The sequence below is a fragment of the Arthrobacter sp. 05L44 genome (genome assembly GCF_056397605.1).
The window spans coordinates 1-113,148 of record NZ_JBFTNS010000008.1; the positions used below are offsets into that span (position 1 = coordinate 1).

At 68.2% G+C, this 113,148-nt stretch carries 105 protein-coding genes, 3 tRNA genes and 2 riboswitches (1 of these 110 only partly in view); of the genes, 78 read left to right on the forward strand and 30 right to left on the reverse strand.

What is annotated here, in order from left to right:
* Positions 1-21 precede the first annotated feature (21 nt).
* The 5 genes from AC1DHY_RS13690 (at position 22) to AC1DHY_RS13710 (ending at position 4,725) form a co-directional block, all read left to right on the forward strand.
* Positions 22-288, forward strand: coding sequence for a hypothetical protein (locus AC1DHY_RS13690; protein WP_476880537.1), 267 nt, complete (start codon positions 22-24; stop codon positions 286-288).
* A 114-nt stretch (positions 289-402) separates the two neighbouring features.
* Positions 403-2,706 (forward strand): NAD-dependent DNA ligase LigA, encoded by a 2,304-nt coding sequence (gene ligA / locus AC1DHY_RS13695; RefSeq protein ID WP_476879415.1) that lies wholly within the window; start codon positions 403-405, stop codon positions 2,704-2,706.
* Complete coding sequence (locus tag AC1DHY_RS13700; RefSeq protein WP_476879416.1) at positions 2,703-3,533, forward strand: inositol monophosphatase family protein; 831 nt, start codon at positions 2,703-2,705, stop codon at positions 3,531-3,533. Before ligA ends, AC1DHY_RS13700 begins: the two co-directional genes overlap by 4 nt.
* A gap of 79 nt (positions 3,534-3,612) precedes the next feature.
* On the forward strand, positions 3,613-4,116 hold the full coding sequence (locus AC1DHY_RS13705) for a GNAT family N-acetyltransferase (RefSeq protein ID WP_476879417.1): 504 nt from the start codon (positions 3,613-3,615) through the stop codon (positions 4,114-4,116).
* 87 nt (positions 4,117-4,203) lie between these two features.
* Positions 4,204-4,725 (forward strand): hypothetical protein, encoded by a 522-nt coding sequence (locus tag AC1DHY_RS13710; protein ID WP_476879418.1) that lies wholly within the window; start codon positions 4,204-4,206, stop codon positions 4,723-4,725.
* 46 nt (positions 4,726-4,771) lie between these two features.
* Here AC1DHY_RS13710 and AC1DHY_RS13715 read toward each other — a convergent pair whose 3' ends face one another.
* Positions 4,772-5,443, reverse strand: a complete 672-nt coding sequence (locus AC1DHY_RS13715) for a response regulator (protein ID WP_476879419.1) — start codon at positions 5,441-5,443, stop codon at positions 4,772-4,774.
* Positions 5,436-7,187, reverse strand: coding sequence for a sensor histidine kinase (locus tag AC1DHY_RS13720; RefSeq protein WP_476879420.1), 1,752 nt, complete (start codon positions 7,185-7,187; stop codon positions 5,436-5,438). Before AC1DHY_RS13720 ends, AC1DHY_RS13715 begins: the two co-directional genes overlap by 8 nt.
* A gap of 132 nt (positions 7,188-7,319) precedes the next feature.
* Between AC1DHY_RS13720 and AC1DHY_RS13725 the strand changes: the two genes are divergently transcribed.
* From AC1DHY_RS13725 to gatB, 4 genes are all read left to right on the forward strand, one after another.
* Positions 7,320-8,843: a CitMHS family transporter gene (locus AC1DHY_RS13725; RefSeq protein ID WP_476879421.1), complete on the forward strand. Its 1,524-nt coding sequence runs from the start codon at positions 7,320-7,322 to the stop codon at positions 8,841-8,843.
* 282 nt (positions 8,844-9,125) lie between these two features.
* The gene (gene gatC / locus AC1DHY_RS13730; RefSeq protein WP_138769869.1) at positions 9,126-9,422 is read left to right on the forward strand and encodes an Asp-tRNA(Asn)/Glu-tRNA(Gln) amidotransferase subunit GatC; all 297 of its coding nucleotides are present in this window, start codon (positions 9,126-9,128) and stop codon (positions 9,420-9,422) included.
* 4 nt (positions 9,423-9,426) lie between these two features.
* Positions 9,427-11,007 (forward strand): Asp-tRNA(Asn)/Glu-tRNA(Gln) amidotransferase subunit GatA, encoded by a 1,581-nt coding sequence (gatA, locus tag AC1DHY_RS13735; protein ID WP_476879422.1) that lies wholly within the window; start codon positions 9,427-9,429, stop codon positions 11,005-11,007.
* Positions 11,007-12,512: an Asp-tRNA(Asn)/Glu-tRNA(Gln) amidotransferase subunit GatB gene (gatB, locus tag AC1DHY_RS13740; RefSeq protein WP_476903770.1), complete on the forward strand. Its 1,506-nt coding sequence runs from the start codon at positions 11,007-11,009 to the stop codon at positions 12,510-12,512. The genes gatA and gatB overlap by 1 nt, the downstream gene beginning before the upstream one ends.
* A gap of 26 nt (positions 12,513-12,538) precedes the next feature.
* On the opposite strand, the gene AC1DHY_RS13745 is transcribed toward gatB, so the two are convergent.
* A complete protein-coding gene (locus AC1DHY_RS13745) occupies positions 12,539-13,444 on the reverse strand; it encodes a LysR family transcriptional regulator (RefSeq protein ID WP_476878451.1) in 906 nt (301 codons plus the stop codon).
* A 142-nt stretch (positions 13,445-13,586) separates the two neighbouring features.
* Here AC1DHY_RS13745 and tdh point away from each other — a divergent pair, with 142 nt between their 5' ends.
* Genes tdh through AC1DHY_RS13770 form a run of 5 tightly spaced genes read left to right on the forward strand, consistent with a single transcriptional unit; the run spans position 13,587 to position 19,782 of the window.
* Positions 13,587-14,633 carry an L-threonine 3-dehydrogenase gene (gene tdh / locus AC1DHY_RS13750; protein WP_476878452.1) on the forward strand — a complete coding sequence of 349 codons (1,047 nt, stop codon included), beginning with the start codon at positions 13,587-13,589 and terminating at the stop codon, positions 14,631-14,633.
* Positions 14,634-14,690: 57 nt separating this feature from the next.
* Entirely contained in the window at positions 14,691-15,905 is a 1,215-nt protein-coding gene (locus tag AC1DHY_RS13755) for a glycine C-acetyltransferase (RefSeq protein ID WP_476878453.1), read from the forward strand.
* A 52-nt stretch (positions 15,906-15,957) separates the two neighbouring features.
* Positions 15,958-17,073: an NAD(P)/FAD-dependent oxidoreductase gene (locus tag AC1DHY_RS13760; RefSeq protein WP_476903771.1), complete on the forward strand. Its 1,116-nt coding sequence runs from the start codon at positions 15,958-15,960 to the stop codon at positions 17,071-17,073.
* An 11-nt stretch (positions 17,074-17,084) separates the two neighbouring features.
* Positions 17,085-18,296 carry an imidazolonepropionase gene (gene hutI / locus AC1DHY_RS13765; protein WP_476878455.1) on the forward strand — a complete coding sequence of 404 codons (1,212 nt, stop codon included), beginning with the start codon at positions 17,085-17,087 and terminating at the stop codon, positions 18,294-18,296.
* A gap of 25 nt (positions 18,297-18,321) precedes the next feature.
* Positions 18,322-19,782 carry a phenylacetate--CoA ligase family protein gene (locus tag AC1DHY_RS13770; protein ID WP_476878456.1) on the forward strand — a complete coding sequence of 487 codons (1,461 nt, stop codon included), beginning with the start codon at positions 18,322-18,324 and terminating at the stop codon, positions 19,780-19,782.
* On the opposite strand, the gene AC1DHY_RS13775 is transcribed toward AC1DHY_RS13770, so the two are convergent.
* Positions 19,718-20,374 (reverse strand): histidine phosphatase family protein, encoded by a 657-nt coding sequence (locus AC1DHY_RS13775; protein ID WP_476878471.1) that lies wholly within the window; start codon positions 20,372-20,374, stop codon positions 19,718-19,720. The genes AC1DHY_RS13770 and AC1DHY_RS13775 overlap by 65 nt on opposite strands.
* Positions 20,375-20,454: 80 nt before the next feature.
* Between AC1DHY_RS13775 and AC1DHY_RS13780 the strand changes: the two genes are divergently transcribed.
* Together AC1DHY_RS13780 and AC1DHY_RS13785 are read left to right on the forward strand one after the other, a co-directional pair.
* Positions 20,455-21,240 (forward strand): CPBP family intramembrane glutamic endopeptidase, encoded by a 786-nt coding sequence (locus AC1DHY_RS13780; protein WP_476878457.1) that lies wholly within the window; start codon positions 20,455-20,457, stop codon positions 21,238-21,240.
* Between the two features lie 150 nt (positions 21,241-21,390).
* Entirely contained in the window at positions 21,391-22,404 is a 1,014-nt protein-coding gene (locus tag AC1DHY_RS13785) for an isopenicillin N synthase family dioxygenase (RefSeq protein WP_476878458.1), read from the forward strand.
* 104 nt (positions 22,405-22,508) lie between these two features.
* On the opposite strand, the gene AC1DHY_RS13790 is transcribed toward AC1DHY_RS13785, so the two are convergent.
* The gene (locus tag AC1DHY_RS13790) at positions 22,509-23,147 is read right to left on the reverse strand and encodes a VOC family protein (RefSeq protein ID WP_476878459.1); all 639 of its coding nucleotides are present in this window, start codon (positions 23,145-23,147) and stop codon (positions 22,509-22,511) included.
* Positions 23,148-23,298: 151 nt separating this feature from the next.
* Positions 23,299-23,414: riboswitch (SAM riboswitch) on the forward strand.
* 60 nt (positions 23,415-23,474) lie between these two features.
* Between AC1DHY_RS13790 and AC1DHY_RS13795 the strand changes: the two genes are divergently transcribed.
* From AC1DHY_RS13795 to AC1DHY_RS13805, 3 genes are all read left to right on the forward strand, one after another.
* Positions 23,475-24,791: a bifunctional o-acetylhomoserine/o-acetylserine sulfhydrylase gene (locus AC1DHY_RS13795; protein WP_476878460.1), complete on the forward strand. Its 1,317-nt coding sequence runs from the start codon at positions 23,475-23,477 to the stop codon at positions 24,789-24,791.
* An 83-nt stretch (positions 24,792-24,874) separates the two neighbouring features.
* Positions 24,875-24,990, forward strand: a riboswitch (SAM riboswitch).
* A gap of 11 nt (positions 24,991-25,001) precedes the next feature.
* Positions 25,002-26,174, forward strand: a complete 1,173-nt coding sequence (metX, locus tag AC1DHY_RS13800; protein WP_476878461.1) for a homoserine O-acetyltransferase MetX — start codon at positions 25,002-25,004, stop codon at positions 26,172-26,174.
* Between the two features lie 171 nt (positions 26,175-26,345).
* On the forward strand, positions 26,346-27,728 hold the full coding sequence (locus tag AC1DHY_RS13805) for an MFS transporter (protein WP_476903772.1): 1,383 nt from the start codon (positions 26,346-26,348) through the stop codon (positions 27,726-27,728).
* A gap of 85 nt (positions 27,729-27,813) precedes the next feature.
* Here AC1DHY_RS13805 and AC1DHY_RS13810 read toward each other — a convergent pair whose 3' ends face one another.
* Entirely contained in the window at positions 27,814-29,073 is a 1,260-nt protein-coding gene (locus AC1DHY_RS13810; RefSeq protein ID WP_476878463.1) for a phophatidylserine decarboxylase associated domain-containing protein, read from the reverse strand.
* A gap of 10 nt (positions 29,074-29,083) precedes the next feature.
* A complete protein-coding gene (locus AC1DHY_RS13815; RefSeq protein ID WP_476878464.1) occupies positions 29,084-29,365 on the reverse strand; it encodes a hypothetical protein in 282 nt (93 codons plus the stop codon).
* A gap of 123 nt (positions 29,366-29,488) precedes the next feature.
* On the opposite strand from AC1DHY_RS13815, the gene AC1DHY_RS13820 reads away from it, so the two are divergent.
* Positions 29,489-29,878 carry a GntR family transcriptional regulator gene (locus tag AC1DHY_RS13820; RefSeq protein WP_476903773.1) on the forward strand — a complete coding sequence of 130 codons (390 nt, stop codon included), beginning with the start codon at positions 29,489-29,491 and terminating at the stop codon, positions 29,876-29,878.
* Positions 29,875-30,957 (forward strand): DUF1648 domain-containing protein, encoded by a 1,083-nt coding sequence (locus AC1DHY_RS13825; RefSeq protein ID WP_476878466.1) that lies wholly within the window; start codon positions 29,875-29,877, stop codon positions 30,955-30,957. Before AC1DHY_RS13820 ends, AC1DHY_RS13825 begins: the two co-directional genes overlap by 4 nt.
* Positions 30,958-30,984: 27 nt before the next feature.
* Here the strand turns inward: AC1DHY_RS13825 and AC1DHY_RS13830 are convergent, their stop codons facing one another.
* Positions 30,985-31,929, reverse strand: a complete 945-nt coding sequence (locus tag AC1DHY_RS13830; protein ID WP_476878467.1) for a LysR family transcriptional regulator — start codon at positions 31,927-31,929, stop codon at positions 30,985-30,987.
* Between the two features lie 147 nt (positions 31,930-32,076).
* Here AC1DHY_RS13830 and mmsB point away from each other — a divergent pair, with 147 nt between their 5' ends.
* On the forward strand, positions 32,077-32,979 hold the full coding sequence (gene mmsB / locus AC1DHY_RS13835) for a 3-hydroxyisobutyrate dehydrogenase (RefSeq protein WP_476878468.1): 903 nt from the start codon (positions 32,077-32,079) through the stop codon (positions 32,977-32,979).
* 28 nt (positions 32,980-33,007) lie between these two features.
* A complete protein-coding gene (locus tag AC1DHY_RS13840; protein ID WP_476878469.1) occupies positions 33,008-34,492 on the forward strand; it encodes a CoA-acylating methylmalonate-semialdehyde dehydrogenase in 1,485 nt (494 codons plus the stop codon).
* Between the two features lie 5 nt (positions 34,493-34,497).
* Here the strand turns inward: AC1DHY_RS13840 and AC1DHY_RS13845 are convergent, their stop codons facing one another.
* On the reverse strand, positions 34,498-35,034 hold the full coding sequence (locus AC1DHY_RS13845) for a hypothetical protein (protein ID WP_476903774.1): 537 nt from the start codon (positions 35,032-35,034) through the stop codon (positions 34,498-34,500).
* Positions 35,035-35,128: 94 nt separating this feature from the next.
* On the reverse strand, positions 35,129-36,004 hold the full coding sequence (locus tag AC1DHY_RS13850; RefSeq protein WP_476903775.1) for an SGNH/GDSL hydrolase family protein: 876 nt from the start codon (positions 36,002-36,004) through the stop codon (positions 35,129-35,131).
* Positions 36,005-36,073: 69 nt separating this feature from the next.
* On the opposite strand from AC1DHY_RS13850, the gene AC1DHY_RS13855 reads away from it, so the two are divergent.
* Complete coding sequence (locus AC1DHY_RS13855; RefSeq protein WP_476879736.1) at positions 36,074-36,736, forward strand: alpha/beta hydrolase; 663 nt, start codon at positions 36,074-36,076, stop codon at positions 36,734-36,736.
* Positions 36,737-36,809: 73 nt separating this feature from the next.
* On the opposite strand, the gene AC1DHY_RS13860 is transcribed toward AC1DHY_RS13855, so the two are convergent.
* Positions 36,810-37,046 (reverse strand): RNA-binding S4 domain-containing protein, encoded by a 237-nt coding sequence (locus AC1DHY_RS13860; RefSeq protein WP_476879737.1) that lies wholly within the window; start codon positions 37,044-37,046, stop codon positions 36,810-36,812.
* A 33-nt stretch (positions 37,047-37,079) separates the two neighbouring features.
* Between AC1DHY_RS13860 and AC1DHY_RS13865 the strand changes: the two genes are divergently transcribed.
* From AC1DHY_RS13865 to AC1DHY_RS13875, 3 genes are all read left to right on the forward strand, one after another.
* A complete protein-coding gene (locus tag AC1DHY_RS13865) occupies positions 37,080-38,066 on the forward strand; it encodes a DMT family transporter (protein ID WP_476879738.1) in 987 nt (328 codons plus the stop codon).
* Positions 38,067-38,184: 118 nt separating this feature from the next.
* On the forward strand, positions 38,185-39,570 hold the full coding sequence (locus AC1DHY_RS13870) for a glycine--tRNA ligase (RefSeq protein WP_476879739.1): 1,386 nt from the start codon (positions 38,185-38,187) through the stop codon (positions 39,568-39,570).
* 2 nt (positions 39,571-39,572) lie between these two features.
* The gene (locus tag AC1DHY_RS13875; RefSeq protein ID WP_476903776.1) at positions 39,573-40,586 is read left to right on the forward strand and encodes a GNAT family N-acetyltransferase; all 1,014 of its coding nucleotides are present in this window, start codon (positions 39,573-39,575) and stop codon (positions 40,584-40,586) included.
* Positions 40,587-40,617: 31 nt separating this feature from the next.
* Here the strand turns inward: AC1DHY_RS13875 and AC1DHY_RS13880 are convergent, their stop codons facing one another.
* Genes AC1DHY_RS13880 through AC1DHY_RS13890 form a run of 3 tightly spaced genes read right to left on the reverse strand, consistent with a single transcriptional unit; the run spans position 40,618 to position 43,044 of the window.
* Positions 40,618-41,472, reverse strand: a complete 855-nt coding sequence (locus tag AC1DHY_RS13880) for a lysophospholipid acyltransferase family protein (protein ID WP_476879741.1) — start codon at positions 41,470-41,472, stop codon at positions 40,618-40,620.
* A 1-nt stretch (position 41,473) separates the two neighbouring features.
* On the reverse strand, positions 41,474-42,292 hold the full coding sequence (locus AC1DHY_RS13885) for a DUF1295 domain-containing protein (RefSeq protein ID WP_476879742.1): 819 nt from the start codon (positions 42,290-42,292) through the stop codon (positions 41,474-41,476).
* Entirely contained in the window at positions 42,292-43,044 is a 753-nt protein-coding gene (locus tag AC1DHY_RS13890; RefSeq protein WP_476879743.1) for an alpha/beta hydrolase, read from the reverse strand. Before AC1DHY_RS13890 ends, AC1DHY_RS13885 begins: the two co-directional genes overlap by 1 nt.
* A 301-nt stretch (positions 43,045-43,345) precedes the next feature.
* Here AC1DHY_RS13890 and AC1DHY_RS13895 point away from each other — a divergent pair, with 301 nt between their 5' ends.
* From AC1DHY_RS13895 to AC1DHY_RS13925, 7 genes are all read left to right on the forward strand, one after another.
* Positions 43,346-44,719, forward strand: a complete 1,374-nt coding sequence (locus AC1DHY_RS13895) for an FAD-binding oxidoreductase (RefSeq protein WP_476879744.1) — start codon at positions 43,346-43,348, stop codon at positions 44,717-44,719.
* A gap of 49 nt (positions 44,720-44,768) precedes the next feature.
* Positions 44,769-46,205: a YibE/F family protein gene (locus AC1DHY_RS13900; protein ID WP_476903777.1), complete on the forward strand. Its 1,437-nt coding sequence runs from the start codon at positions 44,769-44,771 to the stop codon at positions 46,203-46,205.
* Between the two features lie 85 nt (positions 46,206-46,290).
* A complete protein-coding gene (gene dusB / locus AC1DHY_RS13905) occupies positions 46,291-47,469 on the forward strand; it encodes a tRNA dihydrouridine synthase DusB (protein WP_476879273.1) in 1,179 nt (392 codons plus the stop codon).
* A complete protein-coding gene (locus AC1DHY_RS13910; RefSeq protein ID WP_476879274.1) occupies positions 47,462-48,751 on the forward strand; it encodes a deoxyguanosinetriphosphate triphosphohydrolase in 1,290 nt (429 codons plus the stop codon). The genes dusB and AC1DHY_RS13910 overlap by 8 nt, the downstream gene beginning before the upstream one ends.
* A 65-nt stretch (positions 48,752-48,816) precedes the next feature.
* Positions 48,817-50,784, forward strand: coding sequence for a DNA primase (gene dnaG / locus AC1DHY_RS13915; protein WP_476879275.1), 1,968 nt, complete (start codon positions 48,817-48,819; stop codon positions 50,782-50,784).
* A 138-nt stretch (positions 50,785-50,922) separates the two neighbouring features.
* Positions 50,923-50,995 (forward strand) — tRNA-Asn (locus AC1DHY_RS13920).
* A gap of 148 nt (positions 50,996-51,143) precedes the next feature.
* Positions 51,144-51,216 (forward strand) — tRNA-Asn (locus tag AC1DHY_RS13925).
* A gap of 109 nt (positions 51,217-51,325) precedes the next feature.
* Here AC1DHY_RS13925 and AC1DHY_RS13930 read toward each other — a convergent pair.
* Both AC1DHY_RS13930 and AC1DHY_RS13935 read right to left on the reverse strand, forming a co-directional pair.
* Positions 51,326-51,733: a hypothetical protein gene (locus tag AC1DHY_RS13930; RefSeq protein ID WP_476879276.1), complete on the reverse strand. Its 408-nt coding sequence runs from the start codon at positions 51,731-51,733 to the stop codon at positions 51,326-51,328.
* A 399-nt stretch (positions 51,734-52,132) separates the two neighbouring features.
* Positions 52,133-53,356, reverse strand: a complete 1,224-nt coding sequence (locus tag AC1DHY_RS13935) for a multidrug effflux MFS transporter (protein WP_476903778.1) — start codon at positions 53,354-53,356, stop codon at positions 52,133-52,135.
* Positions 53,357-53,632: 276 nt separating this feature from the next.
* Here AC1DHY_RS13935 and AC1DHY_RS13940 point away from each other — a divergent pair, with 276 nt between their 5' ends.
* The 6 genes from AC1DHY_RS13940 to AC1DHY_RS13965 all read left to right on the forward strand — a co-directional run bounded on the left by AC1DHY_RS13940 (position 53,633) and on the right by AC1DHY_RS13965 (position 59,062).
* Positions 53,633-54,529: a phage holin family protein gene (locus tag AC1DHY_RS13940; protein ID WP_476879278.1), complete on the forward strand. Its 897-nt coding sequence runs from the start codon at positions 53,633-53,635 to the stop codon at positions 54,527-54,529.
* A 55-nt stretch (positions 54,530-54,584) separates the two neighbouring features.
* Positions 54,585-55,253: a CDP-alcohol phosphatidyltransferase family protein gene (locus AC1DHY_RS13945; RefSeq protein ID WP_476879279.1), complete on the forward strand. Its 669-nt coding sequence runs from the start codon at positions 54,585-54,587 to the stop codon at positions 55,251-55,253.
* Complete coding sequence (locus AC1DHY_RS13950; protein ID WP_476879280.1) at positions 55,253-56,158, forward strand: DMT family transporter; 906 nt, start codon at positions 55,253-55,255, stop codon at positions 56,156-56,158. The genes AC1DHY_RS13945 and AC1DHY_RS13950 overlap by 1 nt, the downstream gene beginning before the upstream one ends.
* Before the next feature lie 109 nt (positions 56,159-56,267).
* Positions 56,268-57,467, forward strand: coding sequence for a glycosyltransferase (locus AC1DHY_RS13955; protein ID WP_476903797.1), 1,200 nt, complete (start codon positions 56,268-56,270; stop codon positions 57,465-57,467).
* A 123-nt stretch (positions 57,468-57,590) separates the two neighbouring features.
* A tRNA-Ile gene (locus tag AC1DHY_RS13960) sits at positions 57,591-57,664 on the forward strand.
* 207 nt (positions 57,665-57,871) lie between these two features.
* A complete protein-coding gene (locus AC1DHY_RS13965) occupies positions 57,872-59,062 on the forward strand; it encodes an acyl-CoA dehydrogenase family protein (protein ID WP_476903779.1) in 1,191 nt (396 codons plus the stop codon).
* Between the two features lie 53 nt (positions 59,063-59,115).
* Here AC1DHY_RS13965 and AC1DHY_RS13970 read toward each other — a convergent pair whose 3' ends face one another.
* A complete protein-coding gene (locus AC1DHY_RS13970; RefSeq protein WP_476878716.1) occupies positions 59,116-59,667 on the reverse strand; it encodes a murein hydrolase activator EnvC family protein in 552 nt (183 codons plus the stop codon).
* Between the two features lie 459 nt (positions 59,668-60,126).
* On the opposite strand from AC1DHY_RS13970, the gene rpsB reads away from it, so the two are divergent.
* From rpsB to AC1DHY_RS14000, 6 genes are all read left to right on the forward strand, one after another.
* A complete protein-coding gene (gene rpsB, locus AC1DHY_RS13975; protein ID WP_476878717.1) occupies positions 60,127-60,999 on the forward strand; it encodes a 30S ribosomal protein S2 in 873 nt (290 codons plus the stop codon).
* A 143-nt stretch (positions 61,000-61,142) separates the two neighbouring features.
* Positions 61,143-61,979: a translation elongation factor Ts gene (gene tsf, locus AC1DHY_RS13980; protein WP_476903780.1), complete on the forward strand. Its 837-nt coding sequence runs from the start codon at positions 61,143-61,145 to the stop codon at positions 61,977-61,979.
* 136 nt (positions 61,980-62,115) lie between these two features.
* Positions 62,116-62,853 carry a UMP kinase gene (gene pyrH / locus AC1DHY_RS13985; RefSeq protein WP_476878719.1) on the forward strand — a complete coding sequence of 246 codons (738 nt, stop codon included), beginning with the start codon at positions 62,116-62,118 and terminating at the stop codon, positions 62,851-62,853.
* 75 nt (positions 62,854-62,928) lie between these two features.
* The gene (frr, locus tag AC1DHY_RS13990) at positions 62,929-63,486 is read left to right on the forward strand and encodes a ribosome recycling factor (protein WP_476878720.1); all 558 of its coding nucleotides are present in this window, start codon (positions 62,929-62,931) and stop codon (positions 63,484-63,486) included.
* On the forward strand, positions 63,486-64,406 hold the full coding sequence (locus tag AC1DHY_RS13995) for a phosphatidate cytidylyltransferase (RefSeq protein WP_476878721.1): 921 nt from the start codon (positions 63,486-63,488) through the stop codon (positions 64,404-64,406). Before frr ends, AC1DHY_RS13995 begins: the two co-directional genes overlap by 1 nt.
* A gap of 94 nt (positions 64,407-64,500) precedes the next feature.
* Positions 64,501-65,085, forward strand: coding sequence for a DivIVA domain-containing protein (locus tag AC1DHY_RS14000; protein ID WP_476878733.1), 585 nt, complete (start codon positions 64,501-64,503; stop codon positions 65,083-65,085).
* 90 nt (positions 65,086-65,175) lie between these two features.
* Here AC1DHY_RS14000 and AC1DHY_RS14005 read toward each other — a convergent pair whose 3' ends face one another.
* From AC1DHY_RS14005 to AC1DHY_RS14020, 4 genes are read right to left on the reverse strand one after another with little or no spacing between them, the layout of a single operon-like run.
* Positions 65,176-66,642, reverse strand: a complete 1,467-nt coding sequence (locus AC1DHY_RS14005) for a sodium/solute symporter (protein WP_476878722.1) — start codon at positions 66,640-66,642, stop codon at positions 65,176-65,178.
* 7 nt (positions 66,643-66,649) lie between these two features.
* On the reverse strand, positions 66,650-67,060 hold the full coding sequence (locus AC1DHY_RS14010) for a DUF485 domain-containing protein (RefSeq protein ID WP_476878723.1): 411 nt from the start codon (positions 67,058-67,060) through the stop codon (positions 66,650-66,652).
* Complete coding sequence (locus AC1DHY_RS14015; RefSeq protein WP_476878724.1) at positions 67,057-67,776, reverse strand: LytR/AlgR family response regulator transcription factor; 720 nt, start codon at positions 67,774-67,776, stop codon at positions 67,057-67,059. The genes AC1DHY_RS14010 and AC1DHY_RS14015 overlap by 4 nt, the downstream gene beginning before the upstream one ends.
* A gap of 21 nt (positions 67,777-67,797) precedes the next feature.
* A complete protein-coding gene (locus AC1DHY_RS14020) occupies positions 67,798-69,015 on the reverse strand; it encodes a sensor histidine kinase (protein WP_476878725.1) in 1,218 nt (405 codons plus the stop codon).
* A 227-nt stretch (positions 69,016-69,242) separates the two neighbouring features.
* Here AC1DHY_RS14020 and AC1DHY_RS14025 point away from each other — a divergent pair, with 227 nt between their 5' ends.
* Together AC1DHY_RS14025 and AC1DHY_RS14030 are read left to right on the forward strand one after the other, a co-directional pair.
* A complete protein-coding gene (locus tag AC1DHY_RS14025; RefSeq protein ID WP_476903781.1) occupies positions 69,243-69,623 on the forward strand; it encodes a DUF485 domain-containing protein in 381 nt (126 codons plus the stop codon).
* The gene (locus AC1DHY_RS14030) at positions 69,620-71,236 is read left to right on the forward strand and encodes a solute symporter family protein (protein ID WP_476878727.1); all 1,617 of its coding nucleotides are present in this window, start codon (positions 69,620-69,622) and stop codon (positions 71,234-71,236) included. The genes AC1DHY_RS14025 and AC1DHY_RS14030 overlap by 4 nt, the downstream gene beginning before the upstream one ends.
* A gap of 155 nt (positions 71,237-71,391) precedes the next feature.
* Here the strand turns inward: AC1DHY_RS14030 and AC1DHY_RS14035 are convergent, their stop codons facing one another.
* Positions 71,392-71,865, reverse strand: coding sequence for an Lrp/AsnC family transcriptional regulator (locus tag AC1DHY_RS14035; RefSeq protein WP_476878728.1), 474 nt, complete (start codon positions 71,863-71,865; stop codon positions 71,392-71,394).
* A gap of 196 nt (positions 71,866-72,061) precedes the next feature.
* Here AC1DHY_RS14035 and pdhA point away from each other — a divergent pair, with 196 nt between their 5' ends.
* Genes pdhA through AC1DHY_RS14050 form a run of 3 tightly spaced genes read left to right on the forward strand, consistent with a single transcriptional unit; the run spans position 72,062 to position 75,629 of the window.
* Complete coding sequence (gene pdhA / locus AC1DHY_RS14040) at positions 72,062-73,240, forward strand: pyruvate dehydrogenase (acetyl-transferring) E1 component subunit alpha (protein WP_476878729.1); 1,179 nt, start codon at positions 72,062-72,064, stop codon at positions 73,238-73,240.
* Entirely contained in the window at positions 73,240-74,250 is a 1,011-nt protein-coding gene (locus AC1DHY_RS14045; protein WP_476878730.1) for an alpha-ketoacid dehydrogenase subunit beta, read from the forward strand. Before pdhA ends, AC1DHY_RS14045 begins: the two co-directional genes overlap by 1 nt.
* Positions 74,247-75,629: a dihydrolipoamide acetyltransferase family protein gene (locus AC1DHY_RS14050; RefSeq protein WP_476903782.1), complete on the forward strand. Its 1,383-nt coding sequence runs from the start codon at positions 74,247-74,249 to the stop codon at positions 75,627-75,629. The genes AC1DHY_RS14045 and AC1DHY_RS14050 overlap by 4 nt, the downstream gene beginning before the upstream one ends.
* A gap of 43 nt (positions 75,630-75,672) precedes the next feature.
* Here AC1DHY_RS14050 and AC1DHY_RS14055 read toward each other — a convergent pair whose 3' ends face one another.
* Positions 75,673-76,296: an SACE_7040 family transcriptional regulator gene (locus AC1DHY_RS14055; RefSeq protein ID WP_476878732.1), complete on the reverse strand. Its 624-nt coding sequence runs from the start codon at positions 76,294-76,296 to the stop codon at positions 75,673-75,675.
* Positions 76,297-76,471: 175 nt separating this feature from the next.
* On the opposite strand from AC1DHY_RS14055, the gene AC1DHY_RS14060 reads away from it, so the two are divergent.
* The 7 genes from AC1DHY_RS14060 to AC1DHY_RS14090 are packed head-to-tail and all read left to right on the forward strand — an operon-like array spanning position 76,472 to position 84,487.
* Positions 76,472-78,079 carry a carboxyl transferase domain-containing protein gene (locus AC1DHY_RS14060; protein WP_476880144.1) on the forward strand — a complete coding sequence of 536 codons (1,608 nt, stop codon included), beginning with the start codon at positions 76,472-76,474 and terminating at the stop codon, positions 78,077-78,079.
* Positions 78,080-78,086: 7 nt separating this feature from the next.
* Positions 78,087-80,246, forward strand: coding sequence for an acetyl/propionyl/methylcrotonyl-CoA carboxylase subunit alpha (locus AC1DHY_RS14065; protein ID WP_476903783.1), 2,160 nt, complete (start codon positions 78,087-78,089; stop codon positions 80,244-80,246).
* Positions 80,247-80,297: 51 nt separating this feature from the next.
* Positions 80,298-81,461: an acyl-CoA dehydrogenase family protein gene (locus tag AC1DHY_RS14070; RefSeq protein WP_476880142.1), complete on the forward strand. Its 1,164-nt coding sequence runs from the start codon at positions 80,298-80,300 to the stop codon at positions 81,459-81,461.
* Positions 81,462-81,481: 20 nt separating this feature from the next.
* On the forward strand, positions 81,482-82,279 hold the full coding sequence (locus AC1DHY_RS14075) for a CoA transferase subunit A (RefSeq protein ID WP_476880141.1): 798 nt from the start codon (positions 81,482-81,484) through the stop codon (positions 82,277-82,279).
* A 2-nt stretch (positions 82,280-82,281) separates the two neighbouring features.
* The gene (locus AC1DHY_RS14080; RefSeq protein WP_476903784.1) at positions 82,282-83,043 is read left to right on the forward strand and encodes a CoA transferase subunit B; all 762 of its coding nucleotides are present in this window, start codon (positions 82,282-82,284) and stop codon (positions 83,041-83,043) included.
* Positions 83,040-83,657 (forward strand): MaoC family dehydratase, encoded by a 618-nt coding sequence (locus tag AC1DHY_RS14085; protein ID WP_476880683.1) that lies wholly within the window; start codon positions 83,040-83,042, stop codon positions 83,655-83,657. The genes AC1DHY_RS14080 and AC1DHY_RS14085 overlap by 4 nt, the downstream gene beginning before the upstream one ends.
* Positions 83,654-84,487, forward strand: coding sequence for an HpcH/HpaI aldolase/citrate lyase family protein (locus AC1DHY_RS14090; protein WP_476903785.1), 834 nt, complete (start codon positions 83,654-83,656; stop codon positions 84,485-84,487). The genes AC1DHY_RS14085 and AC1DHY_RS14090 overlap by 4 nt, the downstream gene beginning before the upstream one ends.
* A 430-nt stretch (positions 84,488-84,917) precedes the next feature.
* Here the strand turns inward: AC1DHY_RS14090 and AC1DHY_RS14095 are convergent, their stop codons facing one another.
* Together AC1DHY_RS14095 and AC1DHY_RS14100 are read right to left on the reverse strand one after the other, a co-directional pair.
* Entirely contained in the window at positions 84,918-85,760 is an 843-nt protein-coding gene (locus AC1DHY_RS14095; RefSeq protein ID WP_476903786.1) for a response regulator transcription factor, read from the reverse strand.
* A complete protein-coding gene (locus tag AC1DHY_RS14100; RefSeq protein ID WP_476880061.1) occupies positions 85,757-87,364 on the reverse strand; it encodes an ATP-binding protein in 1,608 nt (535 codons plus the stop codon). Before AC1DHY_RS14100 ends, AC1DHY_RS14095 begins: the two co-directional genes overlap by 4 nt.
* Before the next feature lie 173 nt (positions 87,365-87,537).
* On the opposite strand from AC1DHY_RS14100, the gene AC1DHY_RS14105 reads away from it, so the two are divergent.
* The 13 genes from AC1DHY_RS14105 to AC1DHY_RS14165 all read left to right on the forward strand — a co-directional run bounded on the left by AC1DHY_RS14105 (position 87,538) and on the right by AC1DHY_RS14165 (position 101,636).
* Positions 87,538-88,542 carry a Bug family tripartite tricarboxylate transporter substrate binding protein gene (locus AC1DHY_RS14105; RefSeq protein WP_476903787.1) on the forward strand — a complete coding sequence of 335 codons (1,005 nt, stop codon included), beginning with the start codon at positions 87,538-87,540 and terminating at the stop codon, positions 88,540-88,542.
* 2 nt (positions 88,543-88,544) lie between these two features.
* Entirely contained in the window at positions 88,545-89,066 is a 522-nt protein-coding gene (locus AC1DHY_RS14110) for a tripartite tricarboxylate transporter TctB family protein (RefSeq protein ID WP_476880063.1), read from the forward strand.
* Positions 89,059-90,591: a tripartite tricarboxylate transporter permease gene (locus AC1DHY_RS14115; RefSeq protein ID WP_476880064.1), complete on the forward strand. Its 1,533-nt coding sequence runs from the start codon at positions 89,059-89,061 to the stop codon at positions 90,589-90,591. The genes AC1DHY_RS14110 and AC1DHY_RS14115 overlap by 8 nt, the downstream gene beginning before the upstream one ends.
* 117 nt (positions 90,592-90,708) lie before the next feature.
* The gene (dxr, locus tag AC1DHY_RS14120) at positions 90,709-91,893 is read left to right on the forward strand and encodes a 1-deoxy-D-xylulose-5-phosphate reductoisomerase (protein ID WP_476903788.1); all 1,185 of its coding nucleotides are present in this window, start codon (positions 90,709-90,711) and stop codon (positions 91,891-91,893) included.
* Between the two features lie 39 nt (positions 91,894-91,932).
* Complete coding sequence (locus AC1DHY_RS14125; protein ID WP_476880400.1) at positions 91,933-93,264, forward strand: M50 family metallopeptidase; 1,332 nt, start codon at positions 91,933-91,935, stop codon at positions 93,262-93,264.
* A 131-nt stretch (positions 93,265-93,395) separates the two neighbouring features.
* Positions 93,396-94,142 (forward strand): MarR family transcriptional regulator, encoded by a 747-nt coding sequence (locus tag AC1DHY_RS14130; protein WP_476903789.1) that lies wholly within the window; start codon positions 93,396-93,398, stop codon positions 94,140-94,142.
* Positions 94,139-94,699 (forward strand): hypothetical protein, encoded by a 561-nt coding sequence (locus tag AC1DHY_RS14135; RefSeq protein ID WP_476880398.1) that lies wholly within the window; start codon positions 94,139-94,141, stop codon positions 94,697-94,699. Before AC1DHY_RS14130 ends, AC1DHY_RS14135 begins: the two co-directional genes overlap by 4 nt.
* 51 nt (positions 94,700-94,750) lie before the next feature.
* Positions 94,751-95,044: a YciI family protein gene (locus AC1DHY_RS14140; RefSeq protein ID WP_476880397.1), complete on the forward strand. Its 294-nt coding sequence runs from the start codon at positions 94,751-94,753 to the stop codon at positions 95,042-95,044.
* A 62-nt stretch (positions 95,045-95,106) separates the two neighbouring features.
* Positions 95,107-96,273 carry a flavodoxin-dependent (E)-4-hydroxy-3-methylbut-2-enyl-diphosphate synthase gene (gene ispG / locus AC1DHY_RS14145; RefSeq protein WP_476903790.1) on the forward strand — a complete coding sequence of 389 codons (1,167 nt, stop codon included), beginning with the start codon at positions 95,107-95,109 and terminating at the stop codon, positions 96,271-96,273.
* Positions 96,236-97,147: a GNAT family N-acetyltransferase gene (locus AC1DHY_RS14150; protein WP_476903798.1), complete on the forward strand. Its 912-nt coding sequence runs from the start codon at positions 96,236-96,238 to the stop codon at positions 97,145-97,147. The genes ispG and AC1DHY_RS14150 overlap by 38 nt, the downstream gene beginning before the upstream one ends.
* Positions 97,148-97,524: 377 nt before the next feature.
* Positions 97,525-99,330 carry a proline--tRNA ligase gene (locus AC1DHY_RS14155; RefSeq protein WP_476879513.1) on the forward strand — a complete coding sequence of 602 codons (1,806 nt, stop codon included), beginning with the start codon at positions 97,525-97,527 and terminating at the stop codon, positions 99,328-99,330.
* Positions 99,331-99,350: 20 nt separating this feature from the next.
* Positions 99,351-100,145: a sulfite exporter TauE/SafE family protein gene (locus AC1DHY_RS14160; RefSeq protein ID WP_476879514.1), complete on the forward strand. Its 795-nt coding sequence runs from the start codon at positions 99,351-99,353 to the stop codon at positions 100,143-100,145.
* 84 nt (positions 100,146-100,229) lie between these two features.
* Positions 100,230-101,636, forward strand: coding sequence for a pyridoxal phosphate-dependent decarboxylase family protein (locus AC1DHY_RS14165; protein WP_476879515.1), 1,407 nt, complete (start codon positions 100,230-100,232; stop codon positions 101,634-101,636).
* Here AC1DHY_RS14165 and AC1DHY_RS14170 read toward each other — a convergent pair.
* From AC1DHY_RS14170 to AC1DHY_RS14180, 3 genes are all read right to left on the reverse strand, one after another.
* Complete coding sequence (locus AC1DHY_RS14170) at positions 101,633-102,700, reverse strand: aminoglycoside phosphotransferase family protein (RefSeq protein WP_476903791.1); 1,068 nt, start codon at positions 102,698-102,700, stop codon at positions 101,633-101,635. The two genes, AC1DHY_RS14165 and AC1DHY_RS14170, sit on opposite strands and share 4 nt — an antisense overlap.
* 20 nt (positions 102,701-102,720) lie before the next feature.
* Positions 102,721-103,452 carry a VIT1/CCC1 transporter family protein gene (locus AC1DHY_RS14175; protein WP_476879517.1) on the reverse strand — a complete coding sequence of 244 codons (732 nt, stop codon included), beginning with the start codon at positions 103,450-103,452 and terminating at the stop codon, positions 102,721-102,723.
* Positions 103,453-103,594: 142 nt separating this feature from the next.
* A complete protein-coding gene (locus tag AC1DHY_RS14180) occupies positions 103,595-104,674 on the reverse strand; it encodes a DUF4439 domain-containing protein (RefSeq protein ID WP_476879518.1) in 1,080 nt (359 codons plus the stop codon).
* A gap of 145 nt (positions 104,675-104,819) precedes the next feature.
* Here AC1DHY_RS14180 and AC1DHY_RS14185 point away from each other — a divergent pair, with 145 nt between their 5' ends.
* From AC1DHY_RS14185 to trxA, 6 genes are all read left to right on the forward strand, one after another.
* Positions 104,820-105,434, forward strand: a complete 615-nt coding sequence (locus AC1DHY_RS14185) for a ribosome maturation factor RimP (RefSeq protein WP_476879519.1) — start codon at positions 104,820-104,822, stop codon at positions 105,432-105,434.
* Positions 105,434-106,414, forward strand: coding sequence for a transcription termination factor NusA (nusA, locus tag AC1DHY_RS14190; RefSeq protein WP_476903792.1), 981 nt, complete (start codon positions 105,434-105,436; stop codon positions 106,412-106,414). Before AC1DHY_RS14185 ends, nusA begins: the two co-directional genes overlap by 1 nt.
* A 205-nt stretch (positions 106,415-106,619) precedes the next feature.
* Positions 106,620-106,961, forward strand: a complete 342-nt coding sequence (locus AC1DHY_RS14195) for a YlxR family protein (protein ID WP_476880634.1) — start codon at positions 106,620-106,622, stop codon at positions 106,959-106,961.
* Between the two features lie 152 nt (positions 106,962-107,113).
* Positions 107,114-109,978: a translation initiation factor IF-2 gene (gene infB, locus AC1DHY_RS14200; RefSeq protein WP_476903793.1), complete on the forward strand. Its 2,865-nt coding sequence runs from the start codon at positions 107,114-107,116 to the stop codon at positions 109,976-109,978.
* Between the two features lie 239 nt (positions 109,979-110,217).
* Positions 110,218-110,727, forward strand: a complete 510-nt coding sequence (gene rbfA, locus AC1DHY_RS14205; protein WP_476880628.1) for a 30S ribosome-binding factor RbfA — start codon at positions 110,218-110,220, stop codon at positions 110,725-110,727.
* Between the two features lie 152 nt (positions 110,728-110,879).
* On the forward strand, positions 110,880-111,323 hold the full coding sequence (gene trxA, locus AC1DHY_RS14210) for a thioredoxin (RefSeq protein WP_476880629.1): 444 nt from the start codon (positions 110,880-110,882) through the stop codon (positions 111,321-111,323).
* Here trxA and AC1DHY_RS14215 read toward each other — a convergent pair.
* Positions 111,300-111,497, reverse strand: a complete 198-nt coding sequence (locus AC1DHY_RS14215) for a hypothetical protein (RefSeq protein ID WP_476880630.1) — start codon at positions 111,495-111,497, stop codon at positions 111,300-111,302. The two genes, trxA and AC1DHY_RS14215, sit on opposite strands and share 24 nt — an antisense overlap.
* Positions 111,498-111,590: 93 nt before the next feature.
* On the reverse strand, positions 111,591-112,754 hold the full coding sequence (locus AC1DHY_RS14220) for a pyridoxal phosphate-dependent aminotransferase (protein WP_476903794.1): 1,164 nt from the start codon (positions 112,752-112,754) through the stop codon (positions 111,591-111,593).
* 67 nt (positions 112,755-112,821) lie between these two features.
* On the opposite strand from AC1DHY_RS14220, the gene truB reads away from it, so the two are divergent.
* A protein-coding gene (truB, locus tag AC1DHY_RS14225) for a tRNA pseudouridine(55) synthase TruB (RefSeq protein ID WP_476880690.1) crosses the window boundary here: on the forward strand, positions 112,822-113,148 show its 5' portion. The gene runs 594 nt beyond the window's last position; only the first 327 of its 921 coding nucleotides appear in the window; its start codon is at positions 112,822-112,824; its stop codon lies off the right edge, out of view.

A 113,148-nucleotide genomic window follows, 5' to 3' on the forward strand; every position in this document is an offset into this window, starting at 1 on the left:
GTGAACTAAGGAGATTGTCACATGGCTATGTGGGGCGCAGATGTTACTCAGCTCAAGGCACTGGGAACCAAGTTGCAGGCCGGCGCGCAGGAGATCGATAACCAGCGGTCGCTGCTGACCAAGGCCCTGGCGGCCACCGACTGGAAGGGCCCGGACGCCGACAAGTTCCGTAACGACTGGTCCGGTGAGCACACGGCCAACCTGAACCGGGTGTCGCAGGCCCTGCAGCAGGCCAGCCAGATGGCTACCCGTAACGCCAGCGACCAGGAAAGCGCTTCCCTCCGCTAAGCACGCTTCGACGAAAGGCCCGGACGCACCGCGTCCGGGCCTTTTGCGTTCCCAGGTTCCGGCGGGTCCGGCCGGTGAACGGACAACGTCGGTGATGTAGGGCAGGATAGGTCTGTGAGCACAGGGAAGACAGCAGCAGAGACCGAAACCCGCAGCGCTGACGAGGAACTGGTCCCCTCCGAAGCCGTCCGGGCGGAGTACGAGGACCTGGTCGAGGCAGTCCGGAAGCACCGCTTCGCGTACTACCAGGAGGACGCCCCGACCATCTCCGACGCCGAGTTCGACGAGCTCTTCCGGCGGCTGGAGACCATCGAGGCCATGCACCCCGAACTCGTGGCCAACGATTCCCCCACCCAGGAGGTGGGCGGCGAGGTCTCCGCCGCGTTCGCCGCCGTCGAACACCTGACCCGGATGTACAGCCTCGAGGACGTGTTCTCGCTCGAGGAACTGGAGGCCTGGATCGCCAAGGCCGAGGCCGGGGTCGCCAAACTCGGCAACGGTGGCAACCCGCCGTCGTGGCTCACTGAACTCAAGATCGACGGCCTGGCCGTTAACCTGCTGTACCGCGACGGAGTACTGGTCCGGGCGGCCACCCGCGGCGACGGCTTCACCGGCGAGGACATCACCCACAACGTCCTGACCATCAAGGAAATCCCGCAGCAGCTCACGGGCGCGAACTTCCCGGCCGAGATGGAAATCCGCGGCGAGGTCTTCATCCCGTCCAAGGCATTCGCGGAATTCAACGAGGCCCTGATCGAGGCCGGCAAGGCGCCGCTGGCCAACCCGCGCAACGCCGCCGCCGGCTCACTGCGGCAGAAGGACCCGGCGGAGACCGCCAAGCGGCCGCTCAAGATGTACGTCCACGGAATCGGGGCCCGCGACGGCCTGGAGACGGTCAGCCAGTCGGACACCTACCGGCAGCTTGCCGACTGGGGCCTGCCCACCAGCCCCTACTTCGAGGTCCTGCCCGGCCTGAAGGAAGTGCTGGACTTCATCCGGCGCTACGGGGACAAACGGCACAGCCTCAGCCACGAGATCGACGGCATTGTGGTCAAGGTGGACGACCTCGCCACCCAGCGTGCTCTGGGCTACACCTCGCGGGTCCCGCGCTGGGCCGTGGCGTACAAGTACCCACCCGAAGAGGTCAACACCAAGCTGCTGGACATCGCCGTCAATGTCGGCCGGACCGGCCGGGTCACGCCCTTCGGCATCATGGAGCCGGTCAAGGTCGCCGGCTCCACCGTCAGCATGGCCACCCTCCACAACCAGGACGTGGTCAAGGCCAAGGGCGTCAAGATCGGAGACATTGTTGTGCTCCGAAAGGCAGGGGACGTCATCCCCGAGATTGTCGGGCCGGTGCTTGCGCTCCGGGACCAGCAGGACCCGCCGGTCCGGGACTTTGTTATGCCCACCGACTGCCCCTCCTGCGGTACACCGCTGGCACCCGGCAAGGAGGGCGACGTGGACATCCGCTGCCCCAACGCCCGTTCCTGCCCGTCGCAGCTGCGCGAGCGCGTGTTCCACGTGGCCAGCCGCGGAGCCTTCGACATAGAGGCGCTCGGCTGGGAGGCCGCGATCGCCCTGACCCAGCCCACCGAACCTGAGGTCCCGCCGCTGAGCACAGAGGCGAATCTGTTCCGGCTCAAACCCGAAGACCTCGCCGGGGTCCGGATCCGCCGCGAAAAGCGCTCCAAGGGCGTGCCCACCGGCGAATTCGAGCTGGTGCCGTACTTCTACACCAAGGGCACAGCCAAGGCGCCGTCCAAGCCGACGGCCACCACCGAAAAGCTGTTCAGTGAGCTCGAGAAGGCCAAAACCCAGCCGCTCTGGCGGGTCCTGGTGGCGCTGTCCATCCGGCACGTCGGACCCCGGGCGTCCCGGGCCCTGGCCACCGCGTTCGGCACCATGGACGCCATCCGGCAGGCGTCCGAGGAGCAACTGGCCAACGTCGACGGCGTGGGCCCGGTCATCGCCGTGGCGCTCAAGGAGTGGTTCGCCGAGGACTGGCACCGCGAAATCGTCGACACCTGGGCCGCCGACGGCGTCCGGATGGAAGACGACCGCGACGAGTCCACCCCGCGGACCCTCGAAGGCCTGACCGTGGTGGTCACCGGCAGCCTCGAAGGGTTCAGCCGGGATGAAGCCAAGGAAGCAATCCTCATCCGCGGCGGCAAGGCAGCCGGTTCCGTCTCCAAGAACACCAGCTACGTCGTGGCCGGGGAGAACGCCGGGACCAAGCTGGACAAGGCAGAGCAGTTGGGCCTTCCCGTCCTTGACGAGGACGGCTTCCGCGCCCTGCTCGCCGGCGGCCCGGCCGCCCTCGGCGGCGACGCAGACGCCGACGCCGACGCCGACGCCGACGCCGGGACAGCCGACGCGGCGGACGCGGACGGAGACGACGGGGAAGCCACCGAATGACCGCCGGCACGGAGCAATTCCCCACGCCTGCTGCGTTTCTGGCGCTGGCGCGGGAGGCTGCCGCCGCCGGTGCCGCGGTGCTGGCCGGCCGGAGCGCCGAGGCGCTGGGCGTGAGTAACAAGGGTGACTCGGGGGACTGGGTGACGTCCTTCGACCTCGCCGCCGAGGCCGCCGTCCGCGACGTCATCACTCGGGCCAGGCCGGGGGATGCGATCACCGGCGAGGAAGGCGGCACCGTCCGGCCGGCGGATCCGAGCGGGTTCCGCTGGTCCGTCGACCCCCTGGACGGCACCACCAACTTCATCCGCAACATCGTCTACTACGGAACCTCCGTGGCGGTGGCCGGCCCCGACGGCACTTGGCTGGCCGGCGTCGTCCACGCCCCCGCGCTGGGCCGGGTCTACTACGCCTCCCGCGGCCAGGGCGCCTGGCTGGAACAAGGAGGGCAGCGGACCGCCCTCAACGGACCCGTGCCGGGCCGCTCCGGCCAGATCCTGGCGACCGGGTTCAGTTACGATCCGGCGGTCCGGGCCGAACAGTCCGCCGCACTCGGCGGGCTTATGGATGGCTTCGCCGACGTCCGGCGGCTCGGGTCGGCGGCGCTGGATCTGTGCCTGGTGGCGGACGGCACCCACGATGCCTACGGTGAGCGCGGCCTCAACGAACACGACTTCGCCGCCGGTGCGCTCATCGCGGAGGAGGCCGGCTGCTGGGTGCGCCGCCCGCGGCTGACCAGCGTCCTCGACGGCGGCCCGTCCGACGACGAACGGCTCGCCGCCTGGACCTGCGCCGGACCCCTCGAACTGTCCGGCACGTTCCCGCTCTGACCGGTGTCCGCCTGATAGTTCGGTCACGGAAACCCCCGGTTGGCGGGCCGCGGGTCCCCGCCCCCCGTACCATGGACTGGTGCATTCGCAGATCCTCATTCGTCCCGCCGTCCCGGCCGACTACGACGCCGTTGCCCGCATCACCCGGGACGCCTACCTGGCGGCAGGCCACTTTGAAGACGGCGACCACCCGTACATGCAGGAAATCCAAAAGGTCGCCCAGCGGCACGAGAACGCGACCATTTGGGTGGCGGAACGCGCCGGCCGGATCGTCGGGTCGGTGACCCTCGCCGTCGCGGGGGAGCCCTACGCCGACATCGCCCGCCCGGACGAACTGGAATTCAGGATGCTCGTGGTGGACCCGGCAGTACAGCGCAGCGGCGCCGGCAAGGCCATGGTGCAGGCCATCATTGAACACGCCCGTTCGCTGCCCGGCGTCACCGGGGTGGCCCTGACCACCGGCCAGACCTGGGAAAGCGCCCACGGCCTCTACCGCTCATCGGGTTTCCGCCGCGTCCCGGAGCGCGACTGGTTCGTGCCGAACACGGACATCAAGCTCCTCGTCTACCGCCTGGACCTCTAACCACCCGCGCCCGACCCGGTAGGGTGTGCAGTCAGAGCATCATCCCCTGACGCACGCCCGCAAGCGCCGAGTACAGCTGGAGGATCCATGGCCCCGCACATCCCCGAAACCCTGGACAAGAAACTGCTTGGCCTGTATCTCTCCGACCACCTGACCGGCGCCACCGCCGGGCTGGGCCGGATCGAACGGATGGCCGGGGACTTCACGGACACCCCGTTCCGCGCCGAGCTCACGGCTCTTGCCGCCGAAATCCGGCGTGAACGCGACATGCTCCGTGGCGTGATCCATGACCTGGGCATCCGCCAGCGGCCGCACCGGCAGGCCGCGGCCTGGCTGGCCGAACGCGCCGGACGGCTGAAACTCAACGGACGCCTGCTGAGCCGGTCGCCCATGACGCTGGTCCTGGAGTCCGAACTGATGCGGGCCGCGGTGCTGGCCAAGATCGGCGGCTGGCAGACGCTGGAGGAGCTGGCCCCGGAACTCGGGCTTGAGGCCGCCACGTTCGCCAACCTCACCGCCGAAGGCCGGGCCCAGATCGCCACCCTGGACCGCGTCCACGACCACGCCCGTAGCCAGGCGTTCCGCAAGGGCCGCGACGTCACCGGCTGACGGCTGGAACCCGCACCGCCGCCGTCGGCAGGCTAGCCTGCGTCCGCTATCCGGCCGCCCCGGCCGGCACCCCGTAGCGGTGCTCGGGCCGCCCGGTGGTGCCGTAGCGCAACTGGATGTCGACGGCGCCGTCGTCCGCCAGCGCCGACAGGTACCGCTGGGCCGTCGCCCGGGAGACCCCTACGCGGGACGCCACCTCCGCCGCCGAATACTGTTCCCCGGGCTCCAGGGACTCCAGGACCGCCGCCTCCGTGGCGGAGCGCGGCCGGGCCGAAGGTGCGACGTCGCCCGGAATGAGGGCACGTTTGGCCCGCTCCACGGTCTCCTGTGACAGGTTGCCGGGCTGGGCCAGGATCCGGCGGTAGCGGGCGTAGGAGCGCAGCTGCTGGGACAAGGACTCGGACGTGAACGGCTTGAGCAGGTAGCCAAGGGCGCCACGCCGGAACGCGACCCGGATCGAGGCAGCGTCCGAGGCGGCACTGAGGATCATCGTGTCAACGTCCAGCTGGTGCAGCAGGTCCAGGCCCGAGGCGTCCGGCAGGTAAACGTCCAGTAGCACCAGGTCGGGCCGGAGGCTGTGGATGGACTGCAGGGCCTGCGACGCCGAGCCGGCCGGCGGCAACGCCAGGAACCCGGCCACCGAGTCCACGTAAGCCGCGTGCAGCTTGGCGACGTGGAAGTCATCGTCCACAATCAGGACCCGGAAATCTTCAGACAACGTTGTCTCCTTCTGTACTGTCGCCTACTTCTGTATCAACGGATGCGGCTCCGGCGACCGTCCCGGGGAGGACCGCCATAAACACCGCGCCGGGGCCGCCCCGCGAACCCCGTTCCAGCACCACCACATCCCCGCCGCGGCGCCGGGCCAGCTGCCGGGCCAGTGCAAGTCCCAGCCCTTGGCCGGCCCCGGCCCGGGCGGGTCGCTGCGCGGTGGTAAAACCCTCGGCGAAGACCCTGTCATCGGCATCGGCATCCGGCTGGCCCGCGGCTGCCGGGAGTCCGTCACCGGAATCGCCCACAATGATGTGCAGCGTGCCTGCCGCACCGCCGTCGGCGGGTTCGTCCAACACTTCCACTTCCACCCAGCGGTCGGCCGCGGCGCCGGCGACGGCGGCGTTCACTGCGTTGTCGATCAGGTTGCCCAGCACGGTGGTCACCTCCTGGGGCTCCACCACGTGGCCGCGGACCAGGGTCTCCGGGCCAAGCCGCAGGCTGACCCCACGCTCGTCGGCTTCCACGCCCTTCGCGCCGAGGAACGCCTGGAGGTAGGTGTCCTGCAGCAGCTCGGCCTGGTCCACCGGGAACTTCAACGGCCCGGTCGCCGCGAGCCGGGCAAGGTAGTCCTGGGCCTGCTGGTGCTGCCCGATGCTCATAAAGCCGGCGATGGTGTGCAGCTGGTTGGCGAACTCGTGGCGCTGGGCGCGCAGGGCGGTGGACATGGTGCCCACGGCGTCCAGCTGGCGGGTGAGCTGCTGCAGTTCAGTGCGGTCGCGCAGGGTGACCACCCAGCCCAGGTCCTCCCGGCCGTGCAGGGCCTTGCGGGCGCTGGCCACCAGCACGCGGTCCCCGGCCAGGAGTTCGACGGCGTCGCCCTCGCCGGCGTCCGGCCGGGTCAGGGCCTGCAGCGCGGCCGGCACCGGGGCTCCGGCCCACGGCGTCCCGGCAAGATCGGGCTGGTCCAGCATCCGCCGGGCCGCGGCGTTAAAGACGCTGATCCTGCCGTCGGCGGCGACGCCGATCACGCCGTCGTCCACGCCCTGCAGCACCGCGACCTGATCGTGGACCAGGGTGCTGATCTCCTCCGGTTCCAGTCCCAGCGTCAGCCGACGGAGCCGGTGCCGCAGCAGGAAGGAGACCACGCCGCCGGCCAGCAGGGCGCCCGCTGCGGTGAGGGCGATCGGCACAATGTCCCGGGTCAGGCTCTGGCCGATGGACTCGGTGGAGTAGCCCACGCTGACTTCGCCCACCACGGTGCCGGAGCCGGGCGCGTAGACGGGGACTTTGGCGCCGGCGGAGGGGCCCAAGGTTCCGGTGTTCCGGGTGGTCACTTCCTTGCCGGAGAGTGCCTCGGAGGGGTCAGTGCTGACGCGTTCGCCCAGCCGGTCGGCGTCGGGGTGGGCCAGCCGGAGGCCGGTTTCGTCGGTGATCACAACAAACAGGGCACCCGTGCGTGCCCGGGCGCCCTCGGCGGCGGCCATCAGCGGCCCCGCGAGCAGTTCAGCAGGCGGGGGAGTGCCGGTCCGGGCGCTGATCTGCCGGACTTCGGCCCGCACCGCCGGGTCCGAGGCCACGGTTCGGGCCAGGGTCAGCGCCTGGTTCTCCGCCTCGCGGCCCAGGCGCTCGTAGGTCAGCCATGCGTGCACGGCGCTGCTGAGCAGCACCACCAGGACCACAACGCCCAGCTGGAGCAGCAGGGTCTGCGTGGTGAACCGCAGGTGCCTGCGGCGTGTGAGGGCTCCCACGGCGGCCCTCCTTCAATGGTGTGGCGGCGTCAGCGGCCTGTGAGCAAAATGAGCAAAATGCGTCCAACAAGCAGTATGCCAATCAATTGAGCCAAAGGCACCTCCGTGACGCAGACCACCCTAACGTCTGTAGTGCGCATCACAGCGGAGTGGTGCGGAACACAGAAGAAGGAGCCGGCTGTGCTGGTATTACTCGGATTCGCCATGATTGCAGTCTTCATGGTGCTGATCATGACGAAGAAGCTGACGCCGGTGCTGGCGCTGATCATCGTCCCCACTATTTTCGGGCTGTTCGCCGGCGCAGGCCTCGGCATCGGGCCCATGGTCATGGATTCCATGAAGTCCATGACGTCAACGGCCGCGCTGTTGATGTTCGCCATCATCTACTTCGGCCTGATGATCGACGTAGGACTCTTCGACCCCCTGGTCCGGTTCATCCTGCGCAAGCTCGGTAACGACCCCGCCAAGGTGGTCCTGGGCACCGCGATCCTCGCCGCCGCCGTCTCGCTCGACGGTGACGGCTCCACCACCTTTATCCTCACCACCGCCGCCATGCTGCCGGTCTACCTGCGGCTGAAGATGAGCCCGGTGGTCCTGACCTGTGTGGCCGGCCTGGCCAACGGCACCATGAACATCCTGCCCTGGGGCGGCCCCACCGCCCGCGCCGCGTCCGCGCTGAAGATCAGCGTTTCCGACGTCTTTGTCCCGATGATCCCGTCGCTGATCGCCGGCCTCGTCGTGGTGTTCGTCTTCGCCTGGCTGCTGGGCCTGCAGGAACGCAACCGCCTCCGCGCCGTGGCCCCGGAAATCTGGGCCGAGGGCGCGAAGTTCGACGGCGGCACCCCTGCCGGCGGCACCGGCACCGGCGTTAGCGGCTCGGGACGTTTTGGTTTCGGACGCAAGTCCGCCACCCCCGCCGGCGGAGCCCCCGCCGCGGGCGGCACCGGCGTCGCGGTCCTGGAACGCACCGAGGACCTTGTGGACGAGCGCGATTCGGCCATGGCGGACACCGCCCTGGATCCCAACCGCAAGACCCTGCGCCCCAAGCTGTTCTGGTTCAACCTCGGCCTCACCGTCGCCGTGATGGTGACCCTGGTTGCCAACATCGTTCCGCTGCCGTTCGTCTTTATGGTCGGCGCCGCGATCGCCCTGCTGGTCAACTTCCCCAACGTCAAGGACCAGGGCGCCCAGCTGATCGCCCACGCCCCCTCGATCGTCGCCGTCGTCAGTATGGTCATGGCCGCCGCGGTCCTGACCGGTGTCCTCAACGGCACCGGCATGGTCAAGGCCATGTCCGAGTGGCTCGTCCAGATCATCCCGGCGGACATGGGGCCCCTGATGGCCGTCATCACCGGCGTGCTCAGCATCCCGATGACGTTCTTTATGAGCAACGACGCGTTCTACTTCGGCGTCCTGCCCGTCCTCAGCGAAACGGCGGCCCACTACGGCGTCGGTGCCGCGGACATGGCCCGGGCCTCCATCACCGGCCAGCCGTTCCACCTGCAGAGCCCCCTGGTCCCGGCCATCCTGCTGCTGGTCTCGCTGGCCAAGGTGGAGTTGGGCGACCACCACAAGAAGGTCCTGTGGCGCACCGCCGTGATCTCCCTGGTCATGCTCGGGGTAGGAGTAGCCACCGGAGCGATCGGCATCGGCTAACCAAACCAATAAAACAGAAGAAGGCAGGGTGCGGAAGATTTTCCCCACCCTGCCTCCTTCTGCATGTGGGGTGAGTCCGACATCGCTGAAGGTGAGAGCGGCACATCGGCGACGGGACGGACATCCGGAAGCGTGCGTCTAAGCGAGGTACGAGCGAGCACGCGGAGGATCGTCCGGCCCGCCGCCGAAAGGCGACCACGTCCGGCGATAAGCCGGACGGTAACCACACGCAGGGACACGTAGACTGGGACGGAAAATAATCCGAACTTGCAGGGGAGATCCATGGCTGCGATCAACCGCGACGACGTCGCGCATCTCGCGCGTCTCGCGCACATCGAGATGAGTGCTGAAGAGCTGGACAGGATGGCCGGCGAACTCGCCGTCATCGTGGAGTCGGTTAAGTCCGTCAGTGAAGCCGCCGGTGATGACGTCCCGGCCACGTCCCACCCGATCCCGCTGACCAACGTGTTCCGCGAGGACGTTGTGGGCCACACCTTCACGGCCGAGCAGGCGCTTTCCGGAGCCCCCGACGCGTATGAGGGCCGCTTCAAGGTCCCGGCAATCCTGGATGAGGACTAAGACCATGACTGAAACCACCCCCGAGCTGTTCCGCCTCTCCGCGGCAGCGCTCGCCGAGAAGCTCGCCGCCCGCGAGATCACCGCCGTCGAGGTCACCCAGGCGCACCTGGACCGCATCGCCGCCGTCGACGGCCAGGTCCACGCCTTCCTGCACGTCAACGCCGAGGAAGCCCTCGCCGTCGCCGCCGAGGTGGACGCGATCCGCGCCGCCGGCGGCCCCGCCGCCGAGGAACTGCACGTGCTCGCCGGCGTGCCGATCGCCGTCAAGGACCTGATCGTCACCGTCGGCCAGCCCACCACGGCCGGCTCCAAGATCCTCGAGGGCTGGCACAGCCCGTACGACGCCACCGTGGTGGAGCGCCTCCGCGCCGCCAAGATGCCGATCCTCGGCAAGACCAACCTGGACGAGTTCGCCATGGGCTCCTCCACCGAGCACTCCGCATACGGGCCCACCCGCAACCCCTGGGACCTGGACCGGATCCCCGGCGGTTCCGGCGGTGGCTCCGCGGCCGCCGTCGCCGCCTTCGAAGCACCGCTTGCCCTCGGCACCGACACCGGCGGGTCCATCCGCCAGCCCGGCGCCGTCACCGGCACCGTCGGCGTCAAGCCCACCTACGGCGGCGTGTCCCGCTACGGCGCCATCGCCATGGCCTCCTCCCTGGACCAGATCGGCCCGGTCTCCCGCACCGTGCTGGACTCGGCCCTGCTGCACCAGGTAATCGGCGGCCACGACCCGCGCGACTCCACCTCCCTGCCCGACCCGCTCGAGGACCTCGTGGCCGCGGCCCGGACCGGCAACGTCGAGGGCATGAAGATCGGCATCATCAAGGAACTCCACGGCGAGGGCTACCAGGCCGGCGTCGAGAACCGCTTCAACGAGGCGCTGGAGCTGCTCAAGGGCGCCGGCGCCGAGATCGTCGAGGTCTCCTGCCCCAACTTCAAGTACGCCCTGGGCGCCTACTACCTGATCATGCCCTCGGAGGCCTCCTCCAACCTGGCCAAGTTCGACGGCGTCCGGTTCGGCTTGCGCGCGCTGCCCGAAGAGGGCCCGATGACCATTGAACGCGTTATGGGGGCCACCCGCGCCGCCGGCTTCGGTGACGAGGTCAAGCGCCGCATCATCCTCGGCACCTACGCCCTGAGCGCCGGCTACTACGACGCCTACTACGGCTCGGCCCAGAAGGTCCGCACCCTGATCCAGCGCGACTTCGACGCCGCGTTCGCCCAGGCCGACGTGCTGATCTCCCCGACGGCGCCGACCACGGCGTTCAAGCTCGGCGAGAAGCTCAACGACCCGCTGGCCATGTACCTCAACGACGTCGCCACGATCCCCGCCAACATGGCCGGGGTTCCGGGGCTGTCCCTGCCCGGCGGCCTCGCCGACGAGGACGGGCTCCCCGTGGGTGTGCAGCTACTCGCCCCGGCACGGCAGGATGCCCGGTTGTACCGCGTCGGTGCCGTCCTCGAGTCGCTGCTCGAGGCGCAGTGGGGCGGACCGCTGCTGGAGAAGGCCCCCTCACTGACTGACGCCGACGCCGATTCTTCCACCGCTGCCACGGCCCTGAGCCACGGAGGTTCACACTAATGACTGATGCAACCCTCAGCTTCGAAGAGGCGATGGAGAAGTACGATCCCGTCCTGGGCTTCGAGGTCCACGTGGAGCTCAACACCAAGACCAAGATGTTCTCCTCCGCCCCGAACGTCTTCGGCGACGAGCCGAACACGAACGTCAACGAGGTGGACCTCGGGATGCCCGGCGTCCTGCCGGTGGTGAACAAGACCGCGATCGAGTCCTCGATCAAGATCGGCCTGGCGCTGAACTGCAAAATCGCCGAGACCTGCCGCTTCGCCCGGAAGAACTACTTCTACCCGGACACCCCGAAGAACTTCCAGACCTCGCAGTACGACGAGCCCATCGCCTACGACGGCTACCTCGACATCGAGCTCGCCGACGGCACCGTGTTCCGCGTCGAGATCGAACGCGCCCACATGGAGGAGGACGCCGGCAAGCTCACCCACATGGGTGGCGCCGCCGGCCGCATCCAGGGCGCGGACTACTCCCTCGTGGATTACAACCGTTCCGGTGTGCCGCTGGTCGAGATCGTCACCAAGCCGATCGAGGGCGCCGGCAGCCGTGCGCCCGAGCTCGCCAAGGCCTACGTCGCCGCGGTCCGCGAGATCGTCAAGAACCTGGGCGTCTCGGACGCGAAGATGGAACGCGGGAACGTCCGCTGCGACGCCAACGTCTCGCTGCGCCCGCACGGCCGCGAACGCTTCGGCATCCGCTCGGAGACCAAAAACGTCAACTCGCTGCGCGCCGTCGAACACGCCGTCCGCTACGAGATCCAGCGCCACGCGGCCGTCCTGGAATCCGGCGCGCCGGTGGTCCAGGAGACCCGGCACTGGCACGAGGACACCCGCTCCACCACCTCGGGCCGGCCGAAGTCCGACGCGGACGACTACCGCTACTTCCCGGAACCGGACCTGGTGCCGGTTGTCGCCTCGCGCGAATGGGTCGAGGAGCTCCGGGCCACCCTGCCCGAGCCGCCGGCCGCCCGCCGCAAGCGCCTGCAGGCCGACTGGGGCTACTCGGACCTTGAATTCCGCGACGTCGTCAACGCCGGTGTCCTCGACGAAATCGAGGAGACCATCGCCGCCGGTGCCACCGCCACCGTGGCGCGTAAGTGGTGGATGGGCGAGATCGTGGGCCGTGCCAAGAACGCCGACGTCGACCCCGGCCAGCTCGGCGTCGCCCCGGCCACCATCGTGGAACTGAACGCGATGGTCGAGGACGGCAAGATCAACAACAAAATGGCCTCCGAGGTGCTGGACGGCGTGCTCGCCGGCGAGGGAACCCCGGCGGAAATCGTCGAAAAGCGCGGCCTGGCCGTGGTCTCCGACGACGGGCCGCTGCTTGAGGCCATCGACCAGGTCCTGGCCGCCCAGCCCGGCGTCGCGGACAAGATCCGCGCCGGCAAGCTGCAGGCCATCGGCGCAATCGTTGGCGGCGTTATGAAGGCCACCCGCGGACAGGCTGACGCCGGCCGCGTGAAGGAACTGATCCTGGAGCGCCTGGGCGTCGAAGGCTAAGCACCCCGCCGCCCCGGAACGGGACGTCAGGCAACAAGCTCGGTCATGATGGTCTGCAGTGCATCGCAGACCATCATGACCGATGCGCGTTTAAGGTTCTCCGGCCGTGCCAGGATGTCGATCCGGCGCCTGGTGCTGATCCCCTCGAGCGGCTTGAGCACAATCTCCGGGTTCAGCACCGGCCGGGCGGTGTGCCGCGGCAGCAACCCGATCACGCTGCCGGCGGCCACCAGCGCCGCGACCGTGGAGTAGTCGTTGATCCGGTGCACGATGTTCAGCTCGCGGCTGGAAACCGCGGCCACCGCGGAGAGCACGTCCGCGGGGGAGTAGCCGGTGTGGCTGGTCACCCACGGTTCGCCGACGACGTCGTCCGCGGTCACCGCCCGCTGCCGGGCCAGCCGGTGCCCGGCGGGCAGGGCCACGTCCAGCGGTTCGTGAGCCAGCGGAATCACCGCGACCCGTTCCTCCGGCCAGCGCGGGCTGTGGTCCATCCGGTGCGCGAGGACCAGGTCATAACGTGCTGTCAGGGCCGGGAAGTCCTGCTGCGCGACGTCCTCGTCGGAGAGCAGGAGCCTGGGCTGGTCCGGACCGGCCAGGAGCCTGGCCAGCGGCGCGAACAGGGCCTGGCCGGCACTGTGGAACCCGCTGAGCGTGACCGGCCCCACCGGGGAGCCGTGGTAGGCGCCGATCGCCGTCCGCGCATCAGCCATCGCGCTCACCACGGCCGCACCGGCGTCCGCGAGCACCTGCCCGGCCTCGGTCAGGACGAGGTTCCGGCCCTCCTTCCGGGTCAGCGGGACCTCAACGGACCTTTGCAGCGCGGCCAGCTGCTGCGACACCGCCGACGGGGTGACCAGCAGGGTCTCGGCGACGGCTTTGACGCTGCCCAGGGCGCCGAGTTCGCGCAGCATTTCAAGCTGGTGGATTTCCATCCCACCATCCTATGCGCAAGGTAAAACTAAATCGTCGATTGAGAAAATTCTGGTTGTGCTAACGCTTTGGGGCGGGTCTAATGAGGTGAGTTGTCCCACACGCGCCGCCGCCCAGGCCGGCCATTCACAGTAAGGCAGGCCCATGAAGGCTCTCTACAAGTCCGGCGCCCACGCGGGATTCGAACTGGTTGACCGCCCGGAACCGGAAACCGGCGCCGGTGACGTCAAGATCCGGGTCATGACCACCGGCATCTGCGGCACGGACCTGCACATCCAGTCCTGGGACGCCTGGGCGCAGGGCATCATCAACGCGCCGCTGATCGCCGGCCACGAGTTCTACGGCGAGGTGGTTGAGGTCGGCGAGGACGTGATGGACGTCAAGGTCGGCGACCGGGTCTCCGGCGAGGGCCACATCGTCTGCGGCATCTGCCGTAACTGTCGCGCCGGCCGCAAGCAGATGTGCATCAACACCGTCAGCGTCGGCGTGCAGCGCGACGGCGCGTTTGCCGAGTACGTCGTCATCCCGGAGACCAACGTCTGGGTCCACCACGACCCCTCCGTGACCCCCGAGCTGGGCGCGATCTTCGACCCGTTCGGCAACGCCGTCCACACCGCCCTGAGCTTCCCGCTGGTGGGCGAGGACGTGCTCATCACCGGCGCCGGCCCCATCGGCCTGATGGCAATCGCCGTCGCCCGCCACGCCGGGGCCCGGAAGATCGCCATTACGGACGTCTCCGCCCCGCGCCTGGAGCTGGCCCGCCGGCTCGGCGTCGACCTCGCCATCGACGTCTCGAAGATGCGGGTCAAGGAGGCCCAGCGCGAACTGGGCATGCGCGAGGGCTTCGACATCGGCATGGAAATGTCCGGCCACCCCACGGCCCTGCCTGAGATGATCGACAACATGAACCACGGCGGCCGGATCGCGATGCTGGGGCTGCCCAGCCAGTCCATCGACATCGACTGGGGCAAGGTGGTCACCCACATGCTGACCATGAAGGGCATCTATGGCCGCGAGATGTTCGAGACCTGGTACGCCATGAGCGCCATGCTCTCCTCCAACCCGGTCCTGCACGCCAACATCTCCGCGGTGGTCACGGACACCCTGCCCGCCGCCGACTGGGAAAAGGGCTTCGAGATCGCCCGCGCCGGCGTCGGCGGAAAAGTCGTCCTCGACTGGACCGGCTTCTAGGTCCTGTCCGTTTCCGGTACCGTACAAAAACTTCACCCCTGCTGAGGAGCCCAACCAATGTATTCAGCCATCAAGGACCAGCTGCGGCACGAACTCGACGAGATCCGCGGCGCCGGCCTGTTCAAGACCGAACGGCACATCGACTCGCCGCAGGCCAGCCACATCAAAGCCGGCCAGCTCGGCCAGGGCAGCGCCGACGTGCTGAACTTCTGCGCCAACAACTACCTTGGCCTCGCGGACCACCCCGAGATCATCGCCGCCGCCAAGGACGCCATGGACGAGCGTGGCTTCGGCATGGCCAGCGTCCGCTTCATCTGCGGCACCCAGGACCTGCACCTGGCCCTCGAACAGCGGGTGTCGGCGTTCCTGGGTACCGAGGACACCATCCTCTTCTCCAGCTGCTTCGACGCCAACGGCGGCGTCTTCGAGTCGCTCTTCGGCCCGGAGGACGCCATCATCTCCGACGCGCTGAACCACGCCTCCATCATCGACGGCATCCGGCTGTGCAAGGCCCAGCGCTTCCGCTACGCCAACCAGGACATGGCGGACCTGGAAGCCCGGCTGATCGAAGCCACCACGCAGGAGAACCCCGCACGACGCAAGATCATCGTCACCGACGGGGTCTTCTCGATGGACGGCTTCCTGGCCCCGCTCGAAGCGATCTGCGACCTCGCCGAAAAGTACGACGCCCTGGTGATGGTGGATGATTCCCACGCTGTTGGCTTTATGGGCCCCACCGGTGCAGGCACCCCGGAACACGCCGGTGTGTCGGACCGCGTGGACATCTACACCGGCACGTTCGGCAAGGCCCTTGGCGGTGCCTCCGGCGGCTACGTCTCCGGCCGCGCCGAAGTCATCGCCATGCTCCGCCAGAAGGCCCGCCCCTACCTGTTCTCCAACTCCCTGGCCCCGGCGATTGTCGCCGCCACCCTGAAGGCACTGGACCTCGTGGAGAACTCCGGAGAACTGCGCGGCAAGCTGTTCGCCAACGCCGAACTCTTCCGCCGCCGCATGGCCGAGGAAGGCTTCGACCTGCTCGACGGCGAGCACGCGATCGTCCCCGTGATGTTCGGCGACGCCGTTATGGCAGCCAAGGTGGCCGACGCGATGCTCGCCAACGGCGTCTTCGTCACTGCCTTCAGCTACCCCGTGGTGCCCAAGGGAGCAGCCCGCATCCGCGTGCAGCTTTCCGCCGCGCACAGCACCGACGACGTCGAACGCTGCGTCCAGGCGTTCGTCCGCAGCCGCGAAACGGTGGCCGCGGCCTCCTAGGGCCGGTAAAAAAGTACTGACGTGACCTCCGGACGGGTGCAAGGATGGAGGCATGTCAGCTACATACGATGTTGTGATCGTGGGCGGCGGCATCGCCGGCCTGTCCCTGGCCTCCGCCCTCGCCGGCCAGTGCACCGTGGCCCTGGTCGAGGCCGAGCAGTCGCTGGGGTACCACACCTCGGCGCGCTCGGCCCGGCAGCTGATCCCCAGCTACGGCCCGCCCGTGGTGCAGGAACTCACCATGCGCACGCTGGAGCTCATGGGCACCAAGGAAGGCACCCGGCCCGAACCGGTGCTTTCCCCGCGCCGGTTTATGCTGATCGGTGACGAGGCGTCCGTGCAGCAGCAGGCCAGCGGGTTCATGCACCGGATCAGCCATGACGAGGCCCTCGAGATCTGCCCGGCCCTCAAGCCCGACACCTTCGAGGCGGCCGGACTGGATTCTGGATCCTTCGCCTGTAACGCGTCCCTGCTGCTGGAAGACCACCGGGAGCGCGCGGTGGAGGGCGGCGTGGACATCATCACCGGCGCACGCGTCCACTCGGCCCAGCGGTTGGGAACCGGCTGGGAGCTTGGGGCCGGACAGGAAGGCCTGGAGGCCGCCGTCGTCGTCAACGCCGCCGGTGCCTGGGCGGATGAACTCGCCGTGCTCAGCGGCGTCGAGAAGCTCGGACTCCAGCCGTACCGCCGCACCGCGGCCATTGTCGACGTCGAACACCCCCTCCCGCCGGGATGCCCCATGGTCGCCTCTGCGGGCAGCTTCTACTTCCGGCCCGACGGGCGGCGGCAGGTGCTGATCTCCCCGTCCGAAACCGTGCCCAGCGGCCCCGAGGACGCCCGGCCCTACCCCGGCGACGTCGAGGCCCTGATCGCCAGGCTCAACGCCCTCACCACCATGGGGATCGGGGCAGTGAGCCGGGCCTGGACCGGGCTGCGGACCGAGGCCTCGGACGGCGTGCCCGTTGTGGGGTTCGACGCCGAGGCCGCCGGCTTCTTCTGGCTCGCCGGCCAGGGCGGCTACGGTTTCCAGACCTCCTCCGGCATCGCCGAGGTGGCGGCTGCCCTGATCCTCGCCGGGCAGGGCTCGGCGCAGCCGCTTCCGGCCGACAGTCCGGCATCCCGGACGGCCGCGGCGCTGGCCGCGACGCGGATGTCCATCCGGGCCTGAAGAATGGACCCATGAGCACCCTCATCACCAACATCGCCGAACTGATGACCCAGGACGCGGAGCACCGGGTCCTGGCGGACGCAGCCCTCGTCATCGACGGCGAACGGATCGCCTGGCTCGGCGCCGCCGCCGACGCCCCGGCGGCCGACGACGCCGTCGACGCCGGTGGCCGTGCCCTGCTGCCCGGCTGGGTGGATTCGCACACCCACCTGGTGTTCGCCGGCGACCGGACGGCGGAGTTCGAGGCGCGGATGGCGGGGGAAAGCTACAGCGCCGGCGGCATTGCCGTCACCACCGGCGCCACCCGGAGCACCGGCGACTTCGACCTCACCCGGCTGGCGCTGGGCCGCGTCGCCGAAGCCGTCGCCCAGGGCACCACCTACCTCGAGACCAAAACCGGGTATGGCCTGGACGCGGACAACGAGGCCCGCAGCGCCCGGATCGCCTCGACCGTCGCGGACGAGGTGACGTACCTGGGCGCGCACCTGGTCCCGGACGGGATGGACGCGGACGAGTACACGGACCTGGTCTGCGGTCCCATGCTTGCCGCGGTCCGGCCGTACGTGCGCTGGGCCGACGTCTTTTGCGAGCAGGGTGCCTTCACCGAGGAGCAGTCCCGTCGGGTCCTCCAAGCCGCCCGGGAAGCCGGGCTCGGCCTGCGGGTACACGGCAACCAGCTCGGCGAGGGCCCGGGGGTGCGCCTGGCGGTCGAGTTCGGGGCCTCGAGTGTGGACCACGTGAACTACCTCTCCGGAACGGACATCGACGCCCTGGCCGGCAGCTGGTCCGGCTGGGACCCGGCTGCCGGCGCCGGCCGCCGCGGCACCGTCGCAACCTGCCTGCCGGCCTGCGACCTGTCCACCCGGCAGCCGCTGGCCCCCGGACGGGAACTGCTCGACGCCGGGGTCCAGCTGGCCCTCGCCTCCAACTGCAACCCCGGAACGTCATACACGAGCTCAATGGCATTTTGCGTGACCACCGCCGTGTTGCAGATGCGGCTCAGCGTGCACGAGGCCGTCCGGGCGGCCACCTACGGCGGGGCGCTGGCCCTGGGCCGGGAGTCCGGAAACGACGCCGACGGCCAGCGTGCGGTCGGTTCCCTCGCGGTCGGGCACCGGGCAGACCTGCACCTGCTCAACGCCCCCTCCGCCACCCACCTGGCCTACCGGCCGGGCATGCCGCTCACCCACGCGGTCTGGCGAGCCGGAGTCCGCGCCCGCTGACGCACCAGCACACAGGAGGCACCCCATGGCCGGGTTCGCGAGGGAGCTGGGCATCATGCTCGATCTGCTGCGGGCCACCCGCGGCGGACCGCAAGCGCTGGCCCGGCGCCGCGACACCCGGCTCAACGCCCTGGTCCGGCACGCCAGGACGTGCTCGCCGTACTACCGGGAGCTGTACCGCGGCCTCCCGGCCGGGGACGCCGCACTTGGTGACCTGCCACCGGTCACCAAGCAGCAGCTGATGTCCCGCTTCGACGACTGGGTGACCGACCCCGCCATCACCCGGGCCGGCCTGGAAGCCTTCGTCGCCGATCCGGCCCTGGTGGGCAGCCTCTACCGCGGTCAGTACCTGGCCTGCACCAGCTCGGGAACCACCGGACACCCGGGACTGTTTGTGCACGACCCCGCGGCCGTAGCGTGTTACCGGGCGCAGGGCGTCCGCGCGCTGGCGAGCACCGCGGGCCGTCGCGGCCTCCTCCCGCTGCTGCTCCGGGTGCTGCGCCGCGGCGTCCGCACCGCCGTCGTAGTGGGTACCGGCGGCCATTTCGCCGGCGCCGTCTGGCTGGAGGCCGAACGCCGCCGCAGCCGGGGCCGACGCCGGGCCTTCCGCCTGTTCCCGGTGCAGCAGCCGCTGCAGCAACTGGTACAGTCCCTCAACGACTTCAACCCCGCCCTCCTGGTGGGCTACCCCAGTGCCCTGGAACTGCTCGCCGCGGAACAGGACGCCGGCCGGCTGCGCATTAATCCGGTCCTCGTGGAGTTCAGCGGGGAGTCCGCCGGGGAGCCGGAGCGGCTGGCCGCGTCGCTGGGTGCCCGGGTCCACAACGTCTATGCCGCCTCCGAATTCAGCCCCATCGCGCTGGACTGTCCCGCCGGCTGGCTGCATGTCAACAGCGACTGGGTGATCCTGGAACCGGTGGACAGAGACTACCGGCCCACGCCGCCGGGGGAGGCCTCCCACACGGTGCTGCTGACCAACCTCGCCAACCGCGTCCAGCCGCTGATCCGCTACGACCTCGGCGACTCGGTGGTCGCCAGGCCCGGCCCCTGCAGCTGCGGCAACCCGCTGCCCGCCATCCGGGTGGCCGGCCGGCGCGACGACGTCCTGCACTTCGCGGATGCCGGCGGCCGCACGGTCAGCGTCCTGCCGCTGGCCATCACCACCCCTATCGATGATGCCCCGGGTGTGCACCGCTGCCAGCTGGTGCAGACCGGTCCGGAGTCCCTCCGGGTGCGGCTGCTGCTCGAACCGGGTGCCGCGCCGGAGCCGGTGTGGCAGGATGTCACGGCGAAGCTTGCCGCGTTCCTGGCTGGCCAGGGCCTGCCCGACGTGGCGCTGGTCCAGGCGGACGAGCCGCCGGAGCAGCACGGGCCAAGCGGAAAGTTCCACCAGGTCATCGGGCTGAAAACCGCCGTCGTGCCTAAAAGACCATCGGGGGAGCGTCCAGCACGGTCTCATCCACCCGGCGGTCCTCCCACTGGCTGAACGGCTTGTCGAGCTCGTACTTGCCCGCCCCGGTGCGCAGCAGGGTCCTGATCTCGGCGTTGTCCGGGTTGTTCAAGGACTCGAAGTACTCCACTGACCAGTGGAACCAGCGCATGCAGAACAGCCGCATGGTCAGGCCGTGGGTGACGAACAGGGCGTTCGGCGCGTACGTGGGCTTGGACCAGTGCCGGTACAGCGTCTCCATGAACGAGGAGATCCGGTCGTAGACGTCCGAGCCGGATTCACCCTCCCGGAACCGGTAGAAGAAGTGCCCGTACGCGTTGCGGAGCTCTTTCTGGTCCTCGATGTCGCCGGCGATCTGGAAGTTGGCCCAGTCCTGCTCCCGCAGCCGCGGCTCCTCGATCACGCGTTCCACCAGGGAACCGAGGCGCAGCGCCTCCAGGGTCTGGTAGGCCCGCAGGTAGGGGGAGACGTAGACGCAGACCTTCTGCCCGTCCAGCTGGTGCCGCAGCTGCCCGCCCGCAGCCACTGCCTGCTCCACGCCGAGCTCGGTCAGCGGGATCCGGTAATCGGGCACCCGGTTATAGATCGAGGTGTCGGCGTTGGCGGCAGACTGGCCATGCCGGATCATGATGATTTTCCCGGGCGCACTCACAGGCCTAGCATAGGCGCGTGCAGCCAACTCCCGGCAACGGCAGGCAAGATAGGAGCATGTTGGTTCCCTCCCGCCGCCGGCTGCGGCTCGAAGTCTGGATTGTCCTGGGCCTGTCCCTGGGGCAGTCGGCGGTGTACTCGGTGGTGCAGCTGCTGGACAAGCTGACCCGGGCGCCGCTGGCCCAGGGCACATCCACGCTGAACCGGTCGCAGAGCAGCCGGGAATATTTCGACCTCACGTATCAGCTCCTGGACATCATCTTCGCCCTGGTGCCGGTTGCCCTGGTGATCTATTTCCTGACCGAGCTCCGGCCAACGGTCGCGGCCGCCGGGGCCGGGAGCACCGGCACGTCGGCGTTCCGGAAGCTGGGCTTCAATTTCGCCCGCCCGGGCAAGGACCTGCTGCACGGCATCGGGCTCTTCGCCCTCATCGGCGTCCCGTCGCTGGGGCTCTACGCCGCCGGCCGGGCTTTGGGCATTACGACGGCGATCATCCCCAGCGCGCTCGACTCCTACTGGTGGACCGTGCCGGTCCTGATCCTCTCCGCGATCCGGCACGGCATCGTGGAGGAAGTGATTGTGGTGGGGTACCTGCTGGACCGGTTCGGAAAGTTCGGCTGGAGTATGCCGCTGGCCATCTTCGCCAGCTCCATGCTCCGCGGCAGCTACCACCTGTACCAGGGCTTCGGCCCCTTCATTGGCAACGCGGTCATGGGCGTCATATTCGCCCTCATCTACACGCGGACACGGCGGGTAATGCCGCTCGTGATCGCCCACGCGCTGCTCGACATCGTCGCATTCGTCGGGTTCAGCCTCTTCGGGAAAGCCATCGGCCTGGGCTGAGTCAGCAGGGTCACCCCGCCGGGGTTCCGGCCTGTGGGCGGAAAATGTCTTATTTCGACACAGGACTCATCAGGACAGGGCCCCAGTCCGTAACATTGGAGCTATTCCAGGCTTCGGCTTGCTAAATACGCTGCAAAGGACTAGGTCATCTTGTCGCTTGAATCATTGCCCATTTTGGATTTCTCGCTTCTGGCTGCGGGCCCCGAAGAGGCCGCACGGTTCCGGAACGATTTGCGCGATGCCATGCGCGAGGTCGGCTTCATCTACCTCTCCGGCCACGGCGTCCCCCAGGAACTCACCGATGCCATGCTGGACGTCTCCCGGCGCTTCTTTGCCCTCCCCGAGGACCAGAAGCTCGCCATCGAGAACGTCCACAGCCCGCAGTTCCGCGGCTACACCCGCGTGGGCGGCGAGATCACCGACGGCGCCGTCGACTGGCGCGAGCAGATCGACATCGGCGTTGAGCGCGACGCCGTGGAGCCCGGGCCCGGCGTCGCCGACTACTGGCGGCTGGAGGGGCCCAACCTGTGGCCCGACGGACTGCCCGACATGCAGGAGGTTGTGACCGAATGGACCGATCGCCTGAGTGAAATTTCGCTTTCCCTGCTCCGGGCCCTCGCCGTCTCGCTCGGAGCGCCCGAGGACACCTTCGACGCCGCATTTGCCGCGCGGGCCTTCCCGCTGCTGAAGATAGTGCGGTACCCGGGGGAGTCCGATCCGGAGCCCAAGCAGGGTGTGGGATCCCACCGCGACGGCGGGGTCCTGACCCTGCTCCTGGTCGAGCCCGGGAAGGGCGGCCTGCAGGTCGAATACCAGGGCAGATGGATCGACGCGCCCCAGGTGCCCGGCACGTTCGTCGTCAACATCGGCGAGATGCTCGAGCTGGCCACCAACGGGTACCTCAAGGCCACGCTGCACCGGGTGATTTCGCCCCTGCGCGGCACCGACCGGATCTCCCTGCCGTTCTTCTATAACCCGGCCCTGGACGCCACCATGCCCCGGCTGGCCGTCAGCCCGGAATTCCAGGCCCAGGCCCGCGGACTGTCCGTGGACCCCACCAACAGTCCGATCCTGGAGACCTATGGTGACAACGCCCTCCGCTACCGGCTGCGGGCACACCCCAACGTGGTGGAAGTGCACCACCCGGACCTGCTGAAGGCCTGAGACGGGACCAGCAGACGGGACCAGCGGCTTAAAGGAATTCGGCCGCCGGCGGTGGGTGGCATCATTGGCACCCGCTGCTGGCGGCCGAAGTGTAGGGGAAACCGTCAGATAGTGACGGCGCCGGAATCCGTTTCGAACGTGACGGAGAGGATCCCAGGCGTCCCGTGCGGGGCCAGCCAGTTCACGTCCACGTCCTCCAGCGGCTTGCCCACCGGTTCACCCAGCCACTCGGTGACCCGCTCGGCCGAACCCGCGATGGTGAGCGCAGACATCTTGACGCTGCTCTCGTAGGCGTTGGACGGGTGCAGCGCGGGATCGCCTTCCCACTTGAGCATGTAGGGCACCTGCGGGTCGGCGATCAGGCCGAGGATGCCGATCTGCTTCCAGACCAGTTCCCGTCCGTCAGGGAACTTGCGGTTGCCGTTGACGGCCGCGCGGCCCAGGCGTTCCTCGAACGGGCCGAGGTCGTCGACCTCGACGCACCAGCCCATCCAGCCCCCGCCGGCCGCCGAGCGTGCCCGGACGGCCTGGCCGAAGGGTGCCTTGTCCGACGCCGGGTGGTCCAGGACCTCCACGACCTCAAGGTACTTGTGCCCGGCGAGCGGAATGATCATGTTGCGGGTCCCGAACCGGGGGTGGACTCCGCCCTTGACGGCCTCGACCCCAAGGGCCGAAGCGATACGTTCGGTGGTGGCAGCCAGGCCATCCTGTTCACAGGCGTAAGAGACGTGATCCATGCGCATGCCATCATCTTGGCACTTTGTGATGGAGCTCTCAGCTTAGGGTGTCCTAACCCAGGTGGGATGTCCTTTTCCGAGCCCTGCGCACGCCGTCGTTCTTCATTTTCGTCACAAACCTATCCTGCCGCCGGGACCGCTTCCTAGACTGAATCCAGGTCATGAGCGCCAGCATCAAGCCCCGGCTTGCTGGCCGGCAACCCTCCAAACGCGGCGGGGTGCCCCGGGTGAAGACCTGGCCCACCGGCGCCCGCCGGCGGGCAAGCGCGGCTGCCAGCGCCGTCCCGGCCCCGAGGCCGGAGTCGGGCTGCGCCCGTAACAAGGAGCACTCCGATGTCCAACGCCTGGTCCTTTGAAACCCGCCAGATCCACGCCGGCCAGGAGCCGGACGCTGCCACCGGCGCCCGGTCACTGCCTATCTACCAGACGACGTCGTTCGTCTTCCCCAGCGCCGAAAGCGCCGCCAACCGCTTCGCGCTCGCCGAACTCGCGCCCATCTACACCCGGATCGGGAACCCCACCCAGGACGCCGTCGAACAGCGGGTGGCCAGCCTGGAAGGCGGCCTTGGGGCGCTCCTGCTCAGTTCCGGCCAGGCCGCCGAGACCTTCGCGATCCTCAACATCGCCGAGGCAGGCGACCACGTGGTGGCCAGTCCCAGCCTGTACGGCGGAACTTACAACCTGCTGGCCCACTCGCTGAAGAAGTTCGGCATCGAAGTAACCTTCGTCGAGGACCCCGACAATCTGGACCAGTGGCGGGACGCCGTGCGGCCGAATACCAAACTGTTCTTCGGCGAGGTGGTCTCCAACCCCCGCCAGGACGTGCTGGACATCGAGGGTATCGCGGACGTGGCCCACCAGGCCGGCGTCCCGCTGATCGTGGACAACACGCTTTCCACGCCGTACCTGATCCGTCCGATCGAATGGGGTGCCGACATTGTGGTCCACTCGGCCACCAAGTACCTCGGCGGTCACGGTGCGGCGATCGCTGGCGTGATCGTCGACTCCGGCAACTTCGACTTCGGCAAGGACCCGGACCGCTATCCGGGCTTCAACACCCCGGATCCCACTTACAACGGCCTCGTCTACGCCCGGGACCTGGGGGCGGACGGGGCACTGGGCGCGAACCTGTCCTATATCCTCAAGGCCCGCGTCCAGCTGCTGCGCGATCTCGGCTCCGCCGTCTCGCCGTTCAACGCCTTCCTGATCGCCCAGGGCATCGAAACCCTGAGCCTGCGCGTGGAGCGGCATGTCGCCAACGCCACCCGCGTGGCCGAATGGCTGGAGGCCAGGGACGACGTCGAATCCGTCGCCTACGCCGGGCTGCCGTCCAGCCCCTGGTTCGAGCGCGGCCGCAAGTACGGGCCGAAGGGAACCGGCGCCGTCGTCGCCTTCAACCTCGCCGGGGGAGCGGAGGCCGGCAAGCGGTTCGTCGATGCCCTGGAACTGCACTCCCACGTGGCGAACATCGGTGACGTGCGTTCCCTGGTCATCCACCCGGCGTCGACCACCCACAGCCAGCTCTCGCCGGAGCAGCAGGCGGTGGCCGGCGTCAATCCCGGGCTGGTCCGGCTCTCGGTGGGCCTCGAGCACATCGACGACATCCTCGCCGACCTCGACGCCGGTTTCCGGGCCGCGAAGGACGCCTGAGGGGCGGCGGCGCCGGGGTCTGGCTGTCACACAGCCGTCACAATCTTCGCGCTGGCGCCGCCGGCTTTCGTAGAATCAAGGCAGGTCATGAGTGCCAGTGACAGCCCCGGCTTGCTGGCCGGCAACCCTCCTTCTGCGGCGGGGTGCCCCGGGTGAAGACCTGGCCTGCCGGTCAGCTGACGGCGGGCAAGCGCGAAGTTAGGTCCTCACATGACGATTGCCGTCACCCGCACGAGTGTACCCGAAAACCAATCCTCCGCCAGCGCTGTACCGGCCGGCGCTGACCCGGATGGCACTGTCCCGGATGGCACTGTGCAGCTCGTGCAGGTGGGGTCGCTGGTCCTTGAATCCGGGGCCACCCTTCCCGACGTCACCCTCGCCTACGAATCGTGGGGGACGCTCAATGCGGACGCATCCAATGCGGTGCTGATCCAGCACGCCCTCACCGGCGACACCCATGTCACCCGCGGCGCCGGGGCCGAACCGGGGTGGTGGGAGCAGCTGGCCGGCCCCGGGGCGCCGGTGGACACGGACAAGTACTTCGTCGTCTCCATCAACATCCTCGGCGGCTGCTACGGCTCCACCGGGCCCTCCACCGCCGCGCCGGACGGGCGGCCCTGGGGCTCGCGGTTTCCGCTGGTCACCCTCCGGGACAGCACAGCGGCCGAGGCCCGGCTCGCCGACGCTCTCGGGATCGACAGCTGGTACGCCGTGCTGGGCGGTTCGCTCGGCGGTGCCAGGGCACTCGAATGGGCGGTCAGCTACCCGGAACGGGTGCGTCGGTGCGCCGTGATTTCCGTCGGTGCCAGCAGCACCGCCGAGCAGATCGCTTTCGCTCAGGCCCAGACCCTGGCCATCCGGCAGGACCCCAACTTCAAGGGCGGGGACTACTACGGCGGTCCGGAGCCCGACGCCGGCCTGGCGCTGGCCCGGCGGATCGCGCACATCACCTACCGCTCCGCGGCCGAGCTCGACGGGCGCTTCGGGCGGAACGCCCAGGCCGCCGAGGCCCCGCTCGGCGCAGGGTCGCTGGCTGGCCGCGGCCGCTACCAGGTTGAGAGCTACCTGGACCACCAGGGCAACAAGCTGGTGCGCCGCTTCGACGCCAACAGCTATATCGCCATCACGGAGGCGCTGATGAGCCACGACGTCACCCGCGGCCGGGGAAGCCTGGAGCAGGCCGTTTCCCGCGCCACGGCAGCCTTCTTCGTGGCCGCCGTGGACTCGGACCGGCTGTACTTCCCGGCCCAGTCCCGGGAACTCGCCGAGGCCCTGCCGGGGGACGTGCCGCTGCATGTCATCGAGGCCCCGATCGGCCACGACGGCTTCCTGACCGAGATCGGCCAGCTCGGGGACCGGCTCCGGAGCGACTTCTTCGCGTAGCCCACCCTTCAGCGTGTGCATTTTTGCAGACGCCCTCTGCGCGATTAGTTGTTGAGCCTGCCGCGTTCCGGGACCATACTCGTGGAGAATGACGCCGTGTGTCCCAACTCACACACGCGTTGTCAACTTAATGGTCCACAGGGTGTCGAAGATGACGCCGAAGGAGTTCGCATGAGTACGGAAAACGCCGCCGCACGGCGCGCAGAGGAACCGGACGTCAAGACGTCCGGGCTAAAGAAGGTCGTCACCGCCTCAATGGCAGGGACGGTGGTGGAGTGGTATGAGTTCTTCCTCTACGCCTCCGCCGCCACCCTGGTGTTCGGCAAGATGTTCTTCCCCAACTCCGGGTCGGATCTGGACGGCATTCTCGCCGCCTTCCTGACCTACGCGGTGGGCTTCGTGGCCCGCCCCATCGGTGGCATCGTCTTTGGCCACTTCGGTGACAAGTTCGGCCGCAAGCAGCTGCTGCAGCTGAGCATCGTCCTGGTCGGCGTCTCGACCTTCCTCATGGGCTGCCTGCCCAGCTTCGCGCAGATCGGCTACTGGGCACCGGCCCTCCTGGTCTTCCTGCGCTTCGCCCAGGGCTTCGCCGTCGGCGGCGAATGGGGCGGCGCCGTCCTCCTCGTGGCCGAGCACAGCCCGAGCAAGTCCCGCGGCTTCTGGGCCAGCTGGCCGCAGTCGGCCGTTCCCATGGGCAACCTGCTGGCCACCGCCGTGCTGTTCATCCTGTCCTCCACGCTCTCCTCCGCCGACTTCCTGGGCTGGGGCTGGCGCGTCGCCTTCTGGCTCTCCGCCGTGATCGTCGTCATCGGCTACTACATCCGCACCAAGGTCCAGGACGCCCCGATCTTCGTCGAGGCACGCAAGGAAGTCCTCGCGGAAAACAAGGGCTACGGCGTCGCCGAAGTCTTCCGCCGCTACCCCCGCGGCGTGTTCACCGCCATGGGCCTGCGCTTCGCGGAAAACATTCTCTACTACCTGGTGGTCACCTTCTCCATCACGTACCTGAAGACCGTGGTCCACGCCGACACGGCACGGATCCTGCTGCTGCTGCTGGTGGCGCACGCCATCCACTTCGCCGTGGTTCCTGTGGTGGGCCGGCTCTCCGACCGCTTCGGCCGCAAGCCGGTCTACATGGCCGGCGCCGTCCTGGGCGCGACCTGGGGCTTCTTCTCCTTCCCGATGATGGACACCGGCAATGACTTCATGATCCTCGCCGCCGTCATCATCGGCCTGCTCTTCCACGCCCTGATGTACGCCGGGCAGCCCGCCATCATGGCCGAGATGTTCCCGACGCGCATGCGCTACTCCGGCGTCTCGCTCGGCTACCAGGTGACCTCGATCGTGGCCGGTTCGCTGGCTCCGATCATCGCCGTCGCACTCCTGAGCCAGTACAAGTCCTCCGTCCCGGTGGCCATCTACCTGCTCATCGCCTGCGCCGTCACCGCCGTCGCGGTCTTCTTCCTGAAGGAAACCCGCGGCATCTCCCTGCACGACGTCGACGCCGCTGACGCCCAGGGCACGGCCGACCTGCTCGCTGCAGGCAAGCGGTAGCCGGAAAGCTACTGACCGCACTAACAAAAAGACAGCAGCCCCCGACCCCGCAGCGCGGGCATCGGGGGCTGCCGTCGTGTTGCCCTTAGGACCTGGCGGTTGCAAGCTTCGAGCGGACCCGTACCAGGGGTGCTTTCGGATCCTGCGGCTGGGGGATAGCGGCCAGGGCAAACTGGTCGATGACCCCGGGCCGGAAAACGAGGCACTCCGTGGAACCGCCGAACTGGAAGTACCCGAGCTCGTCGCCCTTCTCCACATGGTGGCCCGGGACGATCTCCGGATCGATGACGCAGGACGAGACCTCAATCATGCCCACGGGAATCACCGCCATGAGCCCAATAACGGGGTCGTCCGCCTGGATCAGGATGATCGCCCGGGCTGCGACGTGGGCCAGGTAGGACTGCGAAACGGTCGGGTCGACGGCGTCCGCCCCCTCGGATTCCGCTTCGGAGAAGTACGTGCCGTCCTTGAGGTACGCCCGCACAATCGTTCCAGCGACGGGGGAGTGCCAGCGGTGATAGTTCAGCGCGCTAAGGAACGCCTGGTACACCGTCCCGCCGACAAACTGGTCCACAGATTCGTCCCGGGCGAGCAGGTCATCGAGTGAGTAGGGCTGGTTCTTAACCCAGAACCGGCTCTGGCGCTGGACATCGGAGCTGATCTTGTAGGGCGTCGACTCGCATGCGCTGACAATCACCTTGTCGTCCTCCGGTGCCGCGACCGGCCGGGAGGTTGCAGTGAGACGGCGCGCAAAGAAGTCGTTCCACGACGTGAAGCCCCAGTGCTCGGCGAGGGCGTCGTGCTGGTAGTCGTCCATACCGACAACCTGCCGTGCCTTCTCCGACATCCACCCGGACGGTGAGGTATTCAACACGTACAGCGAGTCCTCGCTGGTCAGGAACTCACACCAGGCGTCCAGGACTTTGCGGAACATGGCCACGATCCGGGGATCGCGGTGGGCCGCGAATCCGGCCTCGGTTCCCATGGTCCAGTCCAGGATTGCGGTCAACGGAGTGGTGACCATCCCGCCTTCGCTGAACTCGGGAGCCATCGTCAGGACCTCATTGATCAGCCGGAGCATCTGGTCAACGCTCGTGAGGTGCCGTTTCCTGTAGGGCTTGGACTTTGGAACCTGCTCGATCATCTCGGTCATGTAGAGACGGACAACCGGATCGCTGGCTATGAGCTCTTGGAACTCGACGATTACGGGGTGCAGGGGAATATCGTCCCCCCTCGCCTCCACTCTTTCCCGGTGGCCCGCGATCCAGTCCTCGAGTTCGTCCTGATGCTCGGGCAACCAGCCGCCCGGCCGCCGGACACTGTTGGAAGAAGAGTTGATAGTCATAGGGGCGAGCCTACTCGGGCCGGCTGGTGATTCGGATGACTCGTGCCTGATGGACGGCGGCCAGGGCAACGCCGCTGGCGGCGAGCCTGAGGGCATTGACCCTGTACCAGCGCCGCAGCAGGGGTTTGCGGCGCATTTCGCTGAGCGGACGCGGGCTGAAGAACAGTTTCGGATTGACGGACCGGAGCAGGTACACGGTGGCCGCAGCGCCCGTGTTTGAACTCCGCGAGCCCGAGGAGTCGATCAGCGAGCACACCGTGGGGCTGTGCGGAATTTTGTCCCATGTCCACAATCTAGCGCTCTCCGGCCCTGTCGGGCAGTCGGAACAGAGCTCCGATGGCCCGGAGCCGGGCCGGTATTGCCACCACCCGCTCTTTGTTCTATAACGTGTATAACAAGGCGGGAGGTGGCGTGCATGATCCTCAACGTGGACCTGTCCGGCGACGTGCCGATCTACCAGCAGTTGCGGAACCAGATCGTGGAAGCGATCGCCGATGGAGTGTTGACCGAGGGCAGTTCGTTGCCGGCCACCCGGACGCTCGCCGCGGATTTCGGGATCAACTTTCACACTGTGAACAAGGCCTACGACCTCCTGCGCCAGGAGGGTTTGATCCGCCTGAACCGCAAGACGGGCGCCGTGGTGACAACGGCGGTTGCGGCCCCACCCTTCCCCGCAGAGTGGACGGCGAGGGCCCGCACCCTTTTGGCCGAGGCCGTAGCGAGAGGTTTACCGGCCGACGAGGTCCTCCAGGCCTGCCGGTCCGTGCTCGGGTCATTTGCAACACCGCGAGAGGACAAGCCATGAGTGCCGCCATAATTCTGAGCCTAGTGTTGCTTGGGCTGGTGCTCCTCCTGGCCCTGGTGCTGCCCTCGGTTACGAGCCCGATCGTGCCGTTCGGGGTGCGTGTGCCGGCCCAACATTCGGGGGATCGGATAGTAACCCGGCAGGCCCGCCTTTACCGGTGGCGGGTACTCATCAGCGGGCTGGTCGTCGCCGGAGCCGGCGTCGGCATCTATACCGCGAGCGGTGACGCGTTACTGCTGCCCTTGTCTGTGCTGGTGCTCGTCGGGGCCTGGTACGGGTGCTTCTTCCTGGCCAACCAGCAGATCCGGGCCGCGAAGGCTGCCGGCGGCTGGTACCAGGGCCTGCATCAAGGCATCGCGGTGGACACCGGGTTGCTGACCGATCCGCCCCGGTTCCCCTGGCTCTGGCTGGCCCCCGCGGCGATCATCACCGTCGCTACGGTGGTCATCGGGGTGGCCAGCTATCCGTCGATGCCGGAGGTGCTCGCGGTGCACTACGGCCCCAACGGTGCGCCCAACCGGGTGGTGGTCAAGTCGGTCGGCGCAGCGTTCTCCCTCGTGTTTGTGCAGGCCGGCCTGACTGCGCTGCTCGGGGGAATGGCGGCGGCCATCGTGCACAGCCGGCCGGACCTCGATCCGGCGCAGCCTCAAGGCTCCGCGCGCTGGTCCCGGCGTTACATGTCGCTGGGCGCCAAGTCGCTGCTCGGGCTGGTGGCGATGATCGACCTCGCGCTGCTGGGATCATCGCTGCTGATGTGGACCGGGACCGTCACACCCTGGGCGCCGCTGGTGGTGGCCGTGCCGATCCTGGCCGCCGTTGCCGCCACCATCGTGGTGTTGGCCAGGAATAACCGGGAGCGGGGCGGAGGCGGGGAAAGCACCGGCCTGACCCACGTCGACGACGACCGGTACTGGCGCGGTGGATTGTTCTACATCAACCGTGACGACCAGAAACTGCTGGTCCCGCGCCGGTTCGGCCTGGGATGGACCCTGAACTTTGGCAATCCCCGGGCGGCGATGCTGCTGGCCGGGGTTGTGGGGCTGATCAGCCTGGTGGTCGTCCTGCGTCTCGGCAGCTGACAGCCGCGGACTTCCATCGACCCTGTTTCAACCCGTCAGTACGTCCTGGCGCTCCGCGATCTCGGCCCGGACGGCTGCCAGCACCGCCTGGACCGCCGCGGAGCGCAGCGACTCGGCCCGCGCCACCGCCCAGATTGGCAGCTGCCGCTGGAAGTCGTCGGGCAGGACCGGCACGAACCCGGGTTTGCCCACGACGAGGAAATTGGGCAGCAGCCCAATCCCGGCAGCACGCCGCACGGCCTCTATCTGGGCGAAGATGCTGGTGGCCTGGAAGCTCGAGCGTGGCATCGGCAGCTGCGTGGACCGGTGGCCCAGCTCGGCGACCTGCAAGGCGGACTCGACATAGGAGACGAAGCCGTGCTGCCGGACGTCGTCAAGGGTCGCCGGCAGCCCGTGCTCATGCTCGTACTGCGGGCTCGCGTAGAGCCGGAGGAAATAGTTGCCCAGGAAAATTGTCTGAGCGTTGCTGACGTCCAGGTTGCCCACCACCACTTCCAGGTCCACCCCGGACCGGTTCTGGCTGACTTTCCGGGTGGCGCTGAGCATCTCCACGTTCAGTAGCGGATGCTCTTGCTGCAGCCGGACCAGGGCGGGGGTGACGAACTCGGCGCCGAAGCCGTCCGGCGTGCTGATCCTGACCAGGCCGGACAGCGTGTCCCCGGTCCGGGCAATCCGGCCAGACAGCGCCCCGAGCGTCCCCTCGATGGCTTCGGCCGCAGCCACCGCCTGCGACCCCAGTTCTGTCAGCTCCCAGCCGTGCGGGCTGCGCTCCAGGGTCCGGCCGCCCAGTTGTTTGTCCAGGGCGAGGATCCTGCGGGAAATGGTGGTGTGTGTGGTGCCAAGGGTCTCCGCCACGGCATTGAACCGGCCCAGCCGGGCCACAGTCAGCAGGATCAACAGGTCATCCGGGCTCGGGAGCCGCTTCAAGTCCACCTGGCGCCTTTCGTCGATGTGCATCAATGCACATGCCATCTTCACTTTTTCCCCTTGTTTGCACTGTAGCAGGGTGTGATGGTTGACACAGAACGTCCACCGTTACGGCGGACGCGGTGCCGCACCTGCACGCGGCCCACCACACGACGCATGAAACGACGCATCAAAAGCAAAGGAGCTTATGCCATGGCAGTTGTCGCCTGGATCGGACTGGGAAACATGGGCGGGTTCATGTCGGTGAACCTCGCAAAGGCCGGAAACGAGGTCCGCGGTTTCGACCTGAATCCCGAGGCCGTGGCAGCCGCCGAGGCCGGGGGAGTCAAGGCCGCCGGCAGCATCGCCGAGGCGGTGCAGGGCGCCGACGTCGTCTTCACCATGCTGCCCAAGGGCGAGCACGCCCGGGCCGTGTACCTGGGCGAGGACGGAGTGCTCGCCCACGCGGACACCCGGACCCTGCTGGTGGACTCCTCGACGATCGATATCGCGTCCGCCCAGGCCCTGCACGACGCCGCCGCAGCAGCCGGCTTCCGCTTCGTCGACGCCCCCGTCTCCGGCGGCATGAGCGGGGCGAAGGCCGCCACCCTGACCTTTATGATCGGCGGCGAGGCCGGCGCCGTCGCCGACGCCACCGAATACATCCGGCCGATGGCCGCCAACATCATCCCCACCGGCGGAGCCACCACCGGCCAGGCCGCCAAGATCTGCAACAACCTGATGCTGTTCATCAACCTCGCCTCCACGGCCGAGGGTGCTGTGCTCGCGGACCGGCTGGGCCTGGACAAACAGGTCTTCTGGGACATCGCCTCGGTCTCCTCGGGCGACAGCTGGGCGCTGCGCACCTGGTACCCGGTAGCCGGCGTCGTGCCCACGGCGGCCTCCAACAACGACTTCGCCCCGACGTTCACGGCTGAGCTTGCCAACAAGGACATCGGATTGGCCATCAGCGCAGCCAAGGACACCGGTACCCCGCTGGAAATCGGCGAACACGTCCAGCAGCTCTTCCAGCGGCTCATCGACTCCGGCCAGTCCGGCACGGACTGCTCCGCCATCGTCAAGCTCGTCGACGGCTCGTTCGAGTCCGCCAAGTAGCCCCAAGAACCTCCAGAAAGAGATCCCCATGGAACGCATTCCACACTTCATCGACGGCAACCTCGTCTCCGACGCCGATCGCTTCGGCCCCGTGTTCAATCCGGCCACCGGCGAGCAGGAAAAGGAAGTGGCCCTGGCCTCGGCGGCACGCGTCGAAGAGGCCATCGCCGCCGCCCGCGCCGCCCTGCCCGGCTGGCGCGCCACAAGCCTGGCCAAGCGCACCACCATTTTCTTCAAAGTCCGTGAGCTGCTGATGCAGCGCCGGCCGGAGCTGGCGGCGCTGCTGACCAGCGAGCACGGCAAGGTCCTCTCCGACGCCGAGGGGGAGATCACCCGCGGCCTGGAGAACATCGAGTTCGCCACCGGCCTGTCCCACATGCTCAAGGGCGAACGTTCCGAGCAGGTCTCCAGCGGGGTGGACGTCCACTCCGTCCGCCAGCCCGTCGGCGTCGTCGCCTGCATCACGCCGTTCAACTTCCCGGCCATGGTGCCGCTGTGGATGATCGGCAGCGCACTGGCCTGCGGGAACACCGTACTGCTTAAGCCGAGCGAAAAGGATCCGTCCTCGGCGATCTTCATCGCCCAGGTCTTCGCCGAGGCCGGGCTGCCGGCCGGTGTGCTCAACGTGGTGCACGGGGACAAAGAAGCAGTGGATGTGCTCCTGGAACACCCGGACGTGAAGGCCGTCAGCTTTGTTGGTTCAACACCGATCGCCCAGTCGATCTACAAGCGCGCCGCCGACCACGGCAAGCGGGTCCAGGCCCTCGGCGGGGCTAAGAACCACATGGTGGTGCTTCCCGACGCGGACCTGGACATGACCGCCGACGCCGCCGTCTCCGCCGCGTACGGATCGGCCGGGGAACGCTGCATGGCCGTCAGCGTCCTGGTTGCCGTCGGGAACATCGCGGACGATCTCGTGGAGGCGATCAAGACCCGGATGGCCACGCTGAAGATCGGTCCGGGCACGGACCCCGCCTCGCAGATGGGTCCGCTCATCACGGCCGAGCACCGCGACAAGGTGGCCTCCTACGTGGCCGGCGCCGCCGACGAGGGTGCCTCCGTGGTGGTGGACGGCCGCGCCCAGGAGTTCGACTCCCACGGGTTCTTCATCGGCGTCAGCCTGATCGACCACGTCAAGCCCGGCATGAAGGTCTACGACGACGAGATCTTCGGTCCCGTGCTCTCGGTGGTCCGCGTCGAGACGTACGCCGACGCCGTCAAGCTGGTCAACGACAACGAATTCGGCAACGGCGTGGCGATATTCACGCGCGACGGCGGTGCCGCCCGGCAGTTCGAGTTCGACGTCGAGGCCGGCATGGTGGGCGTCAATGTGCCGATCCCGGTCCCGGTGGGCACCTTCTCCTTCGGCGGCTGGAAGAGCTCGCTGTTCGGCGACACCCACATGTACGGCCCGGAGAGCATCCGGTTCTACACCCGCGGCAAGGTGGTCACCACCCGGTGGCCGGATCCCTCGACCTCCGTGATCGACCTCGGCTTCCCGCAGGTCGACTAGGCAGGTCAGCCCTTCATGATCTCCGCGCGCTGGGCCATGTAGTCCTCCATCGCGAGCTCGCCGTTGCTGTACTTCTGGTCCAGCTCGGCGAGCTTGCGGGCGCGGAAACCCTGCTGCCCGGACGGCACCTCGGGTACCGGGGGAGCCTCCGGCGCGGCCGGGCGCTGGTGCTGTTCCGGTGCAGGGGGCTGCCACTGCTGGGCCGGAGGCTGCCACTGCGGCGGCGCAGGCTGCGGCGGGTTATTCAGGTACTCCGGGCTGTCCTCGTACGGGACGGGGTACTGCTGGTTCGCGGGCGGCTGGTTCGACGGCGGCTGCGGGGCGCCGAGCTGGCCGAATCCGCCGTAGTAGTCGCGCTGGGTGAAACCGTCCCGGGGCTGGTTGCTCTGCTGGCCGGGTTGACTTCCCGGGAAGCCGCCAAAAGGCTGGCCCGGGAGCCCGCCCGGTGCGCTGCCGTTCTGCCCGCGCCCGGACGCCCGGTACCGGCGCAGCGCGAACATGATGACCGTCGCCAGGATGGCGATCCAGATGAGGGTGAACACGGCACCGTTCCTTTCAGGGGTGGTCCTTCAGCTTAACGCGCAGAGGGTGCCGCCGGTGCCCTCGGGACCGGCGGCACCCTGGCATCCGGCCGGATCAGGACCGGAGGGCCTCCTCGGCGCCGGGAGGCCCCTCGCCCGAACCGAGCGGAACTCCCGGGCCGAAGACGGGCCCGGCCAGCGGCCGTTTGGCCGTGATGCCGTCCCCGGACGAGCGGTGCCGGAGCCGGCGGACCACCCATGGTACAAAGTGCTCGCGAGCCCAGATGAGGTCACCGGCCCGGGCCTCCCGCCAGGTGCGCGGGGGCAGCGGCTTGGGGGAGAGCGGCTCCAGGGTGTGCTGCACGTTCAGCGAATCCAGCACCATGGCGGCAATGGTGTGGTGGCCCAGGGGCGAGAAATGCAGCCGGTCCGCGTCCCACATCTGCGGGTCGTTGAGCTGCCGCAAGGACCACATGTCGGCGATCACGGCGTCGTGCCGGGCCGCCACGGTTCGGAGGTTCTCGTTATAGATCGCTACCTTGCTGCGGATCCGGCCGAGGACGCTGGACCCGGTGTCCGGGCCGTTGAACAGGACCACCGTGGCGCCGCCCAGGCTGAGGATCTGAACCACCGAGTCCAGCCGTTCGGCGAGGACGTCGGGGTCGCCGCCGGGCCGGATGAGGTCGTTCCCGCCAGCAGAGAGGGTCACCAGATCAGGTTTCAGCGCCAGGCAGTCGGCCAGTTGCTGGTCCACGATCTGCTGCAGCAGCCGTCCCCGGACCGCGAGGTTGGCGTACGCGAAATCCTCGTGGCCGCGGCTCAGTTCCTCGGCCACACGGTCCGCCCAGCCACGGTGGCCGCCCGGGCTGGCCGCCTCAGGGTCGCCGATGCCCTCGGTAAAGGAATCGCCCATGGCGACGTAGCGCGTCCAGGGGTGGTTGACAGTCCGGTCCGGGTAATTCTCCATCGCTTCTGTTTCGCTCACCTTCATATCCTGCCCCTTTCCGGCAAAGCTGCGCCACCGGACCGGCCACCGGGCGGCAACTGCAAGAATGGAGCCATGACTGACGCCGCCTCCGCCCGCTCTGCTTTCCCCGCCCCTGTCGTCCTGTGGTCCGCACCCGAAGAGGCCCGCGCAGGCCGGCCCCTGCTGGTCCTGCTGCACGGCTACGGCGCCAACGAACAGGACCTGTTCAGCCTGGCGGACATGCTGCCGGCCGAGTTCGTGGTGGCCTCGCTGCGAGCGCCTTTGAACTCTGGTCCGGGCTTCACCTGGTTCCCGCTGACGGCGTCCATCGAGTACTCGCTTGAGGCCGTCAAGGATGCCGCGGCCTACACCCGGGACTGGATCGACTCCGTGCGGGCCAGCCACCCCTCGGTCACGCTGCTGGGCTTCTCCATGGGCATGGCCATGGCCACCACGCTGCTGCGTCAGCGCCCGGACGGCTATGCCGCCGTCGTCGGGCTGTCCGGGTTTGCCGTCGACGCCGGCGCGGATCCGAGCTTCCGCGACGCGGAACTCGACGGCACCGTGCCGATGTTCTGGGGCCGCGACCAGCAGGACCCCGTCATCACCCCCGACAAGATCGAGTTCACCATGGGCTGGGTGCGCAAACACGTGAAGCTCACCAAGGTGCTCTACACCGGCATGTGGCACGGCATCAACCAGCAGGAGGTCGGCCACGTGGGCGAGTTCCTGACCCATGAGGTCCTGAACAAATAACGGCCGACGGCGGCGACGATCGCCGAAGCGGGACGGAGCCCTTCCGGTTGCCCTCCGGCGGGGCCGGCCGCTGCTAGGCTCCGTGGAGGGCGACGATCCGCACGGTCTGGCCGTTCACGGTGACGGTGTCGCCGTGGTGCAGCTGGCGGCCGCGGCGGTCGTCAATTTCGCCGTTGACTTTCACCAGTCCGTTCTTGACCAGCTCAGCAGCCTCCACGCCGTCCTCGACCAGGTTGGCCAGCTTCAACAGCTGGCCCAGCCGGATCATGTCGTCGCGGATGGAGATGTCTTCGATTTCCGGGTTGCTCATACAAGCAATAATGCCTGACCAAAGGTGGCACCAATGACCCACGCACCACGGCTTCCCCTCCCCGTGGGACTGCTCCTTGCCGTTTCGGCCGGACTCCTCGTTCCTGTCCAGGGCCGCATCAACGGCGCCCTGGGGACCGTCCTGGCCGACGGCCTGGCAGCCGCGGTGGTCAGCTTCAGCACCGGCCTGGTCCTGATGATCGTGATTTCCCTGAGCCTGCCGAAGGGGCGGGCGGGGCTGGCCACCGTCCTGCCGGCGCTGCGGGAGCGGCGGTTCCCGCGCTACTACGCCCTCGCCGGCGGGATAGGTGCGCTGTTCGTCTTCGCCCAGTCCTTCACGGTGGGCCTGCTCGGCGTCGCGCTCTTCACCGTCGCCGCCGTCACCGGCCAGACCCTCAGCGGACTGCTGGTCGACCGGATGGGCATCGGCCCGGCCGGCAAGAAGCCCGTCACCGGGATCCGGGTGCTCGGCAGTGTCCTGACCGTAGCCGCCGTGGCCTGGGCCGTGTCGCCGCGCTTCGATCCCTCGGCCGCCGGCTCCGGCGGGTCCGGCCCGCTCCAGTTGCTCATCCCCGTACTGCTGCCGGTGGTCGCCGGATTCCTGATGAGTTTCCAGCAGGCGATGAACGGCACGGCCACGGTGCACTACGGCACCCCCATCACCGCCACCCTGGTGAACTTCATCGCCGGCGGCATCCTGCTCTGGCTTGTCTGGCTCATCAAACTGGCCGCCGCGGGGCCCGGCAACGCCCTCCCCTCAGAATGGTGGTATTACCTCGGTGGCCCCATGGGCTGCGTCTTCATCGCCGTCGCGGCCTTCCTGGTCCGCGGCCTCGGCGTCCTGGTCACCGGGCTCGGGATGATCGCAGGCCAGCTGCTCGGCTCGCTCGCCCTCGATCTGGCCCTTCCCGCACCGGGCACCGTCGTCGCCCTTCCCACGGTGCTCGGCACCATCCTGACGCTGGCGGCCATTGTCCTGGCCAGCCTCCCCTGGTCACGGGGAGCCCTCAAGCGCCGGTAGCCCGGTAGGCTAGGACACTGCATCACACCGTTCGCACCACCCCGCCCGGCAACCAGCCGGTGACCCGGGGCTGACAGCACGGACCGCACCCAGCGGCCCTGTAGAAATTGGAGTTCCCATGGCAGCAAAATCCGTTCTTGACCAGATCATTTCCCTCGCCAAGCGCCGGGGTTTCGTCTTCCAGGCCGGTGAAATCTACGGTGGCTCCCGTTCTGCCTGGGACTACGGACCCCTCGGCGCCGAGCTGAAGGAAAACATCAAGCGCCAGTGGTGGCAGTCCGTCGTGCGCGGCCGCGAGGACGTCGTCGGCCTCGACTCCTCCGTGATCCTGCCCCGCCAGGTCTGGGAGGCCTCCGGCCACGTGGACGTCTTCTCCGACCCGCTGGTGGAGTGCCTCTCCTGCCACAAGCGCTACCGCGCGGACCACCTCGAGGAAGAGTACGAGGAGAAGAAGGGCCGCCCCGCCGAGAACGGCCTCAAGGACATCGCGTGCGCCAACTGCGGCACCCGCGGCCAGTGGACCGAGCCGCAGGAATTCTCCGGCCTGCTCAAGACCTACCTGGGCCCCGTGGCCAGCGAAGAGGGCCTGCACTACCTGCGCCCTGAAACCGCGCAGGGCATCTTTGTGAACTTCAACAACGTGCTGACCACCTCCCGCCGGAAGCCGCCGTTCGGCATCGGCCAGATCGGCAAGTCGTTCCGCAACGAGATCACGCCCGGCAACTTCATCTTCCGCACCCGCGAGTTCGAGCAGATGGAGATGGAGTTCTTCGTTGAGCCCGGCACCGACGAGCGGTGGCACCAGTACTGGATGAAGGAGCGGATGGCCTGGTACACGGGCCTGGGTATCCGGGAGGACAACCTGCGCTTCTTCGAGCACCCGCTGGAAAAGCTCAGCCACTACTCCAAGGGCACCACCGACATCGAGTACCGCTTCGGCTTCAGCGGTTCGGAGTGGGGCGAGCTCGAGGGCATCGCCAACCGCACCGATTTCGACCTCTCCACACACTCCAAGGCCTCCGGCCAGGACCTGAGCTACTTCAACCAGGCCACCAACGAGCGCTACACCCCGTACGTGATCGAGCCCGCCGCCGGCCTCACCCGCTCCTTTATGGCGTTTATGATCGACGCCTACACCGAGGACGAGGCACCCAACGCCAAGGGCGGCGTCGACGTCCGCACGGTCCTCAAGCTGGACCCGCGCCTGGCCCCGGTCAAGGCCGCGGTGCTCCCGCTGAGCCGCAACGAGGACCTTTCCCCGAAGGCCAAGGACCTCGCCGCACAGCTGCGCCGGAACTGGAACATCGAATTCGACGACGCCGGCGCGATCGGCCGCCGCTACCGCCGCCAGGACGAGATCGGCACCCCGTTCTGCATCACCGTGGACTTCGACACCCTCGAGGACCAGGCCGTCACCATCCGCGAACGCGACACCATGAGCCAGGAACGGGTTTCCCTGGACAAGGTGGAGGGCTATCTCGCCGCACGGCTGATCGGCGCCTGACCATGGCGATCGCATACCGCGAGTGGCGCGAGGGCGACGACCTCGCGCTCCTGGAGATGTGGGGCGGCCCGGAGACCGACCAGGCGCGGCAGTTCCGCGGCGCCCTGGCACCCTCGGGCAACGCCCCGTGGCGGCGCTGCATTGTGGCCGAGGACGTCGTTGACGGCGTCGCCATTCCGGTCGCGGCAGGCGTGGTCCACGAGGCCTCCCTGCACCCGGAACGCCTCTGGGCCTACGTGGAGGTGGCCCGCGACCACCGCCGCTCCGGCATCGGCTCCACGCTGCTGGCCATGCTCCGGCACGAGGCCGGCGGCTCGCCGTCGGGCGTCACCCGGCTCCGGACCAAGGTGGAGCCCGGCACGCCCGGGGCCGCTTTCGCCGAGGCGGCCGGCCTGGCCCCGATCCAGCGGTCCCGACTGGTAGTGGTGGAGCCCGGGTCACTGAAGCTGCCCGTGTTCGGCGACGGCTCCGAGGCTGCGGCGTCCGAACAGGTGGAGGACCTGGCCACGGGGTCCGTGGAACTGAGCGACGTCGTGGGACGGTACTACACGGCCGTGCACCACTGGGACAGCCCCGGGGAACTCAGCATCGCCACCGTCCAGCGGCTCTTCCTCGATGACCTCAGCGGAGCCCATGGGGCGATCGTCCTTCGCGCGGCCAAGGCCAGTGCCTTCGGTGCGGGAGTCCCGGCGAGCAAAAAAGGGAGGCTTCAGGCTTTCGCCGTCAGCTACGCCCAGGGCGGACCGGAAACCGGCGGCGCACCGGACGCGGCAGCAGGGGCAAACCCCGGCGGTGAGCCCTCGGACGTGTTCCTGGGCCACGACCCGGAACTCTCCGACGACGACGCCCGCGCCGCAGTCCGGGACCTGCTGGCCCTCATCGCCTACCAGTACCCGGTCCTCCTGGAACTGGACGACGCGATGACGGCTCTGCGGGCCGTCGTCGAGCCCCTGCTGGAGAGCGGCAAGGCACACCAAACCGGTGCGGAAACGCTGATCGTCTCCGACCCCGCCTAGGCGGAGCCGCCCGCGGTCACCCGGGAAGGGGTTAGCGGCGGCTGCGCGCGCGCCGCGGACCTTCGGCGTCGTCCAGCCGCTGCCGTTCCTCCTCGGTGGGTGCACCGCCGCCGAGAACGGCCGGCATCCACCAGGCACCGGGCCGCGGTGTGAGCGGGAAATCGGCGATGCAGAGGTCAATCCCGTGCTGGAGCGCCTCCCGGAGCCCGGCGGTCGCGGCCGCGACATCCAGGCCGGGAGCCGGGGTGAGGGGTTCGCCCACGTGGACCCGGACCGGCGCCCGCCATGCGCGGAGCGGGGAGAATCCGTGGTGCCGGGTCATGATCCGGTGCGCGCCCCAAACGGAGACCGGAATGATCGGTACCCCCGCCTCGGCGGCCATCCGGACGGCGCCGGTCTTGCATTCGCGGACCCGGAAGCTGCGGCTCACGCCGGCCTCCGGAAGGATCGCGATGTACTCGCCGTCCCGGAGCTTGCGCACGGCGGCGTCGTAGGCGTGGGCTCCGGTGTCGTACCCGACGACGACGTGCCCCGCAGCGCTGACCGCCGGGCCGGCGAACCAGTGGTCGGCGGCGCCCTGTGTGATCAGGAAACGCATCTGGGCTTTGTTGTGCCACCACAGGAGCAGCTCCGCAATGGCGAAATCCAGGTAGCCGAAGTGGGTGATGGCCACCACCGCGCCGGTGCCCGGTGCAACCCGCCGGGAAGCGCCCTGCCGTGCGGGACCGAAAGGCGAACTGTCACGCGAAACGGCCGGAAGGTGCTCGGAACCGGTGACGGTCACCTGCACCCGGAACAGCCAGCGGAGCGCCTGCCCGGTACGGACGATCACCCGGTAGAACCGGTCGTTCGGGCGGGGACGCCAGACGCGTCGGACGCCCGGCATCTCAGCGGCCGCCCGGTTTCCGTGTGCGGCGCGGGGGCAGCGGGAAGAACCCGGACGTGGACTCGATGTATTCCTTGTAGCCGGGCCGGGCGGACATGGCCTTCTCGGTCAGCGGTTTCCCGGTCTTGCCGGCGAGGGTCCAGATCATCAGGGCGGGGGAGAGGATGGTCAGCACGCCGGGCCAGGAGTCGGCGGCGACCAGGAACAGGCCGGCCCATACGGCGGCGTCGCCAAAGTAGTTCGGATGGCGGGTGTAGCGCCACAGCCCGGTGTCCAGGACGGTGCCGCGCCGGGCCGGATCGGCCTTGAACTGAGCGAGTTGCCAGTCGCCGACGGTTTCGAAGACGAAGCCGATGATCCACAGGAGCACACCCAGCAGGGCCACCCAGCCGAGGGTGCCGGTGCTGAACATACCCACCTGGATGGTGAGCGAGACGAAGAACATCACGATGCCCTGCGGCAGGTACACCCGGCGCAGGGCGTAGGTGTTGCGGGACCCGGGGGCCGCGGCGAGCATGTCCAGGTAGCGGGGATCCTCGTGGCCGCCCCGGGCGCGGACCCCGATGTGGAGGGCCAGCCGGACGCCCCATACTGCCACCAGCGCCAGCAGCAGGAGGCGCCGGCCGTCGTCGCCGTGTCCGGCGGAGAGCAGCCAGGAGACGGCGGCCGCCACCACAAAGCCCAGGCCCCAGACGGTGTCGATGACCGAATGCCGGCTTTGGCGCACCGCGATGGCGAATATCACCGCCAGGAGGGCAGCGAGCGCCAGTGCCACCCAGGGCAGGCTGGCCAGGAACGCGTCCAGCGGGAAGGCGGCCATCACAGCACCACCGGGAGGCTCGCAGCAGCAGGCAGGACCTGACGGAATGCGTCCGTGCCCCGGAGTTCGGTGCCGGCGCTGCTGCCGAAGGCGTCAAGGATAAAGCCGTTGGCCAGGGAGTTCCAGAGCCGGACCCGGCGGAACATAAAGTGGCCGGCGCCCTTGAGCGAGACATACTCGATGGAGCCCGCGACACCCTCGGCGCGGCGGGCGTAGGCCAATGAGTTCCGGGGGCTGGTCCAGCGGTCCTCGCTGCCGTGGACGATCAGGACGCGGCGCCCGGCGAGGGGTTCCACGGGGGTGGCCGCATCAAGCCACGGCGCCAGGGCGACGACGGCCTCAACCTGGGCGTCGTCGGCGACGCAGAGCGCAGTGAGGCCGCCCATGGAATGCCCCAGCAGGTACACCGGCACCCCGGGGTGTTCGAGGCTGATCTGGGCCAGGGCCCAGCGGGCATCCTGGACCGGTGACATGTCCTGCCCGTTCCAGCCCCGGTAGCGGTTGCGGAGGGTCCAGACGGCCAGTCCGTGCGGGCCGCCCTCATTCCGGAGCGCCTGGGCGAAGGGAAGCATCCGGGCCGGGCTCAGGTGCCGGGCCCTGACGGCCTCGAAGCTGTCCGCCCGTCCGCCGTGCAGGACCAGGACGACGCCGCGCGTCTGCCCGGACGCGTCCGCGATGCTCAGTTCGGCCCTGGCCGCGGGACCGGTCCCGGCCGTGCCTTGCTCCCGGTCATCTGTCTTGCGTCTGGCCACGCTGGTGCCTCCCCGTCGTTTGTCCCTGCAATGATCAACAATAAGTTGCCCGCCGAAGTTCCCGGCCGCTGCTCCGCCGGCGACTCCACGCGGACCTCATTCCAAGAGGCATTCGGTGCAGCGGGCGCGGGGGATGGGACGGCCGGCTTCGACGCCGGCGCCGGGCAGCGTGGCCGGACCTCTTGACTCCCATCCGGGGGAAGAGTAGGCCTGTGCTCGTAAGCCTCCGGACGCCATGCCGGCTGGGAGCACAAGAACACCGTCCGGGTCGGAAACCACGACGAAATCGACGGTAGAAAAAATGAACGGAACCGACTTCGAGGCCCTGCGCGGGCAGGTCCGCGGGCAGGTCATCACGTCCGGCGATGCGGACTACGACGCCGCGCGGGCGGTGCACAACGGCATGATCGACAAGCGGCCCGCCGCCGTCGTCCGCGTGTCCCAGGTTGCGGACGTGATCGCGGGTGTGAATTTCGCCCGGGACAACGGGCTGGCCGTGGCGGTCCGCGGCGGCGGCCACAGCGGCCCCGGGTTCGGCACCGCCGATGACGCGCTGGTCATCGACTTCACCAACACCCGCGGGGTGCGGGTGGACCCGGCCGGCCGCACCGCGAGGGCGGAGGCGGGTGCCACCTGGGCGGACTTCAACCACGCCACCCATGCCTTCGGGCTGGCGACCACCGGCGGCGTCGTGGGTTCCACCGGCGTATCCGGGCTGACGCTCGGCGGGGGTATCGGCTATCTTGACCGGAAATTCGGTCTCAGCTGCGACAACCTGCTCTCCGCCGACGTCGTCACCGCCGAGGGCAAGTTCCTGACGGCCAGCGATAAGGAGAACACAGACCTGTTTTGGGCGCTGCGCGGCGGCGGCGGGAACTTCGGCGTCGTTACCTCGCTTGAATTCCGGCTGCACCCCGTGGACATGGTCCATGCCGGCATTGTCATCTACCCGGCGGAGCACGCCGAGACCGTGGCGAAGTTTTACCGCGAGCACATTTCCGCCGCGCCCGAAGAGCTCGGCGCGTTCCTGGCGTTCCACCAGGGGCCGCCGGTCCCGTTCCTGCCCGAGGAATGGCACGGGAAACCCGTCTGCATTGTGGTCGGCATGTGGACCGGCGACCCGGCGGAAGGCCCGGCCCGGTGGCAGCCGTTCCTGGACGCCGCGCCGGTGGCCGGATCCATGGTGGGGCCCATGCCGTATCCGGCCCTGAACTCGGCCTTCGACGCCATGTATCCCAAGGGCCTGCTCGCCTACTGGAAAGCGGCCTTCCTGACCGAACTCAACGACGGGGCCATCAACGCCCACCTCGAGTTCGCGCCCCGGGTACCCACGGTGCAGACCGCCGTCCACATCTATCCGATCGACGGGGCGGTGCACCGGGTGGGTGCCACGGACACGGCCTTTCCCAACCGGAACGCCAAGTTCTCCCCGGTCATCGCCTGCCACTGGGAGAACCCGGCGGACACGGCGGCGAACGTCGCCTGGGTGCGGGACTACGCGGCCGCGCTGCAGCCCTTCTCCGAAACCGCAGGCTACATCAACTTCATGGACGGCGATGACGCAGGCCGGGTCGCGGACAACTACGGCCCGAACTACCAGAGGCTGCGCGAGGTCAAGGCCACCTACGATCCGCAGAACCTTTTCCACGTCAACCAGAACATCGTGCCGGCATAGCCGGGGGGTGCCGACACCGTAAAGTTTTCGGCATGAGGTTGAACTGCTGATGGGCGCCGGACACTCACACACCGGACACTCCCACACCGTCCAGGGGCACCCCGACCCCACGCCCCGCGAACTCGCTGCCCGGAGGAAAGCCAACTGGATCCTGGCGGCCGTCCTGGTCCCGCTGACCCTGCTGACCGCCGTCGCCATGGTCCTGCTCTGGCCCTCGGGCGGCAAGGAGGGCCTGAAGCTGTCGAGCCCCTACGCGGCGGCCCCCGGCGTCAGCTTCGACACCGGGGTCATCCGGAGCGTCGTCGTCGGCGACTGTATGGACAACGCCGCACAGCCCGGCGCGGCCGCCGGCACCACGCCGGCGCCGGCCTCCCAGTGCACCTTTGCCTACACCGAGCCGGACAAGGGCGGCAACCAGGTCAAAGTTGTGATCAACCCCGACGTCGCCAAGTCGCACGGCGTTAAGGTCGGCGACAACATCCGCTACCTCAACCTCTCGAAGGCCCAGGGCGCCGCAGCCGGAGGGTCGCCCGCCTATGTATTCGTTGACTTCGTCCGTACGCTGCCGATCATCCTGCTCGCCGTCCTCTACGCCGTCGTCGTCATCGCAGTGGCTCGCTGGCGCGGGCTGCGCGCCCTGATCGGCCTGGCCGGCGCCTACGCCGTACTGGTCGCGTTTATCCTTCCCGGCCTGGTGGAAGGCAAACCGCCCCTGCTGCTGGCCCTGGTCGGATCGACGGTGATTATGATCGGGGTGCTGTATTTCGCCCACGGATTCACCGCCCGGACCTCGACGGCGCTGCTGGGCACCATGTTCGGCCTGGGCATCACCGCGGCGCTCGCGGCCTGGGCCACGGACGCGGCGAACCTGGCCGGCGTCGGCAACCACGACGCCGCCACCCTCGCCAACGTCTCCGACCACATCTCGATCTCCGGGATCATCCTGTGCGGCCTGATCATCTCGGGCCTGGGCGTGCTCAACGACGTCACCATCACCCAGTCCTCCGCGGTGTGGGAGCTGTGGGAGATCGCGCCCGGAACCTCGGCCCGGAAACTGTTCGCCGCGGCCATGCGCATCGGCCGGGACCACATCGCCTCCACGGTCTACACCATCGCCTTCGCCTACGCGGGCGCAGCCCTGCCGATCCTGATTATCGTGATGCTCTACGAGCGCCCGCTCGGCGACGCCCTGACCAGCGCCGAACTTTCCGAGGAAGTCATCCGCACGCTCGTCGGATCCATCGGGCTGGTCCTGGCAATTCCGGTCACCACGCTGATCGCCGTCCTCGTGGTCAAGGCCACCGGACTGAAGGGCGGAACGGCGGTCGACGCCGGCCGGGCGGCTCCCGCCGCCGCCGCCGGTCTGGGCAGGGAGCACGAGGCTGAGCCGCTCGGGGACGCGCGCGGGGAGCGTGAGCCGGTCGGTGTGGCGGACAGCGGTGCTGAGAGCCGCCGTCGTGGCCGGCGTGCGGCCTTGCCCGGCTGAGGACCGACGGCGGCCTGACGGGCCGCGATTTCCACATAGCCTGGCCGGATCCCGTCGATTTGCCCGTCTTTGAGACAATGGTCGGGTGACTGTTGTAGCAACCCCTCCCGCCCCCAAGCTGGAATTGCCGCCCCTGAAGCTGGGCCCCATCACGGTGGACACCCCCGTGATCCTGGCCCCGATGGCGGGCATTACCAACTCCGCCTTCCGCAGGCTCTGCCGGGAATACGGCGGCGGTTTGTACGTGGCTGAAATGGTGACCTCCCGCGCCCTCGTGGAGCGCACCCCGGAGTCGCTGCGCATTATTTCGCACGACGAGGACGAGAAAGTCCGTTCCGTCCAGCTCTACGGCGTGGATCCCGTGACGGTCGGCCAGGCCGTCCGGATGCTGGTGGAGGAGGACCGCGCGGACCACATTGACCTGAACTTTGGCTGCCCGGTGCCCAAGGTGACCCGGCGCGGCGGCGGTTCCGCGCTGCCCTGGAAGACGGACCTCTTCACCTCGATCGTGCAGACCGCGGTGAAGGAAGCGTCCAAGGGCAACATCCCGCTGACCATCAAGATGCGTAAAGGCATTGACGATGACCACCTCACCTACCTCGACGCCGGCCGCATCGCCCGCGACGCCGGCGTGGCCGCCGTCGCCCTGCACGGCCGCACCGCCGCGCAGTTCTACTCCGGCAAGGCCGACTGGTCCGCCATTGCCCGCCTGCGCGAAGCCCTCCCGGACATTCCGGTCCTCGGCAACGGCGACATCTGGTCCGCGGAGGACGCGGTCCGGATGGTGCGCGAGACCGGGGTGGACGGCGTCGTCGTGGGCCGCGGCTGCCAGGGCCGCCCGTGGCTGTTCGGCGACCTGATGGCAGCCTTCGAGGGGAGCGACGTCCGCCACACCCCGGCCCTCCGCCAAGTGGCCGAAAGCATCTACCGGCACGCCGAGCTGATGGTCGAGACCTTCGGCGACGAGGGCAAGGCCCTCCGCGAGATCCGCAAGCACATGGCCTGGTACCTCAAGGGCTACGTGGTGGGCAGCGAGCTGCGGAACCGGCTGGCACTCGTGACCAGCCTCGAGGTCCTCCGCAGCACCCTCGACGAACTCGACCTCGACTCGCCGTACCCGGGCGCCGACGCCGAGGGCCCGCGCGGCCGCGCCGGCTCGCCCAAGAAACCGGCCCTGCCCAAGGACTGGCTGCTCAACCGGAGCCTCGATGCCGAGCAGTCCCACGAGATCTCCTTCGCCGAACTGGACGTCTCCGGTGGCTGAGACCCGGACAACCGCGCCCGTACTCGATGGCTACGTGGACCGCGACTGCGCCCGCTGGGTCGAGGAACCGCCCAAGAGCACCTACCGCTCCGACTTCGAACGCGACCGCGCCCGGGTGCTGCACTCCTCGGCGCTGCGCCGGCTCGGGGCCAAAACCCAGGTGGTCGCCCCGGACACTGACGACTTCGTCCGCACCCGGCTCACCCACAGCCTCGAGGTGGCCCAGGTGGGTCGCGAGCTCGGCCGTGCCCTGGGCTGCGACCCGGACGTTGTGGACACCGCCTGCCTGAGCCACGACCTCGGCCACCCGCCCTTCGGGCACAACGGGGAGTCGGCCCTGAACGAGGTCGCGCACGCCATCGGCGGCTTCGAAGGCAACGCCCAGACGCTGCGCCTGCTGACCAGGCTCGAACCCAAGGTCCTCGCCCCGGACGGCCGGCCCGCCGGCCTGAACCTGACCAGGGCCAGCCTGGACGCCGCAGCCAAGTACCCGTGGTCCGCCGAGGACGCCCCGGTCATCCACGGCCAGCGCACCAGCAAGTTCGGCGCCTATGAGGACGACCTGCCGATCTTCGAATGGATCCGCGAGGGCGCTCCGGAACGCCGCTCCTGCCTTGAGGCCCAGGTCATGGACCTCGCCGACGACATCTCCTACTCCGTGCACGACGTCGAGGACGCGATCGTCGCCGGGCATTTCCAGCTGCGCTGGATGGACAACCCGGACCACCGGGCACGGGTGGTGGGCTACGCCAAGCAGTGGTACCTGCCGCACAACGACCCCGCGGCCATTGACGCCGCCCTGGCGCGGCTGGAATCCACCAGTGTCTGGGTGCGGGAGGCCGACGGTAGCCGCAAGTCCATGGCGGCCCTGAAGGACATGACCAGCCAGCTGATTGGCCGGTTCTGCCAGAGCGCGCTGGAGACCACCCGTGCCGTCTACGGTCCCGAGAACCTGACCCGCTACAACGCCGAACTCATCGTCCCGGACGAGACCGTGATGGAAATCGCCGTGATGAAGGGCCTGGCCACCACCTTCGTGATGACCACCGAGCACCGGCAGCCCATCTACGAACGGCAGCGCGAAGTGCTGCACGCGCTCGTGACCGCCCTGAACGCCAGCGGCGACCGGCACCTGGAACCGATGTTCGCCGCCGACTGGAGGGCCGCGGAGGACGACGGCGCGCGGCTGCGGGTCGTGATCGACCAGGTCGCCTCACTGACCGACGGCTCCGCGCTGGCCATGTACGAACGGCTTGTCGGCAGCCTCCCGTCGCTGTGGTGACGGGCACCGGTGACGGCGCTCATAGGCGGCCCACCGGCGTCGCACCCGGGTACTAGGATGGCACTGTGGCCGGCCTGATCAAACGTGAAGATATCGACGAGGTACGCCAGCGTACAGACATCAAGGAAGTCGTCGACGGCTATGTGACCCTCAAGGGCGCCGGGCTGGGTTCCTTCAAGGGGCTGTGTCCCTTCCACGACGAGCGGTCGCCCTCGTTCACCGTGCGTCCGCAGGTGGGCCGCTACCACTGCTTCGGTTGCGGCGAAGACGGCGACGTCATCTCGTTCGTGCAAAAACTGGACCACACATCCTTCCACGAAGCCGTGGAAAAGCTCGCCGCCAGGATCGGCTACGAACTGCGTTACGAGGACGGCGGGTCCGGGCCCAACCGTGAGGAAATCGGCCGCCGCCAGCGACTGCTCGACGCGCACAAAATTGCGGACGAATTCTTCCGCGCCCAACTGCTGACCCCCGGCGCCACGGAGGGCCGGAACTTCCTCTACGGCCGCGGCTTCGACCGCGCCGCCGCCGAACAGTTCGGTGTCGGCTACGCCCCACAGGGCTGGGACTCGCTGCTCAAACACCTCCGCGGCCGCGGCTATACCGACGCGGAACTCAAACTCACCGGCATGTTCTCCGAGGGCGGCCGGGGCATCTACGACCGTTTCCGCGGCCGGCTGATCTGGCCCATCCGCGACATCGCCGGAGACACCATCGGGTTCGGCGCACGCAAGCTGTACGAGGACGACCAGGGCCCCAAGTACCTCAACACACCGGAAACCGCGCTCTATAAGAAATCCCAGGTCCTCTACGGCATCGACCTCGCCAAACGGAATATTGCCAAGGACCGCCAGCTCGTGGTGGTGGAGGGTTACACCGACGTGATGGCCTGCCACCTGGCCGGAGTCACGACGGCGGTGGCCACCTGCGGGACCGCCTTCGGCACCGAACACATCAAGATCGCCCGCCGGCTGCTGTCCGACGACGGCAGCGGGGGAGAGGTCATCTTCACGTTCGACGGCGACGCCGCCGGCCAGAAGGCGGCCCTGCGCGCGTTCGAAGAGGACCAGCGCTTTGTGGCCCAGACCTATGTCGCCGTGGAGCCCGGCGGTTCGGACCCCTGTGAGCTGCGCCAGGCCAAGGGCGACTCCGCCGTCCGGGACCTGATCAACACCCGCCGTCCACTGTTCGAATTCGCGATCCGCGCCGCGCTCAAGCGGCACAACCTGGACACCGTCGAGGGCAGGATCGCCGCGCTGCGTGAATCCGCCCCCGTGGTCGCGCAGATCCGCGACGCCGGCATCCGCCCCGCCTACGCCCGCGAACTGGCCGGCTGGCTGGGTATGCCGGTCGAGGAAGTCAGCCGCGCCGTGGGCGCTGCAGCCAAACGCCAGGCCCAGGGCCCGTCCGGAGGCGCGGGGCAGGCATACGGCCAGAACCCTGGTCCGAACTCCGGCCAGAACCCGGGTCAGTACGCGGGCCGCCCTGGCGGCACGGGCCCCGGTTCGGCGCCCGGCCTGGCGCCGCTGCCGCCGTCGGCCGCGCTTCCTGCCTTCAACCGGCCGGACCCGCGGGACCCCGTCGCCGCGATGGAACGCCAGGCCCTTGAGGTCGTCCTGCAGGAGCCTGCCATCCTTGAGGGTGCAACGTGGGAGCGCTTCTCGGAGGCCCGGTTCTCCACGCCGGCCTACCTGGCCATCCACGAGGCCATCCGCGCCACCGGCCCGGGAGCCATCGGCGACCCCGCCCGGTGGGTGGAGCTGCTGCTGCAGGAAGTGCCGGAGCCGTTGCGGCCCCTCGTGTCTGAACTCGCCGTCGTGCCCCTGCCGGCAAGTACGGCCGAGGCTGTCCAGCGGTACTGCCGCGATATTCTTGCCCGGCTGTTCGAGCTCCAGATCACCCGCGTCAAGGCGGACAAGATGGGCCAGCTCCAGCGCCTGGACGCCTCGGCGGACCCAGAGGCGTTCCAGCGACTGAACCGTGAACTCATGGAACTGGAGATGCAGCGGCGCTCGCTTCGGATGGACGGGTGAGCCCGCCGCGTTGACGCTGGTGCTTGCCCGTGCCGGTTTGGGGCCGATGCCGGTGGGCGGCGGGGCAGTCCGGTGGGGATCGGGCGGGGTCAATTTCGCTTCCCGGCAGGGTGTTTGCTAGGCTTATATCCGCTTCATTCCTCCTTAGCTCAATTGGCAGAGCATTCGACTGTTAATCGAAGGGTTGCTGGTTCAAGTCCAGCAGGAGGAGCGCACAGTCCCCGTTCCGGGTCACCGGAACGGGGACTTTTTGTATACCCGGAGGGGGTATCTGTGGCAGCCGGGCAGTGTGGTCAGGACGTCCGGCCCCGCCGATTTCCCTCGCGGTGAAACCTTTGCTAATGTCATACCTGCTTCATTCCTCCTTAGCTCAATTGGCAGAGCATTCGACTGTTAATCGAAGGGTTGCTGGTTCAAGTCCAGCAGGAGGAGCGGACAGGCTCCGCGGCCGGTGAATAACCGGCTGCGGGGCCTTTTTTCTTGGCTTGGACTTTGGCCGGGCTGCCAGCCGGGACGCAGGTGCGGCTCGTGGGGCGGTGTCTCAGACAAAGAACATTTCGACCTGTAGGAAGCGCTCCGCCTCGGCGACGGCGGCCTGGAAGGCTTCGTCCTCGGTGGGGGACTGGCGGGGTTCACGTGGATGCCACTCGTGGGCCGAGGAGTGCACCCGGGTGAAGCCACCCCGCGGCGGCGCGTAGAAAATGCCAAAGCGCTGTACGGGCCACTCCCTGGATGTCTCGGGCGCCACCAGGAGGGCCGAGTCGTACGCCGGGTTGTACCACTGTGCAATGGGCCGGCGCCGGTCGTCGGTGAACAACCCGGCCGCGTAGAGGGCCGCCGACTGGGGACTGGTCTGCGAGCACAGCCGGTCCCACCACAGAGGCAGAATACCGTCGTCGCACCGCTGCCACGTGGCCGGAAGGGGAGGCGGGTCCTGCCAGTCAGGCACACAACAACTTTATCGCCAGCCGCAGGCCGGGAACAGGGTAGCCCGACCCACCCGGAGTGTGGACATGTCCTGTTTCCGAGGCCACGGATGGACATGCCCCGTTTCCGAGGCCCCGGATGGACATGTCCGTTCGCGGGGCTAGCGGTTGGACATATTCGGATTATGTCCAGTGCTGGGAGCCGGGGGTGAGCATGTCCATCCGGCTGAGGGAGCATGTCCTGTCTCCAAGTTCAAGGATGGACATGTGCGTCGGAGAAGGGCGGCCGATGGGCATGTCCATTCGCGGGAGTGGGCATGTCGTGTGGCCGCGGTTAGGGATGGACATGTTGGTTCGTGGAGACCACCGATGGGCATGTCCATCCCTGGGGTCGGCAGGTGGGAGTGCCGGACGGGCTCGGGCTAGTGGATTGAGGGCACTGTCCGGGGCCGGACGATGAACCAGAGGGACCCGGCGGCCAGCAGGATGCAGCACGCCTGGACGGCTCCCATCGGGGTCGCCGAGCGGAGGCCCAGCCAGCCGACCACCGGAGAGATGATGCCGGCCATGAGGAAGGTCGCGGCCCCCAGGAGGGATGCCGCCGTGCCGGCCTGTGCGCCGTGCTTGGCCAGTGCCAGGACCTGCACACAGGGGAACGTGAACCCGGTCCCCAGGATGTACAGCCAGAGCGGGACCATGACCCCCCACAGGCCGAAGCCGAGCCGGTCGAAGACCACGATCAGTATCGCCATCGTGAACATCCAGGCCGTCGAGCAGGCCAGGATCCACTGCGGCGGGACGCGCTTGATCAGGCGTGAACTGGTCTGCACACCGGCAACGATGCCCAGCGAATTGATCCCGAACAGCAGGCCGTACTGCTGCGGGGAGAACCCGAACAGCCCCTGGAACAGGAACGGCGACGCCGACAGGTACGTAAAGAGGCCGCCGAAGTTCAAACCGCCCAGCAACAACAGGCCCACGAAGATCCGGTCGGCAAATAGGACGCCGTAACGCTGGCGGGCAGTCATTCCGGTGGTGCCCCGAAGTTCGCGCGGAAGGGTTTCACGGACCACAAACAGCGCCGCGATGATCACGCAGGTCCCGTAGCCGGCAAGGAAGAAGAAGATCCCAGGCCACGGCATCAGTAGCAACAGTTGGGAGCCAATGACCGGCGCGAGGATGGGGGCCAGTCCGTTGACCAGCGCCATGCGCGAAAACATCCGGACCATGGCGTAGCCGCTGAAGAGGTCCCGGACCATTGCCATGGCCACCACGCCGCCGCCGGCGGCTCCGATGCCCATGAGGACTCGGAACAGGCCGAGGGTGCCGATATCAGTGGACAGCGCGGCGCCGAGGGAAGCTCCGATGTGCACCGCGGTGGCCAGAATCAGCGGCAGCCGGCGGCCGAACTTGTCGCTGAGCGGACCCACCACCAGTTGGCCGAGGGCGAAGCCGACGGTGGTGCCCGTCAGGGTCAGCTGCACCGCGGCCTCGGTGACTCCGAGGCTCGCCTCCAGGGCGGGAAACGCCGGCAGGTAGAGGTCCACCGTGAACGGACCAAGGGCGGTGAGGGCGCCAAGCATCAGGATGTACAGGAGCTTGCGACGGCGGCTCAGGGAATCGCCCGGATTGGTGGGTGTATGCACAGTGGTCAATCCTAGGGCCGCTCCGGGCAAGCCACGCCGAAGGCCGCGCTCCGGCTGCGCCGAGGCCGGGCCCGGCGTAGCCGCATCGCGTCCCGCCGCCGCCCCAACGCTCGCCACCCCACCGCTTCCCGCGCGCCACGGCGGCCCGCCCGGCCGCCTGCGGGGCGCCGTCGGGAGCCTGAATGGTAGTTTTGACACCTGGGAGTGCGTGAAGCTGCGCAGACCCCGCAATCCAGCGGAAGCGGAATCACTGATGGAACCAGTTAGGCGGAACCGATGAGCGGACGGCACACCGGCACTACAGGCGGCGGGCTGCGTCTCTCCGCGCTGCCCAAGACCCTGAAACTGATCTTCAAGCTGGCGCCACGGCAGCTCAATGACGAGATCGCCTTCGCCAAGGCCGAGCTCAAACGCAAAGGCATCCAGGTGGGCGTCGCCGCGGCCTTCTTCGCCGTCGCCCTCATCTTTGTCGCATTCCTGGTCATCGGGCTCATCGTGGCCGCCATCATGGGCCTCGCCACGATCATGCCCGCCTGGCTCGCCGCCCTGTTGGTCTGCGCCGCTTTCCTGGTGATCGCCCTGATTGTGGGCCTCATCGGCTACTCCCGGTTCAAGAAGGCCATGCCGCTGCTCCCGGAGGAGACCATCCGCGGCCTGAAGTACGATCTCGGCATCGCCAAGGAAGGCTCCTCGTTCGACGCCGCCCTCCTGGACCCCAAGTCTCCGCAGGCCAAGGCCGCGAAGGCTGAAAAGGAAGCGGCCGCAGCCAAGGCCAAGGCCGAAAAGGAAGCCAAGAAGGCAGCCGAGCAGCCCGATCTGGGTCCGGCCCCGACCGAAGCCGATCTGCGCCGCCGCCTCGACCAGCGCCGCCAGCACCTCACCGGGGTCCGCGACGAGCTGGGCCAGGAACTGGACGTGAAGACGCAGGCCCAGGCACTCCTTGCCGCCACCCAGCACCGGCTCGGAGAAGGTAAAGAGCTCGTCGATGACAAGGTCTCCGGCTTCCGCGCCCAGGTCAAGGCCACCCAGGCGAAGGCACGCGACACCGCAGGCACCCCGGCCGGGGAGACCGGACCCGCGGCCGAACTCAGCAAGCGCTGGAAGCCGCTGGCCGCCCTCGCGGCGTCGTCGGCAGCCCTTGTGTTCCTGCTTCGCCGACTCCTCAAGGGCTAGGCGCTGCCCTGAACTCCGACACTAACTCGTTGCCGGCTGTGGGAAGGGGGAACAGATGAAGTTCATCGGCGCTGGCGCACGCCCCGGGCAGCCCGAGATCCACCACGACGCGGTCTTCACCCTTCCCAACCTGCTGACAGTGGTGCGCTTCCTCGGCGTGCCGCTGTTCATCTGGCTGGTGCTGGCCAAACAGGAGTACGGCATCGCAGCATTGGTCCTGGCCGTGATGGGCAGCACCGACTGGGTAGACGGGTACATCGCCCGTCGCTTCAACCAGATGTCCAAGCTCGGGCGCATCATGGACCCCATCGCGGACCGGTTGTCCCTGATCGCTGTGGCGGTCACGCTGGTGATCGCCGGCGTCGTCGAATGGTGGTACCTGACCGCTCTCCTGGTCCCGGACATGGTGCTGCTCGTCATCTCCCTCTTCTACTTCCACAGCCACCCGGATCTGCCCGTGAGCCGGATCGGCAAAATGCGGACGGGCCTGCTGCTGCTCGGCACGCCGCTGCTGGTGCTGTCCAAGCTGCCCATCCCCGGGACCGGCGCCTATTTCCTGGCGGCGTGGATCTGCCTTGGCCTCGGCCTGGTGGGGCACTGGATTGCGGCGTACAACTACTTTTGGGCGATCATCCGCAAGGGCCGGAGCCGCAAAGCCGGAGTCGCCGCGGGGGATTCCTCCGGTAACGCTGCCGGCGGGACCGACGACGGCGGTTTGCGCTGATGGTCTGGCTTGCGGTTGTGCTGGCGGTACTTGGCGCCTTTTTCCTGGCATTTGGTGCCCAGCGCCAGGGCAGCGCCGTCAAAGCCGACACCGGCGGCCTCGCCCTCAGCTCCCACGGTTTTTTCCGCCTGCTCCGTAACCCGCGCTGGGTCCTGGGCTTGTTGCTCCTGTGCACCGGAACGGCGATGAACGCCGTCGCCCTCGTGTCCGCACCGCTGACTGTGGTCCAGCCGATCGGGGCGATAGCCCTGGTCATCACCACCGTCATCAACGCCAAGGACCAGGGACTCAGCATGAACCGGGCCACAGTGGTGGCCATCAGCGCCTGTGTGACCGGCTCCGCCCTCTTTGTGGTGCTGGCCGTCAATGTCACGCAGGAAAACCACCACGTCAGCGCCACGGATGAACTCACCATCGTGCTCCTGCTCGCATTGGCTGTGGGCCTTTTCGGAACACTGGCCGTACTCTTCAAACACCGGATGAGCGCCTTCGTCTACATCCTCGGAGCCGGTGTGCTGTTCGGCTTCGTTGCCGTCCTGACGCGCATTATCGGCAAGCACCTGCTCGACCCCAACGGGCAGTTCCTGCTCAACGTCCAGTGGTACACCCTGGTGGCCATCCTCGCAGCCGGCGGCCTGGGATCCTGGTTTGTGCAGAGTGCCTACTCCGGCGGGCCGCCGGACCTGGTGATTGCGGGCCTGACCGTCATCGACCCGATCATCGGCATCGCGATCGGCATCGTGATCCTGGGCGAACTGCGCTCCGACGTCCACGCCGTGACGGCGATTGCCATGGGCGCGGCCGCTCTCCTTGCTATCGTGGGAGTGATCGCCCTTTCCCGGCACCACCCCGAGGTCACCAAGCGCAAGAAGGACGCGCGCAAGGCCGCGGGTCGGCTGTCCTAGGGGCGGCGCCACAGACTTCAGGCGCAGGCCCGGCGCCTGCACCGACGGCCAGCGGGCCTCACCAGCCCCGCTGACCGCCCCGTGACCACCAGGAGCCCTCCCCGTGACCATGCCCGTGAACGACCACCCCGACAAACCGCTGACCATCCTGATTGCGGCCGACACGTATCCGCCGGACGTCAACGGTGCCGCGCAGTTCGGCTACCGGCTGGCCAAGGGCATGACCGGCCGCGGGCACGACGTCCATGTCCTCGCCTGCCGCGCCAGCAAGGGAAAGAGCTACAGCGAGTTCCGCGACGAGGCCACCGTGCACCGCCTGCGCTCCCACTCCGTGCCGACCCACGAATACTTCCGGATCACGTTCCCATGGGAGATCAAGAAGGAAATCGGGCTGCTGTTTGACCGGATCCAGCCGGACGTAGTGCACATCCAGAGCCACTACATGATTGGCGAGCACGTCCTGTACGAGGCTGTCCGGCGCGGCATCCGCATTGTTGCGACCAACCACTTTATGCCGGAGAACCTGAACCCGTTCCTGCCCTTCCCGCAGTGGTTCAAGGACATCGTGGGCCGCGTCTCCTGGCGGGACATGGGCAAGGTGATGGGCCAGGCCGACGTCGTCACGACCCCGACGCCGCTCGCCGCCAAAGCCATGCACCAGCACGCCTTCCTCCGCAAGGTCCTGCCGCTGTCCAACGGAATCGATGCCGCGGCGTACGAGCTGCTGCCCGGCGAGGAGGCAACCAGGCACTCCAGCCCCACTGTCCTGTTCGTCGGCCGCCTCGCCGAAGAGAAGCACATCGACGTCCTGATCGATGCCGTATCCAAAACGCCGGCCAGCCTGGACGTCCACCTGGAGATTGTCGGCGGCGGCGAGGTGCGGCCCGCGCTCGAAGCGCAGGTTGACCGGCTCGGCCTGAAGGACCGGGTGAAGTTCCTCGGCCTGGCCAGCGATGAAGAGCTCCGCCGGGCCTACCTCAGCGCGGACCTGTTCTGCATGCCCGGCACAGCCGAACTGCAGTCCCTTGTCACCCTCGAGGCGATGTCCGCGTCCACCCCCGTGGTGCTGGCCGATGCCATGGCGCTTCCGCACCTGGTGCGCGACGGCGAGAACGGCTACCTCTTCACGCCGAACGACAGCGGCGACCTCGCCGCGAAGATCGAAAGCGTGCTGTCGCTGCCTGCGGACGAACAGGCGGCCATGGGCAAGGCGAGCCGCAGCATGGTGGAAAGCCACAGCCTCGGGCGCACGCTGCAGACCTTCGAAGACATCTACCGCGGGGCCAGCTACGACGACCTCGTCGTCTAGGCGAACGGCGGGGCGGCCCGACGCATCCGGGCGCTAGTGCCCGGGCCAGGCCGTCTACTATTGCTAGAGTGTTTTTGCCCGGATCACTCCGGCCCGCCACGGGTCCGGGGTCGCCGGGCCCACGGGGCTATAGCTCAGCTGGTTAGAGCGCGGGACTCATAATCCTAAGGTCCTCGGTTCAAGTCCGAGTAGCCCTACAACAATCCGGATGCACCGGACCCACCCCGGCCGGCGGGGCCGCAGCAGGCGCGCATGCGCAGGCTGCGGCCCTTTTTTGTGCCCCGAAACAGGCAGCCAGATACTTGCCAGCAGGTCCGAACCTGCGATATGTTACTGGTGAGTAACTTATCGCGGCGTGACGCCGTACCCTTTTGATCACTGCTGATCACGAGTGAAGGAACAACATGTCCAAAGCTGCAATCGACATCAACAACCTCCCCTACGCCGACGGCGACTTCTTCGCTTTCGAGCAGCTGCTCAGCGGCAAGGAGCAGGACCGGCTGGCGGAGGTGCGGGAGTTCATGGCCCGCGAAGTGAAGCCGATCGCCGTGGACTGCTGGAACCGCGGGGAATTCCCCATGGAGCTGATCCCTAAGCTGGCAGAGATCGACCTGGTCAGCCCGGTCCGCCGCCAGGGCTACTCCAACCTCTTCGCCGGCATCCTGCACGCCGAGGCCACCCGCGCCGACACCTCGATCGCGACCTTTATGGGCGTGCACGACGGGCTGTTCACCGGTTCCATCGAAGCCCTCGCCTCCCAGGAGCAGCAGGAGGCCTGGCTGCCGGATATCTACTCCCTGAAGAAGATCGGCGCCTTCGGCCTGACCGAACCTCTGGGTGGCTCCGACGTCGCCGGCGGCACCCGCACCACCGCCCGGCGGGAGGGCGACAGCTGGATCCTCAACGGCGCCAAACGCTGGATCGGGAACGCCACCTTCTCCGACTGGGTAGTCATCTACGCCCGGGACCTGGCCGACAGCCAGGTCAAGGGCTTCCTCGTGGACACCAAGACCGAGGGCTTCAGCGCCACGAAGATCGAAAACAAGATCTCGCTGCGCACCGTCCAGAACGCCGACATCACCCTCAGCAACGTTGTGGTCCCGGACTTCTTCAAACTGGCCAACGCCAACAGCTTCCGCGACACCAACAAGGTCCTCAAGGTCACCCGGCTGGCCGTAGCGTGGCAGGCCGTGGGCCAGCAGCTCGCCGCTTTCGACGTCGCCCGCCGCTACGCCGTCGAGCGCAGCCAGTTCGGCCGTCCGATCGCTTCCTTCCAGCTGGTCCAGCACCAGCTGGTGCAGATACTGGGCAACGCCGTCAGCTCGATGGGCATGATGGTCCGCCTCTCGCAGCTGGAGGACGCCGGCGAGGCAAAGGACGAACAGTCCGCCCTCGCCAAGGCGTTCACCACGGCCCGGATGCGCGAAAGCGTCGCCATCGGCCGCAGCCTGCTTGGCGGCAACGGGATCGTCACGGACTACGAGATGGCCAAGGTCTTCTCCGACGCCGAGGCGATCTACTCCTACGAGGGCACCCACGAGATCAACACCCTCGTCACCGGCCGGGCCATCACGGGCATTTCGGCCATCGTCTAGGCCCCGCCGGCCGGCGGCGATGCCCCGGCCTGACGCGGCACCACTGCGGCCCTTCATCCCGAGCCCCCCAGCCCGTCACCGGGTCGTACGGGCGGCAGCAGGATGGAGGGCCGCAGGTCCATCACGAAGGCCAGCGGGTTGACGTAGTCCTCCCCGCGCCGCACGCCCCAGTGGATGCACGGTGTACCGCCACAATGGCCGGGCAGTGAACGTCCCACCACCGCCCCGCGGACCACGGCCTCGCCTGGGTGAAGGTTGCTGGAAACGGGTTCGAAACTGCTCCGCAGCCCGCCGCCGTGGTCGATCGTGACCACCGGCCGGTCCACCACAAAACCGACGAAGCTGACCGTGCCCGAGGCCGGTGCGGTGACCGCGGCGCCGTCGGACGCCGCCTGCAGATCCACGCCCCGGTGCCCGCTCAGCCAGGGCCGGTCCGGCGGATCGAACGCCCGCAGCACCGCCGGCCTGGGGGCGAGGGGCCAGGTCCATCCTCCGGCGGGAACCGCGGTGCCTGCCAGTGCGGTGCCTGCCAGTGCGGGCGCCGCCGCCGGCGTCGCCAGGGCCAAAACGAGCAGCAGGGCTGCCGGAAATGCGGGTATCCTCATGCCGCCAGCCTGCCGCGGCCACGACCGGCCGGGAAGCCCGCGGCGGCGCTATGTGGATTCCCGTCGAGGCCCCTCCCGCAGCCCCCGGGAGAACCCCTTAACCGGTCCCTGGGTGGGGGTCCGCTGTAGTACACTTGGTGGAGCAGTTTGCTGTGCCCTCATGCCTTATGCCACTCCGAAGGTTCATTCCGATGATCCGTGCGCGTGGCCGGGCAGCACGTCTCATTCAGGAGTGCGGGAGCAGCGGCTGACTACGCGTATCCAGCCCTCCCTATCCGAAGCCCGGCTTCCGGGTGCGGAGGACTGCGCCTCTTACGGTCCGGCCTAGGCCTGGATGAGGGGTGCGGTGGATGCCAGGAGGAACACCCGCCTGGGTGTTGCTAATCAACCGTCAACTATTGGCAGGGTAAGAGGGTCCATGGGCTCTCTCATGAATGACCTGCCGGAAGGAGCGTCGGCATGCCCGTCGTAACTATGCGCCAGCTGCTTGACAGCGGCGTCCACTTTGGACACCAGACCCGTCGTTGGAACCCGAAGATGAAGCGTTTCATCTTCACGGAGCGCAACGGCATCTACATCATTGACCTTCAGCAGTCGCTGTCCTACATCGACCGTGCCTACGAGTTCGTAAAGGCCACCGTTGCACACGGCGGCACCGTTCTCTTCGTCGGCACCAAGAAGCAGGCACAGGAAGCTATTGCCGAGCAGGCCACCCGCGTCGGCCAGCCGTACGTCAACCAGCGTTGGCTCGGCGGCATGCTGACCAACTTCCAGACGGTTTCCAAGCGCATCCAGCGCATGAAGGAACTCGAAGAGATCGACTTCGACGACGTCGCCGGTTCCGCTTACACCAAGAAGGAACTGCTGCTTCTCCGCCGCGAGCTGACCAAGCTGGAAACCAACCTCGGTGGTATCCGCAACCTGACCAAGGCGCCGTCGCTCCTCTGGGTTGTCGACACCAAGAAGGAACACCTCGCCGTTGACGAGGCCAAGAAGCTGAACATCCCGGTTGTTGCCATCCTGGACACCAACTGCGATCCGGACGAAGTCGATTTCCCGATCCCGGGCAACGACGACGCCATCCGCTCCGTTAACCTGCTGACCCGCGTTGTCGCTGACGCCGTTGCTGAGGGCCTCATCGCCCGCAACCAGCGCGCCACCGGCACCACGGAAGCCCCGGAAGAGCCGCTGGCCGAGTGGGAGCGCGAGCTCCTCGAAGGCAGCAAGGCTGAAGAGGCTGCCGCTCCGGCCGCCGCGGAAGCTGCCGCTCCGGAAGCAACCGAGGCTGCCCCGGCCGCCGAAGCTGCTCCGGCCGCCGACGAAGCCAAGTAGTCAGACAAATAAATCAGGATCTCCCCGCGCGCTTCATGCAGTTGCCTGCAGCGCAAGGGGTACCGACAGGATGGCTGCTCACTGGGTGAGCAGCCGTCCTGTTGGTCCGTACACCACATAAATTTCTAGACAGAGGGGTTCACATGGCGAACTACACTGCCGCTGATATCAAGGCTCTGCGCGAGCGCACCGGCGCCGGCATGATGGATGTCAAGAAGGCTCTTGACGAAGCCAACGGTGATGCCGAGAAGGCCATCGAAATCATCCGCATCAAGGGCCTCAAGGGCGCAACCAAGCGCGAAGGCCGCTCCACCGCTGAAGGCCTGGTTGCCGCCAAGGTCAACGGCGGCGTCGGTGTGATGATCGAGGTCAACTGCGAGACCGACTTCGTCGCCAAGGCTGACAAGTTCATCCAGCTCGCCGACAAGGTGCTTGCTGTTGCTGTTGAGTCCGGCGCTGCCGACCTTGACACCCTGCTCGCCACCGAGGTCGACGGCAAGCCGCTGTCCGAGGTTGTCATCGAAGAAGGCGCAGTGCTGGGCGAGAAGGTTGTCGTCCGCCGCATCGCCCGCATCGAAGCCCCGACGGTCGACGCGTACCTGCACAAGACCTCCAAGGACCTCCCGGCCCAGGTTGGCGTGCTGTTCGCCGTTGACGGTGAAGGCGAAGCTGCTGCCACTGCCGCCCACGACGTCGCCGTGCACGTCGCTGCCATGGCTCCGAACTACCTGACCCGCGAGGACGTTCCGTCCGAGCTGGTCGAGTCCGAGCGCCGCATCGCCGAGGAAACCGCCAAGGCCGAGGGCAAGCCCGAGGCTGCGATGACCAAGATCGTGGAAGGCCGTGTGACGGGCTTCTACAAGGGCGAGGTCCTCGTTGACCAGGCATTCGCCAAGGATGCCAAGAAGTCTGTCGCCCAGGTCCTCGAAGAGGCCGGCGTCAAGGCAACCGGATTCACGCGTTTCCGCGTCGGTTCCTAAGTAAGACACGCTGAGGGGGTGGTCACTGCGGTGGCCACCCCTTTTGCATGCACCCGGGAACGCTGGCCCGGGGCGGAATGCAGCCTTTGGTCCCCGGCACGATAATCTTTTCAAAGCTCACCAACGGGAAGGCACCATGGAAACCGTCAACAATTCAGCCCAGCCTAAGAAGACCAGGCGCCGCGTGCTCCTGAAGCTGTCCGGCGAGGTTTTCGGCGGCGGCAAACTGGGCGTTGACCCGGACACTGTCCGCGGGGTCGCCAAGCAGATCGCGGCCGCCGTGCCCGACGTCGAGGTCGCTATCGTCGTCGGCGGCGGAAACTTCTTCCGCGGCGCCGAACTCTCGCAGAGCGGCATGGACCGCTCCCGCGCCGACTACATGGGCATGCTTGGCACCGTCATGAACTGCCTGGCCCTGCAGGACTTCCTGGAGCAGGCGGGCGTCGAGACCCGCGTCCAGAGCGCCATCACCATGGGACAGGTCGCGGAAGCCTACATCCCGCGCCGCGCCATCCGCCACATGGAGAAGGGCCGCGTTGTGATCTTCGGTGCCGGCGCCGGACTCCCGTACTTCTCCACCGACACCGTCGCCGCCCAGCGCGCCATGGAGGTGCACGCCGACGTCGTCCTGATGGCCAAGAGCGGGGTCGACGGCGTCTACACCGCCGACCCGAAGAAGGATCCCACCGCTGAGAAGCTGCACAGCCTCAGCTACGACGAGGCCCTCCGCCGCGACATCCGAGTGATGGACCAGACGGCGATGACCATGTGCAAGGACAACAACCTGACCATGGTGGTGTTCGGCATGGAGGGCGAAGGCAACGTGACCCGGGCCATCCGCGGCGAGGACCTGGGCACCGTAGTCACCCCCTAGCTGCGGCTAGGATGTTTTTTAGGACAGTTCCGCACCCCGGGCAATGGGGCGCGCACTATTTTCTGAGGAGAGACCGTGATCGAAGAAACCTTGCTCGAAGCCGGGGACAAGATGGACAAGGCGGTTGAGGTAGCCAAGGAAGACTTCGCCTCGATCCGCACCGGCCGCGCCACCCCGGGCCTGTACAACAAGGTCATGGTGGAGTACTACGGTTCGCCGACGCCGCTGCAGCAGCTGGCGTCGTTTGCCGTCCCGGATGCGCGCACCATCCTCATCACGCCGTTCGACAAGACCGCCCTGCGGGACATCGAACGCGCCCTGAGCGACTCCGAGGTCGGCGCCAACCCCTCCAACGACGGCAACGTCATCCGGATCACCATCCCGGAACTGACGAAGGAACGCCGCAAGGAATACGTCAAGATCGTCAAAGCCAAGGGCGAGGACGCCAAGGTCTCCATCCGCAATATCCGCCGCAAGGCCAAGGAAACCCTGGACAAGCTGGTCAAGGACGGCGAGGCAGGCGAGGACGAGGGCACCCGCGGCGAGAAGGAACTGGACGCCCTGACCAAGTCCCACGTCGACGGCATCGATGAGCTGCTCAAACGCAAGGAAGCCGAGCTGCTCGAAGTCTGATGGCGGACGAGGAACAGGCCCCCGGACCGCGTGTCCGGGTACGGGGGAAAGAGCGGAAAAATCCCACGCCCAAGGCCGGCCGGAACCTTCCGGCCGCCACGGCGGTGGGCCTCGCCATGCTCTTCGCCGTCCTGGGGGGCCTGCTCTTCCTGCCCCTGGCCTTTGTCCTGATCGTCACGGCCTTCGCAGTGTTCGGCGTCTGGGAAGTCTTCCGGGCCCTCGAAGCCTCCGGCACCCGGCTGCCGATCATCCCGGCCATGACAGGCACCATCGCCATGCCGCTCGCGGCCTACTTTGGCGGCCCTGAAAGCCTGATGTTCGCCATGCTGCTTAGCAGCGTGGCGGTGCTCCTGTGGCGCTCCCTGGAAGGTGCCGCCGGATCCGCCCGCAGCATCTTCGCCGGCGTCTTCACCATGGCCTGGGTGCCGTTCCTGATCAGCTTCGCCGTGCTGCCGCTGCATGCCTCCGGCGGAGTCACCCCGATCGGGCCCTGGCCCGGCGGCGTGGTCCCGATCGGAGCCTGGGAGATCGGGACACTGCTGCTGCTGGTGGTCTCCAACGACACCTTCGGCTACCTCGTGGGCGCCTCCCTCGGCAAACACCCGATGGCCCCGAAGATCAGCCCGAAGAAATCCTGGGAGGGCTTCGGCGGATCCATTGCCGGCGCCGTGGTGGTCGGCATCCTCGCCAGCATCTACGTCCTCGGTGAGCCCTGGTGGTTCGGTGCGGCCCTGGCCGTGGGAATGGTTGCCGCCGCAACGGCGGGTGACCTCGCCGAGTCCATGGTCAAACGCGAGCTTGGCATCAAGGACATGGGCAACATCCTGCCGGGCCACGGGGGAGTCATGGACCGGCTGGACTCCATCGTGTTCGCTTCACCGGTGGCCTTTATGATCTTCTCCGCCGGAGCCGGCGGCTAACACTCCCCTCCCCGCTCCCGGTGCCTAGAATGGTGCCGAGCAATCACGCCTGAACGTGGCGCAACCAGAGCCGAACGGCATCGAAGGAAACAACATTACAGTGGACATTCAACGGCAGATCCCGGCCTCCTTTGACCGCGTGCAGCGGAACCAGTACGGCTACAACGCCAAGCAGGTGGACCAGTTCCTGCAGCGCGCCCGGGTTTCGTTCGAATCGCCGCACGCCGCCGGACGCTCCATCAAAAGCGCTGACGTCCGCGCCGTCTCATTCGACCCCGTCAAGGGCGGCTACTCCGCGGCCGGCGTCGACGCGGCACTGGACCGCCTCGAGGACGCCATGGCGCGGCGGGAACGCGACGAGCTGATCGGGGAGCGCGGCGAGGACGCCTGGCTCCGCGAAATCGGCCGGCTCGCCGGACTGCTCCGCGGCCGGCTGCACCGTCCCGACGGCCAGCGCTTCCGCCGCCCGGCCAAGGGCAAGGTGCGCAGCTACAACACCACCGACGTCGACGATCTCTGCCACGAACTGATCGGCTACCTCGAAGAGGACCAGCCGCTGAGCGTCGACAACATCCGCCGCGCCGTCTTCCGCCCCGCCGTCGGCCGCGAAGGCTACGAGGAGAACCAGGTGGATGCGTTCCTCGACCGGGTGGTCGAGCTGATGGCCGCCATCGACTGACCCGTTCCCGCGCAGGCGCGCCGGCTAACGGGCCCAGCGGACTAGCGCCCGACTAGCCCGCGGCTAGCCCCCGGCGGAGCGCCCGGCGGACTAGCGTTCAGTGACGAGCGGCCGTTCCGGGGTATGCAGCCGGGTCATCAGCCGGGTGATGGTCCGCGGCACCCGGCCCTGGGTGGCGCGCGACACCAGCACCATCACCGCGAAGGCGGTCGGGACCGTCCAGGCGGCCGGCTGGGCCAGCCAGGACGGCGTCCCCGCGGCGCCCAGCACGGCGCCCGCGATCATGGCGCCGCCGCAGGCGGCCGCCCCCGTCAGCATCCCGGCGATCGCCCCGGCGTCGGTCAGGCCGCGCCACCAGATGCCCAGGAGCAACACCGGGCAGATGGTGGAGGCCGTAAAAGCGAAGACCAGGCCCACACTGCCGGCCAGCGCCGTGGAGTCCGTCATACTGGCGATCCCGAGCGGAACCACGGCCGAGATCAGCGCCGCGAGCCGGAAGCCCCGCACACTGCCGCCGAGCACGTCCTGGCTGATGACGCCGGCCAGGGACACCACCAGCCCCGACGTGGTGGACAGGAACGCCGCGAAGGCCCCCGCCACGACGAGGGCCGACAGCAGGTCCCCGGCCGGCCCCCCGATCATCCGCCCCGGGAGCAGGAGCACCAGGGCATCGGCCTGGCCGCTCTTGGCCAGGCCGGGCGCGAAGACCCGGCCGATCAGGCCGTAGGCCGTCGGGAAAAGGTAAAACACCGAGAGCAGGCCCAGGACAATCAGGGTGGTCCGGCGGGCGGACTGCCCGTCGGGATTGGTGTAAAAGCGCACCAGCACGTGGGGGAGCCCCAGCGTCCCGAAGAGCAGGGCCACCAGCAGGGAGATGTTCTGGTACGGCCCGGCGGCGGCCAGCGCCGTCGGATTCACGGCGGGCTCCGCGGCGGCGGGTGAGCCCGTGCCGGCCAGGACGAACAGGATAAAGAGGACCGGGACGGCCAGCGCGGTCAGTTTCAGCCAGTACTGGAAGGCCTGGACGAAGGTGATGGACCGCATCCCGCCGGCCACCACCGTCACGCAGACGACGGCGACGACGGCCACCTGACCCACCCACGCGGGCAGCCCGGTGGTGATCCGGATGGCCAGGGCGGCGCCGTGGAGTTGCGGGACGATGTAGAGCCAGCCGACCAGCACCACCACCAGGCTCGTGACCCGGCGCACCGCCCTGGAATCCAGCCGGGCCTCGGTGAAATCAGGGATCGTGTAGGCCCCGGAACGCCGCAGCGGGGCGGCCACGAACAACAGGAGCATCAGATAGCCGGCCGTGTACCCCACCGGGAACCATAACGCGTCCGTGCCCGAGAGCAGGATGAGTCCGGCGACGCCGAGGAAACTCGCGGCGGAAAGGTATTCGCCGCCGATCGCCGAGGCGTTCCACCACGGCCGCACGGTGCGGGAGGCGACGTAGAAATCCCCGGTGGTCCGGGAGATCCGCAGGCCGTAGAAACCGATCATGGCGGTGGCCAGCGACACGGCGGCAAACGCGGCAATGCCCACGACCGGGTTCACCGGCCGCTCACCTGTCCCCGGCCAGGTCGCGGTAGCGTGCCTCGTTCCGCGCCGCCGTGCGGACATACAGCCAGGCGCTCAGGCCGATGACCGGGTAGATTCCCGCACCCAAAAGGACCCAGTCGAACGGCAGCCCTGCGATGCGCAGCTCCGCCAGGCCCGGCACCAGCGCCAGCATCAGGGCGAACGCGACGAGGATCAGCAGGAAGCCGGCGGCCACCACGATGCCCAGCCGTAGCTGCGAGCGGATGAGGGACCGGATGAAGACCTGCCCGGCGTCGGATTCCTCGGCGGCCTCCCGGGTGTCCGCGGCCGTCCGRCCGGCGAAGTCCGTCCTGGCGGCGCCGGCATCGGGGCTGCCCGCGGCCAGGCTTCCCGGGTTCAGGCTTCGGGGTGCGGTGACACGGACCCGGGTCATGCCTGCGGCCGGATCCGGGTCGCCTCAAGCTTCTCCCGGACCGGGGGCAGGTGCCGGCGGCTGATGGGCAGCTCCGCGCCGGTGACCGTGACGCTGGGCCGGGCCGCTGCAAGCTTCATGTGGCTGACGTGGTTCAGGGCGATCAGGTAGGACCGGTGGATCCGGAGGAACCCGGCGTCGGACCACTGCTGCTCCAGGTCCGCCAGCGGCACCCGGATCAGGTAGCTGGCGTCGGCGGTGTGCAGCCGGGCGTAGTCGCCCTGCGCCTGGACGTAGGTGACGTCGTCGCGGCGGATCATCTTGGTGGTCCCGCCCAGATCAACGGTGATCATCTCCGGAACCGGCGCCCCCTCACGGAGCAGTTCGCTGATCCGGCCGACCGACTTGGCCAGCCGCTCGGCCCGGACCGGTTTGAGCAGGTAATCGACCGCTGCCAGTTCGAAAGCTTCGAGCGCGCACTCCTCGTCGGCAGTGACGAAGACGACGGCGGGCGGCTTGGCCGAGCGGGAGATGACCCGGGCGATGTCCAGCCCGGAGAGCGCCGGCATATGGATGTCCAGGAAGACGGCGTCGACGTCTTCGGATTCGAGGGCGCGCAGCGCCTCGGCGCCGGAGGACGCCCGGTGGATGGCCCCGATCCGCTCGTCCCGGCCCAGCAGGAAGGCCAGTTCCTCGACGGCGGGCAGCTCGTCGTCGGCGACGAGGACGTTAATCATGGTTCTAGGGTACTGCCGGGTTCACGCGTCGTGGCGCGGCTGGGATTTGGGCACGCGCATGGTGATCAGCGTGCCCTCGCCCGGCGCCGTCTCAATCACCAGGCCGGTATCCTCGCCGTACACCTGCCGCAGCCGGGCATCGACGTTGCGCAGGCCCACGTGGTCGCCGTCGGTGTGTCCGGCCAGGACGGCCCGCAGGTTCTCCGGGTCCATGCCGACGCCGTCGTCCTCGATGGTGACCTCCGCGAAGGCGCCCGAGTCGTTGGCGGTGATGGTGATGTGGCCCGGGCCTTCCTTGGCTTCGAGCCCGTGGCGGACGGCGTTTTCCACCAGCGGCTGCAGGCTCAGGAACGGGATCACGGTACTGAGCACTTCCGGGGCGATCCGCAGGCTGACCTGCACCCGGTCGCCGAAACGGGCGCGCTCCAGGAGCAAGTACCGGTCGATGCAGCGCAGTTCCTCGGCCAGGGTGGTGAAGTCACCGTGCCGCCGGAACGAGTAGCGGGTGAAATCCGCGAACTCCACCACCAGTTCGCGGGCGCGGACCGGGTCCGTATTGATAAAGGACGCGATTGCGTTCAGTGAGTTGTAGATGAAATGCGGGCTGATCTGGGCCCGGAGCGCCCGGACCTCGGCCTCCATCAGCAGCGTCCGGGACGCGTCCAGTTCCGCCAGCTCCACCTGCGTGGCCACCCAGTCCGCCACCTCGCCGGTGGCGCGGACCAGCCCAGCTCCGGCGGCCGGCGCGAACGCGGCCACCACGCCCGCCACCCGGGTGCCGGCCTTGATCGGCGCGATCACGACCGCGCGTTCCGCCCCCGCAGCCAGCGGCGCCCGGGACCCGCCGTTGGCCAGCAACTGCAGCTCCCCGGCCGGGATCACCGCCGTGTGTCCGCCCTCCAGCACCTTGGCGGCGAGGCCCATCAGGGCCGGCTTGAGTTCTTCGCCTCCGCCGTCCCAGGCCAGGACGCCGGTGGTGTCGGTGATCGCCAGGGCATCGCAGCCCAGCAGGCTCCGGAGCTGGCGGCTCGCCTTGGCGGCGCCGGCCGGGTTCAGCCCGGTGCGCAGGTGCTGGCCGGCCCGGGACGCGGCGTGCAGCGTCTTGTAGGTAGCCCGCTCGGCGTCCGTGCCCAGCTCCCGGAAGGAACGCAGGACCTTGAGTCCCACGGCGACGACGACGGCGATCGCCAGCGCGATCACGGCGATCGCCGCGGCGGAGAGGAGGGGAGAGTCCGGCATGCTGCCAGCGTAGCGCGGCGGGTGCGGACAGGCGGCGGAGGCTGCGCGGACGGGCACGGTGCGCCGTTGGGCGCAGCGTGGCGACCGTTGAGCGACAGTAAACACGGCGGTGCTGGAATGTAACACGCGTCACGGTGCACAGTGATTGCAGTCACACAAGGCCGGACGTCTGTTTCCCGGAACCCGGGTAACCGGTTGTGGCTCGCCAGTCTCAATGAGGAGGAACGATGGGTCACGAAGCCCAAGAAACGGACGCACCGGCGTTCGTGGACTTTAAGGAAGTCCAATCGACGGAGCGGTTCCAGGAACTGCGCAAACGTCACCGCAGCTTTGTCTTTCCGATGGCCATCGCATTCCTGCTGTGGTACTTCGCCTACGTCCTGCTGGCCGACTACGCCGTGGGCTTTATGTCCACGAAGGTTTGGGGGAACATCAACATCGGCCTGATCCTGGGCCTGCTGCAGTTCGTGTCGACGTTCGCCATCACCGGCTGGTACGTCAGCTACTCCAACCGGAAGCTGGACCCCATCGCCTCCGAGATCCGGCATGAGATCGAGGGCCACGAATTCGACAAGCACGGCAACCCAGTGAGCGGAACGGCACAATGACACTTATGGTCCCCGCGGTCAACGTCGCCGCGCTCAAAGACACCACCCTCCTGAACATGGGCATCTTTGCCGTGTTCGTCGCGGTCACCATGGTGATCGTGTTCCGCGCCAGCCGCAACAACAAGACGGCGGCCGACTACTACGCCGCCGGCCGTTCCTTCACGGGCTCCCAGAACGGCACCGCAATTGCCGGCGACTACCTCTCGGCGGCGTCCTTCCTGGGCATCACCGGCGCCATCGCCATCAACGGCTATGACGGCTTTATGTACTCGATCGGCTTCCTGGTCGCCTGGCTGGTGGCCCTGCTGCTGGTGGCCGAACTGCTCCGCAACACCGGCAAGTTCACCATGGCCGATGTGCTGTCCTTCCGGCTCCGGCAGCGACCGGTCCGCATCGCCGCCGCCATCTCCACGCTGGCCGTGTGCTTCTTCTACCTGCTGGCCCAGATGGCCGGTGCCGGCAGCCTGATCTCCCTGCTGCTGGGCATCAGCGACTGGGGCGGACAGGCGCTGGTGATCATCGTCGTCGGCGCCCTGATGATCATGTACGTCCTGATCGGCGGCATGAAGGGCACCACCTGGGTCCAGATCATCAAGGCCATGCTCCTGATTGCCGGCGCGGCCGTAATGACCTTCTGGGTCCTGGCGATCTACGGCTTCAACCTCTCCGACCTCCTCGGCGGCGCGGCGGAAACGGCCAAGAACCCGGCCGTCCTCAACCCGGGCCTGCAGTACGGCAAGTCGGATACGTCCAAGCTGGACTTTATGTCCCTGGGCCTGGCCCTCGTGCTGGGCACCGCCGCCCTGCCGCACGTGCTGATGCGCTTCTACACGGTCCCGACCGCCAAGGAAGCCCGCAAGTCCGTGGTCTGGTCCATCTGGCTGATCGGGCTGTTCTACCTGTTCACGCTGGTGCTGGGCTACGGTGCCGCGGCCCTCGTCGGGGCGGACACGATCAAGAGCGCTCCGGGCGGGGTCAACTCCGCGGCTCCGCTGCTGGCCTTCCACCTCGGCGGCCCGCTGCTGCTCGGCTTCATCTCGGCGGTGGCCTTTGCCACGATCCTGGCCGTGGTGGCCGGGCTGACCATTACCGCCGCGGCGTCGTTTGCGCACGACATCTACGCCAACGTCCTGGCCAAGGGCAAGGCCGATCCGGAAACCGAGGTCCGGGTGGCCCGGCGCACGGTGATTGTGATCGGCATCCTGGCTATCGCCGGCGGTATCTTCGCCAACGGACAGAATGTCGCGTTCCTGGTTGCGCTCGCGTTCGCCGTGGCGGCCTCGGCCAACCTGCCCACCATCATCTACTCGCTGTTCTGGCGCAGGTTCACCACGCAGGGCGCGATCTGGAGCATGTACGGCGGCCTCGGCTCGGCCATCATCCTCATCGCACTTTCCCCGGTGGTGTCCGGTGCCAAAACCTCCATGATCCAGGGTGCCAACTTCGCGATCTTCCCGCTGAGCAACCCCGGTATCGTCTCCATCCCGCTCGCGTTCTTCCTGGGCTGGCTCGGCACGGTGCTGGACAAGCGGCGTGAAGACACCACCAAGCAGGCCGAGATGGAAGTCCGCTCCCTGACCGGGGTGGGCGCAGAAAAGGCCAGCAACCACTAACCCGGGGCCGGACCGCAACCAACACAGCGGAACCAGTAAGGCGGAGCTCCCGTGCAGTGTGCACGGGGGCTCCGCCTTTGCGTGTTCGGGCCGGAAGCCGTAGCCGGAAACCGGTGCCGGTTGCGGGGGCGCCGCGGTCTCAGGTGTCCGCGGGCTCAGGTGTCCGCGGAACCGCGTTCCAGCAGAGGCTGGATCCGGAACGGGATCAGTTCGCCCATGGCCAGGGCCGTGTCGGTACGGTCCACGCCCACGCAGGCCAGGATTTTGCCGTTGATCCGGAACAGGTCCTCGGCGTCCAGGGCCACCACCCGGAGCAGCAGGTCAGCCGACCCGGTCAGGCCGTACCCCTCGAGGATCTCCGGGATCCCGGCCAGTTCCACCGCCAACTGGCCCAGCTTCTGCTGCTGGACATGGACGGAGATGAACGCCATCAGGGGATAGCCCAGCGCGGCCGGATTAATCCGGCGCTCAAAGGAGAGGAAGACGTGCTTCTTCTCCAGCTGGGCCATCCGGGCCTGCACGGTATTCCGGGACAAACCCAGCTTCTGGGCGAGTGCTACGACGGTGCGGCGGGGATCCAACGCCATGGCTGAAAGCAGGCGGGTGTCGGTGCCATCCAAAGCTTGCATAATGCGCAACGTTAGCACGGTCACGAAACCCCCGGCAGGGCATAATGCTCAACTTTTTCGAAGGTGGTTGTACCCAATGGCTCTTGTGAGTAGGGTCACAATTATCCGGGGCAACGGCGCCCGGGTGGCCGTCGCGCGTAGGAACCACAAGTTCCGCGGGCAGGGTCAGACGACGTCAGAAGGTTGCGGACAAACTGTGTTTACCGACGACGCGGGCAAGGGCGGCATTGCCGCCGGCGGCCCCGGGAACAGTGCAGAATCAAACAGGCGCTCGGGCGGCGATCTCGTCCAGCTCATCACCCCGGGGGGTGAACGTGTAAGCCATCCTGAGTTCGACTCCTGGGTGCAGGACGTCAGCGACGAGCAACTCGCCTCGCTCTACCAGGACATGGTGGCCATCCGCCGGATCGACGCCGAGGCCACCGCCCTGCAGCGCCAGGGTGAGCTTGCCCTCTGGCCGCCGCTGCTGGGCCAGGAAGCGTCGCAGATCGGCTCGGCCCGTGCCCTCCGCGACGACGACTTCGTCTTCCCCAGCTACCGCGACAACGGCGTCGCCTACTGCCGCGGCGTCCAGCCGGCAGACATCGTCAAGGCCTGGCGCGGCAACGCCCTCGCCGGCTGGGATCCGTACACCGTCAACGTGGCGACCCAGCAAATCATCATTGGCGCCCAGTCCCTGCACGCCACCGGATACGCCATGGGGATCCAGAACGACGGCGCCGACTCGGTGGCCGTAGCGTACTTCGGCGACGGCGCCACCAGCGAAGGCGACGTCAACGAGGCCATGGTGTTCGCGGCCAGTTTCCAGGCCCCCGTGGTGTTCTTCTGCCAGAACAACCACTGGGCCATTTCCGAGCCCGTGATGCTCCAGTCCCACATCCAGATCGCGGACCGCGCCTCCGGCTTCGGCATCCCGAGCATGCGGGTGGACGGCAACGACGTCCTCGCCGTGATGGCGGCCACCCGGATCGCCATCGACCGGGCCCGCCGCGGCGGCGGCCCCACCTTCATCGAAGCCGTCACCTACCGGATGGGACCGCACACGACGGCGGACGACCCCACCCGCTACCGGGACGCCAACGAGCTTGAGGACTGGGCCGCCAAGGACCCGATCGCCCGGCTCAAGGCCCTCCTCGAACGCAAGGGACTCCTGACGGCGGAACTGGAAACCGCCGTCGCCGCTACGGCGGACGCCGTGGCCAAGGAACTGCGCTCCGGCACCATCAACATGCCGGAGCCGCAGCCCCTCGACATCTTCAAGCACGTCTACAGCACGCCCAACTCCTGGCTGGACCGCCAGCAGGACCACTACACCCGTTACCTGGCTTCCTTCGGCGATCCCGCAGAAGCCGCCTCCGAAGAAGGTGCACGCTGATGACCCAGATGACCTTTGCCCGCGCCATTAATTCCGGCCTGCGCAAATCCCTCGAAAACGATCCCAAGGTGATCCTCATGGGTGAGGACATCGGGGCCCTGGGCGGCGTCTTCCGCATCACCGACGGACTGCAAAAAGACTTCGGCAAACACCGCGTTGTGGATACCCCGCTGGCCGAATCCGGCATCCTCGGCACCGCCGTCGGCCTCGCGTACCGCGGCTACCGCCCTGTGGTGGAGATCCAGTTCGACGGCTTCATCTACCCGGCCTTCGACCAGATCGTCAGCCAGGTCGCCAAGATGCACTACCGCACCCAGGGCGCCGTGAAGATGCCCATCACCATCCGGGTGCCCTTCGGCGGCGGGATCGGTTCGCCCGAGCACCACTCCGAGTCGCCCGAGGCCTACTTCACCCACACCTCCGGCCTGCGCGTGGTCAGCGTGTCCAACCCGCAGGACGCCCACACCATGATCCAGCAGGCCATCGCCTCGGACGATCCCGTGCTCTATTTCGAACCCAAGCGCCGCTACCACGACAAGGGCGAGGTGGATGAGTCCCTCGACCTCTCCGCGGCCCTGTCCATGGAGAAGGCACGTGTGGTCACGGAAGGCACCGACGTGACCCTGGTTGCGTACGGTCCGCTGGTGAAGACCGCCCGCGACGCTGCCCTCGCGGCCGCCGACGAGGGTGTCTCCGTCGAAGTGATCGACCTGCGCTCGCTGGCCCCGCTGGACTTCGCGACCCTGGAAGCATCCGTGCGGAAGACCGGCCGGCTCGTTATTACCCACGAGGCCAGCCAGTCCGGCGGCCTCGGCGCCGAGGTGGCCGCCAGCATCACCGAACGCTGCTTCTACCACCTCGAAGCCGCCCCCGTCCGGGTCACCGGCTTCGACGTGCCGTACCCCTACTCAAAGCTCGAAATGCACCACCTGCCGGGCCTGGACAGGATCCTCGACGGCGTCGACCGGGCCCTGGGCCGCCCCAACTCCCTTAGCGGGCTGGAAGGATGACCGCCACCATGATCAAGGAATTCCGGCTCCCGGACCTCGGCGAAGGCCTGACGGAATCAGAAATCGTCGCGTGGAAGGTCGGTGTGGGGGATACCGTCACGCTCAACCAGATCATCGCCGAGGTTGAAACCGCCAAGGCCGTCGTCGAACTGCCCTCGCCGTTCGCCGGCGTCGTGACCGCGCTGCACGAGCAGCCCGGCACCGTCGTGGAGGTCGGCAAGCCGATTGTCTCCTTCGAGATTGAGGGCGACGACGGCGACGCCGGCGCGGCCCCCGCCAAGCGCGAGCCGAACCTCGTCGGCTACGGTGCCGTGCTGGAGGGCTCGGGCCGCCCCGCCCGCCGTGCCCGCACCTTCGCCGCCGCGGCACCGGCGGCCTCCGCTGTGGCCGAGGCTCCGGCGCCGGCTGCTGCGGAACCCGGCGCAACCCCCCAGGCGGAGGCCGCGGCCGAAGCCCAGCCCGCCGCCCACACTGACTCCGCCGGGGAGCGTCCGCGCTCCACCCCGCCGGTGCGCAAACTGGCCAAGGACCTCGGCGTTGACCTCGGCGCCGTCACCGGGACCGGAGAGCGGGGCCTGATCACCCGCGACGACGTGCGGAACTTTGTAGGTGGAGGCGACCTCCCGGTGGCGCCCCAGGACCTGGCCGGCAGCCAGGCCGGCGCCCCGGCCCAGGGCGCCCGCGAAACCCGGACGCCCATCAAGGGGGTCCGGAAGTTCACCGCGGCCGCTATGGTCTCCAGCGCCTTCACCGCACCGCACGTGACCGAATTCCTGACCCTCGACGTCACACCCACCATGGAGCTGCTGGCGCGGCTGAAGGCCAGCCGCACGTTCGCCGGTTACAAGCTGACGCCGCTGACCCTGGTGTCCAAGGCGGTGCTGATCGCGCTGCGCAACCACCCGACGCTCAACGCACGGTGGGACGAGGCCAACCAGGAGATTGTGCAGTTCAACTACGTCAACCTCGGTATTGCGGCCGCGACGCCCCGCGGCCTGACCGTGCCGAACATCAAGGACGCGGACCAGATGTCGCTGCTGCAGCTCTCCACGGCGCTGACCGAGCTGACCGACACGGCCCGGGCCGGGAAAACCGCCCCCGCGGACCTTGGTGGCGGCACCATCTCCATCACGAACATCGGTGTTTTCGGCATTGACGCGGGAACGCCCATCCTCAACCCGGGCGAGGCAGCCATCCTGGCCCTTGGCGCGGTGCGGAAGATGCCGTGGGAGTACCAGGACCAGGTGGCGCTGCGGCAGGTTATGACCTTGAGCCTGTCCTTCGACCACCGGCTGGTCGACGGCGAGCAGGGTTCCCGGTTCCTCCAGGACCTCGGCGCCATCCTTGCTGACCCCGGTATGGCCTTGGCGATGGTCTAGGGATTCCGGACCCTTGGTATGTCGGGGCGCCTTTGTGGGGGCGTCAGCCGGCGGGAGGCGTGGGTGGGGCCGTCAACGCGGCCAGCGCCATGCTCTCAAGCAGGGGCCGCGCACGCTTGAGGGCCATCCGCCGCCCGTGGTTGCGGACCGAGTGCGGTGTGGAGTTGATCAGGCCGAACGTGGCGTGCGCGCGCATCCGCAGTTCGGCGGGATCCGTGTCCGGGTGCAGCCCGGCCAGGACGTCCACCCAGAGCTCGACGTAGTTGCGCTGCAGGGTGCGGACCTCGGCCTCGTCGGCGTCGTCGAGGTTGCTGAAGTCCTGGTCCTGGACCCGGATGACGTCGGAGTTGCTCAGGGCGAAGTCGACGTGGAATTCGACCAGGCCGGCCAAGGCCGCGGCCGGTCCGCCGGAGCCAGCAACCACAGTCCGGCCGCCGTCCAAGAGGTCCTGGCTGACGCTAAGCAGGAGCGCGCCGAGGACGGCCTGCTTGCCGGCGAAGTGGCGGTAGACGGCGGGACCGCTGACTCCCGCTGCAGCGCCAAGGTCCTCGAGCGAAACACGGTTGAAGCCGTCGGCGGCGAACAGGGCGGCAGCCGCGGTCAGGAGGGCCTTCCGGCGGTTCTCCTTGGCCTGGCTTCGCTGGGTTGTCTGGCTGGACTCAGTCACCGGCGCGTCCCTCTCGACTGCTCTGGATAAAAGGGGTGTTGGTTGAAGCTGTCCTGTGTTGGACATCACAGTTAATAGAGACTAACCTAAAACTCAGTTATGCGTTACTAACCGAAATAGCCGGAGGGTCCGTACTGCGGGCGCCGGCGCCGTGGCCGAGGGACGGAAGCAGTCGATGGAGACAATCGCCAGCCAGGTGGACCCGGGCAGCCCGGACTTCGCCGCGAACCGCGAGGCGCAGCTCGGGCTGGCCCGGGAGCTGAAGGAACGCCTCGCCGTCGCCGCGCTCGGCGGTCCGGAAAAGTCCCGCGAACGCCATGTGGCCCGCGGCAAACTGCTGCCCCGCGAACGGATCGACCAGCTGCTTGACGACGGCAGCCCCTTCCTGGAAATCGCGCCGCTCGCCGCGGACGGTATGTACGAAGGCGACTCGCCGGGTGCCGGCGTGATTGCCGGCATCGGCCTGGTCCACGGCCGCCAGGTCCTGGTGATCTCCAACGACGCCACGGTCAAGGGCGGCACCTACTACCCGATGACCGTGAAGAAACACCTCCGGGCGCAGGAAATTGCCCTGGAGAACCGGCTGCCCTGCATCTACCTCGTGGATTCCGGCGGAGCGTTCCTGCCCAAGCAGGACGAGGTCTTCCCGGACAAGGAGCACTTCGGCCGGATCTTCTTCAACCAGGCCAAGATGTCCGCAGCCAAGATCCCGCAGATCGCCTCTGTGATGGGATCCTGCACGGCCGGCGGGGCCTACGTTCCCGCGATGAGCGATGAGACAGTGATTGTCCGCAACCAAGGCACCATCTTCCTCGGCGGCCCGCCTCTGGTGAAGGCCGCCATCGGCGAGATCGTTACCGCCGAGGAGCTTGGCGGCGGCGACGTGCACTCGAAGATCTCCGGCGTGACGGACCACCTCGCCGAGAACGATGAGCATGCCCTGCAGATCGTCCGGGATATCGTCTCCACCCTGCCGAAGCCTGCCGCACCGGTTTGGGACGTGGACACCGCCGTCGAACCCCTGGCCGATCCGGACGAGCTGTACGGGGCGGTCCCCACCGACGTCAACGCCCAGTACGACGTCCGCGAGGTCATCGCCCGGCTGGTGGACGGCAGCCGCTTCCATGAGTTCAAAAAGAACTACGGCACCACTCTCGTGACCGGCTTCGCGAAGCTGCACGGCCACCCGGTAGGGATCGTGGCGAACAACGGTGTGCTGTTCAGCGAATCCTCGCTCAAGGGCGCGCACTTCATCGAACTCTGCGACCAGCGCGGCATCCCGCTGATTTTCCTGCAGAACCTCTCCGGCTTTATGGTCGGCAAGGACTACGAACAGGGCGGCATCGCCAAAAACGGCGCCAAGATGGTCACCGCCGTCGCCACCGCCCGCGTACCCAAGCTGACCGTCGTCATCGGCGGGTCCTTCGGGGCCGGCAACTACTCGATGTGCGGGCGGGCATACTCGCCGCGCTTCCTGTGGATGTGGCCGGCATCGCGGATCTCCGTCATGGGCGGCAACCAGGCCTCCAGCGTGCTGGCCACCGTCAAGCGGGACCAGTACGAGGCCCGCGGCGAGGAGTGGTCGGCCGCGGACGAGGAAGCGTTCAAGGCGCCCATCAAGGCCCAGTACGAGGACCAGGGCAGTCCGTACTATTCCACCGCCCGCCTGTGGGACGACGGCGTGATTGACCCCGCGGACACCCGCACCGTCCTGGGACTGGCGCTCGACGTCGTTTCCCGCACCCCGCTGCCGGAGACCTCCTTCGGCCTGTTCCGGATGTGAGCCAGCAATGACCCTTTCAACACCCAACGGGCCGCTGTTCGGCACGGTCCTTGTCGCCAACCGCGGCGAGATCGCCTGCCGTGTGATCCGTACCCTGCGCGCCCTCGGCATCCGTTCGGTGGCTGTCTATTCCGACGCCGACGCCGGCGCCCGCCACGTGCAGGAGGCCGACGTCGCCGTCAGGATCGGGCCGGCAGCCGCCGCCGAAAGCTACCTCAAGATCGAGGCCATCATCCAGGCCTGCCGCGAGACCGGCGCCGAGGCCGTGCACCCCGGCTACGGCTTCCTGAGCGAGAACGTCGACTTCGCCCGCGCCCTGGAACAGGCCGGCATCACCTTTATCGGCCCCGGCGTCGAATCCCTGAATGTTATGGGCGACAAGATCCGCTCCAAAAACCACGTCACCGGCTACGGCGTGCCCGTAGTCCCGGGCATCGCCGAGCCGGGGATGAGCGACGAACAGCTGATCGAGGCCGCCTCCGGCGTCGGCTACCCGCTGCTGATCAAGCCTTCCGCGGGCGGCGGAGGGAAGGGCATGCACGTCGTTGAACGTGCGGAAGACCTGGCGGCCACCCTCGCCACGGCCCGCAGGGTCGCGGCCAGCGCCTTCGGCGACGACACCCTGTTCCTGGAGCGTCTCGTCACCACCCCGCGGCACATCGAGGTGCAGGTCCTCGCGGACAACCACGGGAACGTCATCCACCTGGGGGAGCGCGAGTGCTCCCTGCAGCGCCGGCACCAGAAGGTCATCGAGGAGGCGCCGTCCCCGCTGCTGCAAGCCCTGCCCGATGGCGCCGCGATCCGGGCCCGCCTGGGCGAGGCCGCGTGCAACGCGGCCCGCAGCGTCAACTACTCGGGTGCGGGGACCGTGGAGTTCCTGGTCTCCGACAACGCCCCGGACGAGTTCTTTTTTATGGAGATGAACACCCGGCTGCAGGTGGAGCACCCGGTCACCGAGATGGTCACCGGCGTGGACCTGGTCGAATGGCAGGTCCGGATCGCCGCGGGGGAGGAACTCACCGTGCGGCAGGAGGACGTCGTACTCACCGGGCACTCGGTGGAAGCCCGAGTCTACGCCGAGGTGCCGGAGAAGAACTTCCTGCCGTCCATCGGGCAGGTTGTGCTGTTGGACGAGATGCCCGGTCCCGCGAATGGCAGGGTCCGTGTCGATTCAGCCCTGCTGGAGGGCCTCCAAATCTCCAGCAGCTACGACCCGATGATCGCCAAGGTTATCGCGTGGGGCGAGGACAGGGCGGAGGCTTTGGACACCCTCGACCAGGCGCTCGCCGGCTACACCGCGCTGGGGATCGACACCAACGTCGAATACCTGCGGCTGCTGATCAACGATGCCGACGTCCGAGCCGGCCGCCTCGACACCGGCCTGATCGAACGCAAGATGCCGGACTTCAACTTCCGGCGGGCGGGCGACTTTGAGTTGGCCACTGCAGCCGTCTTCGCTGCTGCCATGCACGAGCATGAGACGCAGGACGCTGGGGCGGGTCCCTGGCATCGCGGCAACGGATGGCGGCTCGGTGTCGCTGCACCGCGCCGGATCAGTCTCGGAACACCTGACGGCGGAATTGCCACAGTGGAGGTGTCTGGCTCGGTAGGGCACGGGACAGCCATGGTCAGCGTCAATGGCGGCCCGCGACGTCCGGCGTCATTTCGGTCCACCAAGCGAGGCGCCACGGAGTTGACCTTGGGCGACGAATCGCGCAGTTTCGCGCTGGCGCCGGTACACCGGGGGCCAGTCCTACCGGGTCCCGGCAATCCGATGCCAACCGAAATCTTCCTCGGTAACGACGGCTGGTCCTGCCACTTCGAAGTCCTGACCCGCGAGACCCGGCTCGCCCGGGTGCTGGCCGCCGTCGAACGCGAGGAAGGCGCCGCGGACCCGGCGGTGCGCTCGCCGATGCCCGGCACCGTGGTCTCCGTGTCCGTCAGTGACGGCGACGCCGTCACCGCCGGCCAGGTCCTGCTCTCGGTGGAAGCCATGAAGATGGAACACCAGCTCACCGCGCCCCTCGACGGCACCGTCCACATCAGCGCCGCCACCGGCGACCTCGTCAAAGCCGACCAGGTCCTCGCCACCATCCATCCGCACGAACCCTCGGCCGCGGAGGACGCGGCCGAGGAGTCCGTCGTCGCCGTCGGCGCGGCGGACTAGCAGCCACAGCGTCAGCCCCCCACAGCCACCCCCAGACACAGGAGTCACCCCATGCCAGATTTTGAACTCAGCGAGGACTACCAGGACCTCAGCGACACCGTCCGTGAATTCGCCGACCAGGTGGTGGCCCCCGTCTCCGCCAAGCACGACGAAGAGCACAGCTTCCCCTACGAAGTCGTCTCCCAGATGGCCGACATGGGCCTGTTCGGCCTGCCGTTCCCGGAGGAGTTCGGCGGCATGGGCGGGGACTACTTCGCCCTGGCCCTGGCCCTCGAACAGCTCGGCCGGGTGGACCAGTCCGTCGCCATCACCCTCGAAGCCGGCGTCTCGCTCGGCGCCATGCCCATCCACCGCTTCGGCAACGAGGCCCAGAAGCAGGAATGGCTGCCGCTGCTGGCCTCCGGCAAGGCACTAGCCGGCTTCGGCCTGACCGAACCGGAAGCCGGCTCGGACGCTGGCGGAACCAAAACCACCGCCCGGCTCGAATCCGGGGAGTGGGTCATCAATGGCAACAAGGCCTTCATCACCAACTCCGGCACCGACATCACCAAGCTCGTCACCGTCACGGCCGTGACGGGCCAGCAGGAACGCCCGGACGGCAGCATCAAAAAGGAAATCTCCACCATCCTGGTCCCCACCAGCACCCCCGGATTCACTGCGGAGAAGGCCTACAACAAGGTGGGTTGGAACGCCTCGGACACCCACCCGCTGACCCTGGACAACGTCCACGTTCCCGAAGAAAACCTGCTCGGAACCCGCGGCCGCGGCTACGCCAACTTCCTGTCCATCCTGGACGAGGGCCGGATCGCGATCGCCGCGCTGGCCGTCGGCGCCGCCCAGGGGTGTGTGGACCAGTCGGTGAAATACGCCAAGGAACGCAGCGCCTTCGGCCAGAACATCGGCAAGTACCAGGCCATCGCGTTCAAGATCGCCCGGATGGAAGCACGTGCCCACACCGCCCGGTTGGCGTACTACGACGCCGCGGCCCGCATGCTCGCCGGCAAGCCGTTCAAGACGCAGGCCGCCATCGCTAAGATGGTCGCAGGCGAGGCAGCCATGGACAACGCGCGGGACGCCACCCAGGTGTTCGGCGGCTATGGCTTCATCAACGAATTCACCGTGGCGCGCCACTACCGCGACTCCAAGATCCTCGAAGTCGGCGAAGGCACCACGGAGGTCCAGCTGATGCTGATCGCCCGCGAACTGGGACTGTAGCCGGCCGGAAGGATCCTGCGATGATCAACAAAGTTGTTGCCAGCGCCGCCGAGGCCGTCGCGGACATCCGCGACGGCGCCTCCCTCGCCGTCGGGGGTTTCGGGCTGTGCGGAATCCCGGCAGCCCTGATCGAGGCCCTGCACGGCAGCGGCGCGACGGACCTGGAAACTGTCAGCAACAACTGCGGCGTCGATGACTGGGGACTGGGGATCCTGCTCAAAGACGGCCGGATCCGCCGGACCATCAGCTCATACGTGGGCGAGAACAAGGAATTCGCGCGGCAGTACCTTGCCGGCGAACTCGAAGTCGTCCTGACCCCGCAAGGAACCCTGGCAGAGAAGCTGCGCGCAGGCGGCGCCGGGATCCCCGCCTTCTACACGCCGGCCGGCGTCGGGACCCAGGTGTCCGACGGCGGCCTGCCGCAGAGGTACGACGCCGACGGGAACGTCGCGGTCGCCTCCGCCGCCAAGGAGGTGCGGAGCTTCCACGGCGCAGACTACGTGCTGGAGGAAGCCCTGACGCCCGATTTTGGGCTGGTCCACGCCTGGAAGGGCGACCGGCACGGCAACCTGGTCTTCCACGCGACCGCGATGAACTTCAACCCGCTCTGCGCCATGGCCGGGAGGATCACCATCGCTGAGGTCGAGGAACTGGTGGAGCCGGGGGAGCTGGACCCCGAACACGTCCACGTTCCCGGAATCTTCGTCCAGCGGGTTGTCCTCGCGCCGCAGGGTGAGAAACGCATCGAAAAGCGCACGGTTGCCGTGACCGGTGGCCCCGGTGCGGCACAACGTTCGCCAGGCCAGGCAGGAGCATAGCGATGGAACCGAACAAGCCCCAGGACGCCCCGCCCCGCCCCGAAGCGGTCCGGCACGAGTACCGGCCCTCCGCCGTCGAACATCCGGCCGGTGTGCAGGGCAAAGGCTGGACGCGCAACGAACTGGCGGCCCGGGTGGCGCAGGAGCTGCACAACGGCCAGTACGTCAACCTCGGCATCGGGATGCCCACGCTGATCCCCAATTACATTCCGGCCGGGGTCGAAGTGGTGCTGCATTCGGAGAACGGGATCCTCGGCGTCGGGCCCTACCCGGCCGAGGATCAGATCGATCCGGACCTGATCAACGCCGGCAAGGAAACAGTCACCGTCAACAAGGGCGCCGCGTTTTTCGACTCGGCGGCGTCCTTCGGGATGATCCGTGGCGGGCACGTGGATGTCGCGGTGCTCGGCGCCATGGAAGTGGCGCAGAACGGGGACCTCGCCAACTGGATGATCCCGGGCAAGATGGTCAAGGGCATGGGCGGCGCGATGGACCTGGTGTTCGGGGCCAAGAAGGTCATCGTCATGATGGAGCACGTGGACCGCAACGGCAACCCGAAAATTGTGGAGCAGTGCACCCTGCCGCTGACCGGCAAAGGCTGCGTGGACCGGATCATCACCGACCTCGCCGTGATCGACGTCGTCACCGAGGGCGGGAAATCCCGGCTGGTGCTGCGGGAGCTGGCTCCGGACGTGACCGCGGAGGACGTGGCCGCCGCCACCGGCGCCGAACTATTCGAGGAAGACCAGGAACTTACCGTATGACGACGAATGCAGCGCCCGAAACCGGTTCAGGTGCCGGCCGCAGTGCCGGCCGCAGTGCCGGCCGCAGTGCCGGCCACGGCACCGGCGGCAGTGCCGGTCCCCGGGTGATTGAACAACGCGGTCTCTACTTCGAGGAACTCGAAGAGGGGGTGGTCTACGCCCACCGGCCCGGCCGGACCGTGACGGAGACGGATAACGTCCTGTTCACCACCATGACCATGAATACCCAGGCACTGCACCTGGACGCTGCGTGGAGCGCCGGGCAGCCCTTTGGCCAGCGCCTGATGAACTCCATGTTCACCCTCGCCACCGTGGTGGGGCAGTCGGTCCCGCAGCTGACGCAGGGGACCATCATCGCCCAGCTGGGACTGACCGACGTGTCCTTCCCGCACCCGCTCTACCACGGGGACACGCTCTACACCGAGACCGTGGTGACCGGCAAGCGGCTCTCCTCCTCCCGGCCCGGGCAGGGGATCGTGACCATGCAGCACACGGGCCGGAACCAGGACGGTGTGGTGGTGGCGCTGGCGACGCGCAGCTGCCTGATGTGGACACGCGAGGCGCACGCCGCGGCCGAGCCGGAAACCGCGCAAAAGGGGACAATAAAGGCATGAGCTTCCTGATGGGCCCGGCCCTCCTGTTCTGCCCCGCCGACCGCCCCGAGCGCTACCAGAAGGCGGCCGGGCGCGCCGACGCCGTCATCCTTGACCTCGAGGACGCCGTGGCGCCGGCCGACAAGCAGCGTGCCCGAGGCGCCATCCTGGCCCAGCTGGGTTCCGCCGGGGATGGTCCGGAGCTCGACCCGAGCCGCACGATTGTCCGCGTCAACCCGGTCGGAACGGACGAGTTCGAGAAGGACCTGCACTGCCTCAAGCACACGCCTTACCGGCACGTCATGCTGGCCAAGGCCGAGAGCGCCGCACAACTGCGGGCGCTTGAGGGCTACAGTGTGGTCGCCCTGTGCGAGACGGCGGCGGGCATCGTCAACGCGGCCGCGATCGCCGCCGAGCCGAACGTGGTGGGCCTGATGTGGGGCGCCGAGGACCTGCTGGCGTCGCTCGGCGGCACCTCCAGCCGGAACGACGACGGCGGTTACCGTGCTGTGGCCCTGCACGCGAGGTCCACGGTCCTGCTGGCTGCCCGGGCCGCCGGCAAGGAAGCCGTCGACTCCGTGTACGTGAACATCCCCGATCTCGAGGGACTCGCGGCCGAGGCCCACGACGCCGTCGCCTCCGGGTTCGGCTCCAAAGCCTGCATCCACCCCAACCAGGTGGCCGTGGTCCGTGACGCGTACGCCCCTTCCGAGGCCGACGTCGCAGCGGCCGAAGAACTCCTGGGCGCCGCTGCGGCCGCGGGCACCGGCGTGTTCCAATTCAAGGGCAAGATGATCGACGGGCCCATCCTCAAGCACGCCGAAGCCACCCTCCGCCGCGCAGGCCGTTAGGTCTGGGGAATTCGGGGCGGGGTCCCGGGGTCCGGAGTGAGCCCAGTCCGCCAGGGCTCGTCGGTTCGCCACAAATGGCCGGATTGGTGGGCCGGTTAGCGGCCATTTGTGGCAACTCGGTGTGGTGCACACCGAAACCCCGGCCGCCCGCGCCCCGTTCCGGTCTTCCGCGCTGCACCTGGGCCTCGGGTGGTTGGCACGAGCGCTGAGTCGACTTCGGGCGATCACAGGGCCAGAACAGAAGCCCTACCTGCTGGAGCTCGTCGGTTCGCCACAAATGGCCGGATTGGTGGGCCGGTTAGCGGCCATTTGTGGCAATCCGACGTCGTGTGAATCGAGCGGGCCACTCAATATGTAGCCGCGGCGCCCCTTCGCCCGGCCGCCGGCCCGGTCCCAACCGGCGCCCAGATCCGGCACATCCCAACCGACCCTAGCGCCGCCACAGGTAGCGGTTCTCCGGGCGGCCGGCAGCACCGTAGCGCGGCGTGAGCCGGGCGAAGCCTGTAGCCACCAGATACTCGAGGTAGCGGCGGGCGCTGACCCGTGACAATCCAAGCCGGAGGGCCAGGCCTGCTGCGGACTCGTCGCCCGGGGTGTCCTGCAGGGCTTCGATGACCGCGTCCAGGGTGGGCCGGGAGAGTCCCTTGGGTAAGCGCGCTGGACTCTCTGTGGCTCCAGAAAATCCGACGGCCCCTGGCAACCCGGCCCTCGGCAGCCCAGCCGCCGACTCCCCGCCGTCAGCCCCATGGCCGCCCTGGTTCCCGTGACCCCCGTGACCCCCCGGACCGCCCCGCCCGGACAACGTGCCGGACAACCGCGAAGGGCGCGCCGGGGCCACGATCCGGTCGATCCGCTCCTGGTCCAGGGGGCCAGCGGAGGCACCGGCGGCGAGTTCGTCGCGCAGTGCCACGTAACGGTCCAGCCGGTCGTTCAGCGCCTGCGACGTGAACGGTTTGACGAGGTAGTGCAGTATGCCGCCGGCCATTGCCGAGCGCACGGTTTCCAGCTCACGCGACGCCGTGATCACCAGGACATCAACGGGCTGCCGGGGCCGATTCCGGAGCGCCTGCAGGACATCCAGTCCCGACATGTCCGGCAGGTGGATATCGAGGAGAACCAGTTCGGGCAGCAGTTCCGCAGCGAGATCCAGCCCCTGCTGCCCGGTGTGCGCCGTACCCACCACCTCGAAACCGCCACGGGCCAGCAGGAAGCCATGGTGGATCCCCGCCACGGCCACGTCATCGTCAATGATGAGGGTGCGTATGCCACTCATGGTCGTCCAAGTACCGCCTCTGGTGTCCCGGCGCCGGCTAACCCGGACACCTCTGTCCTGAAAACAACCGTAAAGCAGGCACCGCCAAGCGCCGAACGGGACACCACCGCGCTGCCACCCCGGCGCCGGGCCACACGCTGGACCAGGGCCAGGCCGAGCCCCCGGGTGTTGATCCCGTCCGGTTCCTTGCTGGTCACCCCGGGCTCGAACACCACTTCCCGGTCAGCCGCCGGAACGCCCGGCCCGTCGTCGTCCACCGTGAGCGTGCGTCCGCCGGGACCCTCGGCGAGGGCGACGGCGATGGTGCTGTCATAGCCGACGGCGTCCACGGCGTTGTCGATCAGGTTGCCGAGCACGGTGATGGCGTCGTCGGTGCCGTCCGGAGTGCAGACCGAGGCCGGGTCAACCTCGATGTCGATGCCCCGCTCCGCGCACACCGTGGACTTGGCGATCAACAGGGCCCGGACGCCGTCGTCGGTGATCCCCGGGGCGAGCGGGCGGTCCACGAACGCGGCATCGCTCTGGCTGCGGCCGAGGTAATCAACGGCCTTCGCCTGTTGGCCGAGCTCCAGCAGGCCGGAGATGACGTGGAGTTTGTTGGCGAATTCGTGCGCCTGGGCCCGCAAGGCCTGCGTCACGTCCAGGGCGCCGTCGCGGTCCCGGAGCATGGTGTGCAGTTCCGTCCGGTCGCGCAGGATCAGCACCTTCCCCACTTCCCGCCCGTCCACGGTGGCAGCATTGACCTTGCCCAGCAGGATGCGCTCGCCGGAAAGCACCAGCTCGTCCGTAGCGGACCCGGCCGCGAGCAGGCGATGGATCCCCGGCTCGAGCGAGTCGGTGGCAGCGGTGCCAAGGATCTCCTCGCCCACGTCCAGCAGCCGCCGCGCCTCATCGTTCACCAGTGCCACTTTGCCGTCGGCGTCGACCGCCACGAGCCCTTCGCCGAGGCCGTGGAGCATGGCGTCGCGGGTCTCGAGCAGGGCTGCGATGTCCTCGGGCTCGAGCTTGTAAATCCGCCGCCAGACCAGCTTCGAGACGTACATGGCGCCCAGGGAACTCAGGAGTGCGGCGCCCAGCAGCCAGCCGAACAGCAGCGGGAGGTCCTCGTTCAGGTCCGCCGCCAGGGTACTTTCCAGCACCCCCACCGACGCGGAGCCGATGACTGTGCCGCCGCGGTCAAAGATGGGAACCTTGACCCGCCAGGACTCGCCTAGGGTCCCTGTCTGGGTGCCGACATAGATGTCGCCGGACAGCGGTACGGAGGGGTCGGTGGAGACATGCTTGCCGATCTCCTCCGGATTCGGGTGGGACTGCCGGACGCCGTTGCGGTCGGTCACCACCACGTAGGTGACGTTGGAGGCCTGCCGGATGACCTCGGCGATCGGCTGGATGGTCTGCGCGGGGGAGTCGGTGCTGAAGGCGTCCACCACGGACGGCAGCCGGGCCACGCTGTCGGCGACGCCGATCATCCGGCTCTTGTACGCGTCGCGGAGCTGTTGTTCCTGCATCCGGATCGTCACGGCACCCACGACGGTGAGGACGGCCAGAACGATTCCGAGCTGCAGGGCCACCAGCTGAAAGCGCAGCGGAATCCTGTGAAACATGTCACAAGTGTCCCATCCGGTACCGGCGCGGCAGGACGGATGACGCCTTCGGGCCGTGACCAATATGACCACTACTACCTCTACGTCCGAATACTGTTCCCCGGCGGGACCCGCCCCTACGGTCGGGGAAGTGATTCCAATGATGTGCATCACATTTCGTACAAGGAGAGATAATGACGTCCCACCTCAACTTCACCCGCCGGGCCGCCCTCACGGCCGGTGCCGCAGGCCTCGTGCTCGCGATGTCCGCCTGCGCCGGAGGAGGCGCCGCTGCCGGGTCAGGCTCTGACTCCGTCAAGAAGCTCAGCATCATCGTCCCCGCCAACCCGGGCGGCGGCTGGGACCAGACCGGCCGCGCCATCCAGGCGGACCTGCAGTCCAACAAGCTCGTCTCCTCCGCCCAGGTCACCAACATCGGCGGCGGCGGCGGAACCAACGGCCTGGCCAAGCTCGCCACCGAAAAGGACGCCAACACCCTGATGGTGATGGGCTACGTGATGGTCGGCGCCGTGGAGACCAACGGGGCGAAGACCCGCCTCGAGGACACCACCCCGATCGCCCGCCTGACCGAGGAACCGCTGGTGCTCGTGGTGCCGGCCTCCTCGAAGTACCAGACCGTGCAGGACCTCGTGGCGGACATCAAGGCCAACGGCAAGGGTGTCGCCATCACCGGCGGCTCGGCCGGCGGCGCAGACCACATCCTGGCCGGCCAGATCCTGAAGTCCCAGGGCGTCGAGCCGGAGAAGCTGAACTACATCGGCTACTCGGGCGGCGGCGAATCCATCGCGGCGCTGCTGGGCAACAAGGTGCAGGCCGGCATCTCCGGCATCGGGGAATACGCGGAGCAGGTCAAGGCCGGCAAGGTCCGCGCGCTCGCCGTCTCCGGCAAAGCCGAAGTTCCGGCGCTGCCCGGCATCAAGCCCCTCAAGGAGCAGGGCATCGACGTCGTCCTGACCAACTGGCGCGGCGTAGTGGCGCCCGGTTCGATCGACGACGCCCAGCGCACCAAGCTCACCGAGCTGGTCACCAAGCTGCACGAGTCCGAGGCCTGGAAGTCCACCCTGAAGAAGAACAACTGGGACGACGCCTTCCTCGCCGGTGACGGGTTCAAGACCTTCCTCACCGACGACATCAGCAAGGTCAAGACCACCCTGACGCAGATTGGCCTGGTCAAGTAACAATGTCTTCGCAAGTTCTCACGCCCGCCAAACGGCCCACGGGGGAGATCCTTTTCGCCCTGGTGTTCGTCAGCGTGGGCGCGGCAGGACTCCTGACGGCGGGATCCATCCCGATCCCGCCGTCGGAGACCGGCATCGGCCCGCGTGCCTTCCCGTACATCGTGTGCAGCGTCCTGGTGCTGGTGGGCCTCGGCATCGTCATCCAGGTCCTGCGCGGCAAAGTCGGCCAGGCCGAGGAGGGTGAGGACCTCGACGTCACGGCCAAAACGGACTGGATCGCGCTGGCCAAGCTCGTCGCCTTCGTTGTGCTGCACATCTTCCTGATCGAACCGGCAGGCTGGCCAATCGCCGCAGCCGTGCTGTTCAGCGGATCCGCCTGGACCCTCGAGGCCAAGCCGCTGTGGAAGGCCATCCTGGTCTCGGTGATCATGGCCCTGGTGCTGCAGTACGTCTTTGGCGGCCTGCTGGGCGTCTCGCTCCCGCCGGGTCCGCTGCTTGAGGGGGTGCCGTTCTTCCATGGATAGCTTTATGCTCCTGCTCGAAGGCTTCACGACCGCGCTTCAGCCGGTCTACCTGCTGTACGCCCTGGGGGGCGTGTTCGTCGGTACCGCCGTCGGTGTGCTGCCGGGCATCGGGCCGGCCATGACGGTGGCCCTGCTGATGCCGATCACCTATGCGCTGGACCCGGCGGCGGCCCTGATCGTGTTCGCCGGTATCTACTACGGCGGCATGTACGGCGGCTCCACCACCTCCATCCTGCTCAACACCCCGGGCGAGTCCTCCTCGATTGTCACCGCCCTCGAGGGCAACAAAATGGCCAAGGCCGGCCGGGGAGCAGCAGCGCTGGCGACGGCGGCGATCGGCTCGTTCATCGCCGGCACCATCGCCACCGTGCTGCTGTCCTTCCTGGCCCCGGTGGTGGCGGATCTCGCCGTCGGGCTCGGCCCGGTCGATTACGTCGCACTGATGGTGGTGGCGTTCCTGACCGTTGGCGCCCTGCTGGGCGCCTCCGTACTGCGCGGGCTGGCGTCACTGGCCCTGGGGCTGTTCATCGGCCTGATCGGAATCGACGACAGCACCGCCCAGCAACGGTTCACGTTCGACAACCCCAACCTGGTGGACGGCATCGACATGGTGCTGGTGGCCGTGGGCCTCTTCGCCCTGGGTGAGGCGCTGTACGTGGCCTCCAAGCTCCGGCACGGGCCCGTGGAAGTCATCCCCGTCAGCAAGGGCAAGAACGCCTGGCTGTCCAGGGAGGACTGGAAGCGGTCCTGGAAGCCCTGGCTGCGCGGGACGTTCATCGGCTTCCCGATCGGCACCGTGCCGGCCGGCGGCGCCGACGTCTCCACCTTCCTGTCCTACGCCGCCGAACGCCGGCTCGCCAAGGGCGCCCACAAAGCGCAGTTCGGCAAGGGCGCCATCGAGGGTGTCGCCGGTCCGGAGGCGGCCAACAACGCCGCCGCCGCCGGCGTCCTGGTCCCGCTGCTGACCCTGGGCATCCCGACGACGGCCACCGCCGCCATGATGCTCACCGCATTTCAGCGCTACCAGATCCAGCCCGGGCCGCTCCTGTTTGAAAACCAGGGCGCACTGGTCTGGACCCTGATCGCCTCGCTGTACGTGGGCAACCTGATGCTGCTGGTCCTCAACCTGCCCCTGGTGGGCCTCTGGGTGAAGATCCTGCAGATCCCGCGGCCGTTCCTGTACGCCGGCATCCTGGTGTTCGCGGCGCTGGGCGCCTTCTCGGTGAACTTCTCGCCGAGCGACGTCGGTGTCCTCCTGGTGGTGGGCATCCTGGGCTACTTCATGCGCCGCTACGGTTACCCCGTGGCGCCCATGGTGGTGGCGATGATCCTGGGCCCGATGTTCGAAGTGCAGCTGCGGCGCTCGCTGCAGCTCTCCCAGAACGACCCCTCGGCCCTGTTCTCCACGCCGTTCGCCGTGGTGGTCTACGCGACCATGGCCCTGATCTTCCTGGGCTCCTGGTGGCTTCGCCGCCGGCAGGCAGCCCTGGAAGCGGTCACGGAGAAGGAGTCCGTGTCCGTCTGACCGATCCAGTTGGCAGTTCGCGGCAGTGTTGGGCAAACACTGCCGCGGACTGCCAACCCGCGTCCGGACGGCGTGCCCGGGGAATCCGGTGCCGCCGCCGTGCGGGATACTTAAGAAATGCAGCCGCGCACAATCGTCCTCCTTGGTTCCACCGGTTCCATCGGCACCCAGGCCATCGACGTCGTCGACGGCGCCCCGCACCTTTTCGAGATCGTGGCGCTCAGCGCCGGCGGCGGCAACCCTGAACTTCTGGCGCGCCAGGCCGTACACACCCGGGCCCGCGCCGTCGGCGTCGCCACCGGCGACGCCACAGCCCTCCAGCAACTGATCGACGACGCCGCCCGTGCGGCCGGCGTCGCAGGCTACCGGCCGGAGCTCATCACCGGCCCGGACGCGTCCACCCGGATCGCGGAAATCCCCGCCGACGTGGTGCTCAACGGAATCACCGGGTCCATTGGGCTCGCCCCCACCCTGGCCGCCCTGAAGTCCGGCGCCACGCTGGCCCTGGCGAACAAGGAATCCCTGATCGTGGGCGGTGCCCTGGTCAAGGCGGCCGCCCGCGACGGCCAGATCGTCCCCGTTGATTCCGAGCACTCGGCGATCGCCCAGTGCCTCCGGTCCGGAACGGCGGCCGAGGTGGACCGGCTGGTCCTCACCGCCTCGGGCGGCCCGTTCCGCGGAATGACCCGGGAGCAACTGCAGGACGTCAGCCCGCGGGACGCCCTCGCGCACCCCACCTGGGACATGGGCCTGATGGTCACCACCAACTCAGCGAGCCTGGTCAACAAGGGCCTGGAAGTCATCGAGGCCCACCTGCTCTTCGACATCCCGCTGGACCGCATCGACGTTGTGGTGCACCCGCAGTCCGTGGTGCACTCGATGGTCCAGTTCGTGGACGGTTCCACCATCGCCCAGGCCTCACCCCCTGATATGCGCCTGCCCATCGCCCTGGGCCTCGGCTGGCCGGACCGGGTGGCCGGCGCCGCCAGCCCGTGCGACTGGAGCAAAGCCACCAGCTGGACCTTCGAACCCCTCGACACCGTCGCCTTCCCGGCCGTGGACCTCGCCAAGGATGCGGCCCGGCAGGGCAGTACCTTCCCGGCGGTATTCAACGCCGCCAACGAGGAGGCCGTGATGGCCTTCCACGCCGGCCGGATCCGCTTCACCGATATTGTCGATACCATCGAAGCCGTCCTCAGCGAGCATTCAGGATCCTCCGGGCTGACGGTCGAATCCGTACTGGATGCTGAAAAGTGGGCACGCACGCGGACGCTTGAGCGTTTGGCCGTGGGAAGTGCCTAAGAAGCAGCCGACCGATGCCCAGGAAGTAGCAAGCCAAGCATGAGCCCCGTTGTCCTCTTTATCCTCGGCGTAGTTTTCGTCGTGATCGGCATCGCCGTGTCCATCGCCCTGCATGAAGTGGGGCACCTGGTGCCGGCCAAGCTCTTCAAAGTGCGCGTCACGAAGTACATGATCGGTTTCGGACCCACCCTCTGGTCCAAGCGCCGCGGCGAAACCGAATACGGCATCAAGGCCATCCCGCTGGGCGGGTTTGTGTCCATGATCGGCATGTACCCGCCAAATAAGACCGACGGCAGCGTCCGGCCCTCCAGCACCGGGATGTTCCAGTCGCTGGCCACCGACGCCCGCTCCCTGGCGCACGAGGAAATCGGCCCCGACGACGCCGGCCGGGTCTTCTACCGCCTCCCGGTCTGGAAGAAAATCATCATCATGCTCGGCGGCCCGGCGATGAACCTGCTGATCGGCGTCGTGCTCACCGCCGTGCTGCTGATGGGTTTCGGCGTCTCGGAATCGACCACCACCATCGCCGACGTCTCCAAGTGCCAGGTGAAGGCCGGCCAGACGGTCGACCCCAACTCCGGGGACTGCAAACTGACTCCGGCCGCCGCGGCGGGGCTGAAGCCGAACGACCGCATCACCTCGTTCGATGGCAAGGCCGTCACCAGCTGGGACGAGCTCACCGGCTGGATCCGCGCGTCGGCGGGCAAGCAGGTGAGCCTCATCGTGGAGCGCGACGGCGCCCCGGTCACCACCACCGTCACCCCGGTGCTTTCCGCCCGGCCCGTGGTTGGCACCGACGGCCGGCAGGCCAAGGACGCCGACGGCAAGCTGCGCTACCAGGACGTTGGCTTCCTCGGCATCGGCGCCCAGACTGCGCTTGTCCCGCAGCCGGCGTCGACCGTGCTGCCGATGGCGGGCGAGAACATCCAGCAGATCGCCGGCGTTGTGTTGAACCTGCCCGCTCGCGTGGCCGGGGTTGCGCAGGCGGCCTTCAGCGAGGAGCCCCGAGACCCCAACGGCCCGATCAGCGTGGTCGGGGTGGGCCGCGTCGCCGGCGAGGTCGCCGCCATGGAGCAGGTCCCGCTGCAGAGCCGCTTCGCCGCCCTGGTGGGGCTGCTGGCCGGGCTCAACTTCGCGCTGGCCGTGTTCAACCTGGTGCCGCTGCTGCCGCTGGACGGCGGCCATGTGGCCGGGGCGCTATACGAGGGAGCCCGACGTCGGATTGCCAGGCTGTTTGGCCGGCCCGATCCGGGCGCGTTCGATATCGCCAAGCTGCTGCCGGTGACCTACGTGGTGGCCGTGCTGCTGATGGGCATGTCGGCGCTGCTGGTCTACGCGGACATCGTCAAGCCGGTCAACCTGTTCGGCTGATCCCGCGGCACGGGCCCCGGATCACAACAGCCGGTTCAGACTGACTTATCTTTCTCAGCTTATGTCGGCTGATTATGAATAATCAGTTATAAACGGTTGATCTTTGGATATCAGCTGTCTATGGTTGGCGTATGTACGTCATGACCATCGACCAGCGTGGCAGCAGCTCCGACGTCGACCGCGTCCCCGCCCTGCTCGCTGAACTCGCGGACCTCCACCCGGGCGCCCACTTTGAGCGCTCCGTCGGGGACGAACTCCAGGGCGTACTGACGAACCCCGGCATAGTGGTGGACATCGCCCTTCATGCCCTTCGCAGCGGCCGCTGGTACGTCGGGATCGGCGTCGGCAACGTCGACCGGCCGCTGCCACCCAGCCCCCGGGAAGGAGCCGGACCGGCCTTTGTGGCGGCCCGCCTCGCCGTGGAACGGGCCAAAGCGGCCTCGTCCCATGTGCCACTGGCCGTCGCCGCCGGGGGACCACGGCGGGGGACTGCCGCGGCTCCCGGGCCGGCCGGCACGGACCGCGGGACGGACACTGGGCCCGGCGCCAGGGAATGCGCGAACGCCGAGGCGGTGCTGCGGCTGATCGGGCGGGTGGTCCTGGACCGGACGGCGGCACAGTGGAAGGTGGTGGACGTCCTGCGCGGCATCCAGGGCGGCCGTGGAGGGACCCACGGGAGTGTCCACGGCACCCAAAAAGCCGCCGCCGGCCAACTCGGAATCACCGAACAGTCGGTGAGCCGTGCCCTGCTTCGCTCCGGCTGGCAGGAAGAATGGGCCGCACGGCCCGCCGCGGAGATGCTCCTGGCGCTGGCCGACGGCCTGACCGCCGGGACGGACAACCCCGCCCGGCCAACCCTGAGCGAAGGAGACCGGTGAGCGCCCTATGGATTGCGGTGGCCCTGCTGGCCGCCGGGTTTGCCGGCTGGCCCGTCACGGCGCTGGTGTTCCGGCTCGCCCGGACCATCGATGACCGCTCGGACAGCCGCAGCGATGCGGACGGCACGACGGCCGCTGAACGATCCGCCACGGACGGGGCGGTCGATGGCGAGATCACCCGGCCGGCGCCGGCGGCAGTTACGCCCTCCCGGACGCCCTCCGCGCCGGCAGGCTCCGCGCCGGGCACGGCCGAACCCACCCCTCCGGGCGATGCGCCGGACGTGGCATCGGGTGAGACTCCTGCCAACGGCGCAGGGACGCGCATCCTGCGCGGCGGGGCCATTATCGGTGTCCTCGAGCGGCTGGCGGTCTGCCTTGCCATCCTCACCGGCCAGCCTGTCGCGATCGCCTACGTGGTGGCAATCAAGGGCCTCGGCCGTTTCGCGGAGCTGAAGGAAACCCCCGTGGCCGCGGAGCGGTTCATCATCGGCACCCTGACCTCCCTGCTGTGGGCTGCCGGTGTCGCGGCGCTGGTCAAGGTGCTCTTCCTGGGGTGAGGCCGGGGGGAGCGGATGGGAACCCGGCGGGCAGGGCGATAGGGTATTCACATGACTGTTTTTGCTGTTGAGTACGTTTTTGATGCCGAGTCCGCAGAAATCCGCGACGCCACCCGGCCCGCGCACCGCGAATGGACCGCAGCACTCGCGCAGGAGGGAACCCTTCTCGCCAGCGGACCTTACACGGATGGCGCCGGCGCCCTGCTGCTTTTCAAGGCCGACGATGAGCAAGCACTCAACGAACTCCTCAAGCAGGACCCTTACGCCGGCACCGGTGCCGTCTCCGGCACCCGCACGATGGCTTGGGCTCCTGTGACCGGCCTCCTGGCCGGCCACGCCGCCTAGCCTCTTCCCGCCCACCCGCCATCGATATTTCGACCTAGAATTCGATTCACAGAGGAGTCCACGTGACCTCGGTCAGCCTGGGAATGCCGTCGGCACCGCCCCCCGTTCTTGCCCCGCGCCGGAAGACCCGCCAGATCAAGGTGGGCTCGGTGGGCGTCGGCTCCGATTCACCGATCAGCGTGCAGTCGATGACCACGACTCCGACCACGGACATCAACGCCACCCTGCAGCAGATCGCCGAACTGACAGCCTCCGGCTGCGACATCGTCCGGGTGGCCTGCCCGTCCGCCGATGACGCCGAGGCCCTGCCGATCATCGCCCGGAAATCGCAGATCCCCGTGATCGCGGACATCCACTTCCAGCCGAAATACGTTTTCGCCGCGATTGAGGCCGGTTGCGCCGCGGTCCGCGTGAACCCCGGCAACATCCGCAAGTTCGATGACCAGGTCAAGGAAATCGCGCGGGCGGCCAAGGACCACGGCACCTCCATCCGGATCGGCGTCAACGCCGGGTCGCTGGAGCCGGGCATCCTGAAAAAGTACGGCAAGGCCACCCCGGAGGCCCTGGTGGAATCCGCCGTCTGGGAAGCCTCCCTGTTTGAGGAACACGGCTTCCACGACTTCAAGATCTCCGTCAAGCACAACGATCCCGTCATTATGGTGGCCGCCTACGAGATGCTCGCCGAAAAAGGCGACTGGCCGCTGCACCTCGGTGTGACCGAGGCCGGCCCCGCGTTCCAGGGCACCATCAAGTCGGCCACTGCCTTTGGCGCCCTGCTCTCGCGTGGCATCGGTGACACCATCCGGGTGTCCCTCTCCGCCCCGCCGGTGGAGGAAATCAAGGTGGGCAACCAGATTCTGCAGTCCCTGAACCTGCGCCCGCGCAAGCTTGAGATTGTGTCCTGCCCCTCCTGCGGCCGCGCCCAGGTGGATGTGTACACGCTCGCCGAGCAGGTCACTGCCGGCCTGGAGGGCATGGAAGTTCCGCTCCGCGTCGCAGTGATGGGTTGTGTGGTGAATGGCCCCGGCGAGGCCCGGGAAGCTGACCTCGGTGTGGCGTCCGGCAACGGCAAGGGCCAGATCTTCGTCAAGGGCGAGGTCATCAAGACCGTGCCCGAGGACCAGATTGTTGAAACACTGATCGAAGAGGCCATGCGTCTCGCTGAAGAGATGGGGGAGTCCGATGGCGAAGATGCTGTCCAGGGTGGCCCCGTGGTTAGCGTCTCGTAAGGACGGCGCCGCTACCGGCGCCATCGAGGGCCTTCCCGAGGGCATCGGCGTGCGCGTCCTGCAGGGCGCGGACACCGGCGCCCTGCAGGAGCTTGCCGGCCAGGATGCGATCGCCAACGTCTTCATCCTGTCCCACCTTGAGTCCGCCGGGACGGCGTCGCCCACCGCCGGCGGTGCCAGCATCTTCGGCGTGTTCGACGGCGATGCCCTGGTGGGTGCGTGCTGGGCCGGGGCCAACCTGGTACCGGTGCAGCTTGACCCTGATCTGGCCGTTGTGGTCGCTGCGGCGGCGCACCGGACCGGGCGGCGCTACGCCTCCATCTTTGGCCCGGCCGAGGCCGTCCTGGCGCTTTACGCGGCACTGGAGCAGCTGGGCCACACGGCGCAGGAACTCCGTCCCGAGCAGCCCCTGATGACCATCGCCGGGCCGCCCCTGCTGGAACCGAATCCCGCGTTGGGGTTCGGTCGGCTCGCCGACTTTGACCAGATCCTTCCTGCGTGCGCGGCCATGTTCGAGGAAGAAGTGGGGTATTCGCCTTATCTTGGCGGCCGCGACTACTACAGCCGGCGGGTCCGGGGCCTGATCCGGGCCGGCCACTCGCTGGCGCATCTGGGCCCGGACGGCGAGGTGGTGTTCAAGGCCGAGCTCGGGGCGGTAACAGCGGAGGTGACGCAGGTCCAGGGTGTCTGGATGAATCCGGCGTTCCGCGGGCTGGGCCTCAGCGCTGGCTACATGGCCGCCGTCGTGGTCCTCGCGCAGACGCTGGCGCCGGTCACCAGCCTGTACGTAAACGACTTCAATGCCCGTGCGCGGGCCAGCTATACCCGGGTCGGATTCCGGCAGGTGGGGACTTTCGCGACCGTCCTGTTCTAGACACCTTCTTGACACCCGCTTTTGACAAAAATGTGGGTGGAGACTCTTGTTTTAGCGACGTGGATCACATAGGTTCTAGCTAGCCGCGCTGAGCAGGCGCGAGCGGTCTCAGGAATGAACCAACCACTGGCTGCAGGGACCGCCCGAAAGGGCAGGATCAGGTACACCGGCAGCCGTGGACAGAGCGGCTCTGGGGTCGCAGGGGCCACGCCATCACAGGATGACCAGCCGGAAACGGCCAGGGGCTTCCGTGTCATGGCGTGGCTCTTCCCATTCCAGGCGGGATTTCCGGCGGTGGCTTGGCGGTAGATTAGTGTCTGGACATTTTCCTAACTACCGGTCCGCCCCCGCACTTCCTCAGAAACGGATACCTTTCAGTGGTCCTTCGACTTTCCAAGCTATTCCTGCGCACCCTGCGTGAAGATCCCGCCGACGCCGAGGTAGCCAGCCACCGGCTCCTGGTCCGTGCCGGCTACATCCGCCGGGCCGCTCCGGGCATCTACACGTGGCTGCCGTTGGGGCTCAGCGTGCTGCGCCGGGTCGAGGAGATCATCCGGGAGGAAATGACCGCGATCGGAGCGCAGGAAGTCCACTTCCCGGCGCTGCTGCCCAAGGAACCCTACGAGGCGACCAACCGCTGGACCGAATACGGCGAAGGCATCTTCCGGCTCCAGGACCGCAAGGGCAACGACTACCTGCTGGCGCCGACGCACGAGGAAATGTTCACCCTCCTGGTCAAGGACCTGTACTCCTCGTACAAGGACCTGCCGCTGAGCATCTACCAGATCCAGAACAAGTACCGCGACGAGGCCCGTCCGCGGGCGGGCCTGCTGCGCGGCCGCGAGTTCATCATGAAGGACTCCTACTCTTTCGACGTCGACGACGCCGGCCTGGACGCCAGCTACGCCGCGCACCGCTCCGCCTACCTGAAGATCTTCGAGCGCCTCGGCCTGGAGGTCGTCCCGGTTGCCGCCACGGCTGGTGCCATGGGCGGGTCCAAGAGTGAAGAATTCCTGCACCCCACCGAGATCGGCGAGGACACCTTTGTGCGCTCCGCCGGCGGCTACGCAGCCAACGTCGAGGCCGTCACCACCGTTGTGCCCGCCGAGATCGACTTCAGCAACGCCCCGGCGGCCGAGGTCCGGGACACCCCGGACACCCCGACCATCGAAACCCTGGTCGACGCCGCCAACACCCTGGTTCCCCGGAACGACGGCGGCGAGTGGACCGCCGCCGACACCCTCAAGAACGTCGTTCTCGCCGTGACGCTGCCCACCGGCGAACGGCAGCTGGTGGTCATCGGCGTCCCCGGCGACCGCGGCGTCGACCTCAAGCGCGTCGAAGCCAACATTGGGGCCTTCCTGCCGATCGCCGGCGAAATCACGCTGGAGGCCGCCAACGAGGAAGACCTCAAGAAGCAACCGCTCCTGGTCAAGGGCTACATCGGCCCCGGCCTGGCCCTGGACGCGCCGCTGCTGGGCGCCGAGGGCGCCGCCAAGCTGCTCTACCTCGTGGACCCACGGGTTGTCCGCGGCTCCGCCTGGGTGACCGGCGCCAACGAGGCCGGCAAGCACGTCTTCGGCCTGGTCGCCGGCCGCGACTTCGGCTGGGACGGCGTCATCGAGGCCACTGAGGTGCGCGCCGGCGATGCGGCACCGGACGGCTCCGGCCCCCTGGAGACCGCGCGCGGCATCGAGATGGGCCACATCTTCCAGCTCGGCCGCAAGTATGCCGCTGCCCTGGACCTCAAGGTCCTGGACCAGAACGGCAAGCAGGTGGTGGTTACCATGGGCTCCTACGGCGTCGGCGTCACCCGTGCTGTGGCCGCGCTGGCCGAGTCCAACCACGATGACAAGGGCCTGGTCTGGCCGCGCGCCGTCGCGCCGGCCGACGTCCACGTTGTCGCCGTGGGCCGCGGCGAGGAAATCTTCGCGGCAGCGGAGCAGCTGGCACTCGACCTCGAGGCCGCCGGACTCGAGGTTATCTACGACGACCGTCCCAAGGTCTCCCCGGGCGTGAAGTTCGGCGACGCCGATCTCGTGGGCGTTCCGACGATCCTCGCCGTCGGGCGCGGACTGGTGGACGGTGTGGTGGAGATCAAGGACCGCCGCAGCGGCGAAGCCGAGAACGTGGCCGTGGACAAGGCTGTCGACTTCGTCGTCAACGCCGTCCGCGGCAACTGACCCTCCCGGCGTTGCAGGGAATGGTCTCCGGACTTGAATCCATCCAGCTCGCCACGCTCATCCTGGTCATTGTGGCCGGCTTCGCGGCCGGCTGGGTTGACGCGGTGGTGGGCGGCGGCGGACTGATCCAGCTCCCGGTGATGCTGCTGGTGCCCGGGATCAGCCCGGTCCAGGCGCTGGCCACCAACAAGATGGGCTCCATCTTCGGCACCACCACCAGCACCATCACGTTCTACCGGCGCGTCCGGCCTGACCTGCGCACCGCCATACCCATGGCGGTGATTGCGCTGGCCGGGAGCTTCGGCGGGGCGGTGCTCGCGGCCAACCTGCCCGCCAGCGTGTTCAAACCGATCATTGTTGCCGCGCTGATCGCCGTCGCCCTCTTCACCGCGTTCCGGCCCAACGTGGGGGAGCTGACCCAACTGCGGCACAACGGCCACCGGCACTACGTGGTGGCCTGCCTGATCGGCGCCGTGATCGGGTTCTACGACGGCCTGATCGGACCCGGCACTGGATCCTTCCTGATCATCGCGCTGGTCTCCGCGATGGGCTACGCCTTCCTGGAGGCCAGTGCCAAGGCCAAGATCGTCAACATGGCCACCAACGCCGGCGCCCTGATGTTCTTCCTCCCGCACGGGTCGCTGCTGTGGGGCCTTGGCCTAGTGCTGGGGGCCGCCAACATGGCCGGCGGCTACCTTGGCGCCCGGACGGCGGTCAGCCGGGGCAGCAAATTCATCCGGATTGTGTTCCTTGTGGTGGTCGGCGCGCTGATCATCAAGCTCGGCTCCGACGTCTGGCACGACGCCTTCGCCTGACCCTGTCAGCCCCGTCAGCCCCGTCAGCCCTCAGCCCCCTGGGCTGCCCTCCCGGTTGCGTGCGGTCAGGCGTAGCATGCAGCTATGGCTGACGGCCAGGATCCCTACGACGACGCCTTGGAGGCGGCCGTGCGGTATGCCCGCGCCTGGCTGGCCAGCCAGTCGAGCCGCAGGGTGGCCCCCACGGCGACGGCGGCCGACCTGGCTGCCGGGTTTGGCGGCCCCTTGCCGGACACCGGAACCCCGGCCGCCGACGTCGTCGGGTTCCTCGCGGAGCGGGCGGAGCCGGGGCTGATGGCGATGCCGTCCGGCCGTTTCTTCGGCTGGGTGATCGGCGGCACCCTTCCGGCCGCCCTGGCCGCGGACTGGCTGGTCAGCGCCTGGGACCAGAATGCGGTGCTGCGCTATGCGGCGCCGGCCGTTTCGGCGATTGAGGAGGCCGCCGGGAACTGGATCGTCGGGCTGCTGGGCCTGCCCGCGGAGTCCGACGTCGGCTTCACCACCGGCGCCACCATGGCGAACTTCGCCGGCCTGGCCGCGGCCCGCTGGCGGCTGCTGGACGACGCCGGCTGGAACGTCGAGCGCGACGGGCTGTTCGGCGCCCCCAGGATCCGCTGCCTTGTAGGCAGGGAACGGCACGACTCCGTGGACCTGGCCCTGCGGTACCTCGGGCTCGGCACCCCCACCCCGGTTCCGGCCGACCGGCAGGGCAGGATCATTCCGGCCGAACTGGAGCGGGAACTGGACCGGCAGGAGGGACCCGGCCCCGCGCTGGTCTGCCTGCAGGCCGGAAACCTGCACTCCGGAGCGTTCGACCCCTTCGCCGAGGCGGTCCGGGTGGCGAAAGACCACGGCGCCTGGGTCCACGTGGACGGGGCTTTTGGGTTGTGGGCCGCCGCCGTGCCCGAACTCGTGGACCTGACGGCCGGGATGGACCTTGCCGACTCCTGGGCCACCGATGCCCACAAGACGCTCAACGTGCCCTACGACTGCGGGATCGTTGTGGTCCGCGACCGGACGGCACTGCGCTCCGCCATGGGGGTGCACACCAGCTACCTGATCCGGGCCGGGGACGGGGCAGGGGATCCGCTCGAGACCGTCCCCGAACTTTCCCGCCGGGCCCGCGGCGTTCCGGTCTGGGCGGCGCTGAAGTCACTGGGCCGCGCAGGGGTGGCCGGCCAGGTCAGGACCCTGGTGCAGCGCGCCGGGGAACTGGCGCGGCGCCTAGCGGCGGTTGACGGGGTGGAGGTCCTGAACGACGTCGACTACACACAGGTTTCGCTGGCCTTCGGCGACGACTCCACCACCCGCGCCGTGACAGCCCGGATCATCGCCGACGGGCGGGTCTGGATGTCCGGCTCGCACTGGCAGGACCGGGACATCCTGCGGATCTCGGTCAGCAACTGGAGCACCGGCGACGGCGACGTGGAGACCGCCGTCGACGCTGTCCGCGACGCACTGGCGGCCGTCCGGGAACAGCCGACCAGTTAGCCCGGCAGGCTGACGGCGTCGCCCGGCTCGGGTAGCTCTTGCGGGACCGGCAGGCCCTCAAGGGTCTTCCCGGTGAGCGTGCTCGCCACCCAGAGGGAGCGGGACAGATCGCCGCCGTGGCCGCGTTTGGCCGCGTACCACAGGGCATTGTCCACCTCCCGGGCTACGGCCCACTGCCGCGCCGTTTCGCCGTCGAGGCCACCGGCTGCGCTGAATTCGGCGCAGCGAGCCAGCAGCGCGGGTCCGGCGCCTGCACGGGGGAGTTCGGCCAGCCGGTTCCAGAGCAGCGGGGCCACGGCGAACTCCGCCTCCCCGATCATGGGCTGCGGGTCGATTGCGGTGAAGCCGCAGGCTCCGGTCTCCCCGCCGGCGGCATCCACAGCCACGGACCGCTCAGGCGAACCGGGCCGGGCAAGGATGTTCAGGAAGTGCAGATCGGTGTGGACCAGCACGTCCGTGCCGGACCGCCGGCCCACCGCGCCCCGGGTCTGGCAGACCTCCAGGGCGGCTTCCAGCAGCCAGCGCGGGAAGGGCCGGCCCAGCCGTTCCCAGGTTTCCGGAAATTCATCGCTCCATTGCTCGGCCCGGGCCGCCACATGGGCGAACTCCCGCCATTCGGGCCGGCTATCCGGGACAAGGCCCAGCTGGCGCATCAGGCCGCCCCAGACCCCGGCGGCGGCGTCCAGGGGTACATCCTGCAGCGAGCGGGCCGCGTCGAGCCGTTCCAGCAGGAGCGCGCCCGCGTCCGGGTCATCCGCGAGGACCCGGACAGCGCCGCGCCCGGCCCACAGTGCGAGGGCATGGCGTTCCAGCAGGGCTTCCTCGTGCGGGTAGGCGATCTTCAGGGCAGCGGCAACGCCGTCCGAGCGCCGGACCGGGACGACGATTGCGCCGTGGCCGTTCCACGGAAGGGCATCCGGGGGCAGGTCGGCTGCGAGCTGCCACTGATCCAGGCACTGGCTCAGCAGAGCGGGGAGCGACGCCAGCCAGGCGCGTCCCTCGCAGCTCGAGCCGTAGCGGCGGCTGAGGTCCGGCGGAATCGGAACGGCGGCTGGACTGGTCATTGCTCCAGCGTAGTGGCCGGTCAGGCCGCGATGCCGCTGGCCCCGAGCCAGTTGCCGATCAGGAACGTCGCCACCAGCGCCGCAGCGCCGCCGATGACCACCCGGACGGCGGCCTTCATTTTCGACCCGCCCCCGATCCAGGCACCGAGGGCTCCGGTCGCCGCGAGGGCAATAAGGACGGCCACGAATGTCAGGGGGACGCGGATGTTTTCCGGCGGCAGCAGGATGGCCAGCATGGGCAGGATCGCGCCGATCAGGAAGGCGATGGCGGAGGCGAAGGCCGCGTGCCAGGGGCTGACGATGTCCGTTTCATCGATGTGCAGTTCGGCCGACAGGTGGGCGCCCAGGGCATCGTGCGCGGTGAGTTCGGTGGCCACCGTGCGGGCGGTCTCCGGGCTGAGCCCCTTGGCCTGATAGATGGCGGCCAGCTCGGCCAGTTCTTCCTCGGGCTGTTCGGCCAGTTCGCGGCGCTCCTTTTCGATCAGCGCCTCCTGGCTGTCCTTTTGGCTGCTGACCGATACGTACTCGCCCAGCGCCATCGAGATGGCCCCGCCGACCACGCCTGCGGCGCCGGCGATGAGGATGGGACCCGAATCCGTGGTGACACCAGCGACGCCGACGACGATCGCGGCGACCGAGACGATGCCGTCATTCGCGCCCAGGACACCTGCGCGGAGCCAGTTGAGGCGGTGCGCAATGTCGTTGTGGTGGGGCTCGTTGTCATGAAGGGCTGCTGCGCCGCTGAGTTCCATGGGTACAGCAAATCACCGGCGGCCCGGGCTGGCCAGTATTGGAAGGCTAAGCAAGGTAAGCCGGACCTTGCCTCCGCCGGCCAGCGATCGGCCAGCGATCGGCCCGGGATCGGCGAGGGATCAGCCCCGATGCGGCCGGGTGTCAGCCGGCCGGCAGGGTGGGGAACGATCCCGGATCAGCGGCCAGCCCGGGGATCGCATCCGTCGTGGCGCCCCAGGCCGCGGCCCGCCGCGCCGCGTCAAGCAGCCCGGCGATGGCCCAGGTCCGGGTCGCCCCGTCGCTGAACGCCACCAGATCGCCGTACGCGGGGAGCGCCGCCGTTTCCAGCGCGGCCAGCCCGGGGCCGGGGGAGGCGAGGAACGCCGGATCCAGGGCGTAGCCGGGCTCCCGGGGAGGTATCGGGGCGCAATGGGCGCGGCTCCACGACTCGGCCCCAGAAATCAGGGCCTCGTGCCGCGCCAGGTAACCGGCCGCCGTCGTCGCCGCGGCGCCGTCAAGGCGGGTCAACGCCACCTGGTAGTCGTACACGGTTTCCAGCTCGGTGCGGATCAGCGCCGCGAGGGCGCCGGACAGGTCGGCGCTGCCGGCAGGGGTCCCGTCGTTTCCGCTGGCAGCGGCCGACGGCGATGCCGAGTCTGCGGGGCAGGAGGCGGCCGGTGCCGGTGCCGCGGCCTCCGGGGCCGCACCGGCCGGTGCCGGATCCGGGATGCCGGCAGCGGCGGCGAGCGACGTGGCCTGCAGCAGCTGGCCCGTCCCGACGGCGGCCAGCAGCCTGGCCATTCCGCCGTCGGCGGTCGCCGCGTCCGCGAGCCGTTGCTGACCGCTGCGGGCCAGCTCCGCAGCCAGCCGGGGCACGGTGGCGGGTGCCGGTGCTTGGGTCGCCGTGGAAGCGGACGGGGATCCCGTAGCCACCGGGGCGGTCTCCGGTCCGGAGCCCAGGAGGGCACGGGCCTGCGTTGTCAGCAAACTCACAGTGCGGGTGATGGAGGGCAGCACTGTCGCGGAAGCGGCGGGGCGGCCCTGCGCGGACGAGGGGGCATTGAGTTGTTGGCCGAGGGTCCGCAAGTGCTGGGCGTCGGCGAGGGCGGCGGCGCGGGCACGCTGGGAAATGGACGCTTCCGGCGGTTTGGGCGGATTCCCGGGGCGAAACACCAGGCCCAGGCTCACCACCACCAGGGCGAGGCAGACCAGGACGGCAACCCTGGGCAGGTGCCGGGGCACCCTGACCCGCCTAAGTTTTTCCCTGCTGTCCTCATTCACAACAGACCATGTTGTCATGCCGGCAGGAAACTGAAGTGCACCATGGCCCCGGGAATATCGCTAGGCTAGTAGACACAACATCATCTAGCGGGAGGCGGGCGGCATCATGACCAACGCAGAAGCCACGACTTCGACAGACCGGACCGGGACGGGGAAGGCTGACGCCGCCCCCGCGCACAATCTGGAAGCCGAGCGCCTCTACGCGCTCCTGGAGCCCGCAGTCCTGGCGAACCGGCTGTACCTGGAAGACGTTTCCATCCACGTTGCCGGCGCCAACCGGGTGGTCCATGTGGTGGTGGACCTTCCGCAGGAAGAGACCGGCGGCGTCAGCCTGGACGTCATTGCAGAGATCTCCAAGACCCTCTCGGACACCCTGGACAACGATCCCGGTTCCGACTCGCGCCCCTACGACCTCGAGGTGTCCTCACCCGGCGTCGGGCGGCCGCTGACCGAGGAACGGCACTGGCACCGCGCCCGCGGCCGGCTTGTGACCGTGAACGTCATCCAGGACGACAACGTCACCGGCCGTATCCAGGCGGTGGACGACGGCGGGGTGACCCTGGTTCCCGAACTGCCCGTCAAAAAGGGGATGAAGCCCAAACAGGGCGACCCCATCAAACTTCCTTTCGACAGGATCCGCAGTGGAAAAGTCGAGATAGAGTTCAGCCACCTCGAAGAGGCCGGTCTGGAGAACGACAATGGACCTTCCGAGGAGGCCTAATGGATATTGACATGAGCGCACTGAGACTCCTGGAGCGTGAGCGTGAAATCCCGCTGGACCTCCTGATTCCGACCATCGAGCAGGCCCTGCTGGTGGCCTATCACAAGACGCCGGGGGCCTTCGAGAAGGCCCGCGCCGAGCTTGACCGGAAGAGCGGCCACGTGACCATCTGGGCCACCGAGATCGACGACGACGGCGCACCCATCGGCGAGTTCGAGGACACCCCGGCCGGCTTCGGCCGCATCGCAGCGAGCACCGCGCGCCAGATCATCCTGCAGCGTCTCCGCGACGCCGAGGACGACAACGTGCTGGGCCAGTTCAAGGGCCGCGAAGGCGAACTCGTAGCCGGCACCATCCAGCAGGGCAACAACCCGCACATGATCCAGGTCAACCTCGGTACGGTGGAGGCGCTCCTGCCCCCGCCCGAACAGGTTCCCGGTGAGAAGTACACCCACGGCAACCGGCTCCGCGCGTTCGTGATCGACGTGCACCGCGGCACCAAGGGCCCGTCCATCACGCTCTCCCGCTCCCACCCCGGCCTCGTCCGGAAACTGTTCGAGCTGGAGGTCCCGGAAATCGCGGACCGCTCGGTCGAGATTGTGGCACTGGCCCGCGAGGCCGGGCACCGCACCAAAATCGCCGTGAAGGCGAACACGCCCGGCATCAACGCCAAGGGTGCGTGCATCGGCGAAATGGGTTCCCGTGTGCGTGCGGTGATGAACGAACTGAACGATGAAAAGATCGACATTGTCGACTTCAGCGACGATCCCGCCGCGTTCATCGCCAGTGCCCTCTCGCCGTCGCGCGTGAATTCGGTCACCATCACGGACGAGGCCACCCGGTCCGCCCGCGTTGTGGTGCCGGACTACCAGCTTTCCCTCGCCATCGGCAAGGAAGGCCAGAACGCGCGCCTGGCGGCCAAGCTCACGGGCTGGCGGATCGACATCGTCTCCGACGCCGCGGAGAACCGCGACAAGTAGACCGCGCCCGGGGTCCATCCACGGACTCCGGGGCCCAGCGTCCGCCGGCCGCCGAACGCCCTCCGTTTCGGGCGTCCGGGGCCGGAGGGGCTAGAATAGACATGACCGCGCCTCACGGCCGGTATCTGTGTGCCTCCGGCACGGCCGGTTTCTGACCGGAAGTCCGGAGGACGGTAATGGCGTGGCTGGCAGGAAGATACTCGTAGTGGCAGAAGTGCAACACCTCGGGAATCAGCCGCAGCGCACGTGCATCGGATGCCGGAAGAAGGGGCTGCGGTCGGAGCTGCTCCGGCTCGTTGCCGACGCCGGCGGATCATCCGCCGTCGTAGTGGATGAACGACGCCGGATGGCTGGCAGGGGAGCATGGCTGCACCCCAGCGAAAAGTGCCTGGCACTGGCGGTCAAACGTCGAGCGTTCGGACGCGCCCTCAACGGCGCTGCCGGAACCGCCGACGTCGAACGCCGGATCATGGCAGGCACGCAAGCAGTGGACACCCCGGTGGCCGCAGCAACAACCGTCCAACCTGAAAGCGGGTCAGAAAACTGATGGAAACCCGATGAGTTCCCAGCGATGAGTGCGCAACGATGACAACTTTGTTGCGCTCTGCAATGGGCCTTCCAGCTGCACTCGCGGCGGAGGCCCGCAGTAAGAAGTAGACGGTTCGTGCCTGGCTCGGTGCGGACCGAGACAGGAGAAATGTGGCCAAGGTCCGCGTACATGAGCTTGCTAAAGAGCTCGGTATTACTTCCAAAGATGCAGTAACCAAACTGCAGGAACTGGGCGAATTCGTTCGCTCCGCCTCTTCCACCATTGAGGCCCCCGTGGTGCGGAAGCTCCGCAACGCCTACCCTGACGCGCCTGCAGCTTCGAAGTCCGAAGCGCCCGCGTCTGCCCCCAAGGCCAGCCCGGCCGCGACACGTCCGGCGCCCGCGCCGGCCCCCGCCGCCCCGAAGGCTGCCGAATCCAAGACTGAAGCTCCGGCTGCACCGGCTGCCCCGGCACCGGCTGAAGCGCCTGCAGCGGCCCCGGCCGCCCCTGCCGCCGACGCCGCTGCTGCTCCGGCCGCTGGCGCCAAGCCGGGCGCACGCCCGGCCCCGAAGGCTGAGACCCCGGCTGCCCCGGCACGCCAGGGCGGTTCGGCTCCCCGGCCGGGCGGACCCCGTCCCGGTAACAACCCGTTCGCCACGTCCCAGGGCATGCCCCGCGGCCGCGGTGGCGACAACGAACGCGGCGCACGTCCGGGTAACAACCCGTTCGCGCCGTCCCAGGGCATGCCGCGTCCGGGCGGAAGCCGCACCGAGGGCGACCGCCCCGGCGGCCCCCGTCCCGCAGCAGGCGCAGGCGGCCCCCGTCCGGGCGCTCCGCGTCCCGCCGGTGCTGCCGGTGCACGTCCGGGCGCACCGCGTCCGGCCGGCGCTCCCGGCGCCCGTCCCGGAGCCGGCGGAAACCGTCCGACTCCCGGCATGATGCCTAACCGCACCGAACGTCCGGCACCCGCAGGTGCAGGCCGTCCCGGTGGCGGCCGCGGCCCGGGCCGTCCGGGTGCTCCCGGCACCGGTGGTCCCGGCGCAGGCGGCGGCGCTCCGGCCGGCGGTGGCTTCGGCAAGGGTGGCCGCGGTCGCGGTGGTACCCAGGGTGCCTTCGGTAAGGGCGGCGCAGGCCGTGGCAAGCAGCGCAAGTCGAAGCGTGCCAAGCGCCAGGAACTGGAGCAGATGAGTGCTCCGTCGCTGGGTGGCGTGAGCGTGCCCCGCGGCGACGGCAACACCGTTGTCCGGCTCCGCCGCGGCTCGTCCATCACGGACTTCGCCGACAAGATCGAGGCAAACCCCGCCGCGCTGGTGACGGTCCTCTTCCACCTCGGCGAAATGGCCACGGCCACGCAGTCGCTGGACGAGGAAACCTTCGCGCTGCTCGGCGAGGAGCTGGGTTACAAGCTGCAGGTTGTTTCGCCGGAAGACGAGGAGCGCGAGCTGCTCTCCGGCTTCGACATCGACTTCGAGGCCGAGCTGGAAGCCGAAGGCGACGACGACCTCGAGGCACGTCCTCCGGTAGTCACCGTTATGGGCCACGTCGACCACGGTAAGACCCGACTGCTCGATGCCATCCGCAAGTCCGACGTTATGGCGGGCGAGCACGGCGGCATTACGCAGCACATCGGTGCCTACCAGGTCACCCACAACCACGAGGGCACCGATCGCAAGATCACCTTCATCGATACCCCGGGCCACGAGGCGTTCACCGCCATGCGTGCCCGTGGTGCGAAGGTCACCGACATCGCCATCCTCGTGGTTGCAGCGGACGACGGCGTTATGCCCCAGACCGTTGAAGCCCTCAACCACGCGCAGGCGGCCAACGTGCCGATCGTTGTGGCCGTGAACAAGATCGACAAGGAAGGCGCCAACCCGGACAAGGTCCGCGGCCAGCTGACCGAGTACGGCCTGGTTCCGGAAGAGTACGGTGGCGACACCATGTTCGTTGAGGTCTCTGCCCGCCAGAACCTCAACATCGACGAGCTGCTCGAGGCTGTCCTGCTCACCGCGGACGCTGCCCTGGACATGCGCGCCAACCCGAACAAGGACGCCCGCGGTATCGCGATCGAAGCAAACCTGGACAAGGGCCGCGGTTCCGTGGCCACTGTTCTGGTCCAGTCCGGTACGTTGCACGTCGGCGACACGATTGTGGCAGGCACGGCCCACGGCCGCGTCCGCGCCATGTTCGACGACGACGGCAGTGCACTGACCGAGGCCGGCCCGTCCCGCCCCGTGCAGGTGCTGGGTCTGTCCAACGTCCCGCGCGCCGGTGACACCTTCTTCGTGACCGCTGACGAGCGCACCGCCCGCCAGATCGCCGAGAAGCGTGAAGCTGCCGACCGCAACGCCGCCCTGGCCAAGCGCCGCAAGCGCATCAGCCTGGAAGACTTCGACCAGGCCGTCGCCGACGGCAAGATCGACACCCTCAACCTCATCCTCAAGGGTGACGTGTCCGGTGCCGTCGAAGCCCTCGAGGACGCGCTGCTCAAGATCGACGTTGGCGAGGGTGTCCAGCTCCGCGTTATCCACCGCGGTGTCGGTGCGATCACGCAGAACGACGTCAACCTGGCAACGGTCGACTCCGCCGTTATCATCGGCTTCAACGTCAAGCCCGCCGAGCGTGTTGCCGAACTGGCAGACCGCGAAGGCGTGGACATGCGCTTCTACTCCGTCATCTACGCAGCAATTGATGACATCGAAGCAGCCCTCAAGGGCATGCTCAAGCCGGAGTACGAAGAGGTCCAGCTTGGCACCGCCGAGGTCCGCGAAGTGTTCCGTTCCTCCAAGTTCGGCAACATTGCAGGCTCGATCGTCCGCTCGGGTGTTATCCGGCGCAACGCCAAGGCCCGCATCAGCCGCGACGGCAAGATCATCGGCGACAACCTCACCGTTGAGACGCTCAAGCGCTTCAAGGACGACGCCACCGAGGTCCGCACGGACTTCGAGTGTGGTATCGGTCTTGGCTCGTACAACGACATCAACGAAGGTGACATCATCGAGACCTTCGAGATGCGCGAGAAGCCGCGCGTCTAAGGTGTGGCTTCACGGGTGGGGCCGTCGGAATTTTCCGGCGGCCCCGCCCCTTCGCTGGGCGGCAATGGATCTACGATCCATTGCCGCCCAGCTTCGGTAGGCCCGATGCCACTCCCGGGCCGCCGGAGAAATTCCAACGGTGGTCCGTCGTTGACTCACCATAGTGCGTGGCAGAAAACTGAAACGAGCGACCCCGCCCCATCGGCGCCGTCGTACATCCAAAATTTTTAGGAGTGGAAATGGCTGATCCCGCACGGGCTGCCAAGTTGGCGCAGCGGATTAAGGTTGTTGTTGCCGAGGCGCTGGGGCGCCGGGTGAAGGATCCCCGGCTTGAGGGCGTGACCGTCACCGACGCACGTGTGACCAACGACCTGCAGCACGCCACGGTCTACTACACCGTCTTCGGCGACGAGGTTGCCCAGTCGGACGCCGCGAAGGGCCTGGAGAAGGCCAAGGGGGTGCTGCGCCAGGAAGTGGGCCGCAACATCACCGTGCGGCTGACGCCGACGCTGGAATTCGTCGCCGACCAGATCCCGGTTGTGGCCTCCAACCTCGAAGAGCTCCTGCGCGCCGCCAAGAAGCGCGACGCCGAGGTAGCTGCCCTCGCGGCCGGTGCCAAGCACGCCGGCGACGCCGACCCGTACAAGAGCGACGTCCCCGAGGACATCGAACTCGACGAAGACGACTTCGATGAGGAAGATACCGACCTCACCGTTGACCGCGACGTCGACGAGGACAGCAACAAGTAGTCCCCACCCGTCATCACCAGCACTGGCCGGACCCGGCAACGGGGCCGGCCAGTGCCGTCTGGGCCCGGAGGACTTTGGACCCTAGGCCCCGGCCTGGCCGGAGCGTCCCATGGAACCATGACTGCGGGCGAGCCCACGGGCGGCGGCCGGCCGTGACGAAGGCCCTGACCAAGTGCCCGGCGTGCGGCACCACCAACCGTGTCCCGGCTACCGGGTCCGGCCGTCCGCGCTGCGGCAAATGCCACGCGCACCTGCCCTGGATCGTGGAGGCCGGCGACGGCGACTTTGCCGCGGTCGCAGAGCAGTCCCCGGTGCCTGCCCTGGTCGATTTCTGGGCCGCCTGGTGCGGCCCGTGCCGGATGGTCAGCCCCGTGCTGGACAAGCTGGCCCGGGAACGCGCCGGACGGGTCAAATTGGTGAAGGTCGACGTCGACACCTCGCCGGACCTGTCCCGGCGCTTCGACGTCCAGGCCATCCCAACGATGCTGGTGGTGTCAGGCGGGAAAGTGGTGGCCCGCCAAACCGGGGCGCCGCCGGCAGCCGCACTGGCTACCTGGCTCGATACCGCACTGTCAGCGCCGCCGTCGGGCGCCTAAACCGCCTAACAACGGTGAGCCCATGCCCAGCAGGAAGCCGAAGTCATACCAGTTGCCGGCCCGTCCCGTGTTGTAGAAGGGGAACTCGCGCCAGGCGCCGAACACGTGCGCAATCAGGATGATCCAGGCCGTGATCCCGTTCCAGATACCCCACAACAAGTCCTGCCACCACATGAGGTCCTCCTCCCGGGCCGCCGCGCACCCGCCCTGAATCCGCCCGCACCCGCGTCCGGTCAGGCTACTGCCTGGTCCGGCCGCGCGGTAGGACTAGAGGGCCCCTCCGCGGGCGGGAAGCCTGCCGACGCCCTCCACAAGCTCCGCCTGGCCCCCGCACAGGGCAATCCGGATCCAGCCCTCGCCGATCGACCCGAACGCGGTACCCGGGGCGAAGGACACTCCGGCGTCCGCGAGGAAGCGCCGCACCCAGGACCGGACGTCGCCGCCGCTGACGTGCGAGACGTCCGCCCAGAGGTAAAAGGCGCCCTGGGCCGTGAGGAAGGGAATGCCCTTGGATTCCAGCACTGCTGAGGCGGCGTCCCGGTTCGCGCGGTAGTGCGCGTGGGCGTGGCTGACGTAGTCCTGCGGTCCGGTCAGGGCCGCGAGGGCAGCGTACTGCGAGGGTGATGCCACGCAGGAGACGATCGCCTCCATCACGTTGTTCATCTGCTGTTCGAGCCCGGGCGGGCAGACCAGCGCGCCGATCCGCAAGCCCGTCAGGCCGTAGGTTTTGGACAGGGTCAGGGAGGTGAACACCCGGGCCTCGCCGGGAACGTCGCTGTCGAACCGCGCCGGGCTGACATGCGGGACGTCGTAGGTGAAGGCCTCGTAACACTCGTCCGAAATGATCCAGAGGTCGTGCCGGACGGCCAGCTCCACCAGGCTGCGGGTGAGGTCGGCGCCCAGGACCGCACCAAGCGGGTTGGACGGGGAGTTGAGCACCAGGACCTTGGTGCGCGGCGTGATCAGGGCCTCGATGTCTTCGACCCGGGGCTGGAACGCGTGGTCCGGGTACAGCGGGTACTCCACGGGGACGGCGTGCAACAGCCGGCTCGTCATCGCGAACGTGGGATAGCCCGGGTTGGGGATCAGGATCTCGTCGCCGGGGGAGAGCAGCAGGGTCATCGCGAAATGCAGGCCCTGCTGGGCGCCGTCGACCACGTACACGCGGTCCGCGCCCACCGGCGTCGCATTGTGTTCCCGGAACCTCGCCGCGAACGCTTCTCTGAGCGCGGGAATGCCGGCGTTGGGCGTGTAGTTGGTCTCGTCCCGGTCCAGGCACGCCATCCCGGCGGCGAGGATGTGGCGGGGGAGGGCGAAACCCGGCTCGCCGATGCTGAGCACAATCGCGCCGGGCGTGTGCCAGGCGGCCTCGGTAATCTCGCGGATCTGGTTGACGGGTACGTCGCGGACGTGGGCTGCAAGCTCGGGCATGTCTGCCATCCTAGCCGCGGACGGAGTCCGGACCGGGGGCATCTTCGGCGCGGATATACTGGGAGGCGTGCTTTCTGGACTGGTGATAGTGGACAAGCCGCAAGGCTGGACCAGCCACGATGTGGTTGGACGGATGCGGCGGATCGCCGGTACCCGAAAGGTGGGCCACGCCGGGACCCTTGATCCGATGGCCACGGGGGTGCTGGTGCTCGGGATCAACAAGGCGACCCGCCTCCTGACCTACATCGTGGGAACCTCCAAGACGTACACCGCCACCATCCGTCTGGGTGAGTCGACCATTACTGACGACGCCGAGGGCGAGGTCACTGCCACGGCCAGCGCCGCCGCCGTGACCGAGGACGCCGTCCGCGCCGGGATCGCAGAGCTGACGGGG

Excerpts from the sequence above, each read along its gene's own strand:
- AC1DHY_RS13770 (WP_476878456.1), top strand. The coding sequence starts at position 18,322 with ATGGCCGGGTTCGCGAGGGAGCTGGGCATCATGCTCGATCTGCTGCGG.
- gatB (WP_476903770.1), top strand. The coding sequence starts at position 11,007 with ATGACTGATGCAACCCTCAGCTTCGAAGAGGCGATGGAGAAGTACGAT.
- AC1DHY_RS14150 (WP_476903798.1), top strand. The coding sequence starts at position 96,236 with ATGCTGTCCAGGGTGGCCCCGTGGTTAGCGTCTCGTAAGGACGGCGCC.
- AC1DHY_RS13710 (WP_476879418.1), top strand. The coding sequence starts at position 4,204 with ATGGCCCCGCACATCCCCGAAACCCTGGACAAGAAACTGCTTGGCCTG.
- AC1DHY_RS13805 (WP_476903772.1), top strand. The coding sequence starts at position 26,346 with ATGAGTACGGAAAACGCCGCCGCACGGCGCGCAGAGGAACCGGACGTC.
- AC1DHY_RS13780 (WP_476878457.1), top strand. The coding sequence starts at position 20,455 with ATGTTGGTTCCCTCCCGCCGCCGGCTGCGGCTCGAAGTCTGGATTGTC.
- AC1DHY_RS14090 (WP_476903785.1), top strand. The coding sequence starts at position 83,654 with ATGAGCTTCCTGATGGGCCCGGCCCTCCTGTTCTGCCCCGCCGACCGC.
- AC1DHY_RS14105 (WP_476903787.1), top strand. The coding sequence starts at position 87,538 with ATGACGTCCCACCTCAACTTCACCCGCCGGGCCGCCCTCACGGCCGGT.
- AC1DHY_RS13825 (WP_476878466.1), top strand. The coding sequence starts at position 29,875 with ATGAGTGCCGCCATAATTCTGAGCCTAGTGTTGCTTGGGCTGGTGCTC.
- AC1DHY_RS13850 (WP_476903775.1), bottom strand. The coding sequence starts at position 36,004 with ATGAAGGTGAGCGAAACAGAAGCGATGGAGAATTACCCGGACCGGACT.
- AC1DHY_RS14160 (WP_476879514.1), top strand. The coding sequence starts at position 99,351 with ATGGTCTCCGGACTTGAATCCATCCAGCTCGCCACGCTCATCCTGGTC.
- AC1DHY_RS13700 (WP_476879416.1), top strand. The coding sequence starts at position 2,703 with ATGACCGCCGGCACGGAGCAATTCCCCACGCCTGCTGCGTTTCTGGCG.
- AC1DHY_RS13870 (WP_476879739.1), top strand. The coding sequence starts at position 38,185 with ATGGCAGCAAAATCCGTTCTTGACCAGATCATTTCCCTCGCCAAGCGC.
- AC1DHY_RS14045 (WP_476878730.1), top strand. The coding sequence starts at position 73,240 with ATGACCCAGATGACCTTTGCCCGCGCCATTAATTCCGGCCTGCGCAAA.
- mmsB (WP_476878468.1), top strand. The coding sequence starts at position 32,077 with ATGGCAGTTGTCGCCTGGATCGGACTGGGAAACATGGGCGGGTTCATG.
- AC1DHY_RS14140 (WP_476880397.1), top strand. The coding sequence starts at position 94,751 with ATGACTGTTTTTGCTGTTGAGTACGTTTTTGATGCCGAGTCCGCAGAA.
- AC1DHY_RS14080 (WP_476903784.1), top strand. The coding sequence starts at position 82,282 with ATGGAACCGAACAAGCCCCAGGACGCCCCGCCCCGCCCCGAAGCGGTC.
- AC1DHY_RS14170 (WP_476903791.1), bottom strand. The coding sequence starts at position 102,700 with ATGACCAGTCCAGCCGCCGTTCCGATTCCGCCGGACCTCAGCCGCCGC.
- AC1DHY_RS14030 (WP_476878727.1), top strand. The coding sequence starts at position 69,620 with ATGACACTTATGGTCCCCGCGGTCAACGTCGCCGCGCTCAAAGACACC.
- AC1DHY_RS14085 (WP_476880683.1), top strand. The coding sequence starts at position 83,040 with ATGACGACGAATGCAGCGCCCGAAACCGGTTCAGGTGCCGGCCGCAGT.
- AC1DHY_RS13945 (WP_476879279.1), top strand. The coding sequence starts at position 54,585 with ATGAAGTTCATCGGCGCTGGCGCACGCCCCGGGCAGCCCGAGATCCAC.
- gatC (WP_138769869.1), top strand. The coding sequence starts at position 9,126 with ATGGCTGCGATCAACCGCGACGACGTCGCGCATCTCGCGCGTCTCGCG.
- AC1DHY_RS14020 (WP_476878725.1), bottom strand. The coding sequence starts at position 69,015 with ATGCCGGACTCTCCCCTCCTCTCCGCCGCGGCGATCGCCGTGATCGCG.
- AC1DHY_RS14060 (WP_476880144.1), top strand. The coding sequence starts at position 76,472 with ATGGAGACAATCGCCAGCCAGGTGGACCCGGGCAGCCCGGACTTCGCC.
- hutI (WP_476878455.1), top strand. The coding sequence starts at position 17,085 with ATGAGCACCCTCATCACCAACATCGCCGAACTGATGACCCAGGACGCG.
- gatA (WP_476879422.1), top strand. The coding sequence starts at position 9,427 with ATGACTGAAACCACCCCCGAGCTGTTCCGCCTCTCCGCGGCAGCGCTC.
- AC1DHY_RS14025 (WP_476903781.1), top strand. The coding sequence starts at position 69,243 with ATGGGTCACGAAGCCCAAGAAACGGACGCACCGGCGTTCGTGGACTTT.
- AC1DHY_RS13970 (WP_476878716.1), bottom strand. The coding sequence starts at position 59,667 with ATGAGGATACCCGCATTTCCGGCAGCCCTGCTGCTCGTTTTGGCCCTG.
- pyrH (WP_476878719.1), top strand. The coding sequence starts at position 62,116 with ATGGAAACCGTCAACAATTCAGCCCAGCCTAAGAAGACCAGGCGCCGC.
- AC1DHY_RS14035 (WP_476878728.1), bottom strand. The coding sequence starts at position 71,865 with ATGCAAGCTTTGGATGGCACCGACACCCGCCTGCTTTCAGCCATGGCG.
- AC1DHY_RS14215 (WP_476880630.1), bottom strand. The coding sequence starts at position 111,497 with ATGTGGTGGCAGGACTTGTTGTGGGGTATCTGGAACGGGATCACGGCC.
- AC1DHY_RS13690 (WP_476880537.1), top strand. The coding sequence starts at position 22 with ATGGCTATGTGGGGCGCAGATGTTACTCAGCTCAAGGCACTGGGAACC.
- AC1DHY_RS14130 (WP_476903789.1), top strand. The coding sequence starts at position 93,396 with ATGTACGTCATGACCATCGACCAGCGTGGCAGCAGCTCCGACGTCGAC.
- AC1DHY_RS13855 (WP_476879736.1), top strand. The coding sequence starts at position 36,074 with ATGACTGACGCCGCCTCCGCCCGCTCTGCTTTCCCCGCCCCTGTCGTC.
- AC1DHY_RS13745 (WP_476878451.1), bottom strand. The coding sequence starts at position 13,444 with ATGGAAATCCACCAGCTTGAAATGCTGCGCGAACTCGGCGCCCTGGGC.
- nusA (WP_476903792.1), top strand. The coding sequence starts at position 105,434 with ATGGATATTGACATGAGCGCACTGAGACTCCTGGAGCGTGAGCGTGAA.
- AC1DHY_RS13965 (WP_476903779.1), top strand. The coding sequence starts at position 57,872 with ATGTCCAAAGCTGCAATCGACATCAACAACCTCCCCTACGCCGACGGC.
- dxr (WP_476903788.1), top strand. The coding sequence starts at position 90,709 with ATGCAGCCGCGCACAATCGTCCTCCTTGGTTCCACCGGTTCCATCGGC.
- AC1DHY_RS13865 (WP_476879738.1), top strand. The coding sequence starts at position 37,080 with ATGACCCACGCACCACGGCTTCCCCTCCCCGTGGGACTGCTCCTTGCC.
- tdh (WP_476878452.1), top strand. The coding sequence starts at position 13,587 with ATGAAGGCTCTCTACAAGTCCGGCGCCCACGCGGGATTCGAACTGGTT.
- AC1DHY_RS13820 (WP_476903773.1), top strand. The coding sequence starts at position 29,489 with ATGATCCTCAACGTGGACCTGTCCGGCGACGTGCCGATCTACCAGCAG.
- AC1DHY_RS13795 (WP_476878460.1), top strand. The coding sequence starts at position 23,475 with ATGTCCAACGCCTGGTCCTTTGAAACCCGCCAGATCCACGCCGGCCAG.
- metX (WP_476878461.1), top strand. The coding sequence starts at position 25,002 with ATGACGATTGCCGTCACCCGCACGAGTGTACCCGAAAACCAATCCTCC.
- AC1DHY_RS13940 (WP_476879278.1), top strand. The coding sequence starts at position 53,633 with ATGAGCGGACGGCACACCGGCACTACAGGCGGCGGGCTGCGTCTCTCC.
- AC1DHY_RS14175 (WP_476879517.1), bottom strand. The coding sequence starts at position 103,452 with ATGGAACTCAGCGGCGCAGCAGCCCTTCATGACAACGAGCCCCACCAC.
- AC1DHY_RS13760 (WP_476903771.1), top strand. The coding sequence starts at position 15,958 with ATGTCAGCTACATACGATGTTGTGATCGTGGGCGGCGGCATCGCCGGC.
- AC1DHY_RS14065 (WP_476903783.1), top strand. The coding sequence starts at position 78,087 with ATGACCCTTTCAACACCCAACGGGCCGCTGTTCGGCACGGTCCTTGTC.
- AC1DHY_RS13875 (WP_476903776.1), top strand. The coding sequence starts at position 39,573 with ATGGCGATCGCATACCGCGAGTGGCGCGAGGGCGACGACCTCGCGCTC.
- AC1DHY_RS14015 (WP_476878724.1), bottom strand. The coding sequence starts at position 67,776 with ATGATTAACGTCCTCGTCGCCGACGACGAGCTGCCCGCCGTCGAGGAA.
- AC1DHY_RS14165 (WP_476879515.1), top strand. The coding sequence starts at position 100,230 with ATGGCTGACGGCCAGGATCCCTACGACGACGCCTTGGAGGCGGCCGTG.
- AC1DHY_RS13895 (WP_476879744.1), top strand. The coding sequence starts at position 43,346 with ATGAACGGAACCGACTTCGAGGCCCTGCGCGGGCAGGTCCGCGGGCAG.
- AC1DHY_RS13830 (WP_476878467.1), bottom strand. The coding sequence starts at position 31,929 with ATGGCATGTGCATTGATGCACATCGACGAAAGGCGCCAGGTGGACTTG.
- AC1DHY_RS13950 (WP_476879280.1), top strand. The coding sequence starts at position 55,253 with ATGGTCTGGCTTGCGGTTGTGCTGGCGGTACTTGGCGCCTTTTTCCTG.
- AC1DHY_RS13775 (WP_476878471.1), bottom strand. The coding sequence starts at position 20,374 with ATGATCCGGCATGGCCAGTCTGCCGCCAACGCCGACACCTCGATCTAT.
- AC1DHY_RS13840 (WP_476878469.1), top strand. The coding sequence starts at position 33,008 with ATGGAACGCATTCCACACTTCATCGACGGCAACCTCGTCTCCGACGCC.
- AC1DHY_RS14110 (WP_476880063.1), top strand. The coding sequence starts at position 88,545 with ATGTCTTCGCAAGTTCTCACGCCCGCCAAACGGCCCACGGGGGAGATC.
- AC1DHY_RS13810 (WP_476878463.1), bottom strand. The coding sequence starts at position 29,073 with ATGACTATCAACTCTTCTTCCAACAGTGTCCGGCGGCCGGGCGGCTGG.
- AC1DHY_RS13755 (WP_476878453.1), top strand. The coding sequence starts at position 14,691 with ATGTATTCAGCCATCAAGGACCAGCTGCGGCACGAACTCGACGAGATC.
- AC1DHY_RS13995 (WP_476878721.1), top strand. The coding sequence starts at position 63,486 with ATGGCGGACGAGGAACAGGCCCCCGGACCGCGTGTCCGGGTACGGGGG.
- AC1DHY_RS14125 (WP_476880400.1), top strand. The coding sequence starts at position 91,933 with ATGAGCCCCGTTGTCCTCTTTATCCTCGGCGTAGTTTTCGTCGTGATC.
- AC1DHY_RS14050 (WP_476903782.1), top strand. The coding sequence starts at position 74,247 with ATGACCGCCACCATGATCAAGGAATTCCGGCTCCCGGACCTCGGCGAA.
- AC1DHY_RS13790 (WP_476878459.1), bottom strand. The coding sequence starts at position 23,147 with ATGCGCATGGATCACGTCTCTTACGCCTGTGAACAGGATGGCCTGGCT.
- AC1DHY_RS14115 (WP_476880064.1), top strand. The coding sequence starts at position 89,059 with ATGGATAGCTTTATGCTCCTGCTCGAAGGCTTCACGACCGCGCTTCAG.
- AC1DHY_RS14095 (WP_476903786.1), bottom strand. The coding sequence starts at position 85,760 with ATGAGTGGCATACGCACCCTCATCATTGACGATGACGTGGCCGTGGCG.
- AC1DHY_RS13885 (WP_476879742.1), bottom strand. The coding sequence starts at position 42,292 with ATGGCCGCCTTCCCGCTGGACGCGTTCCTGGCCAGCCTGCCCTGGGTG.
- rpsB (WP_476878717.1), top strand. The coding sequence starts at position 60,127 with ATGCCCGTCGTAACTATGCGCCAGCTGCTTGACAGCGGCGTCCACTTT.
- AC1DHY_RS13900 (WP_476903777.1), top strand. The coding sequence starts at position 44,769 with ATGGGCGCCGGACACTCACACACCGGACACTCCCACACCGTCCAGGGG.
- AC1DHY_RS13880 (WP_476879741.1), bottom strand. The coding sequence starts at position 41,472 with ATGCCGGGCGTCCGACGCGTCTGGCGTCCCCGCCCGAACGACCGGTTC.
- AC1DHY_RS14075 (WP_476880141.1), top strand. The coding sequence starts at position 81,482 with ATGATCAACAAAGTTGTTGCCAGCGCCGCCGAGGCCGTCGCGGACATC.
- AC1DHY_RS14100 (WP_476880061.1), bottom strand. The coding sequence starts at position 87,364 with ATGTTTCACAGGATTCCGCTGCGCTTTCAGCTGGTGGCCCTGCAGCTC.
- AC1DHY_RS14070 (WP_476880142.1), top strand. The coding sequence starts at position 80,298 with ATGCCAGATTTTGAACTCAGCGAGGACTACCAGGACCTCAGCGACACC.
- AC1DHY_RS13860 (WP_476879737.1), bottom strand. The coding sequence starts at position 37,046 with ATGAGCAACCCGGAAATCGAAGACATCTCCATCCGCGACGACATGATC.
- AC1DHY_RS14220 (WP_476903794.1), bottom strand. The coding sequence starts at position 112,754 with ATGCCCGAGCTTGCAGCCCACGTCCGCGACGTACCCGTCAACCAGATC.
- tsf (WP_476903780.1), top strand. The coding sequence starts at position 61,143 with ATGGCGAACTACACTGCCGCTGATATCAAGGCTCTGCGCGAGCGCACC.
- AC1DHY_RS13955 (WP_476903797.1), top strand. The coding sequence starts at position 56,268 with ATGCCCGTGAACGACCACCCCGACAAACCGCTGACCATCCTGATTGCG.
- rbfA (WP_476880628.1), top strand. The coding sequence starts at position 110,218 with ATGGCTGATCCCGCACGGGCTGCCAAGTTGGCGCAGCGGATTAAGGTT.
- AC1DHY_RS14185 (WP_476879519.1), top strand. The coding sequence starts at position 104,820 with ATGACCAACGCAGAAGCCACGACTTCGACAGACCGGACCGGGACGGGG.